This is a genomic window from Pseudomonas sp. FSL L8-0168 (genome assembly GCF_037976155.1).
Classification (GTDB): domain Bacteria; phylum Pseudomonadota; class Gammaproteobacteria; order Pseudomonadales; family Pseudomonadaceae; genus Aquipseudomonas; species Aquipseudomonas paracarnis.
Map to the genome: position 1 here is coordinate 4,549,829 of NZ_CP150262.1, position 110,528 is coordinate 4,660,356.

At 57.5% G+C, this 110,528-nt stretch carries 124 protein-coding genes and 4 pseudogenes (2 of these 128 running past the window's edge); 46 read left to right on the plus strand and 82 right to left on the minus strand.

From position 1 onward, the window contains the following. Positions 1-441: the beginning of a glutamate-5-semialdehyde dehydrogenase gene (locus MHH62_RS20820; protein ID WP_020301956.1), read on the minus strand. It extends 825 nt beyond the left edge of the window; 441 of the gene's 1,266 nt are visible here — the first part of the coding sequence; it begins with the start codon at positions 439-441; its stop codon lies beyond the left edge, outside the window. A 175-nt stretch (positions 442-616) separates the two neighbouring features. On the opposite strand from MHH62_RS20820, the pseudogene MHH62_RS20825 reads away from it, so the two are divergent. Further along, positions 617-934 (plus strand): annotated as a pseudogene (locus MHH62_RS20825) (DNA-3-methyladenine glycosylase); the annotation flags it as partial. A gap of 468 nt (positions 935-1,402) precedes the next feature. Here MHH62_RS20825 and MHH62_RS20830 read toward each other — a convergent pair. From MHH62_RS20830 to MHH62_RS20840, 3 genes are all read right to left on the minus strand, one after another. Beyond that, positions 1,403-2,131 (minus strand): hypothetical protein, encoded by a 729-nt coding sequence (locus MHH62_RS20830; RefSeq protein ID WP_339231795.1) that lies wholly within the window; start codon positions 2,129-2,131, stop codon positions 1,403-1,405. Between the two features lie 341 nt (positions 2,132-2,472). Then, positions 2,473-2,910 carry a hypothetical protein gene (locus tag MHH62_RS20835; protein ID WP_339231797.1) on the minus strand — a complete coding sequence of 146 codons (438 nt, stop codon included), beginning with the start codon at positions 2,908-2,910 and terminating at the stop codon, positions 2,473-2,475. 2 nt (positions 2,911-2,912) lie between these two features. After that, complete coding sequence (locus MHH62_RS20840) at positions 2,913-3,296, minus strand: hypothetical protein (RefSeq protein WP_339231799.1); 384 nt, start codon at positions 3,294-3,296, stop codon at positions 2,913-2,915. Positions 3,297-3,715: 419 nt separating this feature from the next. Here MHH62_RS20840 and MHH62_RS20845 point away from each other — a divergent pair, with 419 nt between their 5' ends. From MHH62_RS20845 to MHH62_RS20875, 7 genes are all read left to right on the plus strand, one after another. Further along, positions 3,716-4,669 (plus strand): hypothetical protein, encoded by a 954-nt coding sequence (locus MHH62_RS20845; RefSeq protein ID WP_339231801.1) that lies wholly within the window; start codon positions 3,716-3,718, stop codon positions 4,667-4,669. Then, positions 4,660-5,061 carry a hypothetical protein gene (locus tag MHH62_RS20850; RefSeq protein ID WP_339231803.1) on the plus strand — a complete coding sequence of 134 codons (402 nt, stop codon included), beginning with the start codon at positions 4,660-4,662 and terminating at the stop codon, positions 5,059-5,061. The genes MHH62_RS20845 and MHH62_RS20850 overlap by 10 nt, the downstream gene beginning before the upstream one ends. A 17-nt stretch (positions 5,062-5,078) precedes the next feature. Next, positions 5,079-5,732: a hypothetical protein gene (locus MHH62_RS20855; protein ID WP_339231805.1), complete on the plus strand. Its 654-nt coding sequence runs from the start codon at positions 5,079-5,081 to the stop codon at positions 5,730-5,732. Positions 5,733-5,750: 18 nt separating this feature from the next. Then, entirely contained in the window at positions 5,751-6,230 is a 480-nt protein-coding gene (locus tag MHH62_RS20860; protein ID WP_265532933.1) for a hypothetical protein, read from the plus strand. Between the two features lies 1 nt (position 6,231). Further along, complete coding sequence (locus tag MHH62_RS20865) at positions 6,232-6,420, plus strand: hypothetical protein (RefSeq protein WP_339231808.1); 189 nt, start codon at positions 6,232-6,234, stop codon at positions 6,418-6,420. Positions 6,421-6,509: 89 nt separating this feature from the next. Continuing rightward, the gene (locus tag MHH62_RS20870; RefSeq protein WP_339231809.1) at positions 6,510-6,725 is read left to right on the plus strand and encodes a hypothetical protein; all 216 of its coding nucleotides are present in this window, start codon (positions 6,510-6,512) and stop codon (positions 6,723-6,725) included. Beyond that, positions 6,722-7,117: a hypothetical protein gene (locus MHH62_RS20875; RefSeq protein ID WP_339231810.1), complete on the plus strand. Its 396-nt coding sequence runs from the start codon at positions 6,722-6,724 to the stop codon at positions 7,115-7,117. Before MHH62_RS20870 ends, MHH62_RS20875 begins: the two co-directional genes overlap by 4 nt. 38 nt (positions 7,118-7,155) lie before the next feature. On the opposite strand, the gene MHH62_RS20880 is transcribed toward MHH62_RS20875, so the two are convergent. The 4 genes from MHH62_RS20880 to MHH62_RS20895 all read right to left on the minus strand — a co-directional run bounded on the left by MHH62_RS20880 (position 7,156) and on the right by MHH62_RS20895 (position 11,458). Further along, complete coding sequence (locus MHH62_RS20880) at positions 7,156-8,652, minus strand: relaxase (protein WP_339231812.1); 1,497 nt, start codon at positions 8,650-8,652, stop codon at positions 7,156-7,158. A gap of 50 nt (positions 8,653-8,702) precedes the next feature. Then, entirely contained in the window at positions 8,703-9,107 is a 405-nt protein-coding gene (locus MHH62_RS20885; protein ID WP_339231813.1) for a hypothetical protein, read from the minus strand. 75 nt (positions 9,108-9,182) lie between these two features. Continuing rightward, entirely contained in the window at positions 9,183-9,392 is a 210-nt protein-coding gene (locus tag MHH62_RS20890) for a hypothetical protein (RefSeq protein ID WP_169877369.1), read from the minus strand. A gap of 407 nt (positions 9,393-9,799) precedes the next feature. Next, entirely contained in the window at positions 9,800-11,458 is a 1,659-nt protein-coding gene (locus tag MHH62_RS20895; RefSeq protein WP_339231815.1) for a recombinase family protein, read from the minus strand. A gap of 47 nt (positions 11,459-11,505) precedes the next feature. Here MHH62_RS20895 and MHH62_RS20900 point away from each other — a divergent pair. After that, a pseudogene (locus MHH62_RS20900) lies at positions 11,506-11,883 on the plus strand (DNA-3-methyladenine glycosylase); the annotation flags it as partial. Positions 11,884-12,039: 156 nt separating this feature from the next. After that, entirely contained in the window at positions 12,040-13,356 is a 1,317-nt protein-coding gene (locus MHH62_RS20905; RefSeq protein ID WP_103451869.1) for a bifunctional DedA family/phosphatase PAP2 family protein, read from the plus strand. On the opposite strand, the gene MHH62_RS20910 is transcribed toward MHH62_RS20905, so the two are convergent. The 4 genes from MHH62_RS20910 to MHH62_RS20925 all read right to left on the minus strand — a co-directional run bounded on the left by MHH62_RS20910 (position 13,350) and on the right by MHH62_RS20925 (position 15,344). After that, positions 13,350-13,565, minus strand: a complete 216-nt coding sequence (locus MHH62_RS20910) for a hypothetical protein (protein ID WP_019818751.1) — start codon at positions 13,563-13,565, stop codon at positions 13,350-13,352. The genes MHH62_RS20905 and MHH62_RS20910 overlap by 7 nt on opposite strands. A gap of 100 nt (positions 13,566-13,665) precedes the next feature. Further along, complete coding sequence (locus MHH62_RS20915) at positions 13,666-14,256, minus strand: LON peptidase substrate-binding domain-containing protein (protein WP_275968277.1); 591 nt, start codon at positions 14,254-14,256, stop codon at positions 13,666-13,668. A gap of 21 nt (positions 14,257-14,277) precedes the next feature. Continuing rightward, positions 14,278-14,994 carry an LrgB family protein gene (locus MHH62_RS20920; RefSeq protein WP_014720092.1) on the minus strand — a complete coding sequence of 239 codons (717 nt, stop codon included), beginning with the start codon at positions 14,992-14,994 and terminating at the stop codon, positions 14,278-14,280. Next, a complete protein-coding gene (locus MHH62_RS20925) occupies positions 14,991-15,344 on the minus strand; it encodes a CidA/LrgA family protein (RefSeq protein WP_003194494.1) in 354 nt (117 codons plus the stop codon). The genes MHH62_RS20920 and MHH62_RS20925 overlap by 4 nt, the downstream gene beginning before the upstream one ends. Before the next feature lie 184 nt (positions 15,345-15,528). Here MHH62_RS20925 and MHH62_RS20930 point away from each other — a divergent pair, with 184 nt between their 5' ends. The 3 genes from MHH62_RS20930 (at position 15,529) to MHH62_RS20940 (ending at position 18,538) form a co-directional block, all read left to right on the plus strand. Further along, positions 15,529-15,984 carry a MaoC family dehydratase gene (locus MHH62_RS20930; RefSeq protein WP_019818757.1) on the plus strand — a complete coding sequence of 152 codons (456 nt, stop codon included), beginning with the start codon at positions 15,529-15,531 and terminating at the stop codon, positions 15,982-15,984. 164 nt (positions 15,985-16,148) lie between these two features. Next, a complete protein-coding gene (locus MHH62_RS20935; protein ID WP_019818759.1) occupies positions 16,149-17,867 on the plus strand; it encodes a C13 family peptidase in 1,719 nt (572 codons plus the stop codon). Positions 17,868-17,896: 29 nt separating this feature from the next. Beyond that, on the plus strand, positions 17,897-18,538 hold the full coding sequence (locus tag MHH62_RS20940; RefSeq protein WP_014720096.1) for an oxidoreductase: 642 nt from the start codon (positions 17,897-17,899) through the stop codon (positions 18,536-18,538). A gap of 143 nt (positions 18,539-18,681) precedes the next feature. Here the strand turns inward: MHH62_RS20940 and MHH62_RS20945 are convergent, their stop codons facing one another. From MHH62_RS20945 to MHH62_RS20960, 4 genes are all read right to left on the minus strand, one after another. Then, entirely contained in the window at positions 18,682-18,966 is a 285-nt protein-coding gene (locus MHH62_RS20945) for a YceK/YidQ family lipoprotein (protein ID WP_339231818.1), read from the minus strand. After that, positions 18,959-19,588, minus strand: a complete 630-nt coding sequence (ubiX, locus tag MHH62_RS20950) for a flavin prenyltransferase UbiX (protein ID WP_339231820.1) — start codon at positions 19,586-19,588, stop codon at positions 18,959-18,961. Before ubiX ends, MHH62_RS20945 begins: the two co-directional genes overlap by 8 nt. Then, complete coding sequence (gene mpl / locus MHH62_RS20955) at positions 19,585-20,934, minus strand: UDP-N-acetylmuramate:L-alanyl-gamma-D-glutamyl-meso-diaminopimelate ligase (RefSeq protein WP_014720099.1); 1,350 nt, start codon at positions 20,932-20,934, stop codon at positions 19,585-19,587. The genes ubiX and mpl overlap by 4 nt, the downstream gene beginning before the upstream one ends. Positions 20,935-21,043: 109 nt before the next feature. Further along, on the minus strand, positions 21,044-21,802 hold the full coding sequence (locus MHH62_RS20960) for a hypothetical protein (RefSeq protein ID WP_224796998.1): 759 nt from the start codon (positions 21,800-21,802) through the stop codon (positions 21,044-21,046). Here MHH62_RS20960 and MHH62_RS20965 point away from each other — a divergent pair. Continuing rightward, a complete protein-coding gene (locus MHH62_RS20965) occupies positions 21,789-22,073 on the plus strand; it encodes a hypothetical protein (protein ID WP_177480889.1) in 285 nt (94 codons plus the stop codon). The two genes, MHH62_RS20960 and MHH62_RS20965, sit on opposite strands and share 14 nt — an antisense overlap. A 345-nt stretch (positions 22,074-22,418) precedes the next feature. On the opposite strand, the gene MHH62_RS20970 is transcribed toward MHH62_RS20965, so the two are convergent. Then, on the minus strand, positions 22,419-24,329 hold the full coding sequence (locus MHH62_RS20970; RefSeq protein ID WP_014720101.1) for a sigma-54-dependent Fis family transcriptional regulator: 1,911 nt from the start codon (positions 24,327-24,329) through the stop codon (positions 22,419-22,421). Positions 24,330-24,601: 272 nt separating this feature from the next. Between MHH62_RS20970 and MHH62_RS20975 the strand changes: the two genes are divergently transcribed. From MHH62_RS20975 to MHH62_RS21020, 10 genes and pseudogenes are all read left to right on the plus strand, one after another. Beyond that, complete coding sequence (locus MHH62_RS20975; RefSeq protein ID WP_005791797.1) at positions 24,602-26,122, plus strand: aldehyde dehydrogenase family protein; 1,521 nt, start codon at positions 24,602-24,604, stop codon at positions 26,120-26,122. A gap of 216 nt (positions 26,123-26,338) precedes the next feature. Then, on the plus strand, positions 26,339-27,772 hold the full coding sequence (gene eat / locus MHH62_RS20980; protein WP_003194515.1) for an ethanolamine permease: 1,434 nt from the start codon (positions 26,339-26,341) through the stop codon (positions 27,770-27,772). 63 nt (positions 27,773-27,835) lie between these two features. Then, positions 27,836-29,230: an ethanolamine ammonia-lyase subunit EutB gene (locus MHH62_RS20985; RefSeq protein WP_014720103.1), complete on the plus strand. Its 1,395-nt coding sequence runs from the start codon at positions 27,836-27,838 to the stop codon at positions 29,228-29,230. Then, positions 29,227-30,063 (plus strand): ethanolamine ammonia-lyase subunit EutC, encoded by an 837-nt coding sequence (gene eutC / locus MHH62_RS20990; protein ID WP_339231824.1) that lies wholly within the window; start codon positions 29,227-29,229, stop codon positions 30,061-30,063. The genes MHH62_RS20985 and eutC overlap by 4 nt, the downstream gene beginning before the upstream one ends. Before the next feature lie 89 nt (positions 30,064-30,152). Beyond that, positions 30,153-30,611, plus strand: coding sequence for a GNAT family N-acetyltransferase (locus MHH62_RS20995; RefSeq protein ID WP_014720105.1), 459 nt, complete (start codon positions 30,153-30,155; stop codon positions 30,609-30,611). Between the two features lie 321 nt (positions 30,612-30,932). After that, positions 30,933-31,589 carry a DedA family protein gene (locus MHH62_RS21000; RefSeq protein WP_003194521.1) on the plus strand — a complete coding sequence of 219 codons (657 nt, stop codon included), beginning with the start codon at positions 30,933-30,935 and terminating at the stop codon, positions 31,587-31,589. 6 nt (positions 31,590-31,595) lie between these two features. After that, positions 31,596-32,411 carry a M90 family metallopeptidase gene (locus MHH62_RS21005; protein ID WP_339231826.1) on the plus strand — a complete coding sequence of 272 codons (816 nt, stop codon included), beginning with the start codon at positions 31,596-31,598 and terminating at the stop codon, positions 32,409-32,411. A gap of 109 nt (positions 32,412-32,520) precedes the next feature. Then, on the plus strand, positions 32,521-33,048 hold the full coding sequence (gene ppa / locus MHH62_RS21010) for an inorganic diphosphatase (RefSeq protein ID WP_003176323.1): 528 nt from the start codon (positions 32,521-32,523) through the stop codon (positions 33,046-33,048). 211 nt (positions 33,049-33,259) lie between these two features. Next, a complete protein-coding gene (locus tag MHH62_RS21015) occupies positions 33,260-34,030 on the plus strand; it encodes a S24 family peptidase (RefSeq protein ID WP_014720107.1) in 771 nt (256 codons plus the stop codon). Between the two features lie 545 nt (positions 34,031-34,575). Continuing rightward, positions 34,576-35,696: pseudogene (locus MHH62_RS21020) on the plus strand (Fic family protein). Positions 35,697-35,760: 64 nt separating this feature from the next. Here MHH62_RS21020 and MHH62_RS21025 read toward each other — a convergent pair. Next, a complete protein-coding gene (locus MHH62_RS21025; RefSeq protein WP_003194531.1) occupies positions 35,761-35,997 on the minus strand; it encodes a hypothetical protein in 237 nt (78 codons plus the stop codon). 505 nt (positions 35,998-36,502) lie between these two features. Between MHH62_RS21025 and ycaC the strand changes: the two genes are divergently transcribed. Continuing rightward, entirely contained in the window at positions 36,503-37,135 is a 633-nt protein-coding gene (gene ycaC / locus MHH62_RS21030) for an isochorismate family cysteine hydrolase YcaC (protein WP_014720109.1), read from the plus strand. A gap of 137 nt (positions 37,136-37,272) precedes the next feature. Here ycaC and MHH62_RS21035 read toward each other — a convergent pair whose 3' ends face one another. The 9 genes and pseudogenes from MHH62_RS21035 to MHH62_RS21075 form a co-directional block, all read right to left on the minus strand. Continuing rightward, positions 37,273-38,430, minus strand: a complete 1,158-nt coding sequence (locus tag MHH62_RS21035; protein WP_019818830.1) for a glutathionylspermidine synthase family protein — start codon at positions 38,428-38,430, stop codon at positions 37,273-37,275. 11 nt (positions 38,431-38,441) lie between these two features. Next, the gene (locus MHH62_RS21040) at positions 38,442-39,149 is read right to left on the minus strand and encodes a DUF1190 domain-containing protein (RefSeq protein WP_014720111.1); all 708 of its coding nucleotides are present in this window, start codon (positions 39,147-39,149) and stop codon (positions 38,442-38,444) included. Positions 39,150-39,167: 18 nt separating this feature from the next. Beyond that, positions 39,168-39,596, minus strand: coding sequence for a DUF350 domain-containing protein (locus MHH62_RS21045; RefSeq protein WP_003194539.1), 429 nt, complete (start codon positions 39,594-39,596; stop codon positions 39,168-39,170). 16 nt (positions 39,597-39,612) lie between these two features. Continuing rightward, complete coding sequence (locus tag MHH62_RS21050; RefSeq protein ID WP_020302431.1) at positions 39,613-40,287, minus strand: DUF2491 family protein; 675 nt, start codon at positions 40,285-40,287, stop codon at positions 39,613-39,615. Then, positions 40,274-41,308, minus strand: a complete 1,035-nt coding sequence (locus tag MHH62_RS21055) for an ion channel (protein ID WP_019818834.1) — start codon at positions 41,306-41,308, stop codon at positions 40,274-40,276. The genes MHH62_RS21050 and MHH62_RS21055 overlap by 14 nt, the downstream gene beginning before the upstream one ends. Before the next feature lie 72 nt (positions 41,309-41,380). Then, on the minus strand, positions 41,381-41,941 hold the full coding sequence (locus MHH62_RS21060) for a rhomboid family intramembrane serine protease (protein WP_336827058.1): 561 nt from the start codon (positions 41,939-41,941) through the stop codon (positions 41,381-41,383). 156 nt (positions 41,942-42,097) lie between these two features. Further along, on the minus strand, positions 42,098-42,796 hold the full coding sequence (locus tag MHH62_RS21065; protein ID WP_014720114.1) for a PspA/IM30 family protein: 699 nt from the start codon (positions 42,794-42,796) through the stop codon (positions 42,098-42,100). A 17-nt stretch (positions 42,797-42,813) separates the two neighbouring features. Beyond that, on the minus strand, positions 42,814-43,395 hold the full coding sequence (locus MHH62_RS21070; protein ID WP_019818839.1) for a YjfI family protein: 582 nt from the start codon (positions 43,393-43,395) through the stop codon (positions 42,814-42,816). A gap of 228 nt (positions 43,396-43,623) precedes the next feature. Further along, positions 43,624-44,654, minus strand: a pseudogene (locus MHH62_RS21075) (PDDEXK nuclease domain-containing protein). Positions 44,655-44,828: 174 nt separating this feature from the next. Between MHH62_RS21075 and MHH62_RS21080 the strand changes: the two are divergent. The 6 genes from MHH62_RS21080 to MHH62_RS21105 all read left to right on the plus strand — a co-directional run bounded on the left by MHH62_RS21080 (position 44,829) and on the right by MHH62_RS21105 (position 51,071). After that, positions 44,829-45,473 carry an NAD(P)H-dependent oxidoreductase gene (locus tag MHH62_RS21080; RefSeq protein ID WP_014720117.1) on the plus strand — a complete coding sequence of 215 codons (645 nt, stop codon included), beginning with the start codon at positions 44,829-44,831 and terminating at the stop codon, positions 45,471-45,473. Then, positions 45,412-45,789, plus strand: a complete 378-nt coding sequence (locus MHH62_RS21085) for a MerR family transcriptional regulator (protein ID WP_081339090.1) — start codon at positions 45,412-45,414, stop codon at positions 45,787-45,789. The genes MHH62_RS21080 and MHH62_RS21085 overlap by 62 nt, the downstream gene beginning before the upstream one ends. Before the next feature lie 122 nt (positions 45,790-45,911). Continuing rightward, complete coding sequence (locus MHH62_RS21090) at positions 45,912-46,154, plus strand: exodeoxyribonuclease VII small subunit (protein WP_003194556.1); 243 nt, start codon at positions 45,912-45,914, stop codon at positions 46,152-46,154. Continuing rightward, on the plus strand, positions 46,151-47,038 hold the full coding sequence (ispA, locus tag MHH62_RS21095; protein WP_014720119.1) for a (2E,6E)-farnesyl diphosphate synthase: 888 nt from the start codon (positions 46,151-46,153) through the stop codon (positions 47,036-47,038). The genes MHH62_RS21090 and ispA overlap by 4 nt, the downstream gene beginning before the upstream one ends. A gap of 110 nt (positions 47,039-47,148) precedes the next feature. After that, positions 47,149-49,047: a 1-deoxy-D-xylulose-5-phosphate synthase gene (gene dxs / locus MHH62_RS21100; protein ID WP_014720120.1), complete on the plus strand. Its 1,899-nt coding sequence runs from the start codon at positions 47,149-47,151 to the stop codon at positions 49,045-49,047. A 137-nt stretch (positions 49,048-49,184) separates the two neighbouring features. Beyond that, entirely contained in the window at positions 49,185-51,071 is a 1,887-nt protein-coding gene (locus MHH62_RS21105; RefSeq protein WP_103452034.1) for a TonB-dependent receptor, read from the plus strand. 90 nt (positions 51,072-51,161) lie between these two features. Here the strand turns inward: MHH62_RS21105 and MHH62_RS21110 are convergent, their stop codons facing one another. The 11 genes from MHH62_RS21110 to nrdR all read right to left on the minus strand — a co-directional run bounded on the left by MHH62_RS21110 (position 51,162) and on the right by nrdR (position 59,337). Continuing rightward, a complete protein-coding gene (locus tag MHH62_RS21110) occupies positions 51,162-51,947 on the minus strand; it encodes a cobalamin-binding protein (RefSeq protein ID WP_014720122.1) in 786 nt (261 codons plus the stop codon). Further along, positions 51,944-52,363 (minus strand): hypothetical protein, encoded by a 420-nt coding sequence (locus tag MHH62_RS21115; RefSeq protein ID WP_014720123.1) that lies wholly within the window; start codon positions 52,361-52,363, stop codon positions 51,944-51,946. The genes MHH62_RS21110 and MHH62_RS21115 overlap by 4 nt, the downstream gene beginning before the upstream one ends. Next, positions 52,360-52,977 (minus strand): GTP cyclohydrolase II, encoded by a 618-nt coding sequence (gene ribA / locus MHH62_RS21120; RefSeq protein ID WP_005791841.1) that lies wholly within the window; start codon positions 52,975-52,977, stop codon positions 52,360-52,362. Before ribA ends, MHH62_RS21115 begins: the two co-directional genes overlap by 4 nt. 129 nt (positions 52,978-53,106) lie before the next feature. Continuing rightward, complete coding sequence (locus MHH62_RS21125; protein ID WP_019818851.1) at positions 53,107-53,829, minus strand: transporter substrate-binding domain-containing protein; 723 nt, start codon at positions 53,827-53,829, stop codon at positions 53,107-53,109. A 54-nt stretch (positions 53,830-53,883) separates the two neighbouring features. Continuing rightward, positions 53,884-54,849 carry a thiamine-phosphate kinase gene (thiL, locus tag MHH62_RS21130; protein ID WP_019818852.1) on the minus strand — a complete coding sequence of 322 codons (966 nt, stop codon included), beginning with the start codon at positions 54,847-54,849 and terminating at the stop codon, positions 53,884-53,886. A gap of 18 nt (positions 54,850-54,867) precedes the next feature. Beyond that, entirely contained in the window at positions 54,868-55,368 is a 501-nt protein-coding gene (gene nusB / locus MHH62_RS21135; protein WP_014720126.1) for a transcription antitermination factor NusB, read from the minus strand. Further along, complete coding sequence (gene ribE, locus MHH62_RS21140) at positions 55,365-55,841, minus strand: 6,7-dimethyl-8-ribityllumazine synthase (RefSeq protein ID WP_003194576.1); 477 nt, start codon at positions 55,839-55,841, stop codon at positions 55,365-55,367. The genes nusB and ribE overlap by 4 nt, the downstream gene beginning before the upstream one ends. An 88-nt stretch (positions 55,842-55,929) precedes the next feature. Then, entirely contained in the window at positions 55,930-57,021 is a 1,092-nt protein-coding gene (gene ribBA, locus MHH62_RS21145) for a bifunctional 3,4-dihydroxy-2-butanone-4-phosphate synthase/GTP cyclohydrolase II (RefSeq protein ID WP_003194579.1), read from the minus strand. Positions 57,022-57,036: 15 nt separating this feature from the next. Next, on the minus strand, positions 57,037-57,699 hold the full coding sequence (locus MHH62_RS21150) for a riboflavin synthase (protein ID WP_005791849.1): 663 nt from the start codon (positions 57,697-57,699) through the stop codon (positions 57,037-57,039). 49 nt (positions 57,700-57,748) lie between these two features. Continuing rightward, a complete protein-coding gene (gene ribD / locus MHH62_RS21155; protein WP_339231836.1) occupies positions 57,749-58,876 on the minus strand; it encodes a bifunctional diaminohydroxyphosphoribosylaminopyrimidine deaminase/5-amino-6-(5-phosphoribosylamino)uracil reductase RibD in 1,128 nt (375 codons plus the stop codon). Continuing rightward, the gene (gene nrdR, locus MHH62_RS21160; RefSeq protein ID WP_019818855.1) at positions 58,873-59,337 is read right to left on the minus strand and encodes a transcriptional regulator NrdR; all 465 of its coding nucleotides are present in this window, start codon (positions 59,335-59,337) and stop codon (positions 58,873-58,875) included. Before nrdR ends, ribD begins: the two co-directional genes overlap by 4 nt. Positions 59,338-59,476: 139 nt before the next feature. Here nrdR and MHH62_RS21165 point away from each other — a divergent pair, with 139 nt between their 5' ends. The 3 genes from MHH62_RS21165 to trxA all read left to right on the plus strand — a co-directional run bounded on the left by MHH62_RS21165 (position 59,477) and on the right by trxA (position 61,583). Beyond that, entirely contained in the window at positions 59,477-59,932 is a 456-nt protein-coding gene (locus tag MHH62_RS21165; RefSeq protein ID WP_003194586.1) for a YbaY family lipoprotein, read from the plus strand. Beyond that, positions 59,929-60,585, plus strand: a complete 657-nt coding sequence (locus MHH62_RS21170) for a 50S ribosomal protein L11 methyltransferase (protein WP_014720130.1) — start codon at positions 59,929-59,931, stop codon at positions 60,583-60,585. The genes MHH62_RS21165 and MHH62_RS21170 overlap by 4 nt, the downstream gene beginning before the upstream one ends. A gap of 125 nt (positions 60,586-60,710) precedes the next feature. Then, positions 60,711-61,583 carry a thioredoxin gene (trxA, locus tag MHH62_RS21175; RefSeq protein ID WP_339231838.1) on the plus strand — a complete coding sequence of 291 codons (873 nt, stop codon included), beginning with the start codon at positions 60,711-60,713 and terminating at the stop codon, positions 61,581-61,583. Here the strand turns inward: trxA and MHH62_RS21180 are convergent. Then, positions 61,580-61,921: a hypothetical protein gene (locus MHH62_RS21180; RefSeq protein WP_003194591.1), complete on the minus strand. Its 342-nt coding sequence runs from the start codon at positions 61,919-61,921 to the stop codon at positions 61,580-61,582. The two genes, trxA and MHH62_RS21180, sit on opposite strands and share 4 nt — an antisense overlap. Before the next feature lie 129 nt (positions 61,922-62,050). On the opposite strand from MHH62_RS21180, the gene MHH62_RS21185 reads away from it, so the two are divergent. The 5 genes from MHH62_RS21185 to MHH62_RS21205 all read left to right on the plus strand — a co-directional run bounded on the left by MHH62_RS21185 (position 62,051) and on the right by MHH62_RS21205 (position 66,155). Continuing rightward, a complete protein-coding gene (locus MHH62_RS21185; protein WP_288856265.1) occupies positions 62,051-62,650 on the plus strand; it encodes a DUF2796 domain-containing protein in 600 nt (199 codons plus the stop codon). 148 nt (positions 62,651-62,798) lie between these two features. Continuing rightward, the gene (locus MHH62_RS21190) at positions 62,799-63,509 is read left to right on the plus strand and encodes an ABC transporter ATP-binding protein (RefSeq protein WP_014720133.1); all 711 of its coding nucleotides are present in this window, start codon (positions 62,799-62,801) and stop codon (positions 63,507-63,509) included. A gap of 1 nt (position 63,510) precedes the next feature. Then, entirely contained in the window at positions 63,511-64,776 is a 1,266-nt protein-coding gene (locus tag MHH62_RS21195; RefSeq protein ID WP_014720134.1) for an ABC transporter permease, read from the plus strand. 11 nt (positions 64,777-64,787) lie between these two features. Then, positions 64,788-65,309: a DUF3299 domain-containing protein gene (locus MHH62_RS21200; protein WP_020302441.1), complete on the plus strand. Its 522-nt coding sequence runs from the start codon at positions 64,788-64,790 to the stop codon at positions 65,307-65,309. 147 nt (positions 65,310-65,456) lie between these two features. Beyond that, on the plus strand, positions 65,457-66,155 hold the full coding sequence (locus MHH62_RS21205; RefSeq protein ID WP_014720136.1) for an OmpW family outer membrane protein: 699 nt from the start codon (positions 65,457-65,459) through the stop codon (positions 66,153-66,155). A 164-nt stretch (positions 66,156-66,319) separates the two neighbouring features. On the opposite strand, the gene MHH62_RS21210 is transcribed toward MHH62_RS21205, so the two are convergent. Next, positions 66,320-67,204 carry a sugar nucleotide-binding protein gene (locus MHH62_RS21210; RefSeq protein WP_072435451.1) on the minus strand — a complete coding sequence of 295 codons (885 nt, stop codon included), beginning with the start codon at positions 67,202-67,204 and terminating at the stop codon, positions 66,320-66,322. A gap of 166 nt (positions 67,205-67,370) precedes the next feature. On the opposite strand from MHH62_RS21210, the gene MHH62_RS21215 reads away from it, so the two are divergent. Continuing rightward, complete coding sequence (locus MHH62_RS21215; RefSeq protein ID WP_339231842.1) at positions 67,371-71,618, plus strand: DEAD/DEAH box helicase; 4,248 nt, start codon at positions 67,371-67,373, stop codon at positions 71,616-71,618. Positions 71,619-71,629: 11 nt separating this feature from the next. Here the strand turns inward: MHH62_RS21215 and MHH62_RS21220 are convergent, their stop codons facing one another. After that, positions 71,630-73,723 carry a mechanosensitive ion channel domain-containing protein gene (locus tag MHH62_RS21220; protein ID WP_019818870.1) on the minus strand — a complete coding sequence of 698 codons (2,094 nt, stop codon included), beginning with the start codon at positions 73,721-73,723 and terminating at the stop codon, positions 71,630-71,632. A 188-nt stretch (positions 73,724-73,911) separates the two neighbouring features. On the opposite strand from MHH62_RS21220, the gene MHH62_RS21225 reads away from it, so the two are divergent. From MHH62_RS21225 to MHH62_RS21240, 4 genes are read left to right on the plus strand one after another with little or no spacing between them, the layout of a single operon-like run. Next, entirely contained in the window at positions 73,912-74,838 is a 927-nt protein-coding gene (locus MHH62_RS21225; RefSeq protein WP_032904136.1) for a DUF72 domain-containing protein, read from the plus strand. Further along, on the plus strand, positions 74,835-75,611 hold the full coding sequence (locus MHH62_RS21230; RefSeq protein WP_014720141.1) for an endonuclease/exonuclease/phosphatase family protein: 777 nt from the start codon (positions 74,835-74,837) through the stop codon (positions 75,609-75,611). Before MHH62_RS21225 ends, MHH62_RS21230 begins: the two co-directional genes overlap by 4 nt. Further along, positions 75,608-76,870, plus strand: a complete 1,263-nt coding sequence (gene clsB, locus MHH62_RS21235; RefSeq protein WP_060764016.1) for a cardiolipin synthase ClsB — start codon at positions 75,608-75,610, stop codon at positions 76,868-76,870. The genes MHH62_RS21230 and clsB overlap by 4 nt, the downstream gene beginning before the upstream one ends. After that, on the plus strand, positions 76,860-77,825 hold the full coding sequence (locus MHH62_RS21240) for a lysylphosphatidylglycerol synthase domain-containing protein (RefSeq protein ID WP_014720143.1): 966 nt from the start codon (positions 76,860-76,862) through the stop codon (positions 77,823-77,825). Before clsB ends, MHH62_RS21240 begins: the two co-directional genes overlap by 11 nt. Before the next feature lie 113 nt (positions 77,826-77,938). Here MHH62_RS21240 and MHH62_RS21245 read toward each other — a convergent pair whose 3' ends face one another. The 3 genes from MHH62_RS21245 to MHH62_RS21255 all read right to left on the minus strand — a co-directional run bounded on the left by MHH62_RS21245 (position 77,939) and on the right by MHH62_RS21255 (position 80,934). After that, a complete protein-coding gene (locus MHH62_RS21245; protein WP_019818878.1) occupies positions 77,939-78,694 on the minus strand; it encodes an alpha/beta fold hydrolase in 756 nt (251 codons plus the stop codon). Further along, entirely contained in the window at positions 78,684-79,793 is a 1,110-nt protein-coding gene (locus MHH62_RS21250) for a DUF3182 family protein (protein WP_020302448.1), read from the minus strand. The genes MHH62_RS21245 and MHH62_RS21250 overlap by 11 nt, the downstream gene beginning before the upstream one ends. Positions 79,794-79,962: 169 nt before the next feature. Continuing rightward, complete coding sequence (locus MHH62_RS21255; protein WP_020302449.1) at positions 79,963-80,934, minus strand: GlxA family transcriptional regulator; 972 nt, start codon at positions 80,932-80,934, stop codon at positions 79,963-79,965. Positions 80,935-81,030: 96 nt separating this feature from the next. Between MHH62_RS21255 and MHH62_RS21260 the strand changes: the two genes are divergently transcribed. Beyond that, entirely contained in the window at positions 81,031-81,594 is a 564-nt protein-coding gene (locus MHH62_RS21260; RefSeq protein ID WP_014720147.1) for a cysteine hydrolase family protein, read from the plus strand. Positions 81,595-81,615: 21 nt separating this feature from the next. On the opposite strand, the gene tam is transcribed toward MHH62_RS21260, so the two are convergent. The 3 genes from tam to MHH62_RS21275 form a co-directional block, all read right to left on the minus strand. Beyond that, positions 81,616-82,377, minus strand: coding sequence for a trans-aconitate 2-methyltransferase (gene tam, locus MHH62_RS21265; RefSeq protein WP_020302450.1), 762 nt, complete (start codon positions 82,375-82,377; stop codon positions 81,616-81,618). A 186-nt stretch (positions 82,378-82,563) separates the two neighbouring features. Beyond that, a complete protein-coding gene (locus MHH62_RS21270; RefSeq protein WP_020302451.1) occupies positions 82,564-83,079 on the minus strand; it encodes a single-stranded DNA-binding protein in 516 nt (171 codons plus the stop codon). 9 nt (positions 83,080-83,088) lie between these two features. Continuing rightward, on the minus strand, positions 83,089-84,483 hold the full coding sequence (locus MHH62_RS21275; protein WP_014720149.1) for an MFS transporter: 1,395 nt from the start codon (positions 84,481-84,483) through the stop codon (positions 83,089-83,091). A 178-nt stretch (positions 84,484-84,661) separates the two neighbouring features. Between MHH62_RS21275 and uvrA the strand changes: the two genes are divergently transcribed. Beyond that, the gene (uvrA, locus tag MHH62_RS21280; RefSeq protein WP_014720150.1) at positions 84,662-87,496 is read left to right on the plus strand and encodes an excinuclease ABC subunit UvrA; all 2,835 of its coding nucleotides are present in this window, start codon (positions 84,662-84,664) and stop codon (positions 87,494-87,496) included. Positions 87,497-87,563: 67 nt separating this feature from the next. Here the strand turns inward: uvrA and bfr are convergent, their stop codons facing one another. The 35 genes from bfr to rpoC all read right to left on the minus strand — a co-directional run. Beyond that, the gene (gene bfr / locus MHH62_RS21285; RefSeq protein WP_003176400.1) at positions 87,564-88,028 is read right to left on the minus strand and encodes a bacterioferritin; all 465 of its coding nucleotides are present in this window, start codon (positions 88,026-88,028) and stop codon (positions 87,564-87,566) included. A gap of 155 nt (positions 88,029-88,183) precedes the next feature. Further along, positions 88,184-89,632: a catalase gene (locus tag MHH62_RS21290; RefSeq protein WP_166406268.1), complete on the minus strand. Its 1,449-nt coding sequence runs from the start codon at positions 89,630-89,632 to the stop codon at positions 88,184-88,186. A gap of 237 nt (positions 89,633-89,869) precedes the next feature. After that, a complete protein-coding gene (rplQ, locus tag MHH62_RS21295) occupies positions 89,870-90,256 on the minus strand; it encodes a 50S ribosomal protein L17 (RefSeq protein ID WP_003176402.1) in 387 nt (128 codons plus the stop codon). Positions 90,257-90,297: 41 nt separating this feature from the next. After that, positions 90,298-91,299 carry a DNA-directed RNA polymerase subunit alpha gene (rpoA, locus tag MHH62_RS21300; RefSeq protein WP_003176403.1) on the minus strand — a complete coding sequence of 334 codons (1,002 nt, stop codon included), beginning with the start codon at positions 91,297-91,299 and terminating at the stop codon, positions 90,298-90,300. Between the two features lie 22 nt (positions 91,300-91,321). After that, the gene (gene rpsD / locus MHH62_RS21305; RefSeq protein ID WP_003176404.1) at positions 91,322-91,942 is read right to left on the minus strand and encodes a 30S ribosomal protein S4; all 621 of its coding nucleotides are present in this window, start codon (positions 91,940-91,942) and stop codon (positions 91,322-91,324) included. An 18-nt stretch (positions 91,943-91,960) separates the two neighbouring features. After that, positions 91,961-92,350, minus strand: a complete 390-nt coding sequence (gene rpsK, locus MHH62_RS21310; protein WP_002555466.1) for a 30S ribosomal protein S11 — start codon at positions 92,348-92,350, stop codon at positions 91,961-91,963. 30 nt (positions 92,351-92,380) lie between these two features. Continuing rightward, entirely contained in the window at positions 92,381-92,737 is a 357-nt protein-coding gene (rpsM, locus tag MHH62_RS21315) for a 30S ribosomal protein S13 (protein ID WP_003194635.1), read from the minus strand. A gap of 129 nt (positions 92,738-92,866) precedes the next feature. Continuing rightward, positions 92,867-92,983 carry a 50S ribosomal protein L36 gene (gene rpmJ, locus MHH62_RS21320; protein ID WP_002555468.1) on the minus strand — a complete coding sequence of 39 codons (117 nt, stop codon included), beginning with the start codon at positions 92,981-92,983 and terminating at the stop codon, positions 92,867-92,869. 28 nt (positions 92,984-93,011) lie between these two features. Then, complete coding sequence (secY, locus tag MHH62_RS21325) at positions 93,012-94,340, minus strand: preprotein translocase subunit SecY (protein WP_003194637.1); 1,329 nt, start codon at positions 94,338-94,340, stop codon at positions 93,012-93,014. Next, positions 94,341-94,778 (minus strand): 50S ribosomal protein L15, encoded by a 438-nt coding sequence (gene rplO, locus MHH62_RS21330; RefSeq protein WP_003176407.1) that lies wholly within the window; start codon positions 94,776-94,778, stop codon positions 94,341-94,343. A gap of 3 nt (positions 94,779-94,781) precedes the next feature. Further along, positions 94,782-94,958: a 50S ribosomal protein L30 gene (gene rpmD, locus MHH62_RS21335; protein ID WP_003176408.1), complete on the minus strand. Its 177-nt coding sequence runs from the start codon at positions 94,956-94,958 to the stop codon at positions 94,782-94,784. A gap of 2 nt (positions 94,959-94,960) precedes the next feature. Beyond that, positions 94,961-95,461, minus strand: a complete 501-nt coding sequence (gene rpsE, locus MHH62_RS21340) for a 30S ribosomal protein S5 (protein ID WP_003176409.1) — start codon at positions 95,459-95,461, stop codon at positions 94,961-94,963. A gap of 3 nt (positions 95,462-95,464) precedes the next feature. Then, complete coding sequence (rplR, locus tag MHH62_RS21345; protein ID WP_003186037.1) at positions 95,465-95,815, minus strand: 50S ribosomal protein L18; 351 nt, start codon at positions 95,813-95,815, stop codon at positions 95,465-95,467. A 10-nt stretch (positions 95,816-95,825) separates the two neighbouring features. Beyond that, positions 95,826-96,359 (minus strand): 50S ribosomal protein L6, encoded by a 534-nt coding sequence (gene rplF / locus MHH62_RS21350; RefSeq protein ID WP_003194640.1) that lies wholly within the window; start codon positions 96,357-96,359, stop codon positions 95,826-95,828. Positions 96,360-96,371: 12 nt separating this feature from the next. Continuing rightward, the gene (gene rpsH, locus MHH62_RS21355; protein ID WP_003176413.1) at positions 96,372-96,764 is read right to left on the minus strand and encodes a 30S ribosomal protein S8; all 393 of its coding nucleotides are present in this window, start codon (positions 96,762-96,764) and stop codon (positions 96,372-96,374) included. Between the two features lie 208 nt (positions 96,765-96,972). Next, entirely contained in the window at positions 96,973-97,278 is a 306-nt protein-coding gene (gene rpsN, locus MHH62_RS21360; protein WP_003176414.1) for a 30S ribosomal protein S14, read from the minus strand. 13 nt (positions 97,279-97,291) lie between these two features. After that, the gene (rplE, locus tag MHH62_RS21365; RefSeq protein ID WP_003194642.1) at positions 97,292-97,831 is read right to left on the minus strand and encodes a 50S ribosomal protein L5; all 540 of its coding nucleotides are present in this window, start codon (positions 97,829-97,831) and stop codon (positions 97,292-97,294) included. 22 nt (positions 97,832-97,853) lie between these two features. Next, positions 97,854-98,168 carry a 50S ribosomal protein L24 gene (gene rplX, locus MHH62_RS21370; protein WP_003176416.1) on the minus strand — a complete coding sequence of 105 codons (315 nt, stop codon included), beginning with the start codon at positions 98,166-98,168 and terminating at the stop codon, positions 97,854-97,856. 11 nt (positions 98,169-98,179) lie between these two features. After that, positions 98,180-98,548: a 50S ribosomal protein L14 gene (gene rplN / locus MHH62_RS21375; RefSeq protein ID WP_002555479.1), complete on the minus strand. Its 369-nt coding sequence runs from the start codon at positions 98,546-98,548 to the stop codon at positions 98,180-98,182. Between the two features lie 23 nt (positions 98,549-98,571). Beyond that, entirely contained in the window at positions 98,572-98,838 is a 267-nt protein-coding gene (gene rpsQ, locus MHH62_RS21380) for a 30S ribosomal protein S17 (RefSeq protein WP_003194644.1), read from the minus strand. Positions 98,839-98,840: 2 nt separating this feature from the next. Then, on the minus strand, positions 98,841-99,032 hold the full coding sequence (rpmC, locus tag MHH62_RS21385) for a 50S ribosomal protein L29 (protein WP_002555481.1): 192 nt from the start codon (positions 99,030-99,032) through the stop codon (positions 98,841-98,843). Beyond that, entirely contained in the window at positions 99,032-99,445 is a 414-nt protein-coding gene (gene rplP, locus MHH62_RS21390) for a 50S ribosomal protein L16 (RefSeq protein ID WP_003176421.1), read from the minus strand. The genes rpmC and rplP overlap by 1 nt, the downstream gene beginning before the upstream one ends. 12 nt (positions 99,446-99,457) lie before the next feature. Beyond that, complete coding sequence (rpsC, locus tag MHH62_RS21395; protein WP_003176422.1) at positions 99,458-100,144, minus strand: 30S ribosomal protein S3; 687 nt, start codon at positions 100,142-100,144, stop codon at positions 99,458-99,460. A gap of 13 nt (positions 100,145-100,157) precedes the next feature. Continuing rightward, on the minus strand, positions 100,158-100,490 hold the full coding sequence (gene rplV / locus MHH62_RS21400) for a 50S ribosomal protein L22 (protein ID WP_003103908.1): 333 nt from the start codon (positions 100,488-100,490) through the stop codon (positions 100,158-100,160). A gap of 11 nt (positions 100,491-100,501) precedes the next feature. Continuing rightward, the gene (gene rpsS, locus MHH62_RS21405) at positions 100,502-100,777 is read right to left on the minus strand and encodes a 30S ribosomal protein S19 (RefSeq protein ID WP_002555486.1); all 276 of its coding nucleotides are present in this window, start codon (positions 100,775-100,777) and stop codon (positions 100,502-100,504) included. Positions 100,778-100,793: 16 nt separating this feature from the next. Then, on the minus strand, positions 100,794-101,618 hold the full coding sequence (gene rplB / locus MHH62_RS21410; RefSeq protein WP_003186055.1) for a 50S ribosomal protein L2: 825 nt from the start codon (positions 101,616-101,618) through the stop codon (positions 100,794-100,796). 14 nt (positions 101,619-101,632) lie between these two features. Beyond that, complete coding sequence (rplW, locus tag MHH62_RS21415) at positions 101,633-101,932, minus strand: 50S ribosomal protein L23 (protein WP_002555488.1); 300 nt, start codon at positions 101,930-101,932, stop codon at positions 101,633-101,635. Beyond that, positions 101,929-102,531 carry a 50S ribosomal protein L4 gene (gene rplD, locus MHH62_RS21420; RefSeq protein ID WP_003176424.1) on the minus strand — a complete coding sequence of 201 codons (603 nt, stop codon included), beginning with the start codon at positions 102,529-102,531 and terminating at the stop codon, positions 101,929-101,931. The genes rplW and rplD overlap by 4 nt, the downstream gene beginning before the upstream one ends. Positions 102,532-102,543: 12 nt before the next feature. Then, entirely contained in the window at positions 102,544-103,179 is a 636-nt protein-coding gene (gene rplC, locus MHH62_RS21425) for a 50S ribosomal protein L3 (RefSeq protein WP_003194649.1), read from the minus strand. Positions 103,180-103,260: 81 nt separating this feature from the next. Beyond that, positions 103,261-103,572 (minus strand): 30S ribosomal protein S10, encoded by a 312-nt coding sequence (gene rpsJ, locus MHH62_RS21430; protein WP_003186070.1) that lies wholly within the window; start codon positions 103,570-103,572, stop codon positions 103,261-103,263. A gap of 158 nt (positions 103,573-103,730) precedes the next feature. Then, positions 103,731-104,924, minus strand: coding sequence for an elongation factor Tu (gene tuf / locus MHH62_RS21435; RefSeq protein ID WP_005791980.1), 1,194 nt, complete (start codon positions 104,922-104,924; stop codon positions 103,731-103,733). 30 nt (positions 104,925-104,954) lie between these two features. Further along, positions 104,955-107,060, minus strand: coding sequence for an elongation factor G (fusA, locus tag MHH62_RS21440; RefSeq protein ID WP_003194651.1), 2,106 nt, complete (start codon positions 107,058-107,060; stop codon positions 104,955-104,957). A 30-nt stretch (positions 107,061-107,090) separates the two neighbouring features. Further along, positions 107,091-107,561 (minus strand): 30S ribosomal protein S7, encoded by a 471-nt coding sequence (gene rpsG / locus MHH62_RS21445; protein ID WP_002555493.1) that lies wholly within the window; start codon positions 107,559-107,561, stop codon positions 107,091-107,093. A 118-nt stretch (positions 107,562-107,679) separates the two neighbouring features. Next, positions 107,680-108,051: a 30S ribosomal protein S12 gene (rpsL, locus tag MHH62_RS21450; RefSeq protein WP_002555494.1), complete on the minus strand. Its 372-nt coding sequence runs from the start codon at positions 108,049-108,051 to the stop codon at positions 107,680-107,682. A 216-nt stretch (positions 108,052-108,267) separates the two neighbouring features. Further along, a protein-coding gene (gene rpoC, locus MHH62_RS21455; protein WP_003194653.1) for a DNA-directed RNA polymerase subunit beta' crosses the window boundary here: on the minus strand, positions 108,268-110,528 show its 3' portion. 1,939 nt of this gene lie beyond the right edge of the window; the window shows 2,261 of its 4,200 coding nt (coding positions 1,940-4,200); the start codon falls outside the window, past its right edge; the stop codon is at positions 108,268-108,270.

The following is a 110,528-nucleotide window of genomic DNA, read 5'->3' on the forward strand; positions in this document are numbered from 1 at the left end:
GGTAGCGTTGCCTGACTTGAGGCACAGGCTCGCGGCGTCGATGGTCACGTTCGGGCGCGACTCATAGATAATGCCGATCACGCCCAGGGGCACGCGCATCTTGCCCACCTGGATGCCGGACGGCAGGTAACGCATGTCGCGAATTTCACCGATGGGGTCAGGCAGCTTGGCCACCTGACGCAGGCCTTCGATCATGTCGTCAATACGTGCCGGGGTCAGCGCCAGGCGGTCCAAAAGGGCTGGCTCCAGGCCATTGGCGCGCCCATTGGCCAGGTCCAGTTCGTTGGCGGCGGTCAGCTCGGAGCGCGAAGCATCCAGAGCATCCGCAGCCGCCAGCAGCGCACGGTTCTTCTGCGCGGTGCTCGCACGGGCGATCAACCGCGAGGCCTGCCGGGCAGCGCGACCCAGGCGGGTCATGTAGTCAAGAACGGACTCAGTCATGGTCAGGGAGTCTTGGCAAAGAGGAAAGCGGCAGATTATAGCTGTGACGCCGCCCGACTGACAGCGGTGAGGGGCGGATGGTCGAAATGAACTGTAAAAACCCCAGGTTCAGGCGTAATTAAGCTGAGAGTTGTTATGATTCGGTCACATTTAGCCGTATCAACCCTTGACCGCCATGCCCGATTTTTCGCCCCAACTTCCCGCCAGCCCCCTGCCCGATAGCTTCTTCGACCGCGATGCCCAACTGCTTGCGCGCGAATTACTCGGAAAAGTCATTCGTCATCGTGTGGGCGATCTCTGGCTTTCGGCGCGAATTATTGAAACCGAAGCCTATTACGTGGCCGAAAAAGGCAGCCACGCCTCACTCGGCTACACAGAAAAGCGTAAGGCTTTGTTTCTGGATGGTGGCCATATCTACATGTACTACGCCCGTGGCGGTGATTCGTTGAACTTCAGCGCTCACGGCCCGGGCAATGCCGTGCTGATCAAGACGGTAGCGTTTAACCTGTGATTTTTTAGGTGTCGTTTCATCACTGGGATCATACCTAACCCCCCGGCTTTTCTCACTCCGTGGGTGTTTGGGTCGGTGCTTGACGCAACCGGTCCAAACGATGCGTTAAAAGCTCTTGTAGTCCGATCAGGGTGGTTTGATGTGCGGGGACTTGTACCCGTGCAGAAAATCGCCGGATACGTGGTGTGTGGCCGCTACGCGGTGCGGTGCAGTGGCCCCGCTATTCTGGTGACGCTTCGCTTTAAAATCACAAGCTTTTTAAAGTCAAGAAAAAGGGCCTAACCAAATAGCAAAACCTAATAAACATGCTCTGTTGATAACGGAAATTTAACAATGCTTGATTGAAAATGCTGTTTATCTAGGATCTAAAATTTACAACACTTTTCAAAAATCACAAAAAAAGCCCATAAATGAGCCATTTTTTTATTTTACCCCTTCAAACCAAGGTTTTTAAATTTTCATCATATCGACCATCGTTCGATAGTCTTTGTTGCGGTCGTTAAATGTAACCATAAACTCAATACCATCATCTTTATAAACTGGATTAGATAATGATGGCCTAGTGGCTTTTTTATGCCTGCTGTCTTCTACTTGATAGCTATATGGCTTTGAACCAACGATCAAAGTAAAATAGCCAATATTCACATTGATTTTTTTAAATACCTTTCTATCTTTAATTAACGAGATAGATATTCTAAATTCTGTGCGAACTTCTTGAAATTTGAAAAAGTCGTAAGGCTGCATCATGCATTTAAATGCTTCAATGTATGTATATCCTATTTCTATGCCGTTGATCGATTGAATGCCCGCATCTATCGCTCTCGACAATTTTTCACATTTTGATATTGATGAAACAGGCTTGAACTTATGAGTTCTGGTAAGTTTTATTGATGCCGTATCGTAATCATCTTGATCAAGATCAATGATGTGAAATTTTTTGTGCGTAGCGTTTTGATATTGGGACGATGCAAAATAATCTTTCAATATATAATCGCTGTTGGATAAAGCATCTCTATCACGAGTAATAAACATATGTTTAGTGCTTATATCTTCCTCTCGACCGTCAACGATTGCTTTTGCTGAACCATGTTTAAATGTTGTATCACTAGGCTTAAAATCTATAACAGTATAAAAAGCTTTGCTTGCTAGTTCGACCGGGTTAAATTTAGTATTATTCATAAATCTCCTTTTCTGTTTTGTTACTTAAAATTAGAACACAGAAAAAGATAATGTCAAATTAAAGGGCCTAACTATTTTGATCAATGGGGGTTATTGTCCAACCCTATTTTTAAATAATGTTCGACCTTAAATATATTTTCAATCTGCTATTGACACGTAATTTATGGCTTACGAAAGCCATAAAACGACCATCGCAAAAATGGCAAAACTCAATAATTTGCAAGATTTTCTAAAATAAAATTACCGAAATTTTATTGAAAAATAATTTGTCAAAAGAAAGGGCCTAAACCCAACAGGCACAAAAAAGCCCCAATCAAGGGGCTTCATGGTGTCGCTAGATTTTAGATCTTTTCAGCTTTGAGTTTGTCGATCAAAGCTTCGAACGTATCAACCTCATTTTTCTTCATCAAGTCAGCCAAAAACAAGGCGTAGGTTTTAAATCCTTTATCTTTCATGGCTTGACTGGCAATGCCTTGCTTCGCCTTCTTCAAAATAAATTCAACGCCGTCAATCTGCACTTTCCATTTATCGCTAGGCTCCTTGGGTGCCTTTGGTCCGTCATCGCTCACGCTTTTAGGTGTTTTAGCGGGGGTTTTGATTTGGTGAAGGGAATGCACCACATCAACAAATTCAGCCACTGAATAGCCGTATTTGTCGCGAAGGGTTTCAAGCTCTTCAACAAATTCGATGACTTTTGCTTCTTCTTCATTTTCTCTTAGGTTCTTGATTTGTTCTTCAAGCTGTTTTTGCTGTGCGAGTAGATCAAGCAATTTCGACATTTTTAAACAACCTTATGTAATTGACGGAGAAAAATGGAAAAAGTATTTTCCATTCTGAAATAATATTCAGGCCAGTTGCTTTCAACTGTTTTGGATATTTCTTCTTTTATTATTTGTAGGTTTTCTTGGCTTTCGACCTCGGACTCCCGAAGCCCAAGCGTGTAAAGAACAACGTAAAGCGTATAGGCTTTCAAAGATGCTCTTAACCCTGCATCAACACCAAAAAGCCCCATATCTACGTTAGTTTTAAGCTGTAATACCTTATCGCAATACTCGTCGAAATGAAGGCAATCTAGTGCTTTTCCATCTCTGGGATCTCTCCACCACTGATCAACTAAGACGCTAAAAACGACTTCCTTGTATTTAGCCAAATCTTTATCTGTCATTTTTACCCTTCCATTGATCAAAAAATGGATAATAAAATCAATCCTTAAAAAAGTCAAAATAAAGGGCCTAAGCTCTTACCAGAAAGGTTTTTGATTTTAGATCCACCAGATGAGCTTTTGACGTTCTGCCCTACATCTTCTTAATACATTTACGAAGTAAATACCTTTTCTTTTCCTGAAACGTTTAAAAAAGACCGCAAAAATAAGGAAATCTTGAAAATCTCGGTTAACGCTCCTTATAAAAATATGGGTTTATGGTTAACGCTCCTTATAAATCCACATACAAAAATGCTTTAAAAGATGAATAAAAATTCAGCACAATAATATAGTTAACGCAAATTATAAAAATTTTCCTGTTCTCTCTTGAAATTATCTTTTTTTATGATTTCATATAAGTATTAACAGGCGAAAAAATAACCATGAAATATTCATTAAAAACAAAAGAGAGAAAAGTATTTGCATTAAATACGTTTGTATCAGTGCCAAAAGCGTTTCTAGCGTTGCCGCTGTTTAACATAGCAAATCAGTCGGAAGAGTTAGCCGATAAGATAACAATACCAAAATATCAAAACATGCGTGATATTGTCATGAATTCATCATCATTAACTATATTTAATGATTTTGAGTTCTTCCTTTTTATTCTACGCAAAGTAATAAACAGCAATAGCACTGAAATCGAGTTTGCAACCAAAGAATTGATGGACGATCTAAAAATTGCCAATAACCAACGTCCCAATTATTTAAAAATATTTCAAGCGTCCATGATTAAGCTTGGACAAATAAACGTCTCTTATAAAGAAAAACGCGATGATAAAATTGTTGCCGTTGTATTTTCTTTTATTGAGGGCGAGCTAGAAAAAGATAAATGCACAATCTCTGTTTCAAAAAGATTTATTGAGTTTTTTGGAAGTCTAAAAGAGCTTTACGAAATAGATCCTAGAATACTCGGAAAACTAACAAATGAATATCAAAGAATGCTCTATGTTTTGTATGTGTGTAACAGACGTAATGACGTGAATTATTTCAGTGTTGAAATGTTGAAGCAGCGTTTCAGGATCAACAGTGAAAAGATGCCCGATAAAACGTTCGTATTGAAAATAAGAAAAGCAAATATAGCTCTTCAAGCAATGGGCTTTATAGATGGTTTCACAGAGACAAAAAAAGAACCTGAAAAATTGCGTAGTCAAACAATTAGATTTGATGTGAGTTACAGCTATAAAACTCTTTACAAAAAAAACGATAAAAAGAAGAGTGCGGAAGGGTCGAATTCAGACGATTTTGATCGTGAGTTGAGTGAAAATTTTTACGAAGAAGTTGAAGAGCCAAAAGCACCTAATAAATTAACAGATGATGGGGACGAAGAATGGATATAAATGAAATTAAAGAAATAGATTTGAAGCACGTCAGCATTGCCGCTCAGGCGTTGATTACGCACATTGAAAGCATATTACCAACGATCCCTAGCGACCGCGTTAGACAGCTCGTAGCGATGAAGCTAGGCACTGCTATCAGCGAGGGTGGAAATGAGGCCATGTTGCGTCAAATTTTGATCTTGGCTGTTGCATCAATTGAAAGTAGCGAATTGATAGAACATAAAATGACTACTGGCGATCTTGAATACAACCCTTTCACTGGCGAAATACTCAGCGAAATAAATTGTATTCCCGCCGCAATTCCAGTCATAAAAATGCTCAAAGAAATTAACGAAAAGAAAGCGTCAAAAGCAAAACCAAATGAACAAAAGCCGCCAAGCTCAGCGGTTTAACATCGATCAGGAGATCTATGAATGTAAGAAATGTAATCACCTTTTTAACGCTGCTTTTCCTTCCAGCCATTGCGTTCGCTGATGACGTTACACAAGCCCGCGTCGAGATGATTTCGGCCAATATCGGATTGATCAAGCTCGTCATTTTTCTTATTGGTTTTATCGTGTTTGTTTCAGGCTGCTACAAGCTCAAATTGCTTTCCGATCAAGATGGCAAAATGGGCAAATCCGTGCCGCTTATTTATGTAATTGTTGGGGCTGTTCTCATGAACGTCACGCTAGCCATTGGCGTGTTCGGGAATACTTATTTTAAGGCCGGGGATTTCTGTTTTGTCGTTGAAGAAGGTGCGATAAATAACGCTTGTATGAATACAGAAATATCGGGGCTTACTGGTGAGCTAAAAAGCAGAATAGAAAAGCTTTCGAGTGGAGGCACAGCCGAAAAATTTTTGGAAAATATCCAAATAATTATTGGGATTTTTCAAATTGTCGGATTGATTTATTTTTCGGTCGGAGCGTATGGAATTGCACAAGTGTCAAATGGATCATCAAAAGAAAGCGGCTACGGAAAACCCATCATAACAATGTTCGCTTCTGCGTTGATTGTCGATATACCGCACACAGCTCAGATGGCAATCAATACGTTGCACGATATAGGAATTAACTTTTAAAAAACAATGGGGAAAATTATGAAAAATACGATGTTGCTTTTAACGCTTTTATTCTCAGTCAATGCTTTTGCTGATGACCCTGCATGGTGGAGCGATAGCAAATGCAGAGAGCAAAGAAACAAGGATTACGCTTCGCTAATGTTGCACGGTTTTAAATCTCACGATGCTATTAAAAAGATAGATGAACAATTCAAAATTTGTGTTTGTTCGTCGGGAGATGAAGCGAGGATCGCAGTTCAGGAACTTGCGGATAATCATGAAATTGAAATGATGAGTAACGATGGAGTTATAACCGTCCCTATTAAGTATGGTCGAGATTTCGGAATGATGGCCTATAAAGGCCAATGTTATCTCAATATTGGAAAGCCGGAACTATGCAAAAACTCGGCGTTTATGGGTGAAGCAAAACAGTCATTTAATGTATATGAAACATACGACAAAAAAAACAATGTATGTTCTTTTGATTTCGACAAACAAAATAAATCAACAGGGGGATAATATGAACGAAGAAAATTGCCAAGCAATGCTTGAACATTTCAGTATAAGGATTGCACAAATGAATAATGAAATTGAAGCATTTAAAAAAGACGAAATGATTTCAATAGAAGAAAAGAAAGCTGAAATTAAAAGCCGCTTGTATCGAATTCGGGCACTTCAATACGAGCTGCTTTACTTGAAATTGATTTGAAATAAAGAAGCCCAAAACAGGGCTTTTTGTTCGTATTTGATTTTTTAATATTATTATATATAATAATATTAACAACATATTTTAATGGAATGAAAACATCGCAAATAGTAATTTTAGTTTTAGGTATAGCAGTAGCCGCAATTTTTACTTCGATTTATTTTGCAGTAGCCGCAAATTTCTACGACATTCAATTTTTCTTATTGATCGCCATTCAGGGCCTTGGCATTTACGCATTGCTAAGTTTGAAGAGTGAAGCACAAAGGAGAGAAAACAAAACAAACAATAATAACGGGGTATCACAATGATCAAGCTTTCACTATTAACAATCGCATTATTTGCTTCAATGTCGGTTCAAGCTGCTTATGTAATAAAAATTCCAATGGACAAAGAAGCGGTGAGTTTCAAACAGTATTACGATAACGTTGGCGTAGACCCAAACGAAAATAACAACTCAGCAACCGATCCATCGTGTGAAATTAAAAATGGAGATTTTGCACCATTCTCCGGCCAGCTTTTGAAAGTTTCAAAAGAAGAAAATTTCAAATGTGTTGTTGATTTCATTGTGCCGAAATCTGTTTTTGATGCTGAATGTAATTCGAATTATTTGAAAGCGAATGCTGAGCTTTGGGATATGATGAGATCGAAGGGGGTTGATGGTGTATCGTCTTTTGGTTATTTCGGTGAATGCTCAGCTTAATTAAAATACGAAAAAGAAAACGCCATTAAGGCGTTTTTTTAATGTGGGCTAGGTTTTTGAAGTCGACTTCTTTTATTTTGATGATGCTCACTTTCAGCATTTTGTTTTTTACTTTCTGCTTGTGCTGCAAGCACTCGCATTTCTGAAAGCATTTCACTTTGAAGGCCAACGGTGTCTTTCGAAGTTAACACATCAACAGCAGCTTTAACTAAACCATCGAGCAAACCGACCGCTGCATCCATCGTTGTTGATGCGACTTCTTTCGCACTCCCTTTGGCACTAGAAACAGTATCATTTTTTGATGTGAAATCTGTTGATGAGCCTGTGATATTGTTTTCTTGTGTAGGCTTCTTAAAGGCCGGATTTTCAAGCTTTAATTTTTCAAGCTCTGCTTTATCGTTTGCGGTTGGTGTGAAACCTTTGAGCGAGTAACCTTTTTGATCCAGTTGCATCATGTGAAATTCGAGCCATGCGTTACGCTTAAAATCGTCATTGCCATCAAGGTGCAGGGCTTGGGGTTTGCCCTTCTCAGTGAGCTTTTGAAAACCCGCTTTAATCGCCATTCGGCTGTTAGTGTTGAAAGTAGCTTTGCCGTTGCTGTATTCAAAAGCTTTCTTATTCGTCCCTTTGTAAAAAAAATCATGACCATCAGGGGTATCGAAGCGGGTATCTAGGACACGATTAGATTTCTTGATCCTTTTTTCTGTGATGCTTGATTGCTCATCATGAAAATCGCCGCCGATGCTTCCATAATCACGCACAGGAGCCGTTTTTACTCCAAGACGTGCAAGCGTGTCGGAGAATTGGGGATCGTCGCCAAAACGGGCTTTTAAGAGCTTGTAGGACGCTCCCACTTCCGAAGCCTTGAAGGTCACGCCGTCTTTTTCAAGTGAATAGGCGTTGTTGCCGTTGGTGATCAACGTGTAACCATCGTTATCAAGAAATTCAAGGAACTCGCCAGCGGTCATAGCCTTATCAGTCGAAGCGTTTACAGCTTCTTTAAATTTCGTCTTCTCGGACTTTATCCCACGGTTTTCAAGCCTGTATTCGTTTGATGGTTGGGGATTTGTAGGCATTCCGGGCTTTAGGTATTTTCTGTTTTTCACTTCTTCAAGGCCGTGTTTCAATTCAGCCTGATGACAAAGCTTTTCGAATAGCTCGTAATCGTTTTTCTGCTCATAGGGTTTACCTTTGTTATCTCGCTTATTCCAGATCAAATGGACGTGGGTTTTTCCGTTGTCGTCTTTATCGTGAACAGCTACACGATATTTTCTATTGTCTAAATCAAGGGCTACTTTCCAGACTGACATAGCAATTTCTAATGCTTGTTCATTTGTTATGTTGTCTTTTGGTGAAAAGCTGATCACCTCATGAATGGCAAGAACTTCTTGTTTTCTTCCGGTTTTAGGTTCAAATTTATTATTGATTTGATTGAATTTCTTAACGCCTAGCTTGTTATAGTCCTTGATACTGGTGCCATCGAATTTGGCTTCGCTACCGTCTACTAATTCGGCTTTTTCTAATGCGTAATTCATAGTGCCACTGATGCCAGCACTATCGGACAACTTGCTATTTATTTTTCTTATCATTTTGAACCTCTCTTTTTGATTACTGCTTTTTTACTTTTTGTAGAAATCAAATCAGAAAGAGTTTCAAAGCGTGATGATACTTGTTCTAAAATCTTTAAATCGTTGGCGAGAATTCTCCTGTCTTGATCAGTAAATTTTTCGTTAGAGTTTATTTTTCTAGCGATTTGGTTTACGTTATCACCTAACGGCTTTATTTGTTTTTCAATGTTTTCGAGAACCGTCAGGATTTTTTCGAAATTCTCTAAAAGTGTAGGGTTTGTTATTTCGACTGTTTGAGCAAAACCGTCATTAACGATTTTCTTGATAACTGCTGTTTTAGTCATTGAAAGGCTAGAAGCGAGTTCGTTGAATTTTTGCATGTCTTCTTTTGAAATTCTTATTGATACTTTATCTTGTGCCATGTTTCTCCTGATCGGGGTTGATTTTAATTTGGTGAACAAAGGCCGGGGCCTGTTGTTCGTGCTTACTCATAATTCTTAATTTTCAAATCCTTCGCCGCCTTGTTCGTAACAATCCCAGCAAAGGCCAGCTTTTAGATATGCGTGGCTATGCTTGTTTGCTTTGAACTCTTGACAGCTTAGGCACGTTCTTACGTCATTTTCACCGTCGTTATAATAGTCGCCATCATTGTTTTCTTCTCTGTTATCGAATGCTTCACTGTCATAATAATAATTGTATTCATCCATCTTAGTCCTCATCGTTAGGGTTTGTTTTTTCTGTAATGTCGAAGCATTACAGGGGTCTTGCTTTTGCTTCTAAATTTCAAACGAAGTGCGAAATTTCAAGTAGGAAACGGAATAAAAAAGCACGAAGTGTTTTTTATGACCGACAATTTAACGAAGTTAAATGTCGGACGTTTCCATTGCTTGCCTATCTTTTATCGAACTCATATAAATGTTGTATCATATATTTTAATGTTTTCAATAGTGTCCGACATATCTGTATGACAAAAAAGTGTCCGACAATTTTTAAAAGTGTCCGACATAATACGTTTGATGATCAGACCTTTTATGTTCTCTTTTACCGTTTGATTTTTAGACTTCATAAAAAAAGGCCATCAAATAAATGACAGCCTCTTGAATACGTTTGATGGTTAGATTTTTTCGGGCGGCTTATGATTTAGGATTTCTTCAAATTCTCTAAATGATTGCTCGCTGAAGCTTTTGGCGATATATACATTTTGAATAATTCCATCATTTATAAATCGCTTCACGCCATTTTTAAAGATGATGGCATAATCTAAAAGCTCGAAATCAATATTGATGGTTTTTATAATGTCATGTAGCAAAAGGTTTATTTTTGCACGGGTTTCATAGGTGCCATTTTCTTTAAGTTCTTCAATGGCATTATCTACGTTAGTGTTATAGGCGTTTAATTGTGAGATCTGAGCTTGTAGCTCAGTGCGTTCAATTTCTAGGGCTTTATTGTCTGTTTCTGCGTTCTTAGCGGCTTCGATCATAAAAGCGGGAAGATCGCCCGTTTCAACAAATGACTTTTGAAAATTTTCAAGAAGCTTTTGATTTTTCTCGATCTTGGTTTCAATCGCTCGGATTTGCTTGATTAGCTGTTCAAGTGGATTGTTTTCGTTGAGAACGTCCGCAAGGTTGATTTCTTGAATAGCGTTCAACATGACAGCTTCAAAATCGTCATAACGCAAACGCTTCAAGATACACTCACGGGTAAATTTACCTTTTTTACAAACAATGTAATTGATTGACTTCGGAACTTTTGCCCTTTTATCAATACCGGGGTTGAGTAGATGAACAGGGCCACCACAATCGACACATTTCAAAAGGCCGGTGAATAGGTTTGTGAATAGCTTCCCCTTGCGACCTTTACGGGTCGAATTTGCAGCGGTGATGCGTTGGCATTGCTCAAAGGTTTCAAGGCTCACAATCGCCGGAAAATAGTCGTGGATGGGTTCGCCTGCGGGGATCAGGTCGCGTTTTCCTGTCCCTTGCTTTTGAGGTTGGTAAAAGCCATGCGTTGCCGGGTTTCTCAATATTTTTGAAATGATCGAAGGTTCCCAGTATTCGGCACCTTTGAAGGTGGGGATTTTTCGCTCATTCAAGATGTTTTTGATTTTCAGCGAACCATTACCATTTTGAAATAATTCGAAGATCAGCCGGACGGTTTCAGCTTTATCAGGATTTAGCACGTATCGGCGGCGTTTAACCTGTATACCTTTGCTTTCGTCCATTATATAAAAGGTTTCGGTATCAAGCCACGCCGGGGCCTGTGCGGTCATTGCTACGCCATGACTGGCGGCAAGCTGTCTTTTTTCTTCCCAATTTGACAGACCTTTATTGCTTTTGTTTTTACTTTCGCCATGCGAACGTTTTGCATCAATGGATAAATTGATAATCGTATAAACGTCATTTATGTCATCAATGGTTTTTTGTTCTTTGTCGCTAATGATCGCCAATTTCAACCCTTTAGACAGGATCGTATTGACCTTCATAAGTGCATCAAACGGGCCGCGACGGGTCAGCCGGTCGATGTTTTCCAGTGCGAACACATCACCGGGGGAAAATTTCCCGGCTTCTAGGTCAGTGAAGAACCGAGCAAGCTGCCTTTGCTCCGCATCGTCGGAGAACGACGAACGTCCTATGTCTTCAATTGAATGACTTTCATCGAGCGAAAGCCCATTTCTTGAGGCAAAATCAGCGATCAGTTTTCGCTGACGTTCAAGCGAAAACCCTTTCAACTGCTCGGTTGTAGACATTCGAAGGTATGAGATTAAACGTGCCATGTGCTGCCGCCTGTAAGATCCGATCTTACAGGTATTATACGCCCGACTTGATCAAATCGGCCTATCCCTGGGTCGACGACATTTCCGGCGCGGCGAGCCTGGCGCAGATGCTGTTGAACAACCCCAACCCCGATGGCAGCCCACGCCCCTCGCAGAAACTCTGTGCGGGCCAGACGCTGCTGTGCAAGGCCCTGGGCCTGAAAGTGCCGATGTGGGACGCCAAGCGCTTCGATCAGGAACTGCTGTATGTCGAAGACGTGGGCCAGGTGCCCACGCAGATTATCCAGACCACACGCCTGGGCATCCCCAGTGGGCGCGATGAACACTTGATGTACCGCTTCGTCGATGCTGGCTATGCGCCTTATTGCACGCGGAACCCGATGCGTCGGGGGCAGGTCGAAGGCCGGGATTATTTTTTGATTTAACGCGCGACACATCCCATGTGGGAGCTGGCTTGCCTGCGATAGCAGTGGGCCAGGCAACTTCAATGCTGGCCATGCCGCAGCCATCGCAGGCAAGCCAGCTCCCACAGTTGAATTTCACCGCCTCAAATTCTGTTTTGTATGCATGGAGTGGATTGTATGGGCCAATGGCTCGATAGCATCACCGGCTGGTTGACCCTCAACCCACAATGGCTGGCAGCCGCGGTGTTTATCGTCGCGTGTGTGGAGTGCCTGGCGATTGCCGGGTTGATCGTGCCGGGCACGGTATTGCTGTTCGCAATCGCCGCGTTGGCTGGCAGCGGTGCGCTGCCTTTGAGTGAAACCCTACTGCTGGGCTTCCTCGGCGGTTTATTGGGCGACGGCGTTTCCTATTACCTGGGCCGCCATTTCCATCAGAACATCCGGCGCCTGCCCGGCCTGCGCCAGCATCCTGAATGGATGAACGGCGCAGAAACCTACTTCCACAAGTACGGAATCGCCAGCCTGTTGGTCGGGCGTTTCATCGGCCCATTGCGTCCCATGCTGCCCATGGTCGCCGGCATGTGCGACATGCCCTTCCCGCGCTTTGCCGTTGTGAGCATCATTGCCGCAGCGGGTTGGACCGTGGCCTATCTGCTGCCGGGCTGGGCTGCCGGCGCCGCGTTCCGCCTGCCGTTGCCGGAAGGCTTCTGGCCGGAAGCGGCGATTATCGCGGCGTGCCTGGCGGTGCTGCTGGGGCTGAGTTTGAACAGCAGTTGGCGCGGGCATCGGCGCGCCACCTTGTGGATCGGTTGCGCCAGCCTGGTGTTGTTGATCGCGTTGTTTATCGGCTACCCCCATCTCAACAACTTCGACCAGGGCCTGAGCGCCCTGGTGCAAGAGCATCGCAGCCCGTGGCTGGACGAAGTGATGGTACGGGTCACCCAACTGGGTGAGTTCAAGAAGATGTTCTTCGCCAGCGCGGTGTTCACTGGCCTGTTGCTGTTGGCACGGCAGTGGCGCCACGCGGTGTTTGTCGGCGCCACCCTCGCTGGCGCGGCAGTGATCAACACCGGCACCAAGCTGTTTTTCGCCCGGGGCCGCCCGGAAATCCTCACCGACCCGCTGACCAGCTTCAGCATGCCCAGCGGCCATGCCTCCGGTGCTTTTGCCTTCTTCCTGGCGCTCGCGGTATTGGCCGGTCGCGGTCAACCCACGCGGCTGCGCCTGACCTGGATGCTGCTAGGCTGCATTCCGGCGGCGTTCATTGCCTTGTCACGGGTGTACCTGGGCGCCCACTGGCCGACGGACATCCTGGCCGGCACGTTGCTGGCGATGACCGTGTGTGCGTTCAGCCTGACGGCCATCCAGTACCGCAGCCCATTGCCAGCCATGTCGCAAAAAGCCTGGTGGCTGGTGCTGCCCGCCGTGGTGGCCGTGCTCGGTTTTATCGCCTTTACCGGCACGCCCCACGCCCTGCTCAGGTACGCCTACTGACCCTTGGCCGGGCCGATCCAGTCCACGGAGGCGCTGCGCCGTTCAACGCAACGTTCGCGGCGCTCCAGTAACATCTCATCAGCCACTTCGGCGGCGCGCTCGGCAATGTACTCCGCGCCCCGCGTGGCTTGCTGCTGGAGTAATTGCGTGGTCACGCTGACAAAATAAGCGTCCCACGCCACTTGTTCCGAGGGTGTCAGCCGAATCATGGTTCTCTCCGATCATTGTTGTGTGATCGGAAAATAGTGCAGGCGACACCGTGGAGACGACCGAGCAAAGTCTGAAAGCGCTGTCAGGCAAATCCGAACCTCAGGTGAACAGCTCACCCTGCAGTTCATCGAGCAACATCTGGATCGCATCCAGCCGTTGCTGTGGGTCGTCCAGTTGCAGCAAGTCGATCTTGTCAGCTTCGGTAAACGGCAACAGATAGGCCAATTGATTGCCCAGGGCTTGCTGGCCTTCGGCGTGGCCGCCCATGTCCAGCGAGGCCACCATCGGGTGCTCGGCCAGGGCCTCAAGCAACGCCAGCAAGTCGGCGTCCTCTTCGCCCAGCGGCGGGTCCGGCAACTCTTGCAACCATTGCACTTGGGCCACCAGCAATTGGTCTTTCTGCACGTCGGCCTCACACACGCGGAATCGACGGCCACCTTCGACGCGAATGCCCAGCAGGCCGTTATCCTGCTGCTTGAAGTCACGAATCAGCGCTTCACAACCGACAAGCGCATAGCCGTCAGGGGCCGCGCCCACCTCTGAGCCATCCAGGATGCACACCACACCAAAGCCTTCGCCCTTTTTCATGCAACGGCCGATCATGTCCAGGTAGCGCGCCTCAAATATCTGCAAGTCGAGGATGCAGCCCGGGAACAGCACAGTGTTGAGGGGGAATAGCGCCAGACTCATAACGGTTTCCTTAAACCTGGGTTAAACAATGACCGACACCGCCAACGGTAGGAACACCGCCGTGGCCACGCCCATCAAACTCATGGCCAGCGCCGCGAAGGCGCCGCATTCTTCGCTTTCCTGCAGGGCCACCGAAGTGCCGACGGCGTGGGCGGTCATGCCCAAAGCCATGCCGCGCGCTTCGGGGCTGCGCACTCCCAGCCGTGACAAGAGCGCTGGGCCGATCATCGCGCCGACCACCCCAGTGATCAACACAAACACCGCCGCCAAGGCCGCTACGCCGCCGATCTGCTCGGCCACCAGCATGGCAATCGGCGAGGTCACCGACTTGGGCGCCATGGTCATCAGCACCCGGTGCTCAGCCCCGAACCACCACCCCAACGCCACACAAAGACCAGTGGCCAATACCCCGCCTACCACCAGCGTAGTAAAAATCGGCCAGAACAATTGGCGAATCCGTCGCAGGTTCAGATAAAGCGGCACCGCCAGGGCCACGGTCGCAGGCCCCAGCAGGATGCCCATGATCTCGGTGCTCTCGCGGTATTCGGCGTAGCTCAGCCCGCAGGTGAGCAGCACGCCGATCACCAGCAACATCGACACCAGCACCGGCTGCAGGAAGATCCAGCGGGTTTTCTCGAACCCCGCCAGCACCAGCTGATAGGCGCCCAGGGTGATACCGATACCGAACAGCGGGTGATGAATGACCGCCGTCCAGGCGCCCTGCCAGTCGAGGATCATTGGTCCTTCTCCTTGCGCTTGACCATCTGCTGCATCAGCACACCGACAAAGCCCATGGCGATCACCAGCGACAACACCAACGCCCCGACGATGGCCCAGAAATCCGCCACAATGTCCTTGGCGTACACCATTACCCCCACGGCCGGCGGCACCAGCAGCAGCGGCAGGTAACGCAACAGGCTGCCGGCCGCCAGGCTCAGGGGCTCGCCGACTTCACCGCGCCAGACCAGAAAGCCCAGCATCAGCAACAAGCCGATGATGGGCCCAGGCAGCACCGGCACCAGCAAATGATTGATCGCGGTGCCGATCAGTTGAAACAGCACCAGCCAGGTCAGGCCACGTAACAGCATCCCGCTCTCTCCCCCTCAAATCCCGCGCGCATTATAAGCACGCCCGCCCTATGCTCCGGCATTCGCCAAAAGCATGTTGGGTTGACCGGGCTGATTGCCCGTGATGATCTACAGTGGTTCTCTGCAACCAAAAAAAACGCCCCTTATCAACGGGCACATAAGTGATGAACCAAGGAGAGACGCAATGCCCTATGTACCCGTAGCGCAGCTCAAAGATTACGTCGGCAAGGAACTGGGACGTTCCGAATGGCTCATCATCGACCAGGCGCGTATCAACCTCTTCGCGGAAGCCACCGGCGATCATCAGTTCATCCACGTCGACCCGATCAAGGCGGCGCAAACCCCGTTCGGCAGCACCATTGCCCATGGGTTCCTGTCGCTGTCGCTGATGCCCAAGTTGATGGAAGACATCCTGATCATGCCCGAAGGCTTGAAAATGGCCGTCAACTACGGCCTGGACAGCGTGCGCTTTATCCAGCCGGTGAAGGTGAACTCCAAGGTGCGCCTGAACGTCACCCTCACTGACGTCACCGAGAAAAAGCCGGGCCAATGGCTGTTCAAGGCGACGGCCACCCTGGAAATCGAAGGCCAGGAGAAGCCGGCCTACATTGCCGAGTCGCTGTCACTCTGCTTCGTATAATCACCACACCTTCCTCTGTAGGAGCGAGCTTGCTGAATAAATGCGGTGCCTGTGAGTTTTTCGCGGGCAAGCCCGCTCCTACAGGTGGTAGATCCTGCGCATAGACCACTAGGTTCGGCACCCCGGCTACGGCATACTCGGCGCTCAATTATCCGGATCCCGCTATGCGCCCACTCGCTCCCCTTGCCCTTGCCCTGTTGCTCACCGCTTGCGGAGACGGCGAATCGCTGTTGCCGCCCGATGCGCGCCTGCCCGATGGCGGACGCTACCGTGGCGATGTGGTCAACGGTTTGCTGCAAGGCCAAGGCCGTGTGGACTACCCCAATGGCAGTTGGTACGCCGGCCAGTTCGACAAAGGCCAGTGGCACGGCCAGGGCGAATGGCATGGCAGCAATGGCGAAGTCTATAAAGGCGAATTCAAGCAGGGCCTGTTTGATGGCCAGGGCAGCCTGACCACGTCGGGCAGCAGCTACGTGGGCGGCTTCAAGAATGGTCGACGCAACGGCGAAGGCACCCTCAAAGAGGGGCAGATGACCTATCGCGGCGAATTCCAAGACGACCAGTATTCAGGCCTCGGCCGCCTGGAACTGGCCGACGGCAGCCAGTATCAGGGCCAGTTCGCCCACGGCAAGCCCAATGGCGAAGGCCAGCGCAATGACGACAGCGGCAACCAGTTCAGCGGCCGCTTTGTCGATGGCCAACTGGAAGGCAATGGCACCTTTAATAGCGCCGAGGGCGATATCTATGTCGGCCAATTCAAGCAGAACCAGCTCAACGGTAAAGGCCGCTACGAGAACGCCGACGGCGATGTATGGATCGGCCAGTTCAAGGAGGGCGCGCTGACCGGCAAAGGCGAACTGATCGGGGTTGATGGCAGCCACTACGTCGGCCAGTTCAGTGACTGGCGCTTTACCGGCGAAGGGCGTCTGAACCTCACCGATGGCAGTTTCTATATCGGTGGCTTTGACAGTGACAACTATCAAGGCCGTGGCACCCTGGTCCTCACCGACGGCACCGTGCAGTCCGGCACCTGGGTCAATGGCCTGCGCGTACGCGACGCCGAGGGCAAGCTGCTGCCCGACCCACTGGAGACCGGCATACTGGCACAAGGCCGCTTGCTTGATGACGCCCTGGCGACCGTGCCCGCGTCCACCCCGGCGGTGGAACTGTACACCCTGGTGCTGGCCGGTGACGGCAAACAAAGCGTGTTCCTGCGCGAAGCCGATTACGTCAGCAACCTGCTCGCCACCCGCTTCGGCGCGCGCGGGCAAGTGCGCCTGGTCAACCACCGCGACCATATCGCCGACCGCCCCCTGGCCACCCGCGAAAGCCTGCGCCGCTCGGTACAAACCCTGGCCGAACGGACCGGGCCGGAAGACCTGGTGTTCATTTACCTGACCAGCCATGGCACCCATGAGCATGAGCTGGTGCTCGACCAACCGCGCATGGAACTGGCCGACCTGCCCGCCGACGAGCTGGCCGCCGTGCTCGCACCGCTGAAAAACCGCGACAAGGTCATCGTGATCTCCGCATGTTATTCCGGCGGCTTCATACCGGCGCTCAAAGATGAGCGCACCCTGATCATGACCGCCTCCCGCGCGGACCGCGTGTCGTTCGGCTGCTCGGAAGAAGCAGACTTCACCTACTTCGGTGATGCGCTTTTCGCACAGGCTTTCAACCAAACGGATGATTTGCAACACGCCTTCAAACTGGCACAACTGCACGTGGCCGAACGCGAGCAGGCGGACAATTTCGAAGCCTCCGAACCGCAGATCTGGGCGCCTAAGGGCGTGATCGCCCATTGGCAATTATTACGTAAACAGCAGGCACGAAAGGCGCTCGAAAGCGTCTCAATGAATAGCAAGGAAGCCAAAGGCAACTAAGCTGTAACGTGTAACAAGGGGGAAACACCATGTACCTGACACCGCAGCATATCTTGCTGGCCGGGGCCTCCGGCCTCACTGGCGAACACCTGCTCGACCGCCTGCTCAACGAACCTACCGTGACCCGCGTGCTGGCACCCAGCCGCAAACCATTGGCTGAACATCCACGCCTGGAAAACCCGGTAGGCGACCCGGCGGTGTTCCTGCCGCAACTGAGCGGCCGCGTGGATATTGCCTTCTGCTGCCTGGGCACCACGATTAAAAAGGCCGGCTCGGAAGCGGCGTTCCGTGCGGTCGACCTGGACATGGTAGTGGCCTTCGCCAAACGCGCACGGGAACTGGGCGCGCGGCATCTGATCGTGATCAGTGCGATTGGCGCCGACCCGAAATCCTCGGTGTTCTACAACCGGGTCAAAGGGGAAATGGAACTGGCGCTCCGAGCGCAAGACTGGCCGCAGTTGACCATCGTACGTCCCTCGCTGCTGCTGGGTGAGCGACTGGAACCGCGCCTGGCCGAACAGTTGGCCGGCCCGCTGTCACGGCTTATCCCGGGCAAGTACCACGGTATTGAAGTCTGCGAACTGGCCCGCGCCATGTGGCGCCTGGCGCTGGAAGAACAGGATGGCGTGCGGGTGGTGGAGTCGGACGAGTTGCGCAAACTCGGCAAGTGATGATGCAGGGCTGTTACTGATCGTTCCCACGCTCTGCGTGGGAACGCCGGTTATGACGCTCTGCGTCATGCTTGGGACGCGGAGCGTCCCCGACTGCATTCCCACGCGGAGCGTGGGAACGATCCACCCAGGTAGCCCTTATCTTACAGCCCGCCCGTGGCGTTGAAGCCAACCCCCAGCACCGTCAGCACCGTCAGTGGCAACAACAAGGTATCGAGCAACGCACTGGCCGGCAGGTCGAGATGGGGAGAGCTCGGGGCCTCGGCACCAAAGCGGTCCTTGGCGCAGCAGCCGCCATTGATCGCGTACAGATCCAGGCGCGTGCCGGCATACACCACCGGGGCGCCCGGTTGCGCGGCATCCAGCGTGCGCGCGGTGGCACAGCCGGTGAGTTGCAGCGCCATCAAGAGCAGCAGTGCTTTATTCATCGCCGGCCAGGTGGTGCTCACCCCAACGTGGCAGCATGTCCTGGGGAATGTTCAACAGGTTGAGAATGCGCGCCACCACAAAGTCCACCAGGTCATCGATGGTCTGTGGCTGGTGATAGAAGCCTGGCGACGCGGGCAGAATGGTCACGCCCATGTTCGACAACTTGAGCATGTGCTCCAGGTGAATGCTCGAATACGGCGCTTCGCGCGGCACCAGGATCAATTGGCGGCGCTCTTTTAAGGTCACGTCCGCCGCCCGTTCGATCAGGTTGTTGCAGGCGCCCGTGGCAATCGCCGACAAGGTGCCGGTGGAACAAGGCACCACCACCATCGCCGCTGGCGCACCGGAGCCTGAGGCTACCGGCGACATCCAGTCTTCTTTGCCGTAGACCTTGATCTGCCCCGCCGCTGCGCCGGTGTACTCGGTGAGGAATGCCTGCATCATCTGCACCTTGGAAGGCAGCGCGACATCGGTCTCAGTCGCCAGCACCAATTGCGCCGCCTTGGAGATCAGAAAATGCACCTCACGGTCTTCACGTACCAGGCAATCGAGCAGGCGCAGGCCATAGGGCGCACCGGATGCGCCGGTCATCGCCAGGGTAATGCGTTCCGGCCCCCTCATTTCAGTGCCTCGGCCAGCTTGCCGTGCAGGCCGCCGAAGCCGCCGTTGCTCATGACCACCACGTGGGTGCCGGCTTGGGCCAAGGACTTCACATGCTCAATGATGCCTTCCAACGAATCGCAGACTGTGGAGGGCACGGTGCATAGCGCAGCAATCGCGGGCAAATCCCAGCCAAGGTTGGCCGGTGCATACCACACCACCTGGTCGGCATCGTTGACGCTCTCGGGCAGGCCATCACGGTGCGCGCCCAGCTTCATGGAGTTGGAACGCGGCTCGACGATGGCAATGATCTGCGCATCGCCGACGCGCTTGCGCAGGCCATCCAGGGTGGTGGCAATTGCGGTCGGGTGGTGGGCAAAGTCGTCGTAGATGGTAATTCCATTTACTTCAGCGACTTTCTCCATGCGCCGCTTCACACTCTTGAACGCGCTCAAGGCGGCAATGCCCATGGCTGGTACCACGCCAACATGCCGAGCGGCAGCCAGGCTCACCAAAGCGTTGGCCACGTTGTGTTGGCCGGTCATGCCCCAATCGACGATGCCTTGGGCATGGCCTTCGAACAGCACTTCAAACCGTGAACCATCTTCGCTGAGCAACCTGGCCTGCCACTGCCCACCCGCGCCGGTGGTTTGCACCGGGGTCCAGCAGCCCATGTCGATCACACGCTGCAACGCAGGCTCGGTGGTGGGATGAATGACAAGGCCCTCACTTGGAATAGTGCGCACCAAGTGGTGGAACTGGCGCTCAATCGCCGGCAGATCGGGGAAGATATCCGCGTGATCGAACTCAAGGTTATTCAGGATCGCTGTGCGTGGGCGGTAATGGACGAACTTGGAGCGCTTGTCGAAAAAGGCGCTGTCGTACTCGTCGGCCTCGATCACAAAAAACGGTGTCTCACCCAGGCGCGCTGATACCGAGAAGTTCTGCGGCACGCCGCCAATCAGGAACCCCGGGCTCATGCCCGCATGCTCCAGCACCCAGGCGAGCATGCTGCTGGTGGTGGTCTTGCCATGAGTGCCTGCCACTGCCAGGACCCAACGGCCTTGCAGCACATGGTCGGCCAGCCACTGGGGGCCGGAGACGTAAGGCAAGCCTTTGTTCAGTACGTATTCCACCGCCGGATTGCCGCGCGACATGGCGTTGCCGATCACGACCAGGTCCGGCACCGGGTCGAATTGCGCGGGGTCGTAACCTTGGGTCAGCTCAATCCCTTGCGCCTGTAGCTGCGTGCTCATGGGGGGATAAACATTGGCATCGGAGCCAGTTACATGATGGCCCAGCTCCTTGGCCAGAACCGCCATCGAACCCATGAACGTACCGCAGATACCCAGAATATGAATGTGCATAGTCGACCTCGTAAACATCGAGGCAGGTTAGCGTAGGGTGGGAAAGTTCGCACGCTTTAGCTGAGCGCGAAACGCCCGCCGGTAGGATCCGGCGGGCAAAAAGGCTGCCTTAAACGGAGGCCTCGGTTTTTTTGGCTTCCGCGTCTTTCAGGGTAATGATCCGGTCAGCCGCCTTTTCCAAGGCGCGATAACGGCGCTCTATCACGCCTAAGCGGCCCCCCGTGCCTGGGGCGGTTTCTGGTTCGAGGTGAGGTTTGAAAATAATGCCGTTATCCTCGGCCACTTGCTTCATATGGGTTTCCGAAATGCTCAGTAACTGCTCAAGGTTATCCAAGCGTGCCCCCCGCTCCTTGGGCCAGGCGTCGCCCATGGCAAGCCGGTCTTCAGTATTTCCCGACGCCAGCGTGATGATGACATTGGCAAATTCCAGCACCACTTTTTCTACCCGGTCCAGATGGCGCGTGGCCGAAGGCGTTGGCGTATCCGATGTGGTTGGCGCGGCTACTTGCGGTGTAGACGCGGGATCTGGCTTTGCAGTACCAGGCAAATGCGGCGGCGGCAATGGCGACGGTACATACTGGCCCTTGATCGCCTCTCCCGCGGCCACGGACCCGGCGTATGCGCCCACATTGATCGGCGCGCTGACGATGCCATTGACGCCCGCGTTGATGAACGCGTCCTTGATCGTCTTGCCTGTTGAAGGTGAGGTGGAAATAACCCCTGCCTTGACCAGCCTGTCGGCATCCAAAAGCCGCTGGGTGACATCGGCCACACTGATCTTGGGCGGTTCCACCGGCTTTACGGAGACAACCCCGCCACTGGTGGGCGTTTGAGGCCCCCTGGTCACTACGCCCTTGAGTTTATCCAAGGCCGACTGGCTTGAACTGGCTGCGGTCGAGCTGGTACCAGGGTTATTTCCACCCAGTGCGTTCTGCAGCCTGGTGGCAGTGGGATTGACCGGGGCGGGCGGCACCCTGGTCGATGGACCGGGGGACACGGACGCAGGCGACGGCACCTTGATCGATGGCGTGGGAGACACGGGCGCCGTGGGCCGGGTTGCGCCTCCAAATGGGAACCGCCGTCCGAAGAAGGAGATTCCACGCTTGTTGCGTACCTTCGGCGCTTGGTCGGCCTCCTGAGCAGAAGGCGGCGTGTCATGGTCAGGCTGAGGGGGGTCCATCGGTTCGCCCCAGCCCGTTATCGAGTGTTGCGGTGGGGAGGTGGGCGTAACATCAAGTTGAACAGGGAGTTGTGGCACAGGAGTCGTTATTGGACTTGTAATATTCATGTGTTGTCACCCTAGAAGTTTCAAACAGCGGTGTTTAAGGGCAATTAATGCTCTGCCCTTATTCCATCAGTGCTTAAAACAACGTGCCACGTTCCGGGACGACGTGAACGGGTAGAGCGATAAAAAACCTTAAATGACGTGGGACAAAAACGAGTCGTCCGCAATAACGGAGTTATTCCGACAACTGTCGCGCGCCCTAATGCATGGCGCCCCGTGAAATACCATGTTTGCGTAACTTGCGATACAGCGTATTGCGACTGACGCCCAACTGTTCCGCCACATGGCTCATATGCCAGCGCTGCTGCGCCAACGCATCGAGTAATGCCTGGCGCTCGGCGCTCTCCAGTGGCAAAGCGTACGGCGCATCCGCCCTTGCCCCTTGCGGCCGCGCCTGGCGAATCAGCGCCGGCAAGTCTTCAAGACCGACTCGCCCGCCCTCACAGAGTGCCACCACCGTGCGCAACACAGTACGCATCTGCCGCAGGTTGCCGGGCCAGTGGAATGCCAACAAGGCCTGGCGCGTCGACTCGTCGAGCATCACCTGCTCGGTGCCTGCTTCCTGCGCCAAGAGGAAATCCAACAGTTGCGACTTGTCACTGCGCTCGCGCAACGGCGGGAGGGCGACTTCCAAGCCGTTCAAGCGGTAATACAGGTCTTCACGAAAGCTGCCATCGGCCACCCGTTCCAGCAAATTGCGGTGCGTGGCGCTGATGATGCGCACGTTCACGGCTTGGGGTTCGCCGCCGATAGGCACCACCAGGCGATCCTCCAGCACCCTTAACAGGCGGGTTTGTAACGCCAGGGGCATGTCGCCGATTTCGTCGAGAAACAGCGTGCCACCATCGGCCTGTTGCAGCTTGCCGCGCATGCCTTCTTTAAGGGCGCCGGTGAAACTGCCGGCGCGATAGCCAAACAGTTCGCTCTCGATCAGGTTTTCTGGAATCGCCGCACAGTTCAGCGCGATAAAGGCCTTGTCGCCCCGCTGGCTGCCCTGATGCACGGCCTTGGCGAAGGCTTCTTTACCGCAGCCGGTTTCGCCGTTGATTAGCAAGGGCACATCGCGCTCGAACACTCGCGAGGCCTTGCGCAGCTCATTTTGCAACGCCGGGTCGCCCAGGCAGATACCCAATGGGCGTGACGCCTGTGGCTTGATGATAGGGGCCGGCGCACTGCGCGGCTGGCCTCGCAGCGCTGCGAATAAAGGCCGACCATCGCGGGTGCGCAGCGGCCAACTGGCCGTGGCATTTGCGCTGGCCCGCCCCAGCAACTGATCCAGGGAGCAGTCGAAAAACGCTTCCACCGGCTGGCCCACCAAGCCGCCGCGCAACTGCCCCAACAGGTTCAGGGCGCTCTGGTTGACCGCACAAATGTGCCCTTCGCCATCAAACGCCAGCAAGCCTTCGCTGAATAACCCGACCGACTCGGCCTGCAGGTGAAAACGCAACAGCCAGTGGTGTTCGAAGTGGCGCAGGAAGTAGCAACTTTCGATCATCTTGGCCGACAGGTTCACCAGCGCCATGGTGTGGAACTGGCTTTGGCGCGACACGGCTTCGCGGGCCGAGGACACATCCAGCACCGCCAGCAATTCACCATGAGGATCGAACACCGGGCTGGCCGAACAGGTCAGCCCGGTATGACGGCCGCGAAAATGCTCGTCACGGTGGATCGTCAACGACTGCCGCTCTACCAGGCAGGTGCCGATGCCGTTAGTGCCTTCGCAGGCTTCGCTCCAGTCAGCGCCCAACCATAAACCGGCGCGCTCGAAAATCTTGCGCTCCGACGGCGCGGTGACACAGTTGAGGATCACCCCGCGCGCATCGGTGAGCAGCACCGCATGGCCGGCACCGGAAAGTTGCTGGTGCAGGCTATTCATCTCGCTGCCGGCGATGTGCAGCACCTGGCGCAGGCGTTCGCGACTTTCCAGCAGGCGCCCGTGTTCAAGCACGGTAGGCGCGATGGTCAGCGCCGGGTCGAGGTGGTAGTCCTCCACGCAGCGCAGCCAGGAGCGGGCGATGGACGGGTCGCTGCCCGGCCCCTGGGAAAGCTCTTGGCCACGGGTGACGGTCAGGACTTGCTGGGCATGGCGGCTGAAATGATCGTTATGCATGTTCTTATTATTCTCCCTGCGTGAGAACGCCCAGCATCCCCCAGCCATTGGGCCTTTGCAATCCCGGCCCGACCCACCGGTCACAGGCTGTACCGCTTATGGCACAAACTGTCACCACGCCTGTACCACACCTGTCACGGCACCGCCTTGCGACAAAGCCCAACCCATTGATTTTGTTGGCCCGCACAGCAGTGGCCCAACCTTTGCTCTACGCTTTATAACGCGCTTGCCGCGCTGTACTCCAATAAACATAAAAGCAGGAGATGCTCACCATGCGTTATGCACACCCCGGTACTGAAGGCGCCATCGTTTCGTTCAAGGCCAAATACGGCAACTACATCGGCGGCGAATTCGTGGCGCCAGTCGATGGCAACTATTTCTCCAACACCTCGCCGGTCAACGGCAAGCCGATAGCCGACTTCCCGCGTTCCACCGCCAAAGACATCGACAAGGCGCTGGACGCCGCCCACGCCGCTGCGGACGCCTGGGGCAAAACCTCGGCCCAGGACCGTTCGCTGGTGCTGCTGAAAATCGCCGACCGCATCGAGCAAAACCTCGAACTGCTGGCCATCACCGAAACCTGGGACAACGGCAAGGCCGTGCGTGAAACCCTTAACGCCGACATCCCCCTGGCTGCCGACCACTTCCGCTACTTCGCCGGCTGCATCCGCGCCCAGGAAGGCAGCAGCGCCGAAATCAATGAGCTCACCGCCGCCTACCACTTCCACGAGCCGCTGGGCGTGGTCGGCCAGATCATCCCGTGGAACTTCCCGCTGCTGATGGCCGCCTGGAAACTCGCCCCAGCCCTGGCCGCCGGTAACTGCGTGGTGCTCAAGCCCGCCGAGCAAACGCCGCTGGGCATCAGCGTGCTGATGGAGCTGATCGGCGACCTGCTGCCACCGGGCGTGCTGAACGTGGTGCACGGTTTCGGCAAGGAAGCCGGCGAAGCCCTTGCCACCAGCAAGCGCATCGCCAAGATCGCCTTCACCGGCTCAACGCCTGTGGGCTCGCACATCATGCATGCGGCGGCCGAGAACATCATTCCGTCTACGGTGGAGTTGGGCGGCAAGTCGCCGAACATCTTCTTCGCCGACATCATGAAAGCGGAACCTGCATTTATCGAAAAAGCCGCCGAAGGCCTGGTGCTGGCGTTCTTCAACCAGGGCGAAGTGTGCACCTGCCCTTCCCGTGCTCTGGTGGAAGAGTCGATCTACGACGACTTCATGAAAGTGGTGATGAAAAAGGTCGAGTCGATCAAGCGTGGCGACCCGCTGGATACCGACACCATGGTCGGCGCCCAGGCGTCCGAGCAGCAGTTCGACAAGATCCTGTCTTACCTGGAAATCGCCAAGGGCGAAGGCGCGCAATTGCTCACGGGCGGCAAGGTGGAGAAGCTCACCGGCGACCTGGCCACCGGTTATTACATCCAGCCGACCCTGCTCAAGGGCACCAACGATATGCGTGTGTTCCAGGAAGAAATCTTCGGCCCGGTGGTGAGCATCACCACCTTCAAGGACGAAGCCGAAGCCCTGGCGATTGCCAACGACACCGAGTTCGGCCTGGGCGCTGGCCTGTGGACCCGCGATATCAACCGCGCCTACCGCATGGGCCGGGCGATCAAGGCTGGCCGCGTGTGGACCAACTGCTACCACCTGTACCCGGCGCATGCCGCGTTTGGCGGTTACAAGAAGTCTGGCGTGGGCCGTGAAACCCACAAGATGATGTTGGATCACTACCAGCAGACCAAGAACTTGCTGGTGAGCTACGACATTAATCCGTTGGGCTTTTTCTAACTCAGCCTTATAGCAAGCAACCAGTTCCCAACTTGAAATGCAATCAAGTGTGGGAGCTGGCTTGCCTGCGATAACGATGTATCAGCCAAATAAGGGGTAGCAGACAGGCCGCTATCGCAGGCAAGCCAGCTCCCACATTTGATATCACACGCAATTGCTACCTCGTTCGGCACACAGACGCCGAGTCAAAAACAATAAGAATGGAAGGTACTTCCCATGCCTAGCGAACCCACTGGTTCTTCTGTCGACTTCGAAAAAGTCGGCACCGATTATTTTCAACAACGCGAACTGAAAAAAGGCGCCGCCGGCTGGGTACTACTGGTTGGCCTTGGCGTCGCTTATGTTATTTCCGGCGATTACGCCGGCTGGAACTTCGGCCTGGCCCAGGGCGGCTGGGGTGGCATGTTCCTCGCCACCTTGCTGATGGCCACCATGTACCTGTGCATGTGCTTTTCCCTGGCCGAGTTGTCGTCCATGATCCCCACTGCTGGCGGTGGCTACGGTTTTGCCCGCAGCGCTTTTGGCCCTTGGGGCGGGTTCCTCACCGGTACTGCCATCCTTATCGAATACGCCATCGCGCCCGCCGCCATCGCGGTGTTTATCGGCGCCTATTGCGAGTCGTTGTTCGGCATTGGCGGCTGGATGATCTACCTGGCGTTCTACATCATCTTTATCGGCATCCACATCTTTGGTGTGGGCGAAGCCTTGAAGCTGATGTTCGTGATCACCGCCGTCGCCGCGATTGCCCTGGGCGTGTTCCTGGTGTCGATGGTGCCGCACTTCAACGTCGCCAACCTGCTGGATATACCCGTGACCGAGGCCAAGGGCGCCAGCAGCTTCCTGCCGTTCGGCTACGTCGGCGTGTGGGCCGCGATCCCTTATGCCATCTGGTTTTTCCTGGCGGTGGAAGGCGTGCCGCTGGCCGCTGAAGAAACCAAGAACCCCAAGCGCGACCTGCCGCGCGGGCTGATCGGCGCGATTGTGGTGCTGACCAGTTTTGCCCTGTTGATCCTGGTGATCGCGCCGGGCGGTGCGGGCACTTATGCGCTGATCAAATCCGGCAACCCGCTGGTTGAAGCCTTGGCGTTGTCCTACGGCGGTTCCACCTGGATGGGCAGCTTCGTCAACCTGGTCGGCCTGGCCGGTTTGATCGCGAGCTTTTTCTCGATCATCTACGCCTATTCGCGGCAGATCTTTGCCTTGTCCCGTGCCGGTTACCTGCCGCGCAAATTGTCCGAGACCAACAAGAGCAAGGCGCCAGTATTGGCACTGGTAATCCCCGGGATTATCGGCTTTGGCCTGTCGCTGACCGGCCAGGGTGACTTGCTGATCCTGGTGGCGGTGTTTGGCGCCACGATTTCCTACGTGTTGATGATGGCCGCCCACATCACCCTGCGCATCCGTCGCCCTAAAATGGAGCGGCCATACCGCACACCCGGTGGCATCTTCACCTCAGGCGTGGCACTGGTGCTGGCTTGCGTGGCCGTGGTGGCGGGCTTTCTGGTGGACCCGCGCGTGGTGATTGGCGCGGCGATCATCTATGGAGTATTAATTGCTTACTTTGCTTTCTACAGCCGGCATCACTTGGTAGCAGGCACGCCGGAAGAGGAATTCGCGGCGATCCAGGCCGCAGAGGCCGCCCTGCACTAACTGCCGAAAACCTCGACGCGGCGCCTTGCCCACAGCAGGCGCGCGTCACCAAGGAGACACTGTATGGCAAGCTTTTCCCACGCGGTGGGTGCTCAAACCTACCGCTTCGACAGCCTCAAGGACGTGATGGCCAAGGCCAGCCCGGCACGCTCCGGGGACTTCCTCGCCGGTGTCGCCGCGCAGAATGACGGCGAACGTGTGGCGGCGCAGATGGCGCTGGCAAATATCCCGCTCAAGCACTTCCTGCAGGAAGCATTGATTCCTTATGAAAGCGATGAAGTCACCCGGCTGATCATCGACACCCACGATAAACAGGCGTTTGCAGCGGTCAGCCACCTCACTGTCGGCGGCCTGCGCGACTGGCTGCTCAGCGATGCGGCCGATGAACAGGCCCTACGCGCATTGGCGCCAGGGCTGACACCGGAAATGGCCGCGGCCGTGTCCAAGATCATGCGCGTGCAAGACCTGGTGCTGGTGGCGCAGAAGATCCGCGTGGTCACCCAGTTTCGCGGCACCCTGGGCCTGCGCGGGCGCTTGTCCACGCGCTTGCAGCCCAACCACCCCACCGATGAACCGGCCGGCATCGCGGCGAGCATCCTCGACGGCCTGCTGTACGGCAACGGCGACGCCATGATCGGCATTAACCCGGCCACCGACAGCATCGCCTCGATCTGCGCCATGCTTGAAATGCTCGACGCGATCATTCAGCGCTACGACATCCCCACCCAGGCCTGTGTGCTGACCCACGTCACCACCTCCATCGAAGCGATCAACCGCGGCGTACCGCTGGACCTGGTGTTTCAGTCGATTGCCGGTACCGAAGCGGCCAATGCCAGTTTCGGGATCAACCTGAACGTGCTGCAGGAAGGTTATGACGCGGGCTTAAGCCTCAAGCGCGGCACCCTGGGCCAGAATCTGATGTACTTCGAAACCGGCCAGGGCAGCGCTTTGTCGGCCAATGCGCACTTTGGCGTCGATCAGCAAACCTGTGAAACCCGTGCCTATGCCGTGGCCCGGCACTTCAAGCCGTTTCTGGTGAACACGGTGGTCGGTTTTATCGGCCCGGAGTACCTCTACAACGGCAAGCAGATTATCCGCGCCGGCCTGGAAGACCACTTCTGCGGCAAACTGCTCGGCGTGCCCATGGGTTGCGACATCTGCTACACCAACCACGCCGAAGCCGACCAGGACGACATGGACACCCTGCTGACCCTGCTCGGCGTGGCCGGCATCAACTTCATCATGGGCATCCCCGGCTCCGACGACATCATGCTCAACTACCAGACCACCTCGTTTCACGACGCCCTGTACGCCCGGCAAACATTGGGTTTAAAACCGGCGCCGGAGTTCGAGCAGTGGCTGGCGAAAATGGGCATCTTCACGCAGGCCGATGGCAAAGTGCATTTTGGCAATAGCTTGCCACCGGCCTTTCGTCACGCCTTGGCGCAATTGGGATGAAGGAGCCGACTGTGCAACCAGAAATGCCTGACAACCCGTGGCTGGAACTGCGCCGCCTCACCCCGGCGCGTATTGCCCTGGGCCGCACCGGCACCAGCCTTCACACCAGCGCCCAACTGGACTTCCAGTTTGCCCACGCCCAGGCGCGGGACGCGGTGCATTTGCCGTTCGATCACACCGGCCTCAGCCGCCAATTGGCCGAACGTGGCCGAGACAGCCTGTTGCTGCACAGCGCCGCCACAGACCGGCACATGTACCTGCAACGCCCGGACCTGGGGCGACGCTTGAGCGATGAGTCGGCGCAAACATTGCGCGACTACGCTTCGGCCCAGCCCGGCGGGGTGGACTTGGCCATCGTAGTGGCCGATGGCCTGTCGGCATTGGCGGTGCATAAACACACAGCACCGTTTCTGGCGCGCCTGGAAGAACAGACTCACGCCGAAGGCTGGTCCTTGTCACCGGTGATCCTGGTAGAGCAAGGCCGCGTGGCGGTAGCCGATGAAATCGGGCAGCTACTGGGCGCCAAGATGGTGGTGATCCTGATCGGCGAACGACCGGGGCTCAGCTCGCCGGACAGCCTGGGCCTGTATTTCACCTACAACCCCAAGGTCGGCCTCACCGATGCCTATCGCAACTGCATCTCCAACGTGCGGCTGGAAGGCCTGAGTTATGGCATGGCGGCCCATCGCCTGCTGTACTTGATGCGCGAGGCGTGTCGCCGGCAGTTGTCGGGGGTTAATCTCAAGGATGAGGCACAGGTTCAGCCCCTCGAATCGGACGACCCGGACCTGATGAAGGGCAATTTCCTGCTCAGCCCGCCCGATGACCGATAGCGGCAAGATTGCGCTTTTTGGCGTCATTAGGCAGCATCGAGTCACGGCCGCTCGTGTGGTCATACCCCATTTGGAAGTTGAGGCCTGGCATGCGGATTACTCAAGCGACCCTGGAACACCTGGACCTGTTGACCCCGTTGTTCGTCAAATACCGCGAGTTCTACGGGGCCCTGCCGTTCCCGGACTCGTCACGGGCCTTTTTGGAAAAGCGCCTGCGGCGCAAGGAGTCGGTGATCTACCTGGCCCTGGCCGACGATGATGACAAGCGGCTGCTGGGGTTTTGCCAGCTCTATCCGAGCTTTTCCTCACTGTCTCTCAAGCGGGTATGGATCCTCAACGACATCTATGTGGCCGAGGATGCGCGCCGGCAACTGGTGGCCGACAACCTGATGCGCACGGCCAAGAAAATGGCCAAGGACACCCACGCGGTACGGTTGCGGGTATCGACCAGCAGCGATAACGACGTGGCGCAGAAGACCTATGAGTCGATTGGGTTTCGCGAAGACACCGAATTCAAAAACTACGTGTTGCCGATCAACGAAGACTGAAAACCGGTAAGCCAAACACCGCAATATCCTTGTGGGAGCTGGCTTGCCTGCGATGGCGAAGTGTCAGCGAGCACTTCTCATACTGACCCACCGCTATCGCAGACAAGCCAGCTCCCACATTGGGTCCGGCGACTGGCTTGAAGCCCAACCCCTTCACAATTTCGCGACACTCCCCGCTACAAAAGCCACACGCTTTTCACCTCTCAATCCGTATAATGCCGACCTTTCAGGGTTGTAAGAACCGCGACAATTACTTGTAGCCTTATTGCCTGAGCTTCCGCACAAGCCCGCTGAGCCGGGCCATTCACACAGGTGCCATCCATGGATTTCAACCCGCTTGACCTTATCCTGCATCTCGACGTTTACCTCGATATGCTGGTAACCAACTACGGTCCGTGGATCTACGCCATTCTGTTCCTGGTGATTTTTTGCGAAACCGGCCTGGTGGTCATGCCCTTCCTGCCGGGCGACTCCTTGCTGTTCATTGCCGGTGCCGTAGCGGCCGGCGGCGGTATGGACCCAGTCCTGCTGGCCGGCCTGCTGATGCTGGCGGCCATCCTCGGCGACAGCACCAACTATGTGATCGGACGAACGGCGGGCGAGCGCTTGTTCAGCAACCCGAACTCCAAGATCTTCCGCCGCGACTACCTGCAAAAGACCCACGACTTCTACGACAAGCACGGCGGCAAGACCGTGACGCTGGCGCGCTTCCTGCCGATCCTGCGTACCTTCGCGCCGTTCGTCGCGGGCGTGGCCAAGATGCCGTATCCACGCTTCTTCGGCTTCAGCGTACTGGGCACCATCCTGTGGGTCGGCGGCCTGGTGACCTTGGGTTACTTCTTCGGCAACGTGCCTTTTATCAAGAAGAACCTGTCGCTGCTGGTGGTGTTCATCATTCTGCTGTCCCTGGTGCCGATGATTATTGGCGTAGTGCGCAGCCGCTTTGGCCGCACGTCCTCCGAAGCCAACCCGCACTGATTGCCCGTGTGGTCCTTCAGCGCCTGGCGTCGCCGGCGCCTGCTGGCCAAGCACCCGATTGCCGATGACATCTGGCAACGGGTGCGCCACCACCTGACCTTCCTCGACGGCATCACGCCGGAGCAAGATCAGTGGCTACGCGAAGCCTGCGTGGTGTTCCTCAGCGAAAAACACCTCACCGCCCTGCCTGGCGTCGAACTGCACCAGGAACAACGCCTGCTGCTCGCCGCCCAGGCGCAACTGCCGCTGATGAACCTGGGCGACCTCGACTGGTACCAAGGCTTTCATGAGATCGTGCTGTACCCCGACGACTTCCTCAGCCCACAACGCCATCGCGATGCCAGCAGCGTCGAACACGAGTGGGACGGCGAACACAGCGGCGAAGCTTGGCAACAGGGCCCGGTGATCCTCGCCTGGCCCGGCGTGCTCGCCAGCGGCCAATGGGAAGGCTACAACCTGGTCATCCACGAACTGGCGCACAAGCTGGACATGCTCAACGGCGACGCCAACGGCCTGCCACCGCTTCACCACGACATGCGCGTGCAGGACTGGGCCAGCGTCATGCAAGGCGCCTTCGATGACCTCAATCGCCAGTTGGACGCCAACCCGGACGCCGAGACCGAGATAGACCCTTATGCTGCGGAAAACCCGGCGGAGTTCTTTGCCGTCACCAGCGAGTATTTCTTCAGCGCCCCGGATTTACTGGTCAACAGTTATCCACAGGTGTACGCCCAACTCAGCCGCTTTTATCGCCAGGATCCCCTGGCCCGCCTGACTCAACTGCAAGCCAGCGACCTGCGCTACGCGCCACAGGGGGAATGACCGTACGACGCTTGGCGCATGGCATCGGCGTCAGAATATGCCTATAATCGCCGCCACTTTTAGGCCAATCCGGCCATGTCATATGGCCAACTAACGGGGGCAACGCCCAATGAGCTACAGCAAGATTCCGGCTGGCAAAGACCTGCCGAACGACATCTACGTCGCCATCGAAATTCCGGCCAACCACGCGCCGATCAAATACGAAATCGACAAAGACAGCGACTGCCTGTTCGTTGACCGTTTCATGGCCACCCCGATGTTCTACCCGGCCAACTACGGTTTTATCCCTAACACCCTGGCTGACGACGGTGACCCCCTCGACGTGCTGGTCGTGACCCCTTACCCGGTCACCCCAGGCTCGGTTATCCGCGCACGCCCAGTCGGCATCCTGAACATGACCGACGACGGCGGCGGCGATGCCAAAGTCATCGCAGTGCCACACGACAAGCTGTCCCAGCTGTACGTGGACGTGAAGGAATACACCGACCTGCCGCCACTGTTGCTGGAACAGATCAAGCACTTCTTCGAGAACTACAAAGACCTCGAAAAAGGCAAGTGGGTGAAGATCGACGGTTGGGGCAACGCAGACGCCGCCCGCGCCGAGATCATGAAGTCGGTTGCCGCCTACAAAGGCTGATACCCGCGCCTCATTGCCACGGCAATTAAAAAGCCCCGTTAATTCGGGGCTTTTTTATGGGCCGAATTAAACATCAAGTTCAATGTTTATTTGCAGCGTTTAACTAAGTTGCACACCTGAAAGATCCTGCCACAACTAAGCCAAATCCTACAACCGCAAATCAACGCATGGTTTATTTGATTAGACTTTCCGGCCAGTAAACTCTGCGTTTATGAATACATCAGGTGATCGTTTAAAAGCGCTATTACGGGAAGTTCATCTTTCCGCCTCCGACTTCGCCAAGAACCGCGGCGTCACGCCTCAGCACGTGAACAACTGGTTCAAACGCGGGGTCCCCATGGGCCGACTCAACGAGATCGCAGAGTTGCTGTGCGTCTCAAGTCGCTGGTTAAGCGACGGCAAAGGCCCCAAACACCCGCCCGCCAACTACCTGTTGGAAGGCCCCACCGCAAGGATTGCAACCGCCCGCGAAGACACAGGCAAATACCTCACAGGCCCCGCCTGCCGCCCGGAAAAAACCGACGTGGAGATCCCCCTCCACCCCACCTTCACCTCAACCGAACGCATCCGCGTCTCCCTGCACAGCCTGGAAACACTCAACGTAAACCCCGACCGCGCGATAGGCGCCTACATGGTCGACAACAGCATGATCGACATCATCCAACAAGGCGCCACCCTCGCCATCGACCGAGGCCGTACCCAAATCATCGACGGTGAAATCTACGCCGTCGAACACGACGGCATGCTGCGCATCAAATACCTCTACAACCGCCCTGGCGGCGGCCTGCGCCTGCGCAGCCACAACGCCAGCGAACACCCGGACGAATACCTCAACCACGAGGAACGCTTCGAGCAAAGCTTCAAGATCGTCGGCTGGGTATTCTGGTGGTCCACCCTCAACAACCGCCGCCCACCGGTGCCACTGGATGAACACCTGCTGGGCTGGGAAGGCTCTAAATCGGAACCGGAGGTGGGCAACTGAAGTGAATGTGAGTATCATGCGCCGCACATTTGGCAGGGGTCGCTTCTAGCTGACTCCCTGCTGGCGAAGCGGAGGAGTTCCCGCGGATGCCCTACTATTCAGCCCGACGCAATGTGGGCTGAGCGATTTGAAGGCTGGTGAGGTTTGTCAAAAACAAGCTGAGGCAGTCCCCGAGAAGCCGGCCACAAGCCGGCTTTTTAATCCCCCCCCTTAAACATCAATCACGTAGCCTTAAAGATCCACTCTGCCCCCCCTGAACATGTCTCTGGTGCAATAGGCAGCCATTCAAAGGCCAGTGGGCTCCAGCAATATCAAAATGACTCGACGCAATCTAGGTGTATTACCCCTTCTTCATTGCTTCACCCAAATAGTCAGCGACCTGATCGATATCCAACATGTCGCCAACAGCGACGCGAGGATGAAACATGTCGCAAAAATACAAAAATAACGACACGTTATGCACGCAGGCTTTCACTAGCGACATGACAAGGGCGCTTATAAAAGCGGCCTTACCTTTAACTGGACGTCCTAGTGAGCGTGCGCCCATGACTAACCCCCAACGGCCTTGGCAGGCGGATAGACCCTATAACCAGCTTCCACCCTTGCCGCCAAAGGCAGAACTGGAAACCCGAGCAGTCCTCAAACGCTGCATCGAAGCTCGAGCAGCCTTGGCCGAATTGAAACAAGCAGCCGAGCTGATTCCTAACCAGACGATGCTGATCAATACGATCCCGCTGCTGGAAGCCAAGGACAGCTCCGAGATCGAAAGTATTGTCACTACTACAGATTACTCTTTCAGCATGCCCAGGATTGCGCCAATCATGCAGATCCCGCGACCAAAGAAGCCCTCCGGTACCGCAAGGCTCTACATAACGGTTTCCAGCCTCTGGCTGAACGTCCACTCTCTACCGGCACAGCAGTAGAGATCTGTCGAACGCTCAAGGGTGTAGACATGGACATCCGTCGAGTGCCAGGCGTCCAGCTAGCCAATGATCGGACCGGAGAAATCATCTATACCCCACCAGAGGGCGAAGATCGCTTACGCGACTTGCTCACCAACTGGGAACGTTTTCTACACAACGAGACAGACCTCGACCCGCTGGTTCGCATGGCTGTCGGACACTATCAGTTCGAGGCTATTCATCCATTCACAGACGGCAACGGTCGTACCGGGCGCGTGCTAAACACCCTGTATCTGATCCAGGAAGGTCTGTTGAATCTACCGATTCTTTACCTTAGTCATTTCATCATTGCGCATAGAGCCGATTACTATCGACTACTGCTTGATGTCACACGCGAACAGGCCTGGGAGCCCTGGCTGCTGTACATGCTTACTGCCGTGGAAGAAACCGCTCGCTGGACCAGTGCAAAAATTGCCGCCATTCGCAGCCTGTCCGAGCACACCAGCCAATTTGTTCGCGAACGTTTGCCGAAAACCTACTCACGCGAATTGGTGGACGTGATTTTTGAGCAGCCCTATTGCCGTATTAGCAACGTCGTCGACAAGCAGATCGCTCAGCGCCAGGCTGCTTCTCGCTACCTCAAAGAGCTGGTCTCCATTGATGTTCTGCAAGAGGTTCAGGTCGGAAAGGAAAAACTGTTCATTCATCCAAAGCTGATGCAGTTGCTGATTCGCGACAGCAACGAATTCAAGCCCTATTTCTGAGCCGAAATTAAGGAAATCGTGAATAAGTCGCCTGGACGATCAAAACCGAACAGGCGACGTCATATCACCTAGGCTGCAAACACTCCACAGCCCTATCCGCCACCATCTTCGCCATCTCCACCAAATGCATCACCGCCCTCTGTGGCGCAGCCACTGACTCGCCGATCACCTGCGACGTAGCCAGCGCACAATGCAGCAGCTCAGCCACCTGCACCCAGGCATCCTCGAAGCTCAGTTCTTCATTGACCGTAAATGGGTTGGTTGCGCCTGACGACGGCGAATCCGAAACAACGTTATCCATAGCAAAACTCCAATCGATAATTTGAAGCTGCCAATTACGCGACTAAACGAAAGGTGGCAGCTGTACGCAGGTTAGTCGACCGGTCGATTGGAACCCGGCGCACCCGAAGGTGCCCTGCGCACAGCCACCATAAGATGCAGGCGATGAGGTGCCTGACTCATGAGTTGCATATGCGCCAATCGAATCCGGGCGACTAAACCCGATCACTGAATTAGCAGTGACGGTCAGCAGCCTAGTCACCCAATTCCACTGGCGCAAGCGGTTGGGATTCTCTCGGAAACGTCCTGCAAAGGAAAGGGATCGGACCTGCTAGCTACTCAAAATCAGGCAATTCACTCCTGGTCTGCACAGCGACCCGGAGGCCTGAAATCGGGTGCCAACTATTGTCCACTTTAAGTTGACAGTAAGACTCCTTCCACCCGATTTATCCCTCGTCACCTACCCATTAATCTGTGCCCATGTTGAACGCAACGCCCAACCAACCTAAACAAAAAAGGATTCAACCATGAGCACTGCAACCTACAACCGCTTGAACAAAGACGACGCCATTGTTCTGCTGGTCGACCACCAGACCGGCCTGATCTCCCTGGTGCAGGACTTCTCCCCCAACGAGTTCAAGAACAACGTGCTGGCCCTGGCTGACCTGGCCAAGTTCTTCAACTTGCCGACCATCCTCACCACCAGTTTCGAGCAAGGCCCTAACGGCCCGCTGGTGCCGGAGCTGAAGGAGATGTTCCCGGACGCGCCGTATATCGCTCGCCCTGGTCAGATCAACGCCTGGGACAACGAGGATTTCGTCAAGGCAATCAAGGCCACCGGGCGTAAGCAGATCATCATTGCCGGTGTGGTGACGGATGTGTGTGTGGCGTTCCCGACCTTGTCGGCGCTGGCAGAAGGTTTTGAGGTGTTTGTGGTGACGGATGCATCGGGCACGTTCAATACCACCGTGCAGCAAGCGGCGTGGAGCCGGATGACGCAGGCCGGTGCGCAGTTGATGAACTGGTTCTCGGTGGCGTGTGAGTTGCACCGCGACTGGCGCAACGATATCGAAGGGCTGGGGAATTTGTTGTCCCAGCGGATTCCTAACTACCGCAATTTGATGAACAGCTACTCGGCCCTGTCTGCTCGCCAGAGCTAAGACTGCCATGCTCCGTATTGAGCCTGCCTGAAAAGGCAGGCTTTTTTATGGGTGTAGATTGAGAGGCGTGCGGGTGACGCAGAGCGTCACTGAATGCGTTACCACGCGGAGCGTGGGAACGAACCCGTCAGACGTCCCTAATCCAGGATCAAGTGCGGCAGAAACCGGCTTGAATCCTTGGTGATCAAGCTATTGTCCTCGCGCACACCGATGCCGGCGGCCTGGTCGCCAATGACCCAAGAGCCGATCAGCGTGTAGCTGTCACCAAATTTTGGCAGCGGTGCGAACTCTTGAAGGATGAAGGGCGCATCCGTGTAGGGGCCGTCTTCTTTTACGGTCAGGCCTTCGGCGGTTTGCAGTTCGATGTTGGCGCCTTCACGGGAGAAGAACGGCTTGCGCACCCAGCCTTTTGGCACGGCTTTACCTGGATCGGTGTCCAGGTGAGACGCGAGCAGGTTGGGGTGGCCTTTGTTGAATTCCCACAGCAGCGGCAGGATGCCTTTGTTGGAAATAATGGATTTCCACGCGGGCTCGAAGAACTGTGTGTCGCTCTGGGCAATCGCGGCACCAAAGGGTTCGTGGAAGATGAACTCCCAGGCGTGCAGTTTGAACAGGTGGGGAATCCAGCGATCTTCAAGGTCGACGAAGCGGCCTTCGCTGTTCAGGCCGATGTCTTCGATGTCGATGTGGCGCGATTCGATGCCGACCTTTTCAGCGACCAGGCGCAGGTAGTCGGTGGTGCCTTTGTCTTCGACCGAGTCTTTCATCGAAGCGAAGTAGAACGGCTGGTTGACCTGCAGTTGGGCGAAGGCCTGGTGCAGTTTGGTGTCGATGCTATTGAACTGGTCGGCGTGCTTGGGCAGCAGGCCGCGTTCGATGCATTGTTCCAGCCAGCCCCACTGAAACGCGGCTGCTTCGTAGAGGCTGGTGGGGGTGTCGTAGTTGAGCTCCAGCAACTTGGCGGGCCCGCTGCCGTTGTAGGAGAAGTCCATGCGCCCGTAAAGGTGCGGGTGGCCTTCGAGCCATGAGGTTCGGATCATGTCGTAGAAAGGCGCGGGGATGCTCAGGCGTTCAAGCAGTTCTTCGCTGTGGACCACGCGGGCGACGAGGTCCATGCACATGTCATGGAGCTCGGTGGTCGGGTCTTCGAGGTCGCGCTCGATTTGCTTGAGCGTGAACTGGTAGTACGCGCTTTCGTCCCAGTAGGGTTCGCCGTCGATGGTATGGAACAGGAAGCCGAGGCTCTCGGCGGTGTGTTTCCAGTCATGACGCTCTGCGCATTGGATCTTCTTCATGGCCGGTTTCCTTAGCTGCTCGACCCGCCGCCCCAGCCGCTGCGTGCGCTGGCTTTGCTGCCGAAGCCGCCGCGGGAGGTGGCCGATGAAACCGAGCTCGACTTAGGTGAAGAGCGCAGCGTGCTGGTGTAATTGCTGCTGCCGTACCGGGCCTGGTTGGAACGGCCAAAGGTCGCGCCATTGGACACGCGTTGGTTGAGCGTCGAGTTACCGTAGTTGCCGCGATCATCGCGATAGCGGTACACCGGTTCCGAACGGTAGCTGTTGCGGTTGTTGCTCAGCATGTTGCCGATCAGCAAGCCGGTCAGCAGGCTGCTGGTGGAGAAGCCTGAGCCGCCGCTGGCCTGAGCGTTGGCCGCTTGCGCATTGGCAGCGTCGACTTGGGATTGGGTCACCTGGCCTTCGGCGGTCAGTTCGAAACCGCCCAAGCGCGGGATGAATTTGCCGGTGGAGTCTTGCTGGCACCAGTCAGCGACAAAGTCGGCGTCGCAATCGGCCTGGCTGTCATACACCGGCGCAATGCGGCGATGCTCGGCCATGGCCGTCATGTAGGCGTCCGAGCAGACGTCTACCGGAAGTTTTTCATCGGCGCATTGCTGTACCGATTGGAAGTTGTACTTCTTTTGCAGGTCGTAGGTTTTTTCCGTTGGGCCACAGCCGGATATCGCCATGGCGACCGACGCTGCCAGCGACAGCTGGACGTACTTGCTTCGTTTCATCGGGAGCTCCGTGGGCAATCAGTTCGAGGTGGGCGTCATGCACGCGGCATTCAGCATGCCGACGCTGATGGCCACCGCGGCCACGTAGATACCGGCCGCCAGTTCGCCCTTCTTGATGCGCTCGGACGTGCCTTTGAGCACCAGGCTGGTCAGCAGGAACGCCAGCAGTTGGACGACGGCGGCGATCACGGCCCAGACGATGAAGTCGAGAACGTTGATCGAGTAGGCAATCACATTGCTGGCCGGAATGGCGAAACCGACGATGGCACCGCCCAGGGCGACCGCTGCGGAGGTGTTGCCCGCACGGATCAGTTCGAACTCCTTGTGCGGGGTGATGCGGGTGTAGATGAACTGGAACAGCGCGAACAGTACCGCAGCCCCCAGGATGTAGAGGACAAAGCCGAGCACCGCAGCTTTGTTGAGGGAGATGGAGAGTGCTTCTAGCATGGACGGCTTCCTTTTTTTAGAGCGTAGTCAGGTCGGTGGTGTACAGCGAAATGCCCAGGGATGTGCTCAGGCTGATGGTGCCTTCGGCATCTTCTTCGACGGAGAACAGCAGGAACTCTCGGCGGTCGGTCAAGCCGGTGTCGCGGGCGTATAGCATCGAACGGTGCTCGACGCTGTAGGTGGCTTCTGGGCTGATGACCTGTTCGCTCATCGCCACCAATTCGGTCTGGCCATCTTCGCTGCCCCACTCCCGGAAGAACTCGACGCCGTCGTGGGTGTAGGTCGGCAGACCGATCAGGCTTTGTGGGCCCGCGAGCCTGCTCAGTTCCGCTTCACTGCTGATGGTGACGTAACTCAGGTAGTTGAACAGAATCACTGACTCGACCTGGCCCGCTATCTGGCCGGTGGTGTGCACCTGCAACCAATAATCTTCGTCGTTCATGTAATAGCGCGACAGCCAGGTGGACTGGCCGAGGTCGATGGTGCCGTTGCTCCAGATTTCCTGGGAGCCGGGGATCACCACGTTGGTTTTTTCATCGAGCAGCAATTTCAGAGTCGTGTCAAACATCACGCCCTTGCCCGGCGCCAGGCCCAAAGGGCCGGTGGCGGGCAGGCTTGGGCTGGCGGTTCGGCTCGAGTCGGTAGTGGCTTTTGGGGCCTCAAGCCCCATCAACTGTTTAAGCCATCCCATGAAAGATTTCCTTAAGGCGAGTGGAAGCGATGTAGAAGAGTTCGCCGCCTTTGACCGCTGTGGCACTGGGCGGGTTGATCGACGGCTGCTGAACACCTTTGGCGCGATAGCCAATGAGGGTGGCGTTGTGGCGCTCCTTCATCTGCGTGTACAGCTCGCCGAACGTTGCCTCAAAGGCGTCGGGCAATTTCATCAGGTACTGGGTGGCGCCCTGCCCCACGCACAGCAACTCATTGATGACCACCGACGAGCCCGGATCCTGAGAGGCGCGCACCAGCATTTCGATCGCCATGCTGGACGTGCATTCCAGGCGCGGGGCGTAGGAGCTGGCCAGTGCAGCGATTTCACTTTCGTTGAAGTGGGCGACCACATGCCCCACGGGGCTCAGTTGGTTCACCGCCAGCACGGTGGCCAGCGTCAGGTCGTCAGACGGGGTTCGCACCAGCACACGCTCGGCACCGGGCACACCGGCACGCAGCAACAGCGCGGTGGAAGACAGGCTTTCGCCGCGGATGAACGCTGCTTTGCCCGGCATCGGATTTTCTTCAAGGCTGCAATCGCAGATCACGATCAGGTTGTCGTTCGAGGTTTCGTCTTGCAGCAACAACTCAATCACCCGCTCGCTGGACGCGCCCTCCCAGCCGATCAACACGGTATGGCCGACCTTGCCGGTGAAATCACCTTTGCCCTTCATGCCTTTTCTCCATGCATCGATAACACTGCTGGTGGTTTTGCCGATGGCTGCCGTGAGCAGCGCAATGCCCCCGAGCATGACCCAGGCCGCCACGAAAATTCGCCCAGCAGACGTCTGCGGCGCGAGGTCGCCATAGCCGACGGTGAGTGTGGTGGTGAGATAGAAGTAGATAAACGTGGCGGCAGCGGTGAGGTGTTGTTCGCCCAGCAACACCAGGCCCAGGTAAGCGGTGCTCAGGTGGACACCCAAGGCAACGATCAGGCCTGCCCAACCGAAGCGATGAAAGAGGGACGAGGCGTACATGCGTAGCAGTAGGAAAATCGACATTTAGCCCCTGGCTCCCTGGGTACTTGAATCCTGACGACAGCATCGCCTCGGCGTCTGGATGCTCAAGTGCGTTCACCCGGCATTAAACCCGCTGCGCGGCGTGGATAGAAGTACCTTGGCTGCAATAAATCCGGCGAGCGCACCAAACAGATGCCCTTCGAAGGAAACGCCCTGCCGCGGAAGGAAGCCCACGACCAGTCCGCCATACAGCAAAGCCACAACAGCGGCTGTTAGCAGGTTGCCCCAGCTTCTGTGAAACCAGGCGCGAGACAGCAGATAGGCCCATAGCCCGAACACCCAGCCGCTGGCGCCGACGTGTACGCCTGAAAAACCGAACAGCCAGACCAACAAGCCGCCCAGCAGAATGACGATGGCACTGACGGCGATGAACCGGTTGACCCCTTCGATGATGACCAGAGAACCCAGGATCACAAAGGCAATCAGGTTGGCGCTCAGGTGGGCGAAGGAGGCGTGCAAAAACGGTGATGTGAGGATGCCGAACAGACCCTGCATCGTTCTCGGGATTAGCCCGAATGCCATGAGGCTGTAACCGGTCACCACATTGAGCAGTTGCAGCGCGACCATGAAGAGGGCCAGGCCTGCGATTGTCTTGAAACCCTTCAAGGCGTCCATCCTGACCTCAACATACAAAAGAAGAGCACTGCGACTGTGGCGAGGGAGCTTGCTCCCGCTGGGGCGCGAAGCGGCCCCAAAAACAGGACTGCTGCGCAGCCCAGCGGGAGCAAGCTCCCTCCCCACAGAGTTGCAGGCTTAACTGACCTACGTTGATTACTCAGCCGACTTTTGCTTCAGACGCTCCAGAATCGCATTGGCACTGCCTTCGTTCGGCGTGATGCCGGCATCGCGCAGTTTGCGTTCCAGGTCTGTCCCCGTCGACGCTTCAGCCAGCTCATCCTGGGCTTGCAGCTCAGCGGCGCGTTGTTGCTGTTTGGCCTGCAAGCGATTGAGCGTACCGACGGCGGTTTCCAGCTTGCCGTTGGCACCGCCGCTGGCAATGGAGGCACTGACCTGGGCCTTTTGCACGCTGTCGCGAGCCTTGGCCATGTCCACTTGCTGGCGCAGGCTTTTGATGCGGCTTTCGGCCTTGGTGATGTCTTTGCGCATGCTCTCAGCGTACCCACCGAACTCGGTGGTCTGCTTTTGCTCAACGTCCCGCTCGTTGGTCAGGGTCGAAATGGCTTCGGCCACTTCCAGGGCGAGGTCTTCACGGTTGGCCTGGATAGCGGCCATCGCCTTGGATTCCAGGTCTTTGATCTTGGCGTCGTACTCGCCAACACGATCAGCCGCCAGTTTGTGCTTGGCCATGATGCTCACCAGCTCACGCTTGGCGTTGGCCAAGGCGCTGTCTGCATCGCGAATTTCCTGGTCAAGGATGCGCAGGGCCTGTTGGTCGACGATCGATTCGCCGACTTCGCTGGCACCGCCACGCAACGCGGTGAACAATTTGCTCCAGATGGACTGAGTCATTGGGTTTTCCCGAATAATTAAATGAAGAAACGTTCGAAGGCTTCGCTGGCGCGCTGCACGTTATCAACCAGGGTTTTCACCTCGGTCACGATGTTGGTCAGGCTGGAGTCGGAGCTGAGCGCACCGAACATGTTGTAAACCACCTGCCCGTTCGGCATGGACTCGATACCGATCGACGACAACGGGAACATCTCCCGGCTGCGCAGCACGGCGTCATTGAAGGCCGGCACGTCGTTGATGGACTCGGCGTCGACCAGGACGGTATCCACGATGATTTGCTCGCCCACCACCGCGATGTAAATCGGCAAGCCACCAAAGTCGTTCATCTCCAGCTTGATACTGGACTCGGAGCCTTGGACGAGAGAAAGCGTAATGTCATTGGACGTCACGTCATCCAGCGCCTGAAGAGCACTGTAAAGACGATCGATATTCCAGTTAGTACCTGCGCTCATGAAATTCTCCGACATGAATGAGCCAGCCAGGATCGGTTGGCGTAGCTGTTTCTCCATTTGCTTGAGCAGGCTTCGGTTTTCGGGAAGCACCCAAGTCTCGTGTTTCACATAACCGGCCGCCGCCAGCCCCGCACGCATCTGCTTCATGTAAAAGCTCGACGGCTTTTTTGCGGACGGCTTCAAGCGCTCTCCCTTGAGGCTTGTTGAATCGGTATCGGGCCCAGTTGATGGGCTCGATGGAGAGCTGCTGTTCATGGTACTGACCTCGCTGTGAAAAACTCACGCGTGAGAAAATCTACAGGCAATCCGCAAGGTACTCAATAGCTCACGCGTGAGATTTTTCCTTACATTTTTCAGCCACCGAAAAGACCCAGCCTACCCCGCCAACTCTCGCTCGATTTGCTCGATGCTAGGCAAGCTCGATTGCAGTTCGGCTGGCAAAGACTCCATCAATTGATATTGCGCCACACCAATAGGCCGGTTGTTATCGCGCAGTGCGTATTCAGCCACCACTTCATTTTTACCCTTGCACAACAAGAGGCCGATAGTCGGGCCATCCTGTGGGTGCTTTATCTCGGCATCCACCGCCGCAAGATAGAAGCTCAATTTGCCCAGATGCTCGGGCTTGAACTTGCCTGCCTTGAGTTCGATCACCACATAGCAACGCAGCTTCAGGTGATAGAACAACAGGTCGATGAAGAACTCATCGCCGCCTACATTCAGCAGCACTTGCCGGCCAACGAAGGCAAAACCTGCGCCCAACTCCAAAAAGAAGTCAGTGACATGCTTGATCAGGGCGTTTTCGATTTCGCGCTCTTGTGCATTCTGGCCCAGGCTGAGGAAATCAAAGCGGTACGGGTCTTTGAGGGATTCGCGCGCCAGGTCGGATTGCGCTTTGGGCAGATGGCTTTCGAAGTTGCTGACGGCCTTGCCACTGCGCTCCAGCAGGCGATTTTCAATGTGCATCACCAGTGTGTTGCGCGACCAGTATGTTTTAAGGCCTGGATGATGTACCAACGACGAGTTTCGGGGCCGGGAAGCTTATCGAGCAGCACCACGTTGTGGCCCCAAGGCAATTGTGCAGCAGCCTGTTGCACAAATTCCGAATCCGGCCACGCCTCGGCAAAAGCACGCATGTATTTCAGATTGCGCGGCGAAAAACCCTTGATGTCAGGAAAGGCCGCCCGCAGATCTTGCGCAAGGCGGTCGATCACTTTACTACCCCAACCTTGAGCGTGCTGACGCGCCAAAATATCGTGACCGAGCTGCCAGTAGAGCAGCACCAGCTCACGATTAACGGCAATTGATGCGCGCTGTTGCGCCTGATGGATACGGCCCTTGAGGTCTGTCAGCCAATCGCCGTAGCCCTCAGGAGGCGCGATCAACCCGATAGAAGTTTCGCTCATGCCTTTTTTACTCTGGTGTTTTCGGCAGGCTAGCCAGCCGACAGTACCGTCACAAGCATTCGAGAACAGTTCAGGAAGGGTCCTGCGTACCTCACAGAAAGGTCCTGCTGGCACTTGACTCTCCCCTATACGGCACCCCCTACCCTGAATGCCCTTTTCTCAGAACTTATCACCATGAGTCAGCGCATTCTGGTCATTCTCGGCCACCCGTCCGCCGATAGCTTTTGTTCCGCCCTCGCGCACACTTATATCCACGCTGCTAAAACGGCCGGTCACGAAGTCCGCGTCCTGCGCCTGGGTGATCTCAGGTTCGACCCCATCCTTCATCATGCTTACACCCAGGTTCAAGCGCTGGAACCTGACTTGCTCAGCGCCCAAGCCGACATCCTTTGGGCCGAGCATCTGGCCTGGGTTTTCCCTGTCTGGTGGGGCGGTATCCCGGCACTGATGAAGGGCTTTATCGACCGCGTTTTCCTCCCCGGCTTTGCCTTCAAGTACCGCGCAGGCAAGGCATTCCCAGACAAGCTGCTAAAGGGCCGAACCGCGCACTTGTTAGTGACCCTCGACACGCCGCCGTGGTATTACCGCTGGGTTTATCGCATGCCGGCCATCCACCAAATGCGGCGCACCACGCTGGCGCTGTGCGGCATCGCGACGAGCAAGACGCTGCTGTTGGGGCCGGTGCTGGGCTCTTCGCTGACGCAGCGGGCCAAGTGGCTGAAACAGGCCGGCGCACTATTTGAAAAAGGGAGTTTTCATGTACATCGGCAAAGCCGCGCAGTTGTCCGGCACGACCATCAAGGCGATTCGTCACTATGAGGCAATCGGGCTGATGCCAGCGCCTGCGCGTCGGGGCGGTTATCGCGTTTATACCGAGCAGAGTGTCGAGCGGCTGATGTTTATAAAGTGCGCGCAACAGCTGGGGTTCAAGCTCAAGGAATTACAGGAGATTTTGCAGGGGTACGAGGGTGATGCGCTTCCCTGGGACAAGGCTGACCAAGCCATCGCCAATAAGAAGCAAGCGTTAGCCATGCAAATTGTGGCATTGCAGAATATGCATCAGGGTTTATTGGTCTTCGAGGCCCAATTGAAAGCGGCGCAGGGGGAGTGCTGGGTCGCCACGAAGACAAGCTGAGACTCGGTGAGCCGAATAAACCCATCAATCGGCTCACATCACCGTGTGTGCGCCACTCATTTGCCCCAATCCCCCATGTCTGCTAGTGTCGCGCCGGTTTACCGTCTACCGGAATTGCCGCCATGGCCCGCAAAAAAGTTGCACTCGATTTCGAACAATCCCTCGCCGACCTGCAAGCCCTGGTCGAGCGTCTGGAGAACGGCGAGTTGTCGCTGGAAGACTCGTTGACAGCGTTTGAGCAAGGCATCGGCCTGACCCGCGACTGTCAGAGCGCGTTGGCGCAGGCGGAGCAGAAGGTCCAGGTGTTGCTGGAGCGTGACGGGGAGTTGGCCGAAGAGCCTTTCGATGCGGAACAGCCGGAATGATCAGCGCATACCAGGCCAGTAGCCAAGCCCGGGTGAATGCCGCGCTGGAGCCCCTGTTTGTTGCGCCAAGCCCGGAAATGACGCGCCTCTATGAGGCCATGCGCTACAGCGTGATGAATGGCGGCAAGCGTGTGCGCCCGTTGCTGGCCTATGCCGCCTGCGAAGCTCTCGGGGCGCCGGCAGCCGAGGCGAATGGCGCGGCCTGTGCGGTCGAGTTGATCCACGCCTATTCCCTGGTGCATGACGACTTGCCGGCAATGGACGACGATGATTTGCGTCGCGGCCAGCCCACCACCCACAAAGCCTTCGATGAGGCCTATGCAATTCTGGCCGGAGATGGCTTGCAGAGCCTGGCGTTCAGCGCATTGCTGGACCCGACGCTAAGCAGCGTCAACGCCGAGATCCGCTTGCGCATGGTCACCGCCCTGGCCCATGCAGCGGGCCCGGCTGGAATGGTCGGCGGGCAGGCCATCGACATGGGCTCGGTCAGCCTCAAGCTCGATCAAAAAGCCCTCGAACACATGCATCGCCACAAGACCGGTGCGCTGATTGAGGCCGCCGTGCAACTGGGCGCCCTGGCCAGTGGCCGTGCCGACGCCGAGCAATTAGCGGCGCTGCAGACCTATTCTCGCGCTGTCGGCCTGGCCTTCCAGGTACAGGACGATATCCTCGACGTGGAAAGCGACACCGCCACCCTCGGTAAACGCCAGGGCGCCGATATCGCACGTGACAAGCCGACTTATCCTGCCTTGCTGGGGCTGCAAGCCGCCAAGGCCTATGCCATCGAGCTGCGTGACCAGGCTCTGGATGCCCTGCGACCTTTCGACGCGGCGGCCGAGCCACTGCGTGACCTGGCGCGGTATATCGTCGAACGTCGCCACTGACAGCCGCGGCCATTTGCGCCGCATATCGGCCAAGTTCGGCCCTCTGCGTGGGCAGTTTGCACGGCTTGAGGTAAACTGCCGCCTCTTCTATACCTATAACGATTCGCCTGATGCCCACGACGTTTCAAGAGATTCCCCGCAAACGCCCGTCTACGCCCCTGCTCGACCGTGCTGCCACGCCGGACGGCCTGCGTCGACTGGGTGAAGCCGAGCTGGAAACCCTGGCCGATGAGCTGCGCCTGGAATTGCTCTACACGGTCGGCCAGACCGGTGGGCATTTTGGCGCCGGGCTGGGCGTGATCGAGCTGACCATCGCCTTGCATTACGTGTTCGACACCCCGGACGACCGGCTGGTGTGGGACGTGGGCCACCAGGCGTATCCGCATAAAATCCTCACCGGCCGTCGCGAGCGCATGGCCAGCCTGCGCCAGAAGGACGGCCTGGCCGCCTTCCCACGCCGTGCCGAGAGCGAGTACGACACCTTTGGCGTCGGCCACTCCAGCACGTCCATCAGTGCAGCACTGGGCATGGCGATTGCCGCCCGCCTGCAAGGCAGTGAGCGCAAGGCGATTGCGGTGATTGGTGATGGCGCGCTGACCGCCGGCATGGCCTTCGAAGCGCTGAACCATGCGCCGGAAGTGGACGCCAACATGTTGGTGATCCTAAACGACAACGACATGTCGATTTCGCGCAACGTGGGTGGCCTGTCCAATTATCTGGCGAAGATCCTCTCCAGCCGTACCTACGCCAGCATGCGCGAAGGCAGCAAGAAAGTGCTGTCGCGTCTGCCTGGCGCATGGGAAATTGCGCGCCGCACCGAAGAGTATGCCAAAGGCATGCTGGTACCCGGCACCCTGTTCGAAGAGCTGGGCTGGAACTACATCGGCCCTATCGACGGCCACGACCTGCCGACCCTGATCGCGACGTTGCGCAACATGCGCGACCTCAAGGGCCCGCAGTTCCTGCATATCGTCACCAAGAAAGGCAAAGGTTTCGCTCCGGCGGAAGTCGACCCGATTGGTTACCACGCGATCACTAAGCTCGAACCCCTGGACGCTCCCGCCGCCGCGCCGAAAAAGGCCAGCGGGCCGAAGTATTCCGGGGTGTTTGGCGAATGGCTATGCGACATGGCCGCCGCCGACCCGCGTCTGGTGGGTGTTACCCCGGCGATGAAGGAAGGCTCCGACCTGGTGGCGTTCAGCGAGCGTTTCCCGCTGCGTTACTTCGACGTGGCGATTGCCGAGCAACACGCCGTGACCTTCGCGGCCGGCATGGCCTGCGAAGGCGCCAAGCCGGTGGTGGCGATCTACTCCACCTTCCTGCAACGCGGTTATGACCAATTGGTTCACGATGTGGCGGTGCAGAACCTCGACGTGCTGTTCGCCATCGACCGTGCCGGCCTGGTGGGCGAAGACGGCCCGACCCATGCGGGCAGTTTCGACCTGTCGTACCTGCGCTGCATCCCCGGCATGCTGGTGATGACCCCGAGCGACGAGAACGAACTGCGCAAGATGCTCAGCACCGGCCACCTGTACAACGGCCCGGCCGCTGTGCGGTACCCGCGCGGCACCGGCCCGAACGCCGTGATCGAAAAAGACCTGGAGCCGATCGAAATCGGTAAAGGCATCGTGCGTCGCCAAGGCAGCAAAACTGCGTTCCTGGTGTTTGGCGTGCAACTGGCTGAAGCCTTGAAAGTCGCCGAGAAGATCGACGCCACCGTGGTCGACATGCGGTTCGTCAAGCCACTGGATGAAGCGTTGGTACGCGAAATTGCCGCCAGCCATGAGCTGCTGGTGACCGTCGAAGAGAACGCCATCATGGGCGGCGCCGGTGCGGCGGTCAGTGAGTTCCTGGCGCGGGAGAACATCCTCAAGTCGGTGCTGCACCTGGGCTTGCCAGATGTATACGTCGAACACGCCAAGCCGGCGCAGATGCTGGCTGAATGCGGGCTGGATGAGGCGGGTATCGAGGCGTCCGTGCGCGAGCGCCTGGCGCTACTGAATCTGTAATCAGCCCCAGCTGTGGGAGCTGGCTTGCCTGCGATGACGGCGGCACATTCGCTAACAATGTGTCAGATACACCGCTATCGCAGGCAAGCCAGCTCCCACAGTGGTTTTGCATGACCTTCGAATGCTATGGACAGCCCATGAAACGCCTGTGCCTTGCCCTGCTGCTGCTACCCTGCGCTGACCTGCTCGCCGACACCCGCGACCAGGCCCTGAAGCTCTCCGACGTGGTCATCAGCGCCAACCGCCAAGTCCAGGCGCGTAATGACAGCAGCGCCGCCAACACCGTCTTCACCCGCGCCGACATCGACCGCCTGCAACCCACCAGCGTCACCGACCTGCTCAGCCGCGTGCCGGGCGTGCAAGTTGCGCCGACCGGTGGGCGTGGCAGTTTGCCGGGGATTTTCATTCGCGGCACTAAGACTGCTCAAAGCCTGGTGATGGTAGACGGCCAACGCATTGCCAATGCCACATCGGGTGACAGCGGGCTGCAGTTCTTGAGTGTGGATCAGATTGAGCGAGTAGAAGTGCTGCGTGGCTCACGCTCGGTGATCTACGGCAGCGATGCAATTGGTGGGGTCATCCAGATTTTCACGCGACGTAATGCCGAAGCCGGCATCCATCCACGCCTGCATCTGGGTTTTGGTAGCCACCAGACCTGGGAACGCAGCCTTGGCTTGTCGGGCGGTGATGGGCGCACGCGCTTCAACCTCGGCGCCAGCCTGGATGAAACCCAGGGCATCGACTGGACCCGCAAATCCTTCGCAAGCGATGGCGATCACGACGCCTATCGCAACAACTCCATAAGCCTCAACCTCAGCCACTCGCTGAGCGATGATGTGGAAGTCGGATTCAACCTGCTGGATGGCCGAGGCAGGGCCGAATATGACAACCCCTTCGGCCGCAACATCAGTTTGACTGAGGCCGTGGGGATGAAGCCCTACACCCGTTACACCGTGAGCAGCGCCAGTAGTTATGTCGATGCCAAGATCAACGATGCCTGGCAAACCCGCGTGGAACTAGGTCACAGCGAGAACCGTGACACTAAGCGTGACCGCTTGAGCGATTACAACGCCGCCTTCAATACCTATCGCGATTCGGTTAACTGGCAGAACGACTTGAGTCTGACTGAGCGCAACAGTTTGATCCTGGGCGGCGACTGGTATGAAGACCGCGTCCACACCAGTGAAAACCTCAAAGCCGATAGCCGCTGGAACCGTGCGGTATTTATCCAGCATCGATTCAAGGCCGAGGCGTTTTCCACTGAGCTGGGCCTGCGCCACGACACCAACCAGCAATTCGGCAGCCAGAATACTTGGAGCGGTACCTTCACCCTGCCGCTCAACCCTGATAACGATCTATTGCTGTCCTACAGCGAAGGCTTCCGCGCGCCGAGCTTTAATGACCTGTATTACCCATTTAGCAGCAACCCCAACCTCAAGCCTGAACATTCGAAAAGTTATGAGTTGCAATGGCGCAGCCAACTGACCGACACAATGCGCCTGGAGGCCTCGCTGTATCGCACCGAGCTCAAGGACGCCATCATTGCGCGGCAGATAGATTTCTATATTCCGCGCAATGTGGCTTCGGCCCGGATCAATGGTTTTGAGGCCGCGCTCAAGCAGGAATTGTTTGGCTGGCAAGGTAACCTCGGTCTGTCGATCATCGACCCGCGCGATAACGACAGCGGACACACCCTGGAGCGTCGCGCACGCCGCACCTTGAGCCTGGACCTGGATCGTCAGTTTGACCGTTTGGGCGTGGGAGCCAGTTGGCAAGCGGTTAGTAGCAGCTATGACGATGCAGAGAACACCAAGCGCCTGTCGGGCTATAGCCTGCTGGGGTTGCGTAGCAGTTGGGCAATGACGCGGGAAGTGTTGTTATCGGTCAAGGTTGATAACGTGCTGGACGGGACTTACGCGCGGGCGAGGTACAGCTATGACGAGCCCAATTATGAGAACAATCAGGACTATCGCGAAGAAGGTCGGGTGTGGATGTTCGGGGTGACGTGGACACCTGAGCTCTAAGTAGCCTGATCCGGCGTCATCGCAGGCAAGCCAGCTCCCACAATTGAAATGCATTCCCCTGTGGGAGCTGGCTTGCCTGCGATAGCGTTGTCACAGGTTCGGCGCAATCACCTGGCACAACCGCCCTACCGCCTCCAACATCTGCCCGCTGGGCCGTTCCAGGCCCTTGTCCGGCACTAACCGCACCCGAGCAGCCATCGCCGGCCATGCCGTCCAGGCCTCCCTCTGAGCCTGATCCCCCACCAGGATCACCTCGGGGTCTCGCGCCAGCACCGATTCGATATTCACCTGCGGCGCCGGCAACTTCAGGTCATCGAACACATTGCGCGCCCCGCACACGCTGAGGGCATCGCTGATGATCTGCCCACCGCCCACGGTGTACAGCGGCTGGTTCCACACTTGGTAGAACACTCGCAGCGGCTCGGCCCGCTGGTAGCGCTGGCGCAACTCGGCCAAGCGCTGGCGCAATTGTGCCGCGCGCTGGTGCCCGGCCTCGGCGCGGCCCAATTGCTCGGCAATGGCCTGCACCTGCGCGGTCAGTTGTTCAAGGCTGTGGGGTTCGGCGACGTACACCGGGATATTCAATCGTTGGAGCTGCTCGCGCTGGGCCGGGCCGACGCTGCCAGGCCAGAGCAGGATCAGGTCGGGCTTGAGGCTGAGCAGGCGCTCCATGTCCAACTGGCCGTAGTGCCCGACCGAGGGCACCTTCGCCAACGCCGCCGGGCGGTCACCACCATCAAGCACGCCGACCAGCAAGTCCTCGGCGCCCAGTTCAAGGACGATTTCAGACAGTGACGGCGCCAGGCTGACAACCCGCTCGACCGGCCAGCCCTGGGCACTGAATACCAGCAGCAGCGCCAGCCAATAGCGCTTCATCCCAACTGACGCGGTATGCGATAGAGATAGAACAACACCAGCGTCGACAGCGCCAACAGAAACAGCGGCACTGCCTCCAGGCCGACGAACACCGCCAGCGCGCCAATCCAGGCCGGTAACGCTGCAACCAGCAACGCCGTGCGCCGACGCGCCGCCAGGGTGATCCAGGCTGCCGGCTCTTGAGCAGTATCAAGGGCTTTGGAGGTGGCGATCAGCGCGTGTTTGTAGGCGTGAAAATAACGCAGGCTGAGAAACATCGAGGCCACGCCGGCGATGAAGAATGGCATGGCCAAGACGGGCAACAAGGATTCAGCCCGGCCAAACAGCAGGTTGATCACGAACAACGGCAGCAATGCCAGGGCCAGGTACTGCCACCAGTTGAAGGACAGTCGCCGTTTCACCTGGCCACGGGTCACGCGCGGTCGACCTCGCCCTGGTGCTCGTTGCCCATCATGTGGTCGAGCTTGCTGGCTTTGGTGGCCAGGTAGAGTTTGTTGTGCGGGTTGTGCCCGGTGTGTAGCGGCACGCGCTCGGCCACGGTGATGCCCATCTCGGTCAAGGCTTTGACCTTGCGGGGGTTGTTGGTCATCAGGCGCAGGGATTTGACCCCCAGGTGCTCGAGCATCGGCAGGCAGATGGCGTAGTCGCGCTGGTCGGCAGCAAAGCCCAGGCGCTCGTTGGCCTCGACGGTGTCGGCGCCGCCGTCTTGCAGTTCGTAGGCGCGGATCTTGTTCAACAGGCCAATGCCGCGGCCTTCCTGACGCAAGTACAGCAACACGCCACGGCCTTCACGGGCGATGGCTTGCAGTGCAGCCTCCAGTTGCGAGCCGCAGTCACAGCGCTGGCTGAACAGCGCATCGCCGGTCAGGCACTCGGAATGCACACGCCCCAGCACCGGCGCGCCATCCGTGATGTCGCCGAGGCTGAGCACAACGTGCTCGCGCCCGGTGGCTTCTTCAAGAAAGCCGTTCATGGTGAACGTGGCAAAAGGGGTAGGCAGCTTGGAAGCGGCGACGAAAACGACGGGCACCGTGTGCTCCTGATTTCAGATTTCACAGAGGCGGGCATTGTAACAGCACGTTCCTACAGACGCTTAAGCTGAATTATCGCTGATAAAGATCAATAGGTTCGATTGGCCTTTGAGTCAGTTCTATGGGCGTCAGAACGGATACGGCTGTTTCCAGCGTTCGAAAATCGCTTTCAGCTCACCGGTCTGGACCAGGATGCCCAAACGCTGGTCATACATGGCCATCAATGCCCTGCCGCGCGCGGTGTCGGCAAAGCCTACGTAGAGCGGCAGTTCAGCAATATGGGTGAGTTTGAACAGCGCCGGGTCTTGCGCCTGGCTGAGCACGTATTTGGCTTCGGTGAGGGCGTCGATATAAAAATCGGCACGGCCGTGTTGCAGCATTGGCAGAATGCCGCTGCGCCGCTCGATCTGGTTGAAGCGGCGCACGGTGGGCAGGTATTCCTCGTATTTATAGCCGCGCACCCAGGCCAGGCGATAGTTGCCCAAAGTCGCCAGGGTCGGTGTCGGCGCAGTGGCCAACCCGAGGGCGTAGACATGATCGGCGTCGAAGTTCCTGCGGGGGTACAACACACCGCTGGCCTCATCGCGATAGGTGCCGACACAACCATCCACCTCACCACGCTGGGCCAGGCCGACCGAGCGGGTATAGGGTACGCTGCGGATGTGCACGGTGATGCCAGCCGGTTCAAAGACTTGGCGCAACAGGTCCCAGGCCAGGCCGCTGCCATCTTTGTTGGTGTAGTCGTTCCACTCCTCACTGGCCAGCACGATTTTGCCGGGCATGGGAGTGTCCGCCTGGGCCAGGGAAGCGAAGGTACACAGCACGATCAGCAGCCAGCGGCATGCAGCCATAGTCACGGCCTCTTACTCGGGATAATCGTATAAAGGGTAGCGCAGACCGCCGGCTTAGGGCGCCTGGCGAAAATGCTGGTAGCCGCGCACAGCCGGGGTGATGTCCTGGCCGTGGACGTCGAGCAGCGTTACGCCCTGCCCCGCTTCGACCCGGCCGACCACATGCACCGGCCAGCCATCCGCCTGCAACGGCGCTAACTCGGACGGTGGCAAGGTGAACGCCAGCACATAGTCGTCGCCCCCACTCAACGCCGCCACGTGAGCCTGGTCTTCACCAACAAACGCCAGCAAGGCCTCGGACAACGGCAACCGGTGGCGCTCAACCACCAGGCGCACCGCTGACGCCTTGGCGATATGCCCACAGTCGGCCAACAGCCCATCGGAGATATCCATCGCCGCTGTCGCCTTGCCCCGCAGCGCAAGCCCCAGGGCCAACTGCGGTTGCGGCGACCAGTAATGCGCCAGCAGCGGCTCGGCGATTGCTGCGTCAGCCGTGCGTTGCCCCAATACCAGCGGCAACGCGCCAGCGGCATTGCCTAACTCGCCGCCGACACACAGCAGGTCGCCCGGCTGTGCACCGCTGCGCGTCAAGGCCTGGCCAGCCGGCACGCGGCCGAACACGGTCAGGGTCAGGCTCAGCGGCCCACGGGTGGTATCGCCGCCCACCAGGCCCACGCCGCAGTTTTGCGCCATGGCATTCAAACCTTGGGCATAGCGTTGCAGCCAATCGGCTTCGACGCTCGGCGTGGTCAGGGCAAGGGTAAAGGCGAGGGGGTGGGCGCCCATGGCGGCCAGGTCGCTCACCGCCACGGCCAGCGAGCGCTGGCCGAGCAGGAACGGGTCACAGGGGTCGGCAAAATGCACGCCAGCCACCAGCGTATCGGTGGAGACTGCCAGTTGCTCCCCGGCGGGAAGCGCCAGCAAGGCGCAGTCGTCGCCGATCCCCAGGGCAATGCCTTCGCCACCTTGCGCACAGGGCGCGGCGGCGAAGTATGTGCGGATCAGCTCAAACTCACCCATTGAGGAATCAAGCGCAGATTAGCGCTTGTGTTCCTTCACTTCGGCTTCACGCAGGCGCGGGGCCAGCTTGTCGAGCACGCCGTTGACGAACTTGTGGCCGTCGGTCGAACCGTAGACTTTCGCCAGCTCGATGCCTTCGTTGATCACGACGCGGTACGGCACGTCAACGCGCTTGAGCAATTCCCAGGTAGACAGGCGCATCACGCACAGCTCAACCGGGTCGAGCTCTTCGATGGTCAGGTCCAGGCATGGCGCCAGGGCTGTGTCGATCTCGGTCAGGTTGGCGTGCACGCCGTGCAGGATGTCGTGGAAGTAGCTCTGGTCGGCGAAGGTGAAATCGTTATCGACGCGAAACTGTGCCTCGATTTCGTTCAGCGAAGCGCCCGCCAGGTGACGCTGGTACAGCGCCTGGGTCGCGAGTTGACGCGCCTTGCGGCGCTTCTCGCTCTTGGACGGTTTGCCGGCATCGGCAGGACGCGGGTCCTGAGGGTTGAACTGATCGCTTTCGTCGGAAATCACTTGGCCTCCAACTGCGACAGCAGGCTGACCATTTCCAGGGCGGACAAGGCAGCTTCAGCGCCTTTGTTACCGGCTTTGGTGCCGGAACGCTCGATGGCTTGCTCGATGGAATCAACGGTCAGTACGCCGAAAGCGACTGGCACGCCGAATTCCATGGACACCTGGGCCAGGCCCTTGGTGCATTCGCCGGCCACGTATTCGAAGTGCGGGGTGCCGCCACGAATGACCGCGCCCAGGGCGATGATCGCCGCGTATTCACCCTGCTGAGCAACTTTTTGCGCAACCAGTGGAATTTCGAAGGCGCCAGGCGCGCGGATAAGGGTGATATCGCTCTCGCTCACACCGTGGCGAACCAGGGCGTCAACCGCACCGCTTACCAGGCTTTCAACCACGAAGCTGTTGAAGCGGCCAACCACCAGGGCATAGCGGCCTTTGGGGGCGATGAAGGTACCTTCGATGGTCTTCAGGGTCATTCGACAAATCTCTTAAAGAGCCGGGACGCGAAAAGTGCGTCCCTCAGTGATGATTTAACCGCGAACAAGGGGCAAGAATCGCCGGCCTTTATTCGGAGGGCACGTATTCTACAACTTCCAGGTCGAATCCGGATATCGCATTAAATTTCATCGGTGCGCTCATCAGGCGCATTTTGCGCACACCCAGGTCGCGCAGGATCTGCGAACCGGCACCGACGATGCTGTAGGTGGTCGGTTTTTTCACCGGCACGGCGTCAGCGGTTTCGCGGATATGCGCCAGCAATACATCACCGTCCAGCGGGTGGCCGAGCAACAGCACCACACCGCTGCCAGCCTCGGAAACCGCAGCCATGGCGGCGCGCAGGCTCCAGCGACCGGGCTGCTTGACCATCAACAGGTCACGCAGTGGGTCCATGTTATGGACGCGTACCAGGGTCGGCTCTTCTGCGCAAATGTTGCCCAGGGTCAGGGCCATGTGCACGTCGCCTTCCACTGAATCACGGTAGGTCACCAAATTGAATTGGCCCAGTTCGCTGTCCAGGGGCTGCTCGGCAATCCGCTGAACGGTACGTTCGTGGATCATGCGGTAGTGAATCAGGTCGGCGATCGTGCCGATCTTGAGGTTGTGCTCGGCGGCAAAGGCTTCGAGTTCAGTACGACGGGCCATGGTGCCATCGTCGTTCATCACTTCGCAGATCACCCCGCTTGGCTCGAAACCGGCCATGCGCGCCAGGTCGCAGGCGGCTTCGGTGTGGCCGGCACGGGCCAGGGTACCGCCCGGTTGGGCCATCAGCGGGAAGATGTGGCCGGGGCTCACGATATCTTCGGCCTTGGCGTCTTTCGCGGCGGCGGCTTGCACGGTGCGGGCGCGGTCAGCGGCGGAAATGCCGGTCGTGACGCCCGTGGTGGCTTCAATGGATACGGTGAACTTGGTGCCGAAACCCGAGCCATTGCGCGGCGCCATCAACGGCAGCTTGAGCAATTCGCAGCGTTCGCGGCTCATGGGCATGCAGATCAGCCCACGGGCGTGCTTGGCCATGAAGTTGATGTGCTCGGGCTTGCACGCTTCGGCGGCCATGATGATATCGCCTTCGTTCTCGCGATCTTCGTCATCCATGAGGATGACCATCTTGCCTTGGCGGATGTCTTCAACCAGTTCTTCGATGCTATTGAGCGCCACGCGGCACCCCCTTGGTCAGGATTTCAGGTAGCCGTTAGCGGCCAGAAAACTTTCGGTGATGTTGCCTGATGCAGGCTCTGCGGCCTTTTCGCCCAGCAACAGGCGCTCCAGGTAACGGGCAAGCAAGTCCACTTCCAGGTTCACCCGGCGACCCGGCTGGTACGAGGCCATGATGGTTTCGCTGAGGGTGTGGGGAATGATGGTCAGTTCAAATTCGGCGCCATTCACGGCGTTCACGGTCAGGCTGGTGCCGTCGACGGTGATCGAGCCTTTGTGGGCGATGTACTTGGCCAGCTCTTTGGGCGCGCGGATGCGGAATTCCACCGCGCGGGCGTTTTCGCTGCGGGCCACCACTTCGCCGACGCCGTCGACGTGGCCGCTGACCAGGTGACCGCCCAGGCGGGTGGTCGGCGTCAGGGCTTTTTCCAGGTTGACCGGGCTGCCGGCCTTGAGGTCGTTCATCGCGGTGCAGTCCAGGGTTTCCCGGCTGACATCGGCAGCAAAGCCGTTGCCCGGCAGCTCAATGACGGTCAGGCACACGCCACTGACGGCGATGCTGTCGCCCAGCTTGACGTCGCCGAGGTCCAGCTTGCCGGTTTCAACCAGCAGGCGCACGTCGCCGCCTTTGGGGGTCATTGCACGGATGCTGCCGATGGATTCGATAATGCCGGTGAACATTTCGTTCTCCTGAAAACGAGGGGGCTGACGCTCAAGCGCAGGCCGGGAATTATACGCTCACTGCTGGGACGGGGATGGCAGTGACTCGCCAGTCGTCGCCCACAGCGCGCATTTCGGTGATCTTGAGTTGGGGAGCATCGGCCAACTTATCAAGCGGCCAGTCCAGCAACGGGCGGGCAGCGGAGCCGAGGAACTTGCCGGCGATGAATATCACGTATTCATCCACCAGGCCTTGTTGGGCAAACGCGCCGGCCAGGCTTGGGCCGGCTTCCACCAACACATCGTTGACGCCACGGGCAGCCAGGGCGACCAATGCCGAGCGCAGGTCAACCTGGCCCTCCACACCTGGAACCACAAGGCACTCAGGGCCCCGGGGGAACTGGTTTTCCGGAGTCACGCAGGTGATGACCAATGCCGGGCCGGCCTTGAAGAACGGTGCGTTGAGCGGCACCCGCAGGCGGCCATCGATCAGCACGCGCAACGGCGGGCGCGACATGGCCAGGGCGGTGGTTGCGTCGTCCAGGCCCAGTTCGGCGGCGCGTACGGTCAAGCGGGCACCGTCGGCCAGTACCGTGTCGGCACCGGTCAACACCACACTGGCCTCGGCACGCAAGCGTTGCACCGCAGCACGGGCGGCGGGGCCGGTGATCCATTGGCTTTCGCCGCTGGCCATCGCCGTGCGGCCGTCCAGGCTCATCGCCAGCTTGACCCGCACAAACGGCAGACCGTACTCCATGCGCTTGAGGAAGCCGGGGTTAAGCGCCCGCGCTTCGGTTTCCAGCACACCGCTACGCACCTCGATACCGGCTTGGGCCAGGCGTTGCATGCCTCGGCCAGCCACTTCGGGGTTCGGGTCCTGCATGCCGGCCACCACCCGCGCGACGCCGGCGGTCACCAGCGCATCGGCACAGGGCGGCGTACGGCCATGATGGCTGCACGGTTCAAGGGTCACGTACACCGTCGCGCCACGGGCCTTGTCGCCAGCGGCGCGCAGGGCATTGGGCTCGGCATGGGGCTCGCCGGTGCGCTCATGCCAGCCTTCGCCGACAATCTGCTCGTCACGCACGATCACGCAGCCAACCCGCGGATTGGGGTGGGTGGTGTACAGGCCCTTGCGCGCCAATTCGAGAGCACGGGCCATGTAGTGGGCGTCGAGCACAGCCTGTTCAGATGTCATTGTTTGGAGGGCTCACGGGCCAGGCGGTCGATCTCTTCGCGGAATTCATTGAGGTCCTGGAAGCGTCGATACACCGAGGCAAAACGGATATAGGCGACTTCGTCGAGTTTTTGCAGCTCGCCCATCACCAGCTCACCGACTACCAGGCTCTTGACCTCGCGCTCGCCGGTCGCCCGCAGCTTGTGCTTGATATGCACCAGCGCCGCTTCCAGGCGCTCGACACTCACCGGGCGCTTTTCCAGGGCGCGCTGCATACCGGCGCGCAGTTTTTCTTCGTCGAAAGGCTGGCGGCTGCCGTCGGACTTGATCAGACGCGGCAACACCAGTTCGGCGGTTTCGAAGGTGGTGAAACGTTCACCACAGGCCAGGCATTCGCGCCGGCGACGCACTTGGTCGCCCTCGGCGACCAGACGCGAGTCGATGACCTTGGTGTCGTTGGCACCGCAGAAGGGACAGTGCATGGTTGGCAGGCAACAAAAAATGGGAGGGCCATGGTAGCGCATCCCTGTGGCAAGACAAGCCATAGCCTTTACGGTATATAGGCAGGCTTATATGTTTCATATTTTTAAGCCACGGATTTTGTCCTTTCTGGAGCCGTACATGCAGTTACGACCACTCGTTCTACTCAGCCTGTTCAGTTTTCTGGTCGCCTGCAGCAGCGAAGCCCCCAAGCCGGCCGCGCCTCAACCAACACCGGCGCAAGAGAAAAAAGTCCCGGGTATTGAAGACCTCGGCCCCCTGCCCGCCTATCAGCGCGAAATCAGCGGCAGCCTGACCAACGTGCCCGCCGGTGCCGAAGTCGAGATGGCGCTCTTGGTGATCGACGACCGTTCGCGCCCGCAGCAACTGCTCGCCAGCAGCGTACTGAGCGGCAACGGCAAGCCCTTGGCCTTCCGCCTGCGCTTCAACCCTGAAGCCTTCCCGGCCGGTGCCCGCGTGGAATTGCGCGGCCGCGCCAGCCAGTCCGGCCAGCTGATCCTGCATCTGCCTGCCGTGCGCGTCACCCAGGCGATCACCCAGAGCACCGGCCCCCTGCAACTCGTCAAGGCGCCATGACGCCACCGCTGGGCCTGCAACACGCCTTGAGCGCGTTGATTGGCGATGCGCAATTGGTGCCCTGCCCGTTGCCGGGTACCGCGTTGTCGTTGTGGTTGCTGGACGCCGACAACATGGACCGTGCCTTCAGCCAGGAAGAAACCCGGCGTATCCTGCATGAGCCGCCCTACTGGAGCTTTTGCTGGGCCAGCGGCCTGGCGTTGGCGCGTTACCTGGCAGCGCATCCTGAGTGGGTCGCCGGCAAACGCGTGCTGGATTTCGGCGCAGGTTCGGGCGTAGCCGGGATCGCCGCCGTCAAGGCTGGCGCCCTGGAGGTGGTGGCCTGCGACCTGGACCCACTGGCCTTGGCCGCTTGCCGTGCGAATGCCGAACTCAACCAGGTGGCGCTGAGTTATTCGGCAGACTTTTTTGCCGAAGCCGACCGCTTCGACCTGATTCTGGTGGCCGACGTGCTCTATGACCGCGCCAACCTGCCGTTGCTGGATCAGTTCCTCACCCGTGGCCGCGAAGCGCTGGTGGCGGATTCGCGGGTACGGGATTTCCAGCATCCGGATTACCAGCGGCTGGAGATCCTCGAGGCCTTGACCCTGCCAGACCTGGCCGAGCCGTGGGAGTTTCGCAAGGTGAGCCTGTACCATTCGCGGCGTGCTTGAGGCCATCGCGGGCAAGCCGGCTCCCACAGGGGAATGCATTTCAAGGTGGGAGCTACCACGATGCTTTCAGCCAACCTCGCCAGCCCTTATAGTTGCCCCCATTCCCGCTTTATTCGAGACGCCCCATGAGTGAGCCCACGCCGTACATCTTCGACGTCACCACCGCCAACTTCGATCAGGCCGTTATCCAGAACTCCTTCGAAAAGCCCGTATTGGTCGATTTCTGGGCCGAGTGGTGCGCACCCTGCAAAGCACTGATGCCAATGCTGGCGAAGATTGCCGAGAGTTATCAGGGTGAGTTGCTGCTCGCCAAGATCGACTGCGAAGCCGAACAGGACATCGTGGCGCGTTTTGGCATTCAAAGCCTGCCGACGGTGGTGCTGTTCAAGGATGGCCAACCGGTGGACGGCTTTGCCGGTGCACAGCCGGAGTCGGCCGTGCGGGCGATGCTGGAGCCCCATGTGCAAATGCCACCGCCGGCTGCGGCGGACCCGTTGGAGCAGGCTCAGGCGCTGTTCAGCGAAGGGCGCATCAGCGAGGCCGAAGCGTTGCTGGTGCAATTGTTGGGCGAGGACAATACCAACGCCGCCGCCCTGATCCTCTATGCACGCTGCCTGGCCGAGCGCGGTGAGCTGGGTGAAGCCCAGGCCGTGCTCGACGCGGTCAAGAGCGACGACCACAAGGCTGCCCTGGCCGGGGCCAAGGCGCAAATCACCTTCCTGCGCCAGGCGGCGGATTTGCCGGACGCTGCCGAGCTGAAACGCCGCCTGGCGCAAAACCCGCAGGATGACGAAGCGGCCTATCAGTTGGCGGTCCAGCAACTGGCGCGCCAGCAATACGACGCGGCGCTGGAAGGTTTGCTCAAGTTGTTTATCCGCAATCGCAGCTACAGCGAAGGCCTGCCCCACAAGACCTTGCTGCAAGTGTTCGAATTGCTGGGCAATGATCACCCGCTGGTCACGGTGTACCGCCGCAAGTTGTTTGCCGCGTTGTATTAATCACCGATCCAACTGTACAGCGGCGTATCTCCGCCGCTGCTCACCTTCACCTTGGCGCTGTGGCGCAGGCGCACCAGCAGGCGCTTGCCCGCCCCGGCATCGCCAGCCAAGCCTTCGAGTTGATCGAGCAATTCCAGACCATTGAGTTGTCCGGCCTTGCGCAGCAAATCCTGGGCGTTCTGCCACAGGTCCTCGTTCTGTTTGACCGGAGCCGCAGTGGGCGCGCTGGGCGTTGGTGTGGCCTGCAGTTGGGCACCCAATCGCGCCCAATCGCCGTCGTCCAGCTCCAGGGTCAAGTCCACCGGCAGGTCGCCGATGGTTCCACGAATTCGCAACATCGTCCTTACTCCTGCATTTTTCTGACGGGCATGCTCCCATGCAGCTTGCGCAACACCAAGCGGGCGGTCAAACTCTCGGATCAATTGTTATAAGATCACATAACAAAACTTTCATCCTGGAGCCCTCTCATGCGCCGTTTGCTGCTTGCTTTGCCGTTTGCCCTGCTGCCACTGGCTGTCGCTCATGCCCATGAAGACCATGACCACGAGCACGGCAGCCTCGGCGCCCATGAACATGGCGTCGGGCGCCTGAATGCCGTACTGGACGGCCAGGCCCTGGAGCTGGAACTGGACAGCCCGGCCATGAACCTGGTGGGTTTCGAACATGTAGCGACCAGCGCCGCCGACAAAGCCAAGGTCGCCGCCGTGCGCAAGCAACTGGAAAATCCATCGGCACTGTTCAACCTGCCCAAGACCGCAGGTTGCGTGGTCAGCAGCCAGGAACTCAACAGCCCGTTGTTCGGTGACAAACCAGAAGCCGGGCATGACGACGATGACCACGCCACCGACGGCAAAGGCGCCGCCGCCCACAAGCATGATCACGACCACAGTGAAATCCACGCCCATTACCAGTTCACCTGCGCCACGCCGACGGGCCTGGGCAACCTGGACTTGAGCCAAGTGTTCAAGACCTTCCCCGCCACCCAGAAAATTCAGGTACAACTGATCGGCCCGAGCGGTCAGCAAGGTGTTGACGCGACGGCCACCGCCGCCACCCTGAAGTTCTGACTTGAAAGCACAGTCCCTGTGGGAGCTGGCTTGCCCGCGATACAGGCGATGCGGTGCAGCAGGCACACCGTAGCGATGCCATCGCAGGCAAGCCAGCTCCCACAGTGGATCGGCGCCATTTTCGACTACCAGGCGACACTGAATTCCCATGACTCAAGCGTTAATCGAACTGTCCGACCTGGGCTTCAACTGGCCCGGGCACCCGCGGTTGCTGGACATCCCCGCGTTCCGCCTGGAACCCGGCGAAACCCTGTTCCTCAAGGGCCCGAGCGGCAGTGGCAAGACCACTTTGCTCGGGCTGTTGGGAGGCGTGCAGAAACCCAGCCAAGGCAGCATCCGCCTGCTCGGCCAGGAGTTGACCGAACTCTCGGCCGGCGCTCGTGACCGTTTCCGTGTGGACCACACCGGTTATATCTTCCAGCAGTTCAACTTGCTGCCGTTTCTGTCAGTACGCGAAAACGTCGAGCTGCCTTGCCACTTTTCCAAGCTGCGCGCGCAACGGGCCAAACAGCGCCACGGCAGTGTCGACCAGGCCGCCGCGGCCTTGCTAGCGCACCTGGGTTTGAAGGACCCGAGCCTGCTGGAACGCCGCGCCGATTCGCTGTCCATTGGCCAGCAACAACGGGTGGCCGCTGCCCGAGCGCTGATCGGCCAGCCAGAACTGGTGATTGCCGACGAACCCACCTCGGCCCTGGACTACGACGCCCGCGAAGCCTTCCTGCAGTTGCTGTTCGCAGAATGCCGCGAAGCGGGCGCCAGCCTGTTGTTTGTCAGCCATGACCAGAGCCTGGCGCCGCTGTTCGACCGCAACCTGTCGCTGGCCGAACTCAATCGCGCCGCCATGCCCGCAGAGGTTTGAGATGTATCTGTTCCGTCTAGCCATGGCCAGTCTGGCTAACCGCCGCTTCACCGCGATCCTCACTGCGTTTGCCATCGCGCTTTCCGTCTGCTTGCTGCTCGCGGTGGAGCGTGTGCGCGTCGAGGCGCGCAACAGTTTCGCCAGCACCATCAGCGGTACCGACCTGATCGTCGGTGCCCGCTCCGGCTCGGTCAACCTGCTGCTGTACTCGGTGTTCCGCATCGGCAACGCTACCAACAACATCCGTTGGGACAGCTACGAGCACTTCGCCGCCAGCCCTCAAGTGAAATGGGCGATTCCCATTTCCCTCGGCGACTCACATCGCGGCTACCGGGTGATGGGCACCAACGAATCCTATTTCGAGCACTACCAGTACGGGCGAAAGCAAAACCTCGCGCTGGCCAGCGGCCGCGCCTTCGCCACCGACCCATTCGAAGTGGTGCTCGGCGCCGAAGTGGCCGACGCCCTGCATTACAAACTCGGTGACAAGCTGGTGCTGGCCCACGGCGTGGCGGTGGTCAGCCTGGTCAAGCATGACGACAAGCCGTTTACGGTGGTGGGCATTCTCAAGCGCACCGGCACGCCGGTGGACCGCACGCTGCATATCAGCCTCGGCGGCATGGAAGCGATTCATATCGACTGGCACAACGGCGTGCCGGCCCAGGGCAAAGGCCGCATCAGTGCCGACCAGGCGCGCAATATGGACCTGACGCCGCAAGCCATTACCGCGTTCATGCTCGGCCTGAACAACAAGATTTCCACCTTTGCCTTGCAAAGAGAGATCAATGAATTCCGTGGCGAGCCAATGCTGGCGATCCTGCCAGGCGTGGCGTTGCAAGAGCTGTGGAGCATGATGGGCACCGCCGAAAAAGCCTTGTTCGTGATTTCGCTGTTTGTGGTGCTGACCGGTTTGATCGGCATGCTCACGGCGATCCTCACCAGCCTTAACGAGCGTCGCCGCGAGATGGCGATCCTGCGGTCGGTGGGTGCGCGGCCTTGGCACATCGCAACGCTGCTGATCTTCGAAGCCTTCGCCCTGGCCTTGTCTGGCGTGTTGGCGGGCCTGGGGTTGCTGTACCTGTGCATAGCCGCATCACGGGGTTATTTGCAGGCCAACTACGGCCTGGACCTGCCGATGTCGTGGCCGAGCGAATATGAATGGACGTTGCTCGCCGGTATCCTGGCAGCCGCCCTGTTGATGGGCAGCGTGCCCGCGTGGCGCGCCTATCGACAATCTTTGGCCGATGGCCTGTCCATCCGTTTATGAGGAAGGCTCCGATGCGTCGTGCCCTGTTTGCCCTGTTGCTGCTGACGGCCGTTCCGGTGTGGGCGGATGAACAGCCCAAGGATTTGTCCTGGCAGGAGATGATCCCGCCGGATGCGCCGCCGGAAGTGCCCAATATGAAGCCGCTGCACGACCTGTCGAACATGGCCGATGCCTTGTCCGTCGAGGCCGCGCCCGCAGCCAAGCAGGACCTGCCCAACGCGCCGGTAGTGCAGAGCCTGGACGGCCAGCACATTCGCTTGCCGGGGTATATCGTGCCGCTGGAAGTCAGCGAAGAAGGCCGCACCACGGAGTTTCTGCTGGTGCCGTATTTCGGCGCCTGTATCCATGTGCCGCCACCGCCGTCGAACCAGATCGTGCATGTGAAAAGCGAGGTGGGGGTGAAGCTCGATGAGCTGTATCAACCGTACTGGATCGAAGGCGCGATGCAGGTCAAGCCATCGTCCAGCGAATTGGCCGATGCCGGTTACCAGATGGATGCCCAGAAGATTTATATGTACGAGCTGGAGGAATAACCCCCACCAGCAACACACTGAAGCTCCCACAGGTTTTGATCAGTGCCGAAAGTGACTGATCACCCTTTCATTGAGCTGAGTCAAAAGACCGAACGGAACGATCTTTACCATTGGACGTACAACTTTTAAACGTCCTTTGGAGCTCCCATGAACAAGTCTCTGCTCGGCGCGTCCCTCTTCGCGCTCGCCCTCGTCGCCCCCGTCGCCCACGCTCACCAGGCGGGCGATATTCTGGTTCGCGCCGGTGCAATTACCGTGAACCCGAAGGCCGACAGCAGCAGCGTCAAGGTTGACCAGGGCCCATTGGCCGGTACCAACCTGGGCGGCAAGGCGACCATGAGCAGCGACACCCAATTGGGCTTGAACTTCGCCTACATGATCACCGACCACGTCGGCATCGAATTGCTTGCGGCCACGCCATTCGAGCATGACGTGAAGATCAAGAACACCGCCCTCGGCGCCGCCAACGGCAAGCTCGGCACGCTGAAACACCTGCCGCCGACCTTGAGCGTCGTGTACTACCCGCTGGACCACAAGTCCGCGTTCCAGCCGTATGTGGGCGCCGGTATCAACTACACCTGGATCTACGACGAGCACGTGGGCAGCCGCGCCGAACAGGCCGGCTTCAGCAACTTCAAGGCCGAGAACTCCTGGGGTTGGGCTGCACAGATCGGCGCCGACTACATGATCAACGACAAGTGGATGATCAACGCCCAGGCGCGCTACATCGACATCAGCACCAAGGCGACTGTGGATAACAACGCGCTGGGCCAGGGCACTCGGGCCAAGGTCAATGTGGATGTAGACCCGATGGTTTACATGGTGGGTATCGGCTACAAGTTCTAAGTCCCGTTTACGCCACACCGCATAACCCAAGTGGGAGGGGGCTTATGTGGGAGCCGGGCTTGCCCGCGATGCAGACACCACGGTGTATCAGTGATACCCAGGTGATGCTATCGCAGGCAAGCCAGCTCCCACATAAGTCCCCTCCCACTTTTGGTTTTGGGGTGTCAGCTATGGCGGTAGAAGCGATCCAGAAGCGCCGGCAAGCCTGCCCGCCATGCCCTGGGCTTGATGCCGAAGGTATGCAGGATTTTCTTGCAGGCCAACACCGCGTGCTGCGGTTCTTCTGCCGCGTCCGGCCGCGCCGCGTGGGCCTGGGCGGTGGGGGACTCGATGGCCAACGGATGGAAGTTGCGCGCTTCAGTCAGAATCGCCTGCCCCAGCGCCAGCGGGGTAGTCGCCTCGTGGCCGGCGTAATGGTAAGTGCCCCACAGCGGCGCGGCGCAATCGAGTTGCTTGAGCACCGAGATGATCACCCGCGCCGCATCGTCCACCGGCGTCGGATTGCCGCGCCGGTCGTCCGCCATCAGTAACTCATCGGGTTTCTCGGCCCGGGCCAGGAAACGCCCGAGGGTGCCGTCGACGCTGTCATCGAGCAGCCAGCCAAACCGCAGCAGCACATGCTGCGGGCACGTAGCGCGCACGCTTTGTTCGATACGCCACAACGCCTGGCCGCGCAGGCCCAGGGGCACCGGCTCGTCTTTCTCGCTGTAGGCCGTGGCGCGGGAGCCATCGAACACACGATAGCTGGACGGTTGCAGCAGGGTGATGCTGTGGTGCTGGCACAGTTCGGCCAGGCGCTCGATGGCGAATTCCTGGCCGGCCAGGCGGGTTTCGCTTACGGCTTCGGCCTGGAACCAGTCGAAATAGTAGGCGAGGTTGATCAACGCATCGGGACGGGTGTCGTCGAGCAATTGGGTGAGGCTTGCGGCATCCCAGCCGTCTTGGGGCGGTTTGGGGGCGAGGAAACCGATGTCTTCCTCCGCACCGAGGCGAATCAGCGCCTGCCCGAGGGCATTCCCGCCGCCCAGTAACATAAGGCGCATTCGCATAGATTGAGCAGGCCCGGTCTGTTTGGAACGATGGTTATTATCGACAGGCGTATGCGCCTTGCCGTAGGTAGTTGCCAGAATCGTTGCATTTTGCGGGTTTGTAGCGCAACCGTCACGGATAAAGTGCGGGGTTGCAACTTGGCCCCGCCGGTTGCATATAGGGTGAATGAACCTTCCCGAATCAACGGACAAGGGTTTGCACGGCTTTCACCCCGCCGTCAGCACTTGGTTCCGTAGTACCTTTCCTTCGGTGACCAACGCCCAGGCCCAGGCGTGGCCGTTGATCCGCCAGCGCCGCTCGACGCTGATCGCCGCGCCCACCGGCTCCGGCAAGACGCTGACGGCCTTCCTGGCAGTGCTAGACGACCTGGTGCACCAAGGCCTGGCCAACGGCGGCGAACTGCCGGACCAAACCCTGGTGGTGTATGTGTCGCCGCTCAAGGCGCTATCCAACGATATCCAGATCAACCTGCAAAACCCGCTGGCCGGCATTACCGAACATCTAGAGAAGCGGGGGCTGCCGCCGCTGGTAATCCGCACCGCTGTGCGCACCGGCGACACCCCGCAAAAAGACCGCGCCCAGATGCGCAAACGCGCACCGCATATCCTGGTAACCACTCCTGAATCGCTCTACGTGCTGCTCGGCTCGGATTCCGGCCGGCACATGCTCGCCAGCACACGTACGGTGATCGTCGATGAGATCCACGCCATCGCCGCTGGCAAGCGCGGCAGCCACTTGGCCTTGAGCCTGGAGCGCCTGCAAGGGCTGTGTGCCGAGCCATTGACCCGTATCGGCTTGTCGGCCACGCAAAAACCCATCGAAGCCGTCGCGCGCTTTTTAGTCGGCACCGAACGTGATTGCGCCATTGTGGATATCGGCCACGCCCGCCCCCGTGACCTGGCGATCGAAGTGCCGCCGGTGCCGCTCTCGGCGGTGATGGCCAACGACGTGTGGGAGTTGGTCTACGATCGCCTCGCGCAATTGGCCCGTGAACACCGCACCACCCTGGTATTCGTCAACACCCGGCGCCTGGCCGAACGCCTGGCCCGGCACTTGAGCGAGCGCCTGGGCAAGACCGCCGTGGCCGCTCACCACGGCAGTCTGGCCAAGGAGATGCGCCTGGACGCCGAACAGCGCCTCAAGGCCGGCGAACTGCAAGTGTTGATCGCCACGGCGTCCCTGGAGCTGGGGATTGATATCGGCGAAGTGGACCTGGTGTGCCAGATCGGCTCACCCGGTTCCATCAACGGCTTCCTGCAACGGGTCGGCCGTTCCGGGCACCAGGTCGGCGGCACGCCCAAGGGGCGCCTGTTTGCCACCACCCGCGACGACCTGATCGAGTGCGCCGCGCTGCTCGACTGCGTGCGCCGTGGCGAGCTGGATACCTTGCATATTCCGGTGGCACCGCTCGATGTACTCGCCCAGCAGATCATCGCCGAGGTCAGCGCCCAGGAATGGCCGGAACAGGCGCTGCTGGCGCTTATCCACCGCGCCGCGCCTTACGCCGAACTGGATGAACGCCACTACCAGGCCCTTTTGCAGATGCTCAGCGAGGGCTACAACGGCCGCCAGGGCATGCGCAGCGCCTACCTGCACCGCGACGCCGTGGCCCACACCCTGCGCGGCCGCCGTGGCGCCAGGCTCACGGCGGTAACCAGCGGCGGCACGATCCCCGACAATGCCGACTACAGCGTGTTGCTGGAGCCGCAAAGCCTGAATATCGGCAGCGTCAACGAAGACTTTGCGGTGGAAAGCATCGCCGGGGATATCTTCCAGCTCGGCAATACCTCCTATCGCATCCTACGGGTCGAAGCCGGCAAGGTGCGGGTCGAAGATGCCCAGGGCCAACCCCCGACCATTCCGTTCTGGTTGGGTGAAGCCCCCGGGCGCAGCAACGAGTTATCGGTGGCCGTGGCCCGCTTGCAAGGGCAATTGGACAGCTTGCTCGGCGCCACGCCCGGCGACCTGCAACCGGCCCTCGACTGGCTTACCGGCACCCTGGGTCTCAATGTCGCCAGCGCCGACCAACTGTTGGATTACCTCGCCCGGTCGCGCCAGGCCCTGAGCGCCTTGCCGTCCCAGGACACATTGATCATGGAACGGTTTTTCGATACGTCCGGCGGCACCCAACTGATCATCCACACGCCGTTTGGCAGCCGCATCAACCGCGCCTGGGGCCTGGCCTTGCGCAAGCGCTTTTGCCGTACCTTCAATTTCGAGCTGCAAGCGGCGGCCAGTGAAAATGCCATCGTGCTGTCGTTGTCCACCAGCCACAGCTTCGCGCTGGATGAGGTGTGGCGTTACCTCAACAGCAACAGTGCCGAGCACATCCTGATCCAGGCCGTGCTGGATGCGCCACTGTTCGGTGTGCGCTGGCGCTGGAATGCCGGCGTGGCCCTGGCGCTGCCGCGTTATACCGGCGGGCGCAAGGTGGCGCCGCAGATCCAGCGCATGAAGAGCGAAGACCTGATCGCCAGCGTATTTCCCGACCAGATCGCCTGCCTGGAAAACCTCGCCGGCGAACGCGAAATCCCCAACCACCCGCTGGTGGAGCAAACCCTCGACGACTGCCTGCACGAGGCCATGGACAGCGACGCCTGGCTGGCGCTGCTGCGGCGCATGGAACGCGGCGACGTGCGGTTGATCAGCCGCGACCTGCCCGCGCCCTCGCCCATGGCCGCAGAAATCCTCAGCGCTAAACCCTATACCTTCCTCGACGACGCCCCCCTGGAAGAGCGCCGCACCCAGGCCGTGCTCAACCGCCGCTGGAGCGACCCGCAGAGCACTGACGACTTGGGCGCCCTGGATGCCGACGCCATCGCCGGTGTACGCGAAGAAGCCTGGCCGGCGCCCAATGGCCTGGATGAAATGCATGAAGCGTTGATGAGCCTGGCGTGCATCGCAGCGGGCGAAGTTACGCCGCAATGGGCCCAATGGTTGCAGGCACTGCGCAAGGCCGGGCGGGCCTATCAGTTGCCCAACGGAATGTGGGTCGCCGTAGAGCGCTTGAATTGTTTGCAGGCGCTGTATCCCAACGATCTGCCGTTGCTGCCGGGGTTCGATGAGCCCTGGTCCTTTGATGAAGCGCTGGTGGAAGTGCTGCGTGCGCGCCTCAGTGGTTTCGGCCCACTGACCCTGGTCGAGATCGCAGCGCCCCTGGCATTACCGGTGGTGGCGCTTACCCAGGCCCTGGCACGCCTGGAACAAGAAGGCTACGTGCTGCGCGGTCACTTCAGCCCCGGCGTGGGTGAAGAACAATGGTGCGAACGTCATTTGCTCGCGCGCATTCATCGCTACACGGTCAAGCGCCTGCGCCGGGAAATCGAGCCGGTGGCATTGCAGGATTTCATGCGCTTTCTGTTCGATTGGCAGCACCTGTCCGACAGCACACGCGGCCAGGGCAGCGCCGTGTTGCCGCAAATCGTCGGCCAGTTCGAAGGCTATGCCGCCGCCACGTCAGCCTGGGACACAGACCTGCTCAGCGCCCGCATCAAGGATTACTCATCGACCTGGCTCGATGACCTGTGCCGCAGCGGCAAGCTGGTCTGGACGCGCCTGAGCAACAAGGCCGGCGCCATGGCGTTGCGCAGCACCCCGGTGGTTTTGCTCCCCCGTAGCCAGGTAGCGTTGTGGAGCGGGCTGACCGAGCCTACCGACAGCACCACCTTGTCGCCCAAGACGCAGAAGGTCCACCTGGCCCTGCGCGAGCATGGCGCGCTGTTTTTCGATGAACTGGTACATGAGGCCCATTTGCTGCGCAGCGAGCTGGAGACAGCCTTGCAGGAATTGGTAGGCGCCGGCTTGGTGAATGCTGACAGCTTCGCCGGCCTGCGCGCCTTGACCACCCCCGCCAGCAAACGCCAGGCGCGCAGCAGTCGACGTGGGCGCGGGGCGTTTGTCGGGGGTATGGACGACGCCGGGCGTTGGGCCTTGGTTCGCCGCTCGGCGACCGCCGCCGGCGCGCATACGGCCGAGACCCTGGAGCATGTGGCGATGACCCTGCTGCGCCGCTATGGCGTGGTGTTCTGGCGGCTGCTGGAGCGCGAGGCGGATTGGTTACCGAATTGGCGCGAGTTGCTGCGCACTTTCCATCGGTTGGAGGCGCGAGGCGAGATCCGTGGCGGGCGGTTTGTCAGTGGGTTGGCGGGAGAGCAGTTTGCATTGCCGGAGGCGATACCGTTGCTGCGCGAGGTGCGGCGACGGCCCCATGACGGGAGTTTAATTGCGGTGTGTGGGGCGGATCCGTTGAATCTTGTCGGCACGCTGTTGCCGGGAGCCAAGGTGCCAGCGGTAAGCGGTAACCGGGTTGTGTACCGTGATGGGGTGCCGGCGGCGGTGATGGTAGGGGGCAAGCAGCAGGTTTTGTTGGAGGTGGATCAGCAGGCGGTACAGCAGAAGTTGATCAGGCGCTGACCTTGAGGGCCTCATGATTGAGACCTGGGCTGCTCCGTCAACACCACCGCATCCTGCTCATGCTCCTGCGCCACACGCTTAGGCAACAACACCTGCTGTGGATAAGTTTGCGCAAAATGCACCTCATCACAGTTATCCACAAGCTTTTTCAAGCGCTGATTAAACGCCCGGCTGACTGCGTATTGGCCACCCGAAACCGTGCGGAACTGCGCGGTGAGCACCACGCCATTGAGGTCCATCTTGTCCACGCCAAATACTTCAAGCGGCCCTTGCAGGTTGTACTTGAGGAACACGTCGTCGCGGATCGACTGGCCGGCCTCGCGGATCAGCTCCACGGCCCTGTCCACGTCGGTGTCGTAAGTGAACTGCACTGAGAAGAAGGCATAGGCGAATTGACGCGACTGGTTGGTGACCGCCTTGATCTGCCCGAACGGCACCGAATGCACAAACCCCTTGCCGTCACGCAGGCGCAGGGTGCGGATGGTCAGGCCCTCCACGGTGCCGGCGTGACCAGAGTCGAGCACCACCCAATCGCCGATGGACAGGGTGTCTTCGATGATGATGAACAGGCCAGTAATCACGTCCTGCACCAATTGCTGGGAACCGAAACCGATCGCCAGTCCCACCACCCCGGCGCCCGCCAGCAATGGCGCGACATTGATGCCCAGGTTGGCCATGGTGGTAATCGCGCAGATCACCACCAGGATGATCTTCACTGCATTGCGCAGCAGCGGCAGGATGGTTTTGACCCGGGTGCTGGGCTGGCGACTGGAGCGTTTATTCACCGGTGGTTTGAGGGCTTCCTGAATCGCGGTGTCGAGCACCACCCAGAACAGCCATGTCACCAACAGGATCAGGCCGATACTGCTGAGGGAATCACTGATGGCCCGGCCCACCGAGTTGCGCTGGGCGAATTCGAACAGCGAAACGCCCCAGATACGCCCGAGTATCTCGATAAACGCGATGGCCATGACGATACGCAAAATCGCGTGCAGCAAACTCAGGAAGCGTTCCTTGTAGGCGCTGCTGCGTTGGATCGATACCTGGCTGCGGGACTTGAACAGGTGTTGCAGCACGGTGCTGAGAAACACCGTGCCGATCAGTAACAAGGTGGTGAGCAACGCGCAGCGCAGGGCCTCTTGGTTGTCGTCACCGGCACCAATCAGGTTGACCGCCGACACCAGCACCATCAACAGAATCGGCCAGTACCAGAGCCCGGAAAACACCCGCAGCGACTGTTGCAATGCTGGATGTTTGAGACGCTGGGCCAACGGCCGATTGCGGATCAAATGGGCCACCGGCCGCCGCAGGCGTACCACCAGCACGCCAAAGATGACCGCGGCAAACAAGCCGGTAAACACGGCGATGCTGCTGGTGATATTGCCGCCCAACTGACGAGCGATTTGCGGGCTGGTCAGCGCATCGCTGAGGGCCGCGAGAAAGCCGATCAGGAATAGAGGCTTGGGGCAATAGTCACGAATGATCCGCACGGCAGGCCGCTTGTGGCCGACGTTGAACATGACAATGACGCACAGCAACAGCGAGGTGGAAAAGATGCCACTACTGGTGGCGTAGGCAAAACACAGTGCCAGGGCTCGGCCGACAGACGTGGGTAAAAAGTGACTGACATAAAGGGTCAGCGGCAGGCAGATCAGCGCTGGAATCGTGTAGGGAACTACATAGCCCAGCAAGCCTTGCAGCCGTTGGCGCCGCGCGAGGAATGGGCGGCGGCTCGAGCGTTGCACAACCAGGCGCCCAAGTATCGTCAAGACCGCAAAGGCACCGACCCACACCCCAGACAACAGCAGGAAATCGCCCGCCACGCTCCACGGCGAGCGTGCGGCTGTCTGGTCTACCAGGCGCCCTACTTCGTCCGCGGCGCGATCAGCACGCAGGCGCCAGGCGTCGATGAGGTTCTGGTCGAGGTCGAGCTTGTTCTGCACGTCGTCGATGCTTGAACTGATGGCCCCGAGCAGCCCGCCTTCTACCAGCAGTTCCGGCTTGGCCGGCGTTTCGGCAGCGGGCGCCGTTGCCGCGGCTTGCAGGGCGCCATTGCCGCAGAGCAGCAGCGCGACGAGCAGTAATGCAGTCTTTGGATTCAGCAAAACAGCAAGCTCCTTCAGCAGGGTCTGTAAGGAACTGACGAGCTTGGGCCCTTATCGTTCCCTGCGTTTGCAATGCCCCTCCCACATTTCACCCCCTGTACCGCCTGTAGGAATGTGGAAACTTTCAGCCAAACAGCGCAGTCATCCCATAACGGAGGTCACCTCACCCACCATCCACGGGAGCACACATGGCGGCGATTCACATCGGCATTTCCGGCTGGCGCTACACGCCCTGGCGCGGGGACTTTTACCCCGAAGGGCTGACCCAGAAACGCGAGTTGCAGTTTGCGTCACGCGCCGTCAACAGCATCGAAATCAACGGCTCGTTCTATGCGTTGCAAACCCCCAAGCGCTACGCCGAGTGGTATGCCGATACGCCCGAAGGTTTCCTGTTCAGTGTCAAGGCGCCCCGTTTCATCACGCATATCCTGCGCCTGCGGGACGTGCACAAGCCGATGGCGAATTTCTTCGCTTCCGGGGTGCTCGAACTCAAAGAAAAACTCGGCCCCATCCTCTGGCAGTTTCCGCCCAGCTTCAAATTTGACGCCACGCTGTTCGAAACCTTCCTGGCCCAATTACCCACCGATACCCAACAGGCGGCCGCCCTCGCCCGCCAGCATGAGCCACGCCTGAACGGCAAGGCGAGCATGAAGGCCTATGCCAAGAAACCTTTGCGCCATGCCGTGGAGATTCGCAACAAGAGTTTTGCCGTACCGGAGTTCATCCAGATGCTGGATAAACACGGAGTGGCCCTGGTGGTCGCGGACACCGCAGGCAAGTGGCCGTACATGGAAGACGTGACCGCCAACTTCATGTACCTGCGCTTGCACGGCGATAAGCAGCTATATGCCAGCGGTTATAGCGCCGAAGCGCTCCAGCGCTGGGGTGACCGCATCGAACGCTGGGCCCAGGGCAAGCAGCCTGCCGATGCACACCTGGTCGACCCGCACCACACACCCCGCAGGCGTAAACAGCGCGATGTGTTCTGTTTTTTCGACAACGACATCAAAGTTCGCGCCCCCTTCGATGCACGCCAATTGCTGCAACGCTTCGGACTGGACGAACACCTGCTCACCGAGCCTGGCCGACTGCCGGAACCAGGAGTATTGCCATGACGCATCCAGAGCTGATCCCCACCCCGCCGACCACCGCCATCACCCGTTTCACGGTGCTGACGGTCAATATCCACAAGGGTTTCACCGCATTGAATCGCCGCTTCATCTTGCCCGAACTGCGTGAAGCGGTGCGCAGCGTGGGCGCCGACATGGTGTTCTTGCAGGAGATCCATGGCACTCACGAACGCCATCCCCAGCGCTACAGCGACTGGCCAAAAATGCCGCAGTATGAGTTCCTGGCCGACAGCATCTGGCCGCAGTTTGCCTATGGGCGCAATGCGGTGTACCCCCATGGCGACCATGGCAATGCACTGCTGTCGAAATTCCAGATCATCCGCTACGACAACCTCGACATTTCGCAAAGCGGCCATGAAAACCGCGGCCTGCTGCATTGCGTGTTGCGCCTGCCGGGCAGCGGCCAGCAGGTGCACGCGATCTGCATCCACCTGGGCTTGCGCGAGGTGCATCGCCAACAACAATTGCGGTTGCTGGAACAACGTATCAGCGAGATTCCGGCCGATGCGCCGTTGGTGGTCGCTGGCGATTTCAACGACTGGCGGCAAAAAGCCGACCTGAGCGAAAGCGGTTTGCAGGAAGTGTTCATGCACACCCTTGGCAAACCGGCGCGCACCTTCCCGGCACGCCTGCCGTTGCTGCCGCTGGACCGCATTTATGTGCGTAACTTGACGGTGCACAACCCGCGCGTACTCACCACTCGCCCTTGGTCCCATCTCTCAGACCATGTGCCGCTGTCGGTGGAGGTTGAGCTATGAACGTCGCGGTAGACCATATCGCCACAGACCAACCGCCAGATGACAGCAAAGCGCGGGATCTGGATTACGGCTGGCAGAGCGGCAACCAGGTGGCGTTGCTGGAGAACGGCGAGGCGTACTTTCCCGCTGTGTTCGAGGCTTTGCGGGCGGCAGAGCGCGAGATCCTGCTGGAGACCTTCATCCTCTTTGAAGACAAGGTCGGCTTTGAGCTGCACAGCATCCTCATCGAGGCGGCCAAGCGTGGGGTAAAGGTGGTGGTCAGCCTCGACGGTTTTGGTTGCGGCGAGCTGAGCCCGGGCTTCCTGCGGGAGTTGGCCGAAGCCGGGGTGATGGTGCAGATGTTCGACCCGGCGCCCAAGACCTTCGGCATACGCACTAACTGGTTTCGCCGCCTGCACCGCAAGATTGTCGTGGTGGATGCCCGCGTGGCGTTTATCGGCGGGATCAATTTTTCTGCTGACCACTTGGCGGATTTCGGCCCCGAAGCCAAGCAGGATTACTCAGTACAGGTGATCGGCCCGGCTGTGGCCGACCTGCACCATTTCGCCCTCGCCCAAAGTGGCCGCCAAGTGCGCAGCCGTCGCGGTTGGCGACGGCGCCAGCAACGGCCTTCGCCCTGGACGAGCGAGCCAGGCGACGGCCTGGTGCGCCTGATTTATCGCGATAACATTCAGCATCGTGACGATATCGAAGACGCGTATATCCACGCCTTGAGCCAGGCTCGGCGGCGCGTGGTGATCGCCAACGCGTATTTCTTCCCCGGCTATCGCCTGCTTCGCGAGATCCGCAACGCGGCGCGCCGTGGCGTGCACGTGCAGTTGATCATGCAAGGCCAGCCGGACGTGCTGTTGGCGAAACTCGCTGCGCGCATGCTCTATGACTACTTGCTCAAGGATGGCGTGGTGATTCACGAATACTGCCAACGCCCGCTGCACGGCAAGGTGGCGCTGGTGGATGACGAATGGAGCACCGTCGGTTCGAGCAACCTGGACCCACTGAGCCTGGCATTAAACCTGGAAGCCAATGTGCTGATTCGCGACCGGGCTTTCAATCAGCAGCTCTACGAACGCCTGGAAGCCCTGGCCCGAAATCATTGCCAGACCATGCCGGAAAAGCGCAAGCCACGTCTGTGGCTCTGGCGCTTGACCGTGGGTTTCCTGGTGTTTCATGTGATGCGCCATTTCCCGGTACTGGCCAGTTGGTTACCGGCCCACAAACCGCGCTTGAAACCTTTTGAGGCCACGCCCCATGACGTCTGAAGCCCGCCCCCAAGCGCAAGCCTCTGGGTTCAAGCGCTGGAAGAAACCGCTGACGATCGCGTTCTTCGTGCTGCTGATCGTGTTGTTTACCCTGCTGGCCCGGCGCATTGACTGGAGCGAAGTGTTCCAGACCCTGAGCGAGTTCAAGCTGCGCACATTGTTCATCGCCGGCGCGCTGACGCTGTGCAGTTTTATCGTCTATGCCTGCTTCGACTTGATCGGCCGCACCTACATTCGCCAGCCGTTGCGTTGGAAGCAGATATTGCCGGTGGGTTTCATCAGCTACGCGTTCAACCTCAACCTCAGCGCCTGGGTCGGTGGCATCGCCATGCGGTATCGGCTGTATTCGCGCCTGGGCGTGAGCACCAGCAATATCGCCAAGATCCTCGGCCTGAGCCTGGCCACCAATTGGTTTGGCTATATGGCGTTGGCCGGGGTGGTGTTCAGCAGCGGGTTGGTGACCCTGCCGCCGGGCTGGAAGCTCAGCAGCGGCGCCTTGCAAGGGGTCGGGGGGTTGTTGGTGCTCGCGAGCCTGGGCTACCTGGCGGCGTGCCGGTTTTCGAAAAAGCGCGCGTGGTCGATCCGCGGTATCGAGATCAACTTGCCGTCGCTGCGTATGGCCTGTTTGCAACTGGCCCTGGGTGCGTTGAACTGGTCGTTGATGGCGGCGGTGATATTTGCCTTGTTGCCCGCCAAACTGGATTACCCCCTAGTGCTGGGGGTGCTGTTGATCAGCGCAATTGCCGGGGTGGTCACCCATATTCCCGCCGGCTTGGGGGTTTTGGAGGCGGTGTTCATTGCGCTGTTGCAGCATGAGGCGTCGCGGGGGAGTTTGCTGGCCGGGCTGATCGCGTACCGGGCGATTTATTTTATCTGCCCGTTGTTGATTGCACTGGTGATGTATTTGGGGGTGGAGGCCAAGGCCAAGGCGTTGCGGGTTAAGAAAACTGCCTGATGAGACGGTGGTGACGGTGGAATCGCTATCGCGGGCAAGCCCGGCTCCCACAGGGGAATGCATTCCCAGGTGGGAGCCGGGCTTGCCCGCGAAAGCGATCACAAGGGCAACGACTATCGAGCCTGAATGATGCTCAACCGCTCCCCCACCACCATCTCGGTAATCCAGTCCACCAGGATCGAGGTGTAGGCCTGTTGCGACACCGGGTCGCTCAGGGAATGGTCGGCGCCGTCGATGATGCGGTGGGTCAGGGAGTGGGTTTGCTGGCACGCCGCGCGGTAACTCATGATGGTGGCGTGAGGCACATGGTCGTCGGTTTCCGATTCGACAATCAGCACATCGCCGGTAAATTGCGCGCAGGCATGCAGGGCACGGTTGGTTTCGGCGTGCACGAGGGTGCCGCGGTAATCCATCAGGTCGGCTTTATCCAAGTCGCGCTTGGGCTTGAGCCATTCCTGATCGCGGTACAGCGCCGGCACTCGCAGCGCCAGCCAACGTACCGGGCGCAATGAGGTGAGGATCGCTGCCAGATAGCCGCCATAACTGGTGCCCACCACTGCCACAGCCGAGGTGTCGATAGCCGGGTGGGACAGCAGGCGATCGTAGGCGGCCAACAGGTCGCGCAGGTTGTCTTCGCGGGTGACGCGCGACAAAGGGATGCCGGTGCCAGCATGGCCACGCAGGTCGAAGGTCAGGCATACACATCCAAGGCCTGCGATACCTTTGGCCCGCTCCAGGTCGCGCTCCTGGCTGCCGCCCCAGCCGTGCACGAACAACACGCCGGGCACTTTGGACTTGGGACTGAGGAATGTCCCGCTCATCTGTTCGTCGTCTATATCGATGGTGATGCTCTCGCTTCTAGCCGTCATAAGTCTTGACCGTCACATACTTGAGTAGAAAGTCGCTGTTTTCGGCCGGGCCTCGGTATACCTCGATGGCATCCGCCGGCAGCGCCTGGTCTACATAGGTTTCTACCGAGGACACACGGATGGCTTTAAGGCCCGGATGGTTGATAAAACTCTGCAACGCCGCGACTTCCGCGCTGCTGGCCCCGCCCATGCGCCAGGATTGTTCGAGCACACCACTGCGGCGCTGGCCTGTGCTGTCCAGGCCTTGGGCGATGTCGTAGTTGCGGCGCGAGGCGAAGAAGCTTGGGTAGGCTTCGTCCGCAGCACGGTCGAAAACCAGCGCCTGTTCAATGGCCTCACGCACGTCTTCACGCAGATCCAGTTTGAGCAGGGCAGCATAATCACCGGGGACGACCAGCAGATCGGAACCGCCGTAGACCTCTTCCCCCTGCCCGTCTTGGGTCAGGTGCTGCTCGCCGCAGTAGCTAATGAGGTGATCGCCAATAAAACTCTGGCCCACACTGTGGGTGACCACCGCGTGCAGGTCTTGTTCCAGCACCACGCCTTCATTGAACATTCGGGCCGCTTCCGGGCGCGCCACTATCGCGTCGAACTCATCCAGGCTGTGGATAACTTCCTGCCCGCGCCCTGCACAGGCGTTCACGGGTTTCAGACGAATCGGGCCACTGTAGAGCAAGCGGGTCGCGGCAGGCCGCGCGTCCTCAAGGGCGAACACACTCACGCCGTCCAACACTACGTCACGCACGCGCTCGCAGAATGTCGGCGACCAGCCTTCGGGCGCCTTGGCGTCGGGACTCAGCAGGCCATGCGTGATGGCCTTGGTGCAGATAAAAGCGTGATCGACATAGCCGCCCCACAGATCGCCAGGCCCCTTGATATTGAGCTGGCGCGCTTGGGCTGGCCCGACCAGGGTTTGCGTGGGCAGCAGATACAATTCCCGACCCGCATGCAGGGCCGGGTCGTAACTGCCACCGAACTTGAGCCCCAGGATCTGCGCCAGCCAGCGTGCGAGGGCGCGGTTGGTTTCGATTTCATGCAGGGGCGCCCCCTCTCGCATGGAGTGGGCGACCACCAACTTCTTGCGACTTATGGGGGTCATGCGGTCCCCTTTTCCATCAACCTTTGTGTAGCAATGAGGTTGCATGGATCAGGCCAACGCTGTGATTGAGCGGATAGTTGTTAAATCAATCAGTTGCGCAAAAAGTGATGGCCGTTAGCCTGTTTTATTCTGCACGACCCGGGGCGAACCCTGCGGCGTTCTGCACGATTCAAACCCCAAAGCGGTTGCGGTAATCGCTGGGGGACAGGCCGGTGATTTTCTTGAAAATGGTACGAAAGGCACCGGGGTCTTGATAGCCCACGGTCCAGGCAATGTGATCGATGGTGCCGTTGGTGAACTCCAGCATCTGCCGCGCCTTGCCGACCCGCAGGTGTTGGCAGTACTCAGTGGGTTTCAATCCGGTGGCGCTGCGAAAGCGCCGCAGAAAGGTGCGCTCTTCCAGGTTCGCCTCCTGCGCCATCGCTGCCACGGACACGTCCACCGCGCCACTGGCTTGCAGCCAATGCTGGACCTTGAGGACCGCACCATCACCGTGCCTGAGAAGCGGCGCAAAGTTACTACCACATTGGCTGGCGCTGGCGCTGTGTTCGATCACCAGAAAACGCGCCGTATCGGCCGCCACGCTCGGGCCCATCAGCCGGTCGACCAGGCGCAGGCCCAGTTCGGACCAGGCCATCAGCCCCGCGGAAGTGATCAGGTCGCCGTCATCGACAATGGGTTTATCCGCTTCCAGGCGCACCGCCGGGTAACTGGCCGCAAAAGACTTCGCGGAGGACCAGTGGGTGGTGGCGCTGCGGCCATCCAACAGGCCGCTGCGCGCCAGCATGATCGAGCCGATGCACACGCCGCCCAGCACGGTGCCGCCCGCATGTTGCAGGCGCAGCCATTCCAGCAGCGCCGGCGGCGCCTGGTCTTCGGTGAACTCTGCAATCGAGGGCGGCACCAACACGGCCATCATCGGTTGGTCGGGGCCTGGGTGGCTGTCGAACGTGCGCGCGGGCGTGCCGTGGGCATCTACCTGCCAGTGGCTGACCCGCAGCAGCGGTAATTGCGCAGATTCATGCTCGGCGGCGATGCGGTTAGCGACCCCGAACAGGTCGGTCAGCCCGTGGACTGCGGCGAGTTGCGCGCCCTGGTAGATCAACACACCCAGCTCGACAGTGCTGCGTTGCGCGGCCATTGTCAGTTTTCCCCCTGTTATTGTCGGTGCGGCCAATTCTCGGCGTGATCGCCAGCTAAGATACTAGGCCCATCAACCCATCACGAGGCAACACACATGGCCAAGCAGGCGCTCATCCTAATCGATATCCAGAACGACTACTTCCCCCAGGGCAAGTGGCCGCTCGACGGCGTGGAAGCCGCAGCGGACAAGGCGGCGCAGGTGCTCCAGGCGTTTCGACAAGCAGGCGATGCGGTGATTCATGTACGGCATGAGTTCGCTGGCGACGACGCACCGTTCTTCACACCGGGCTCCGAAGGCGCGCACTTGCATGCCAAGGTGCTCAACGAGGGCGAGGAACCGGTGGTGCTCAAACACTTCGTGAATGCGTTTCGCCAAACCAACCTGCGCGAACTGCTGGAACAGCGCAGCATCACCGACGTGGTGGTGGTAGGCAGCATGAGCCATATGTGCATTGACGCCGTGGTACGGGCGGCGGCGGACCTGGGCTACAAGGTTACGGTGATCCATGATGCCTGCGCGACCCGCGACCAGGAATTCAACGGGCAGGTGATTCCGGCGGCGCAGGTGCACGGGGCGTACATGGCCTCCCTGGCCTTTGGCTATGCGGGTGTGGTGTCGGCAGAGGAATATTTGAAGGCCCAAGCAGCGGCCGCGTGACCGCCAATCAGGCCGATCGCTTTAGCGTGTGGCGATGATGAACAGGCGCGGAAAGGGCAACAACACCGTGCCATCGGCCAGGGCGGGATAAGCCTGGGTAATTCGCGCCTGGTATTGCTGCAGGAAGGCGGCTTTTTCATCGTCGGTCAACGGCGCAAGAAAAGGCCGCAATGCCGAAGCCTTGAACCACTCCACCACCGCCGTGTGGTCCGCCAACGGGTGGTGATAGGTGGTGCGCCATACATCCACGGTACTGCAATACTTGCTCAACAGTTCGTAGTAGTAACTGGCGGTGTGCCGCTCATTGTGTTTGACCGCCCCTATCTTCGCCGACCACGGGCCATCGGCCGCAACTTCACGGGCCAGGCGATGGGCGGGCTCGTCAAGGTTGTCCGGGGTTTGCACCGCCAGCGTACCGCCTGGGTTCAGTTGGTGGACCAAGTGCGGGTAGAGCGTGGCGTGGTCGGGCAGCCATTGCAGCGAGGCATTGGCCAGAATCACATCCAAGCGTTGCGCAGGATGCCAGGCGCCGATATCTGCCAGCTCGAAGTTCAACCTGGGCAGGCGCTTGCGGGCGTCTACCAACATGTCATCGGAGCTGTCCATGCCAGTGACGTGCGCTTGGGGGAAACGCTCGGCCAGCACTTCGGTGGAGTTTCCCGGCCCGCACCCCAGGTCGACTGCGGTGCCCACGTCGGTGTTGGGAATTGCCGCAATCAGGTCACGGACAGGGCGAGTGCGCTGCTGTTCGAACATCGTGTACTGCTTGGCGGACCAGGTCATCACAGCCTTCCTTCTTTCTTAGAGGTGGCGACAGCCTAAATCTTGTGAGCCATGAGAACAAATGCTGGGGTTGGTGTGCTGCCTGCAAAAAGGCAGCGCGTGCACCGACGCCTGTTCATCGCCCATAAAAAAACCCCGATGCTTTCGCTATCGGGGGTTTTGTTTGTTCAGGGTCGGTCTTGGACCTTAGAACGGGATATCGTCATCAAAGCTGTCGAAATCCTGAGCCGGTTGCGGAGCAGCCTGCTGTGGTGCAGGGCGCGACTCACGCTGTGGCTGCTGGCTTGGCTGCGGACGCGACTGCTGTGGGCGCGGTGCCGAGTTGGACATGCCGCCCTGGCCCTGTTGGTCGCCCTGTGGACGGCCGCCCAGCAGTTGCATGGTGCCTTGCATGTCGACCACGATTTCGGTGGTGTAACGCTTGATGCCGTCTTTTTCCCACTCACGGGTTTGCAGTTTGCCTTCGATGTAGACCTGCGAACCTTTGCGCAGGTATTCACCGGCGATCTCTGCGACCTTGCCGAACATCGACACGCGGTGCCATTCGGTCTTCTCGACCTTCTGGCCGGTCTGCTTGTCGGTCCACTGTTCGCTGGTCGCCAGGCTCAGGTTGGTCACGGCGTTACCGTTAGGCAAGTAGCGAACTTCGGGATCCTGGCCGCAAGTACCGACCAATATGACTTTGTTAACCCCACGGGCCATAACGTTCTCCTAGGCTGGGCGCGCTGTCGGCACTGGGTTGACCAGTTGCTCGAGCGTCGCGCGATCCAATAATTCGGTGTCCAATTTGATGTAAATGGCCGCCTCTTCAGCGACCACGACTGCATCCGTTACCCCTACGACAGCCTTCAGGCGCTCTACCAGGCCGGCTTCGCGGATCGCCTCGGGCGATAGCGGCAAACGCAGACTGGTGACGTAGGGAGGTTCGCGCATGGTAACAGCAAAGACCAGCCAAAGTGCAGCCAGCCCGGCGCATCCGAGGAACACAACCGACAAACCGCCATGCTGGAACATCCAGCCGCCCATGATGCCGCCCAACGCAGAACCCAGGAACTGGCTGGTGGAATACACCCCCATGGCCGTGCCCTTACCGCCTGCCGGTGAAACTTTACTGATCAGTGACGGCAACGACGCTTCGAGCAGGTTGAAGGCGGTGAAAAACACCACCGTACCAATCACCAATGCTCGCAGGCTGTCGCCGAACTGCCAGAAGAATAGTTCAGTGAGCATCAATGTCGCGACGGCGCCGAGTAAAACTCGTTTCATTTTGCGTTTCTTCTCGCCATAGATGATGAACGGGATCATGGCGAAGAACGAAATCAACAGCGCAGTGAGGTAGACCCACCAGTGCTGTTCCTTGGGCAGGCCGGCTTTTTCCACCAGGGCCAGGGGCAAGGCGACGAAGCTGCACATCAGCATGGCGTGTAATACGAAGATACCTAAATCCAGGCGCAGCAGGTCCGGGTGCTTGAGCGTCGGCAGCAACGCCTTGCGTGCGACGCCCGATTCACGATGCTGCAGGGTGCCGGTGGAGCGCGGCACCATAAAAGCCACGATCAGGATGCCGAACAACGCCATGCCGCCCGTGGCCAGGAATAGCCCATGCAAGCCGAACGCGCGCGTGAGTAAGGGGCCGACCACCATTGCCACGGCAAACGACAGGCCGATGGTCATGCCGATCATCGCCATGGCCTTGGTGCGGTGTTGTTCGCGGGTCAGGTCCGACAGCAGCGCCATCACGGCGGCGGAAATCGCACCGGCGCCCTGCAGGATGCGCCCGGCGATCACGCCCCAGATCGAATCGGACTGGGCCGCTAGCACACTGCCAAGGGCGAATACGATCAGCCCGAGATAGATCACCGGGCGACGGCCAATGCGGTCGGAAATAATCCCGAACGGGATCTGGAAAATCGCCTGGGTCAGGCCATAGGCACCAATCGCCAGGCCGATCAAGGCGGGGGTCGCCCCTGCGAGATCCATCCCATAGGTGGCCAGCACCGGCAACACCATAAACATGCCCAGCATACGGAAAGCGAACACCAGGGCCAGACCGCTTGCCGCTCGGGTCTCGCCGCTACTCATGCGTTCGCTGTGGGGATCGTGCATGGAAAAACCTCGTGTGAACCGGCGGCGATTCTACCAGTCCCATCGATTGAGAGGGTATATGCGGCGCTTTGCCGCGCAGCTTTCATGTAAGGCTGCAAGCGGCGTTTTGACAGTGTATATTCATCCAGTCTTTAGCCGTATACTCCGCCATCATTTACGCCCGCCGTGCGAGGCCATCTTGGACAAGATCCTGATTCGTGGGGCTAGAACCCACAACCTGAAGAACATCGACCTGACCCTGCCCCGGGACAAACTGATCGTCATCACCGGCTTGTCCGGCTCCGGCAAATCGTCCCTGGCGTTCGACACGCTGTATGCCGAAGGTCAGCGTCGCTATGTGGAATCCCTGTCGGCCTACGCCCGGCAGTTCCTGTCGATGATGGAAAAGCCCGATGTCGACACCATTGAAGGCCTGTCGCCGGCTATTTCCATCGAGCAGAAATCCACGTCCCACAACCCGCGCTCCACCGTGGGTACCATTACCGAAATCTACGACTATCTGCGCCTGCTGTATGCGCGCGTGGGCATTCCGCGCTGCCCGGACCACGATATTCCCCTGGAAGCCCAGACCGTCAGCCAGATGGTCGACCTGGTACTGGCCCAGCCAGAGGGCGCCAAGCTGATGCTGCTGGCGCCCGTCATTCGCGAGCGCAAGGGTGAACACCTGTCGGTCTTCGAAGAACTGCGTGCCCAGGGCTTCGTGCGGGCGCGCATCAACGGCAAGCTCTATGAGCTGGACGAAGCGCCGAAGCTGGACAAGCAGAAAAAGCACTCCATTGACGTGGTGGTCGACCGATTCAAGGTGCGCGCCGACTTGCAGCAGCGTTTGGCGGAATCGTTCGAAACCGCGCTGAAGCTGGCCGATGGCATTGCCCTCGTAGCGCCGATGGACGACGAGCCGGGCGAAGAGATCATCTTCTCCGCGCGCTTTGCGTGCCCCATCTGTGGCCATGCCATCAGTGAGCTGGAACCCAAGCTGTTTTCCTTCAACAACCCGGCCGGCGCCTGCCCGACTTGCGACGGCCTGGGTGTGAAGCAGTTTTTCGATATCAAGCGCCTGGTCAATGGTGACCTGACCCTGGCCGAGGGGGCGATACGCGGATGGGACAGGCGTAACGTCTACTATTTCCAGATGCTCGGGTCATTGGCCTCGCACTACAAGTTCAGCCTGGAAGTGCCGTTCAACCAGCTGCCGGCAGACCAGCAGAAGGTCATTCTGCATGGCAGCGGTTCGCAGAATGTCGACTTCAAGTACCTGAACGACCGTGGCGACATCGTCAAGCGCTCGCACCCGTTCGAAGGCATCGTGCCGAACCTGGAGCGTCGCTACCGCGAGACCGAATCGGCAAGCGTGCGTGAAGAACTGGCAAAATTCCTCAGTACTCAGCCTTGCCCGGATTGCCGTGGCACCCGCCTGCGCCGTGAGGCACGTCACGTGTGGGTGGGCGAGAAGACCCTGCCAGCAGTGACCAACCTGCCGATCGGCGATGCGTGTGAATACTTTGGCGTACTCAAGCTCACCGGGCGACGCGGGGAAATTGCCGACAAGATCCTCAAGGAAATTCGCGAGCGTCTGCAGTTCCTGGTCAACGTTGGCCTGGACTACCTGTCGCTGGACCGTAGCGCCGATACCTTGTCGGGCGGTGAAGCACAGCGAATCCGTCTGGCCAGCCAGATTGGCGCGGGCCTTGTGGGCGTGCTGTATATCCTCGATGAGCCGTCGATTGGCTTGCACCAACGGGATAACGACCGCCTGCTGGGCACGCTGAAACACCTGCGCGATATCGGCAATACCGTGATCGTGGTCGAGCATGATGAAGACGCTATCCGCCTGGCGGACTACGTGGTCGATATCGGCCCGGGCGCGGGTGTGCATGGTGGCCATATCGTTGCCGAGGGCACGCCTGCCGAAGTGATGGCACATCCGGACTCGTTGACCGGCAAGTACCTGTCTGGCCGGGTGAAGATCGAAGTGCCCGCCAAGCGTACGCCGCGCAACAAAAAGATGGCTCTGCACCTCAAGGGCGCGCGCGGGAACAACCTGCGCAATGTCGACCTGGAGATTCCGCTGGGCCTGCTGACCTGCGTGACCGGTGTTTCCGGTTCGGGCAAGTCGACGCTGATCAACAACACCTTGTTCCCACTGAGTGCCACCGCCCTGAACGGCGCGACCACTCTGGAAGCTGCGGCCCACGACAGCATCAAAGGCCTGGAGCATCTGGACAAGGTCGTCGACATCGACCAGAGCCCGATTGGACGCACACCGCGTTCCAACCCAGCCACCTACACCGGGCTGTTTACGCCTATCCGCGAGCTGTTCGCTGGCGTACCCGAGTCGCGCTCACGAGGTTATGGGCCGGGCCGGTTCTCGTTCAACGTCAAGGGTGGGCGCTGCGAAGCCTGCCAGGGCGACGGCCTGATCAAGGTGGAGATGCACTTCCTCCCCGACATCTACGTGCCGTGCGATGTGTGCAAGAGCAAGCGCTACAACCGCGAGACCCTGGAGATCAAGTACAAGGGCAAGAGCATCCATGAAACCCTGGAGATGACAATCGAGGAAGCTCGCGAGTTCTTCGACGCCGTGCCGGCGTTGGCGCGCAAGCTGCAGACGCTAATGGATGTAGGCCTGTCGTACATCAAGCTGGGGCAATCAGCGACCACGCTGTCGGGTGGTGAAGCGCAGCGGGTCAAGCTGTCTCGCGAGCTGTCCAAGCGTGATACCGGCAAAACCTTGTACATCCTCGATGAGCCGACCACTGGCCTGCACTTCGCGGATATTCAGCAGTTGCTGGACGTACTTCACCGCTTGCGGGACCACGGCAATACCGTGGTGGTGATTGAGCACAACCTTGATGTGATCAAGACGGCCGACTGGTTGGTAGACCTGGGGCCGGAAGGTGGTTCGAAGGGTGGCCAGATCATCGCAGTGGGCACGCCAGAGCAGGTTTCCGAAATGCCGCAGTCGCACACCGGTTACTACCTGAAACCATTGCTGGAACGCGATCGGGCCTGATCTTTTCATCGTCCAATAAAAAGCCCCTGCCACTTTGCGGTGACAGGGGCTTTTTTATAGCCGGGAATCAGAACTGCGATTGCAGGTAATTCTCCAGGCCGATCAGCTTGATCAGGCCCAACTGCTTTTCCAGCCAGTAGGTGTGATCTTCTTCGGTGTCATTCAACTGCACCCGCAGTATTTCCCGGGTGACATAGTCGTTGTGCTGCTCACAAAGCTCGATGCCCTTACAGAGTGCAGCACGGACCTTGTACTCAAGGCGAAGATCGGCAGCGAGCATGTCAGGCACTGTGGTACCCACGTCCAGATCATCAGGACGCATACGCGGCGTGCCTTCGAGCATCAGAATGCGGCGCATCAGGGCATCAGCGTGCTGTGCCTCTTCTTCCATTTCGTGGTTGATACGCTCGTAGAGCTCGGTAAAGCCCCAGTCTTCGTACATACGCGAATGGATGAAATATTGGTCACGAGCTGCCAGTTCGCCCGTCAGCAACGTGTTGAGGTAATCGATTACGTCGGGGTGACCTTGCATCGCCCTACATCTCCCTGCTTGAAAGACTGTAGTTTGAACCATGCTGACTTGAAGGTCACGGGACAAACGGCAGAAAAGTGAAGATTTCCGGAGAAAAGTAGCTGAAATAACGCAAAAACCGCCCAAATGAGGGCGGTTCTGCTTATCGTTTAGAGTCAGTTAAGCGATACACCCAGTGCCTTTGCGATTGCTTCTCCATAAGCCGGGTCGGCCTTATAGAAGTGCTGCAGTTGACGCTGGACCACATCGCTGGAAACCCCAGCCATAGCGCCCGCGATGTTATTGGTGAGCAGGGCTTTCTGCTCATCATTCATCAGACGGAACAGCGCACCGGCGTGGCTGTAGTAGTCCGTATCTTCGCGATGATCGTAGCGATCAGCCGCGCCGCTCAGGGTCAATGCTGGCTCTGCATACTGCGGGGCTTGCTTGGGCGCATCGGCATAGCTGTTTGGCTCGTAGTTCGGAGCCGCACCGCCGTTACTACCGAAAGCCATGGAGCCGTCACGCTGGTAGCTGTTAACCGGGCTACGTGGTGCGTTCACCGGCAGTTGCTGGTGGTTGGTGCCCACACGGTAGCGGTGCGCATCGGCGTAGGCAAAAACCCGACCTTGCAGCATACGGTCCGGCGACAGGCCAACGCCTGGGACCATGTTGCTTGGGCCAAATGCGGCCTGCTCGACTTCGGCGAAGTAGTTCTGCGGATTACGATTGAGCTCCAACTCACCCACTTCAATCAACGGGAATTCTTTTTGCGACCAGGTCTTGGTCACGTCAAACGGGTTCTCGTAATGGGCGTTCGCCTGTGCCTCGGTCATGATCTGGATGCACACGCGCCACTTGGGGAAGTCACCGCGCTCGATTGCACCAAACAGATCACGCTGGGCGTAATCAGGATCGGTTCCCGCCAAGCGGGCGGCCTCGGCCGGCGCCAGGTTCTTGATGCCTTGCTTAGTCTTGTAGTGCCACTTCACCCAATGACGCTCACCCTGGGCATTGATCAAACTGTAAGTGTGGCTGCCGAAACCATGCATGTGGCGATAGCCGTCCGGGATGCCACGGTCCGAAAACAGAATGGTGACCTGATGCAGCGCCTCTGGTGAGTGCGACCAGAAGTCCCACATCATCTGCGCGCTTTTAAGGTTGCTCTGCGGCAGGCGTTTCTGGGTGTGGATAAAATCCGGGAATTTCAGCGGATCACGAATAAAGAACACGGGAGTGTTGTTACCCACGATGTCCCAGTTACCCTCTTCGGTATAGAACTTCAGGGCAAAGCCACGTGGATCACGTTCAGTGTCAGCAGAACCGCGCTCACCGCCTACAGTGGAGAATCGCAGGAATGTCGGCGTTTGCTTGCCAACAGATTCGAACAGCTTGGCGCTGGTGTATTGGGTGATGTCCCGGGTGACTGTGAACGTACCGTAGGCGCCCGATCCTTTGGCGTGCACGCGACGCTCAGGGATGTTTTCACGGTTGAAGTGAGCGAGCTTCTCGATCAGGTGGAAATCGTCGAGTAACAACGGACCACGAGGGCCCGCGGAACGGGAGTTCTGGTTATCCGCAACGGGAGCACCGCTGGCGGTGGTAAGGACTTTATTCTGGCTCATGCTCAATCTTCCTCAGGTCGGACTTGGAACTGCCGGCTAATCGGCTTGGAGGGAGTATTGATCATCAACACCACGCCTACAAATTCATTAAATTGCAGGCATCGATAGAGAATAACTAACAACACTCCGTTCGCTATAGTGCAGCGCCCGGCCTATGGAAGCTTGTATAAGTTGCGCTTTTGTTACGCGCACAAAAAACCGGGCACTAGGCCCGGTTCTTCGTTGCAGCTTGTCGTCTTACTCGGCGCTTACAGCTTCGCCGGCAGTAGCACGATCAACCAACTCGACGTACGCCATAGGCGCGTTGTCGCCAGCGCGGAAACCGCACTTGAGGATGCGCAGGTAGCCACCCTCACGGGTAGCGTAACGCTTGCCCAGGTCGTTGAAGAGCTTACCAACGATAGCTTTCGAACGAGTACGGTCGAAAGCCAGACGGCGGTTAGCCAGGCTGTCTGTCTTGGCCAAAGTGATCAGCGGCTCAGCAACGCGACGCAGTTCTTTAGCTTTCGGCAGTGTAGTTTTGATCAGCTCGTGCTCGAACAGCGACACCGCCATGTTTTGGAACATGGCCTTGCGGTGCGAGCTGGTACGGCTCAGGTGACGACCACTTTTACGATGACGCATGGTTCATTCCTTACCAAACTCACGTTCGGTGATTACGACGATCAGGCAGTCGCCTTGTCGTCCTTCTTAAGACTTGCAGGCGGCCAGTTGTCGAGGCGCATGCCGAGGGACAGACCGCGGGAGGCCAGAACGTCCTTGATTTCAGTCAAGGATTTCTTGCCCAGGTTCGGAGTCTTCAACAGTTCTACTTCGGTGCGCTGGATCAGGTCACCGATGTAGTAAATGTTTTCCGCCTTAAGGCAGTTAGCCGAACGTACAGTCAGTTCCAGATCGTCAACCGGGCGAAGCAGGATCGGATCGATCTCGTCTTCCTGCTCGATTACCACTGGTTCGCTGTCACCTTTGAGGTCGACGAACGCAGCCAACTGCTGTTGCAGAATGGTTGCAGCGCGGCGGATAGCCTCTTCAGGATCCAGGGTACCGTTGGTTTCCAGATCAATAACCAGCTTGTCCAGGTTAGTACGCTGCTCGACACGGGCGTTTTCCACCACGTATGCGATACGGCGAACCGGGCTGAACGAAGAGTCAAGCTGCAAGCGACCAATGCTGCGGCTTTCGTCTTCATCGCTCTGACGCGAGTCGGCCGGTTCATAACCACGACCACGAGCTACAGTGAGCTTCATGTTCAGGGCGCCGTTAGACGCCAGGTTAGCGATTACGTGATCGGGGTTAACGATCTCGACATCATGATCCAGCTGAATATCGGCAGCGGTAACCACCCCCGAACCCTTCTTCGACAAGGTCAGCGTAACTTCGTCACGGCCGTGCAGCTTGATAGCCAGACCTTTAAGGTTCAACAGGATTTCAATTACGTCTTCCTGTACACCTTCGATGGCGCTGTACTCGTGGAGCACACCGTCAATCTCGGCCTCGACTACTGCACAGCCGGGCATTGAGGACAACAGGATGCGGCGCAGCGCGTTGCCCAGGGTGTGGCCAAAACCACGCTCGAGAGGCTCGAGAGTAATTTTGGCGCGGGTTGGACTGACAACCTGCACATCAATGTGGCGGGGTGTCAGGAACTCATTTACCGAAATCTGCATGGATGCACCTATTTTCTAGCCCTTACTTGGAGTAGAGCTCGACAATCAGGCTTTCGTTGATGTCGGCGGACAGATCACTGCGAGCAGGAACGTTCTTGAAAACGCCCGACTTCTTCTCAGTGTCTACTTCTACCCATTCTACGCGGCCACGTTGGGCACACAGATCGAGAGCTTGGACAATGCGAAGTTGGTTTTTTGCTTTCTCGCGAACTGCGACCACGTCACCAGCACGAACCTGGTAGGACGGAACGTTTACGGTCTGACCGTTAACGCTGATCGACTTGTGCGATACCAGCTGACGGGATTCGGCACGAGTCGAACCGAAGCCCATACGGTATACAACGTTGTCCAGACGGCATTCGAGCAGTTGCAGCAGGTTTTCACCGGTTGCACCTTTCTTGCCAGCAGCTTCTTTGTAGTAGCCGCTGAACTGACGCTCGAGAACGCCGTAGATACGACGGACCTTCTGCTTTTCACGCAGTTGGGTGCCGTAGTCGGACTGGCGACCGCGGCGTTGGCCGTGGATACCAGGTGCTGCTTCAATGTTGCACTTCGATTCGATCGCGCGCACGCCGCTCTTCAGGAAGAGATCGGTGCCTTCGCGACGAGCGAGTTTGCATTTTGGACCAATGTAACGAGCCATTCTTTACAATCTCCTGGATTACACGCGGCGCTTCTTCGGCGGACGGCACCCGTTGTGCGGGATTGGCGTCACGTCGGTGATGCTGGCGATCTTATAGCCACAGCCGTTCAAAGCACGGACAGCAGACTCACGACCTGGACCTGGACCCTTGACGTTAACGTCGAGGTTTTTCAGGCCGTATTCCAGCGCAGCTTGACCAGCACGTTCAGCAGCTACTTGAGCAGCAAACGGGGTGGACTTGCGGGAACCGCGGAAACCCGAACCACCGGAGGTAGCCCAAGAAAGCGCGTTACCTTGACGGTCGGTGATGGTCACGATTGTGTTGTTAAAAGATGCATGGATGTGGGCGATGCCATCAACCACTGTCTTTTTAACTTTTTTACGAGGACGAGCAGCAGGTTTTGCCATGATAATTTTCCTGTCGATTCGCTGGGGCGATTACTTGCGGATCGGCTTACGCGGACCTTTACGGGTACGCGCGTTAGTCTTGGTACGCTGACCGCGTACTGGAAGACCACGACGATGACGCAGACCGCGATAGCAACCGAGGTCCATCAAACGCTTGATTTTCATGTTGATTTCGCGACGCAGGTCACCTTCAGTGGTGAACTTCGCCACTTCGCCACGCAGCTGTTCAATCTGCTCGTCGCTCAGATCCTTGATCTTAGCGGCTGGGTTTACCCCAGCAACTGCGCAAATTTTCTGCGCAGTAGTGCGACCAACACCATAGATGTAGGTCAGCGAGATAACAGTGTGCTTGTTATCTGGAATGTTAACGCCTGCAATACGGGCCATTCAGTGGGACTCCAATTGACAGCTACCTACGCCCCGGAAGCCAAGAAATAGGGCGCGAGATAATATCGCTGTAATAACAAATAATCAACCCGGCAGCGCACTAGCTGCCGGGCTTCAAGCGGATCACACTCAGCCTTGGCGCTGTTTGTGACGCGGTTCCGCGCTGCAAATTACTCGAACAACACCTTCGCGGCGAATAATCTTGCAGTTACGGCACAGCTTTTTCACCGATGCACGAACTTTCATCACCAACTCCTCGAACCTTATGGGGTACTCAGCGCAACATGCCGCTGCCGTAGCCCTTCAGGTTGGCTTTCTTCATCAGGGATTCGTACTGGTGCGAAACGAGGTGCGATTGTACTTGGGACATGAAGTCCATCACAACCACGACCACGATCAGCAACGAGGTCCCGCCAAGGTAGAACGGAACGTTTGCTGCAACCACCAGGAACTGGGGCAACAAGCACACGGCCGTCATATATAGAGCACCGAACAGGGTCAAACGAGTCAGAACGCCATCAATGTAGCGTGCCGACTGCTCACCTGGACGGATGCCCGGAATAAAGGCACCGGACTTCTTCAGGTTTTCCGCTACGTCTTTCGGATTGAACATCAACGCCGTATAGAAGAAGCAGAAGAAAATAATCCCTGCACTAAACAGCAGAATATTCAACGGCTGACCAGGAGCGATCGACTGAGAGAGGTCCTGCAGCCAGCCCATATTTTCAGACTGACCAAACCAGGTACCCAACGAAGCCGGAAACAGCAAGATGCTGCTCGCGAAAATTGCCGGAATAACACCGGCCATATTCACTTTCAGCGGCAAGTGGCTGGTCTGCGCAGCGAAGACCTTACGGCCCTGCTGACGCTTGGCGTAGTGAACAGCAATACGACGCTGGCCACGCTCAATGAACACCACAAAACCGATAATCGCTACTGCCAGCAAACCGATGGCAACCAAGGCGAAGATATTGATATCACCCTGACGCGCAGACTCGAAAGACTGCCCGATTGCTCTCGGAAGACCGGCGACGATACCTGCGAAAATCAACATCGAGATACCGTTGCCAACACCACGCTCAGTAATCTGCTCACCCAGCCACATCATGAACATCGCACCAGCCACAAACGTGGATACCGCGACGAAATGGAAGCCAAAGTCACCAGTGAACGCAACGCCCTGCCCCGCCAGGCCAACGGACATGCCGATAGCTTGAACCAGGGCGAGGACGACAGTGCCGTAGCGGGTGTACTGGCTAATCTTGCGACGGCCAGCTTCACCTTCCTTCTTCAACTGCTCCAGCTGCGGGCTGACGGCTGTCATCAGTTGCATGATGATCGATGCCGAAATGTACGGCATGATCCCCAGTGCAAAGATGCTCATCCGCTCCAGCGCGCCGCCGGAAAACATGTTGAACAAGCTAAGAATGGTCCCCTCATTCTGTCGAAACAGGTCTGCGAGTCGGTCCGGGTTGATACCTGGAACCGGGATGTGTGCGCCTATTCGGTAGACGATAATCGCCAGGAACAGAAAACGCAGACGAGCCCAAAGTTCAGACATACCGCCTTTGCCGAGCGCTGAGAGAGCACCTTGCTTAGCCATTTATTCCTCGAACTTGCCGCCAGCTGCTTCGATAGCCGAACGCGCACCTTTGGTGGCGCCGATTCCCTTGCCGATAGTGACAGCGCGAGTCACTTCACCGGACAGCATGATTTTCACACGCTGTACGTTGACGTTGATCACGTTGGCATCTTTCAGGGTCTGCACAGTAACGATGTCGCCTTCCACTTTAGCCAGCTCGGACAGACGCACTTCTGCGCGATCCATGGCTTTCAGGGATACGAAACCGAACTTAGGCAGGCGACGATGCAGCGGCTGTTGACCGCCTTCAAAGCCTGGAGCAATGGTGCCACCGGAGCGGGAGGTTTGACCCTTGTGGCCACGGCCACCGGTCTTACCCAAACCACTACCGATACCACGGCCCGGACGATGCTTTTCGCGACGGGAACCCGGCGCTGGACTCAGATCATTGAGTTTCATCGATTAACCCTCTACACGCAGCATGTAGTAAGCCTTGTTGATCATCCCGCGATTCTCGGGAGTATCCTGGACTTCTACAGTGTGACCGATGCGACGCAGACCCAAACCTTTAACGCACAATTTGTGGTTAGGGATGCGGCCGGTCATGCTTTTGATCAGCGTTACTTTAACGGTAGCCATGATCAGAAGATCTCCTTGACAGTCAGACCACGCTTGGCAGCGATGGACTCAGGAGATTGCATAGCCTTCAGACCCTTGAAAGTGGCGTGAACCACGTTTACCGGGTTAGTCGAGCCATAGCACTTGGCCAGAACGTTCTGAACGCCAGCAACTTCGAGGACAGCACGCATAGCGCCGCCAGCGATGATACCGGTACCTTCAGAAGCAGGCTGCATGTACACCTTCGAAGCGCCGTGAGCGGACTTCATTGCGTACTGCAGAGTGGTGCCGTTCAGATCAACTTGGATCATGTTGCGACGAGCAGCTTCCATTGCCTTCTGGATCGCGGCAGGCACTTCACGTGACTTGCCACGGCCGAAGCCAACACGCCCTTTACCATCACCCACCACGGTCAACGCGGTGAAAGTGAAGATACGGCCGCCTTTAACGGTTTTGGCTACGCGGTTAACTTGAACCAGCTTCTCAATGTAGCCTTCGTCGCGCTTTTGGTCGTTATTTGACATAACTTAGAACTCCAGCCCAGCTTCACGAGCAGCATCAGCCAGCGCTTTCACGCGGCCGTGGTACTTGAAGCCAGAGCGGTCGAAAGCCACTTGCGAGACGCCAGCGGCCTTAGCACGCGTAGCGACCAGCTGGCCAACCTTTGTGGCCGCGTCGATGTTGCCAGTGGCACCATCACGCAGTTCTTTATCCAAAGTCGAGGCGCTTGCCAGGACTTTGTTGCCGTCGGCCGAGATGACCTGGGCGTAGATGTGCTGCGACGAGCGGAACACGCAGAGACGCACGACTTCGAGTTCGTGCATTTTCAGGCGTGCTTTGCGAGCGCGACGCAGTCGAGTAACTTTTTTGTCGGTCATTTGCTATGCCCTACTTCTTCTTGGCTTCTTTACGACGGACGACTTCGTCCGCGTAGCGCACACCTTTGCCTTTGTACGGCTCTGGTGGACGGAAGTCGCGGATCTCAGCGGCCACTTGACCTACCAGCTGCTTGTCGATGCCCTTGATCAGGATATCGGTCTGGCTAGGAGTCTCAGCAGTGATGCCCGCTGGCAGTTCGTAATCCACTGGGTGCGAGAAGCCAAGGGCAAGGTTCAAAACCGTGCCTTTTGCTTGCGCTTTGTAACCAACACCGACCAGCTGGAGCTTACGCTCGAAGCCTTGGCTTACGCCTTGGACCATGTTGTTTACCAACGCACGCGTGGTACCGGCCATTGCGCGAGTTTGTTGATCGCCATTGCGAGCAGCGAAACGCAGCTCACCAGCTTCTTCAACGATCTCAACGGACGAATGGATGTTCAGTTCAAGAGTACCCTTGGCACCCTTCACCGAAAGCTGTTGGCCTGCGAATTTGACTTCGACACCGGCTGGCAGCTTAACGGGGTTCTTAGCGACGCGAGACATGCTTATCCCCCCTTAGAACACAGTGCAAAGAACTTCGCCGCCGACACCGGCAGCGCGCGCAGCACGATCCGTCATCACACCTTTGTTGGTGGAGACGATAGACACGCCCAGACCGCCACGAACTTTCGGCAGATCTTCAGCGGACTTGTACTGACGCAGGCCTGGACGGCTAACGCGCTTCACTTCCTCGATGACCGAACGGCCTTCGAAGTACTTCAGCTCGATGGACAGCAGTGGTTTGATTTCGCTGCTGATCTGATAACCCGCAATGTAGCCTTCGTCTTTCAGGACTTTGGCAACAGCTACCTTCAACTTGGAAGATGGCATGCTTACGACGGACTTTTCAGCCATCTGGGCATTACGGATACGAGTTAGCATGTCCGCTAACGGGTCCTGCATACTCATGGGCTAGACGCTCCTAATACAAAAAAATTAGCCTTGCGGCTACATATGTCGCCGAGAATCTCCGAGCACAAAAAACACGGGCTCAGGCGAGCCGCGTATTTTAGACATACTCCAGAAATGAAACAAGCCCCAAAAGGGGCTTGATCCAGATTCAAGGTCACCGGCGGTCAGTATCTTGCGATTCCGACCACCTGGACGTTGAAAGTACTTACCAGCTGGCTTTAACCAGACCTGGTACGTCACCACGCATTGCCGCTTCACGCAGTTTGTTACGGCCGAGGCCGAACTTGCGGTAAACGCCGTGTGGACGACCGGTCAGGCGGCAGCGGTTACGCATGCGCGAAGCGCTTGCGTCACGTGGCTGCTTCTGCAGAGCAACTGTAGCTTCCCAACGCGCTTCTGGACTTGCGTTCAGATCAACGATGATTGCTTTCAGTGCTGCACGCTTCTTGGCGTACTTGGCAACCGTGAGCTGACGCTTCAGCTCGCGGTTTTTCATGCTCATCTTGGCCATGGTCCTACTCCAATCAGTTGCGGAACGGGAATTTGAACGCACGCAGCAGAGCGCGGCCTTCATCATCGTTCTTGGCAGTGGTGGTCAGGGTGATGTCCAGACCGCGGAGAGCATCGATCTTGTCGTAGTCGATTTCCGGGAAGATGATCTGCTCTTTCACGCCCATGCTGTAGTTACCACGACCATCGAAGGACTTGGCATTCAGGCCGCGGAAGTCGCGGACCCGAGGCAGGGAGATCGACAGCAGACGATCCAGGAATTCGTACATACGCTCACGGCGCAGAGTCACTTTGACGCCGATCGGCCAACCTTCACGGACTTTAAAGCCAGCGATGGATTTCCGAGCGTAAGTCACAACGACTTTTTGACCGGTGATCTTTTCCAGGTCAGCAACAGCGTGCTCGATGACTTTTTTGTCGCCGATCGCTTCGCCCAGACCCATGTTCAGGGTGATTTTGGTGACGCGCGGAACTTCCATCACGTTCCCGAGCTTAAGTTCTTCCTTAAGCTTAGGGGCGATTTCCTTCCGGTAAATCTCTTGTAGTCGTGCCATGGTCTAATCTACCTAGCAGTGTTCAAGCATCAACCGCTTTTTGGGTCGACTTGAAGACACGAATTTTCTTACCGTCTTCTACTTTGAAACCAACGCGGTCAGCCTTGTTGGTTTCGCCATTGAAGATGGCGACGTTAGAAGCGTCCAGCGGAGCTTCTTTCTCGACGATACCGCCCTGCACGCCCGACATCGGGTTAGGCTTGGTATGACGCTTGACCAGGTTCAGACCACCGATAACCAGACGGTTATTGGCGAGAACCTTAAGCACCTTACCGCGCTTACCTTTGTCTTTGCCGGCGATCACGATGATCTCGTCGTCACGACGAATCTTTTGCATGTCGGATCTCCTTACAGCACTTCTGGGGCGAGCGAGACGATCTTCATGAACTTCTCAGTACGAAGTTCACGGGTCACTGGCCCAAAGATACGGGTGCCGATCGGCTCTTGCTTGTTGTTCAGAAGAACAGCAGCGTTGCCATCAAAGCGGATAATGGAGCCATCAGCACGACGTACGCCGTGACGAGTGCGGACTACAACAGCAGTCATCACTTGGCCTTTTTTCACCTTACCGCGAGGAATTGCTTCCTTCACGGTAACTTTGATGATGTCACCGATACCAGCGTAACGACGATGGGAGCCACCCAGCACCTTGATGCACATAACACGGCGAGCGCCGCTGTTATCGGCCACATCGAGCATGGATTGAGTCTGAATCATATAATTTCTCCGACCCCTAGTCCTTAGACTTCCACAGCGCGTTCGAGAACATCAACCAGTGCCCAAGACTTGGTCTTGGCCATCGGACGAGTTTCACGAATAGTGACCTTGTCGCCGATGTGGCACTGATTGGTTTCGTCGTGCGCGTGCAGCTTAGTCGAACGCTTAACATATTTACCGTAGATCGGGTGCTTAACGCGACGCTCGATCAAAACGGTGATGGTTTTGTCCATCTTGTCGCTGACAACACGGCCAGTCAGCGTACGGACAGTCTTTTCGGCTTCAGCCATGATCACTTACCTGCCTGCTGGTTGAGCACAGTCTTCACGCGAGCGATGTCACGCTTAACTTGCGAGAGCAGATGAGACTGCCCCAACTGGCCAGTTGCTTTCTGCATACGCAGATTGAACTGGTCGCGCAGCAGGCCGAGCAGTTGCTCGTTCAGCTGCTGTGCGGATTTTTCACGAAGTTCATTCGCTTTCATCACATCACCGTCCGTTTAACAAAGGAGGTGGCGAGCGGCAGCTTTGCAGCAGCCAGGGCGAAAGCCTCACGCGCCAGCTCTTCAGAAACACCCTCGATTTCATACAGGACTTTGCCTGGCTGAATCTGGGCTACCCAGTATTCCACGTTACCCTTACCTTTACCCATCCGAACCTCGAGAGGCTTTTTGGAGATCGGCTTGTCCGGGAATACACGGATCCAGATCTTGCCGCCACGTTTTACGTGACGGGTCAGAGCACGACGCGCTGACTCGATCTGACGAGCGGTGAGACGACCACGAGCTACAGACTTCAGCGCGAACTCGCCGAAGCTGACTTTGCTACCGCGCTGAGCCAGACCACGGTTGTGGCCTGTCATCTGCTTGCGGAACTTCGTACGCTTAGGTTGCAACATTTGGCGTACCCCTTACTTAGCAGCTTTTTTACGAGGCGCTGGTGCTTGTGGTTTCAGTTCTTCTTGGCGACCACCAATTACTTCGCCTTTGAAGATCCAAACCTTTACACCGATCACACCGTAAGTGGTGTGAGCTTCGTAGTTGGCATAGTCGATGTCGGCACGCAGGGTGTGCAGTGGCACACGACCTTCGCGATACCATTCAGTACGTGCGATTTCAGCACCGCCGAGACGACCGCTCACTTGGATTTTGATGCCTTTGGCACCAATGCGCATGGCGTTCTGTACGGCGCGCTTCATAGCGCGACGGAACATTACGCGACGCTCCAGCTGCTGAGCTACGCTCTGCGCAACCAGCATACCGTCGAGCTCCGGCTTGCGGATCTCTTCGATATTGATGTGCACAGGCACACCCATTTGCTTGGTCAGGTCCTGACGCAGTTTCTCAACATCTTCACCTTTCTTCCCGATAACGATACCTGGACGAGCGGTGTGGATGGTGATACGTGCAGTTTGGGCCGGACGATGGATATCGATACGGCTTACGGACGCGCTTTTTAGTTTGTCTTGGAGATACTCACGCACCTTCAGATCAGCGAACAAGTAGTCCGCATAAGTCCGACCGTCTGCGTACCAGACGGAGGTGTGCTCCTTGACGATTCCCAGGCGAATGCCAATGGGATGTACTTTCTGACCCATCTCTTCGACTCCGTTACTTGTCAGCAACCTTGACAGTGATATGGCAAGACCGCTTGACGATGCGATCAGCACGGCCTTTGGCACGTGGCATGATGCGCTTCAGCGAACGCCCTTCGTTGACGAAAACGGTGCTGACCTTCAGGTCATCAACGTCTGCGCCTTCGTTATGCTCGGCGTTGGCTACGGCCGACTCCAGCACTTTCTTCATGATCTCGGCGGCTTTCTTACTGCTGAAAGCCAACAGGTTGAGCGCTTCGCCCACCTTCTTCCCGCGGATCTGGTCGGCGACCAAGCGGGCTTTCTGGGCGGAGATTCGAGCGCCCGACAACTTAGCGGCTACTTCCATTTCCTAACCCCTTAACGCTTGGCTTTCTTGTCTGCCACGTGCCCACGATAAGTGCGGGTACCGGCAAACTCGCCCAGTTTGTGGCCGACCATGTCTTCGTTAACGAGAACTGGGACGTGTTGACGACCGTTGTGTACTGCGATGGTCAGACCGACCATTTGTGGCAGGATCATCGAACGACGCGACCAGGTCTTAACTGGTTTGCGATCGTTCTTTTCCGCCGCCACTTCGATCTTCTTCAGTAGGTGAAGATCAATAAAAGGACCTTTTTTCAGAGAACGTGGCACTGTCGTATCCCTCTATTTACTTGCGACGACGGACGATCATTTTGTCGGTACGCTTATTACCACGAGTCTTCGCGCCCTTAGTCGGGAAGCCCCATGGCGATACCGGATGACGACCACCAGAGGTACGACCTTCACCACCACCGTGTGGGTGGTCAACCGGGTTCATGGCAACACCACGAACGGTTGGGCGAACGCCACGCCAGCGTTTGGCACCAGCTTTACCCAACGAACGCAGGCTGTGCTCGGAGTTCGAGACTTCGCCCAGGGTCGCACGGCATTCAGCCAGTACTTTACGCATCTCACCAGAACGCAGACGCAGGGTCACGTAGACACCTTCACGAGCGATCAGCTGAGCCGAAGCACCAGCGGAACGAGCGATTTGCGCGCCTTTACCTGGCTTCAATTCGATGCCGTGTACGGTGCTACCAACTGGAATGTTACGCAGTTGCAGAGCATTGCCCGGCTTGATCGGTGCCAAAGCACCTGCGATCAGCTGGTCGCCAGCACTTACGCCTTTAGGGGCGATGATGTAGCGACGCTCGCCATCTGCGTACAGCAGCAGAGCGATGTGAGCAGTACGGTTTGGATCGTATTCAATACGCTCGACAGTGGCAGCGATGCCATCTTTGTCGTTGCGACGGAAATCGACCAGACGATAATGCTGCTTATGGCCACCACCGATGTGACGAGTGGTAATGCGACCATTGTTGTTACGACCACCAGACTTCGATTTTTTCTCGAGCAGCGGTGCGTGAGGAGCGCCTTTATGCAGCTCCTGGTTGACCACCTTGACCACAAAACGGCGGCCAGGGGAAGTCGGTTTGCATTTAACGATTGCCATGATGCACCCCTTCCTTACTCAGCACTGCTGCTGAAATCGAGATCTTGGCCTGGCTGAAGGGAGATAACTGCCTTCTTCCAGTCATTACGCTTGCCCAGACCGCGAGCAGTGCGCTTGCTCTTACCCAGAACATTCAGGGTAGTAACACGCTCTACTTTCACGCTGAACAGGCTTTCGACGGCCTTCTTGATTTCCAGCTTGGTTGCGTCAGTTGCAACCTTGAAAACGAACTGGCCTTTCTTGTCAGCCAGAACCGTAGCCTTTTCGGAAACGTGCGGGCCAAGCAGAACTTTAAATACGCGTTCCTGGTTCATCCCAGCAGCTCCTCGAATTTCTTCACGGCCGACACGGTGATCAACACCTTGTCGTATGCGATCAGACTAACTGGATCGGAACCTTGCACGTCACGTACATCAACGTGTGGCAGGTTGCGAGCAGCCAGGTACAGGTTCTGATCAACAGCTTCAGACACGATCAAAACATCGGTCAGGCTCATGTTGTTCAGTTTGCCCAGCAGATCTTTGGTTTTTGGACTTTCAACAGCGAAGTCCTGAACCACGACCAGACGATCAGTACGCACGAGTTCAGCAAGGATGGAGCGCAGAGCTGCGCGGTACATCTTCTTGTTGAGCTTCTGAGAGTGATCCTGTGGACGAGCTGCGAAAGTGGTACCGCCGCCACGCCAGATTGGGCTACGGATAGTACCGGCACGAGCACGGCCAGTGCCTTTCTGACGCCAAGGGCGCTTACCGCCACCACGTACGTCGGAACGGGTCTTTTGCTGCTTGCTACCTTGACGGCCGCCGGCCATGTAGGCCACGACTGCTTGGTGAACGAGCGTCTCGTTGAATTCGCCGCCAAATGTCAGTTCGGAAACTTCGATCGCTTGAGCGTCATTTACATTTAATTGCATGTCAGCTTCCCCTTAACCGCGAGCCTTGGCCGCTGGACGTACAACCAGGTTGCCGCCAGTAGCGCCAGGAACAGCACCCTTGACCAACAACAGATTGCGTTCAGCGTCGACGCGCACTACTTCGAGGGACTGCACGGTCACGCGCTCAGCGCCCATATGACCGGACATTTTTTTGCCCTTGAATACACGACCAGGAGTCTGGCACTGGCCAATAGAGCCCGGGACGCGGTGGGAAACGGAGTTACCGTGAGTGTTGTCTTGACCACGGAAATTCCAACGCTTGATCGTACCCTGGAAGCCTTTACCCTTGGACTGACCGGTTACATCAACCAGTTGACCAGCGGCGAAGATTTCAGCGTTGATCAGATCGCCAGCCTGGTAGTCGCCGTCTTCAAGACGGAACTCCATAACAGTACGACCAGCTGCAACGTTTGCTTTAGCGAAGTGACCTGCTTGAGCAGCAGTCACGCGCGAAGCACGACGCTCGCCGACAGTGACTTGCACTGCACGATAGCCATCGGTTTCTTCAGTTTTGAACTGGGTGACGCGATTCGGTTCGATCTCAATGACCGTGACCGGAATGGAGACACCTTCTTCGGTGAAAATACGGGTCATACCGCATTTACGACCGACTACACCAATAGTCATGTTGTAAACCTCATGAGTGTACGGGGCTTTCACCCGCTATGGCCGCCCATTTCAGAGCGTTACACGACTAAGACCCAAGTCTTAGCCGAGGCTGATCTGTACTTCCACACCGGCCGCCAGATCGAGCTTCATAAGTGCATCAACGGTTTTATCCGTTGGCTGGACGATGTCCAGTACGCGCTTATGAGTACGGATCTCGTACTGGTCACGCGCGTCTTTGTTGACGTGCGGGGAGACCAGAACGGTGAACCGCTCTTTACGGGTAGGCAGTGGAATTGGACCACGCACTTGAGCACCAGTACGTTTCGCGGTTTCCACGATTTCCTGGGTGGATTGGTCGATCAGGCGATGGTCAAAAGCCTTCAACCTGATACGGATTTGCTGATTTTGCATTGGATTTCAGACTCCGGCTGCTATTCCCACCGGGCGCAATACGCCCGTTAAAAGGAGGCGCAATTCTATAGACGCCCTAGATAGGTGTCAACCCAATAAAAAAGGCCCCCGCTAAGCGGGGGCCTTCTCAAAACATCAAAGCTCACTCGAAAGAGAGATTACTCGATGATTTTAGCTACAACGCCAGCACCAACGGTACGGCCGCCTTCACGGATTGCGAAGCGCAGACCGTCTTCCATTGCGATGGTTTTGATCAGGGTAACAGTCATTTGAATGTTGTCACCTGGCATTACCATTTCAACGCCTTCTGGCAATTCGCAGTTACCGGTCACGTCAGTAGTACGGAAGTAGAACTGTGGACGGTAGCCTTTGAAGAACGGAGTATGACGGCCGCCTTCTTCTTTGCTCAGAACGTAAACTTCTGCGGTGAACTTGGTGTGCGGCTTGACCGAACCTGGCTTAACCAGAACCTGGCCACGCTCAACGTCGTCACGCTTGGTACCACGCAGCAGAACGCCGCAGTTCTCGCCAGCACGACCTTCGTCGAGCAGTTTGCGGAACATTTCAACACCGGTGCAGGTGGTGACAGTAGTGTCACGCAGACCAACGATTTCCAGTGGATCCTGAACGCGAACGATACCGCGCTCGATACGACCAGTCACAACAGTACCGCGACCAGAGATCGAGAATACGTCTTCGATTGGCATCAGGAACGGCTTGTCGGTCAGACGAACTGGTTCTGGGATGTAGCTGTCCAGAGTTTCAACCAGTTTACGAACGGCAGTGGTGCCCATTTCGTTTTCGTCATTGCCTTCCAGAGCCATACGAGCAGAACCGATGATGATCGGAGTGTCGTCACCTGGGAAGTCGTAAGTGCTCAGCAGATCGCGCACTTCCATCTCAACCAGTTCCAGCAGCTCAGCGTCGTCTACCAGGTCAGCCTTGTTCAGGAAAACCACGATGTACGGAACGCCAACCTGGCGGGACAGCAGGATGTGCTCACGGGTTTGTGGCATCGGACCATCAGCGGCCGAGCAAACCAGGATCGCGCCGTCCATCTGGGCAGCACCAGTGATCATGTTCTTCACATAGTCAGCGTGACCTGGGCAGTCAACGTGAGCGTAGTGACGAATAGTCGAGTTGTACTCAACGTGCGCGGTGTTGATGGTGATACCACGAGCTTTTTCTTCTGGTGCGCTGTCGATCTTGTCGAAGTCAACACGAGCCGAACCGAAAACTTCGGAGCAGACGCGAGTCAGAGCAGCGGTCAGAGTGGTTTTACCGTGGTCAACGTGGCCGATGGTGCCAACGTTTACGTGCGGTAGGGAACGATCAAATTTTTCTTTAGCCACGACAATTAACTCCTTGCCTAAAGGACTGAATCAGCCTTGTTTTTTGGATACAGTTTCAGCGATGTGCGCCGGAGCTGTGTTGTATTTTTTGAATTCCATAGAGTAGCTTGCGCGACCCTGGGACATGGAGCGAACGTCGGTCGCATAACCGAACATCTCACCCAACGGAACCTCGGCGCGAATCACTTTGCCGGAAACCGTGTCTTCCATACCCAAGATCATGCCGCGACGACGGTTAAGGTCGCCCATGACATCACCCATATAGTCTTCAGGTGTAACAACTTCTACCGCCATGATTGGCTCAAGCAACTCACCACCGCCCTTCTGGGCCAGTTGCTTGGTTGCCATGGAAGCAGCCACCTTAAACGCCATCTCGTTGGAGTCGACGTCGTGGTAAGAACCGTCAAAAACGGTTGCTTTCAGGCCGATCAGCGGATAGCCGGCAACAACACCGTTCTTCATCTGCTCTTCGATACCCTTCTGGATAGCAGGGATGTATTCCTTAGGAACAACACCACCTACTACTTCGTTCACGAATTGCAGACCTTCCTGACCTTCGTCAGCAGGAGCAAAACGGATCCAGCAGTGACCGAACTGACCACGACCGCCGGATTGACGAACGAACTTGCCTTCGATTTCGCAGTTCTTCGTGATGCGCTCACGATAGGAAACCTGAGGCTTACCGATGTTGGCTTCGACGTTGAACTCACGGCGCATCCGGTCAACCAGGATGTCCAGGTGCAGCTCGCCCATGCCGGAGATGATCGTTTGACCAGTCTCTTCATCAGTCTTGACGCGGAAAGATGGATCTTCCTGAGCAAGCTTGCCCAGAGCGATACCCATTTTTTCCTGGTCATCCTTGGTCTTAGGCTCTACGGCAACCGAAATAACCGGCTCCGGGAAGTCCATGCGAACCAGGATGATTGGCTTGGCAGCGTCGCACAAAGTCTCACCAGTGGTGACGTCCTTCATGCCGATCAGGGCCGCGATGTCACCAGCGCGTACTTCCTTGATCTCTTCACGGGCGTTTGCGTGCATTTGCACCATACGACCCACGCGCTCTTTCTTGCCTTTAACCGAGTTGATCACGCCGTCGCCGGAGGCCAACACGCCCGAGTAAACGCGGACGAAGGTCAAAGTACCCACGAATGGGTCGGTAGCGATCTTGAACGCCAGAGCCGAGAACGGCTCGTTGTCATCGGCGTGACGCTCCATTTCTTCTTCCTCGTTATCAGGGTTGGAACCCTTGATAGCAGGAATGTCGGTTGGAGCAGGCAGGTAGTCGATAACGGCGTCGAGAACCAGGGGAACACCCTTGTTCTTGAACGAGGAACCGCAAACAGCCAAGACGATCTCACCAGCGATAGTACGCTGACGCAGAGCGGCCTTGATTTCCACGTTGGTGAGTTCTTCACCTTCGAGGTACTTGTTCATCAGCTCTTCGCTGGCTTCGGCAGCAGCCTCAACCATGTTGTTGCGCCACTCGTCAGCCAGTTCCTGAAGCTCTTCAGGGATAGGCTTACGAACAGGAACCATACCTTTGTCGGAATCATTCCAGTAAACAGCTTCCATGTTGATCAGATCGATCTGACCCTGGAAGTTGTCTTCGGAACCGATAGCCAACTGGATAGGCACCGGAGTGTGACCCAGACGCTGCTTGATCTGACCGATCACGCGCAGGAAGTTGGCACCAGCACGGTCCATCTTGTTTACATAAACAAGACGTGGAACGCCGTACTTGTTGGCTTGACGCCATACGGTTTCCGACTGAGGCTCAACACCCGAGGTGCCGCAGAACACAACGACAGCGCCGTCGAGTACGCGCAGGGAACGTTCAACTTCAATGGTGAAGTCTACGTGGCCCGGGGTATCGATTACGTTGAAGCGATGCTCGTCTTTGTACTGCTTCTCGGAACCTTTCCAGAAGGCGGTAATAGCAGCAGAAGTAATGGTAATACCACGCTCCTGCTCCTGAACCATCCAGTCTGTGGTCGCGGCGCCGTCATGCACCTCGCCCATTTTGTGACTTTTGCCGGTGTAAAACAGTACGCGCTCGGTGGTGGTGGTTTTACCAGCATCCACGTGAGCGACGATACCGATGTTACGGTAGCGGCTAATCGGAGTAGTACGAGCCATAAAGCCCTCGCAAAATTAGTGAAGCTAAAATTAGAAGCGGTAGTGCGAGAAAGCTTTGTTGGCTTCAGCCATACGGTGCACGTCTTCACGCTTCTTAACAGCAGCACCTTTACCTTCAGCAGCGTCCAACAGTTCGCCGGCCAAACGCAGAGCCATAGACTTCTCGCCGCGCTTACGGGCGAAGTCTACCAACCAGCGCATTGCCAGAGCGTTACGACGGGACGGGCGAACTTCAACCGGAACCTGGTAAGTAGCACCGCCTACACGGCGCGACTTCACTTCGACCAGCGGAGCGATGGCGTCGAGAGCTTTCTCGAAGATTTCCAGGGGGTCGCTGTTCTTGCGTTCTTTAACCTTTTCCAGCGCGCCATAAACGATACGCTCGGCAACGGCTTTCTTGCCGCTTTCCATCACGTGGTTCATGAACTTGGCCAGGATTTGGCTTCCGTATTTTGGATCGTCAAGCACTTCGCGCTTGGCTGCTACGCGTCTTCTTGGCATGGATAAGCCCTCAAACGGTCTTCAGGTTCGCTCGGAATCGGTGCCCTTTCGGGACGCCTCCGACCTTACTCTTATCGACTCAGAAAATAAGATGATTCAGGTTTACAAAAAGCCGCTACTACTTAGGCTTCTTGGTACCGTACTTCGAACGACCCTGGTTACGACCTTTAACGCCGGAAGTATCCAAGGAACCGCGTACGGTGTGATAACGAACACCTGGCAAGTCTTTTACACGACCGCCGCGGATCAGTACCACGCTGTGCTCTTGCAGGTTGTGGCCTTCACCGCCGATGTACGAGGAAACCTCGAAACCGTTGGTCAGACGCACACGGCATACTTTACGCAGTGCCGAGTTAGGTTTTTTCGGCGTGGTGGTATACACACGGGTGCATACGCCACGACGTTGCGGGCAGTTCTGCAGCGCAGGTACGTCGGATTTCTCGACGATACGCTTACGCGGCTGACGTACCAGCTGGTTGATAGTTGCCATCTACTAGCTCCACTGTTGTCTTGCGACGCTATTGTCTTGCAAGAAAAGCAAAATGGCAGGAACGAATTCCCGCCAAATTTAGGGGTACAAGAGTCTAAAGAGGATCTTGTCCCCAGTCAAGGCAAGGCCCCGACCTCCCCTCGCGTCGAACCGGGGCAAAAATGCCTCGATCCGACGAACGGGAGTGCCAGGGCCCAGACTCATCTATCGCAGAACTCAGTTACCGCTTGAGTTCAGCGCTTCGGTCAGTGCAGCTTCCACTTCACTGGCGCTTACGCGCAGCGGCTTGTCAGCATCACGGCGACGCTTACGCTCGCTGTGGTAAGCCAAACCGGTACCTGCCGGGATCAGACGACCCACGACTACGTTTTCTTTCAGGCCGCGCAGGTAATCGCGCTTGCCGGTTACCGCTGCTTCGGTCAGTACGCGAGTGGTCTCCTGGAAGGAGGCCGCCGAGATGAACGACTCAGTGGACAACGACGCCTTGGTGATACCCAGCAGCACGCGAGTGAACTTGGAGACAAATTTCTCTTCGTTCGCCAGGCGCTCGTTTTCTACCAGTACGTGAGTCAGTTCCATCTGGTCGCCCTTGATGAAACTGGAATCGCCGGATTCAGCGATTTCAACTTTACGCAGCATCTGACGCAGGATGGTCTCGATGTGCTTGTCGTTGATCTTCACGCCTTGCAGACGGTAAACGTCCTGGATCTCGTTAACGATGTACTTGGCCAGCGCACTCACACCCAGCAGACGCAGGATATCGTGTGGATCGCTCGGGCCGTCGGAGATAACTTCGCCGCGGTTTACCTGTTCGCCTTCGAACACGTTCAGGTGACGCCACTTCGGAATCAGCTCTTCATACGGATCGCTACCGTCGTTCGGGGTAATGACCAGACGGCGCTTGCCCTTGGTCTCTTTACCGAACGCGATGGTGCCGCTGACTTCAGCCAGAATCGACGCTTCTTTCGGACGACGAGCTTCGAACAAGTCGGCAACACGCGGCAGACCACCGGTGATGTCACGGGTCTTCGAAGTTTCTTGCGGGATACGCGCGATAACATCACCGATCGCGATCTTCGCACCATCCGCTACACCGACCAGGGCGTTGGCTGGCAGGAAGTACTGAGCGATTACGTCAGTGCCTGGCAGCAACAGGTCCTTGCCGTTGTCGTCGACCATCTTCACGGCAGGACGGATGTCTTTGCCGGCAGCTGGACGATCTTTGGCGTCGAGTACTTCAATGTTGGTCATACCGGTCAATTCGTCAGTCTGACGCTTGATCGTGATGCCTTCTTCCATGCCCACGTAGGTCACGGTACCTTTCATTTCGGTAACGATTGGGTGAGTGTGCGGATCCCACTTGGCCACGATTGCGCCAGCGTCGACCTTGTCACCTTCTTTAACCGAAATCACAGCACCGTACGGCAGCTTGTAACGCTCACGCTCACGACCGTAGTCATCAGCGATTGCCAGCTCACCGGAACGGGACACAGCAACCAAGTGGCCATCCACTCGCTCAACGTGCTTGAGGTTGTGCAGACGGACGGTACCGCCATTCTTAACCTGAACACTGTCGGCTGCGGAGGTCCGGCTTGCCGCACCACCGATGTGGAACGTACGCATGGTCAGCTGGGTACCCGGCTCACCGATGGACTGGGCAGCGATAACGCCGACCGCTTCACCGATGTTCACCTGGTGACCACGAGCCAAGTCACGGCCGTAGCACTTGGCGCAGATGCCGTAGCGGGTTTCGCAGCTGATCGGCGAGCGAACGATCACTTCGTCGATGCTGTTGAGTTCGATGAACTCGACCCACTTCTCATCCACCAGGGTACCGGCAGGAACGATAACTTCCTCGGTGCCTGGCTTGAATACGTCACGGGCAATAACACGACCCAATACGCGCTCACCCAGCGGCTCTACAACGTCACCGCCTTCAATGTGCGGAGTCATCAGCAGGCCGTGCTCGGTGCCGCAATCGATCTCGGTTACAACCAGATCTTGTGCAACGTCTACCAGACGACGAGTCAGGTAACCGGAGTTAGCGGTTTTCAACGCGGTATCCGCAAGCCCCTTACGAGCACCGTGAGTAGAGATGAAGTACTGGAGTACGCTCAAACCTTCACGGAAGTTCGCAGTGATCGGCGTTTCGATGATGGAACCGTCCGGCTTGGCCATCAGGCCACGCATACCGGCGAGCTGACGGATCTGCGCAGCAGAACCCCGTGCGCCCGAGTCGGCCATCATGTACATCGAGTTGAAGGACTCCTGGTCAACTTCGTCGCCGTGACGGTCGATGACTTTCTCTTTCGAGAGGTTGGCCATCATCGCCTTGGACACTTCGTCGTTGGCCTTGGACCAAAGGTCGATCACTTTGTTGTACTTCTCGCCCTGGGTTACCAGGCCGGAGGCGTACTGGCTCTCGATCTCTTTCACTTCGTCAGTGGCAGCACTGATGATGCGGGCTTTTTCATCCG

Coding starts and splice junctions, on each gene's coding strand:
- rplN (WP_002555479.1), bottom strand. CDS start 98,548: ATGATTCAGACTCAATCCATGCTCGATGTGGCCGATAACAGCGGCGCT.
- MHH62_RS21255 (WP_020302449.1), bottom strand. CDS start 80,934: ATGGCCGCGCAACGCAGCACTGTCGAGCTGGGTGTGTTGATCTACCAG.
- rpsG (WP_002555493.1), bottom strand. CDS start 107,561: ATGCCAAGAAGACGCGTAGCAGCCAAGCGCGAAGTGCTTGACGATCCA.
- nrdR (WP_019818855.1), bottom strand. CDS start 59,337: ATGCACTGTCCCTTCTGCGGTGCCAACGACACCAAGGTCATCGACTCG.
- MHH62_RS21260 (WP_014720147.1), top strand. CDS start 81,031: ATGGCCAAGCAGGCGCTCATCCTAATCGATATCCAGAACGACTACTTC.
- MHH62_RS21205 (WP_014720136.1), top strand. CDS start 65,457: ATGAACAAGTCTCTGCTCGGCGCGTCCCTCTTCGCGCTCGCCCTCGTC.
- ycaC (WP_014720109.1), top strand. CDS start 36,503: ATGAGCACTGCAACCTACAACCGCTTGAACAAAGACGACGCCATTGTT.
- MHH62_RS20945 (WP_339231818.1), bottom strand. CDS start 18,966: ATGAATAAAGCACTGCTGCTCTTGATGGCGCTGCAACTCACCGGCTGT.
- clsB (WP_060764016.1), top strand. CDS start 75,608: ATGAACGTCGCGGTAGACCATATCGCCACAGACCAACCGCCAGATGAC.
- rpsQ (WP_003194644.1), bottom strand. CDS start 98,838: ATGGCTGAAGCCGAAAAGACTGTCCGTACGCTGACTGGCCGTGTTGTC.
- rpsJ (WP_003186070.1), bottom strand. CDS start 103,572: ATGCAAAATCAGCAAATCCGTATCAGGTTGAAGGCTTTTGACCATCGC.
- rpsH (WP_003176413.1), bottom strand. CDS start 96,764: ATGAGTATGCAGGACCCGTTAGCGGACATGCTAACTCGTATCCGTAAT.
- rplQ (WP_003176402.1), bottom strand. CDS start 90,256: ATGCGTCATCGTAAAAGTGGTCGTCACCTGAGCCGTACCAGCTCGCAC.
- MHH62_RS21110 (WP_014720122.1), bottom strand. CDS start 51,947: ATGAAGCGCTATTGGCTGGCGCTGCTGCTGGTATTCAGTGCCCAGGGC.
- MHH62_RS21240 (WP_014720143.1), top strand. CDS start 76,860: ATGACGTCTGAAGCCCGCCCCCAAGCGCAAGCCTCTGGGTTCAAGCGC.
- secY (WP_003194637.1), bottom strand. CDS start 94,340: ATGGCTAAGCAAGGTGCTCTCTCAGCGCTCGGCAAAGGCGGTATGTCT.
- ribE (WP_003194576.1), bottom strand. CDS start 55,841: ATGACCCTGAAGACCATCGAAGGTACCTTCATCGCCCCCAAAGGCCGC.
- MHH62_RS21180 (WP_003194591.1), bottom strand. CDS start 61,921: ATGTTGCGAATTCGTGGAACCATCGGCGACCTGCCGGTGGACTTGACC.
- MHH62_RS21060 (WP_336827058.1), bottom strand. CDS start 41,941: ATGGACGCCTTGAAGGGTTTCAAGACAATCGCAGGCCTGGCCCTCTTC.
- MHH62_RS21245 (WP_019818878.1), bottom strand. CDS start 78,694: ATGACGGCTAGAAGCGAGAGCATCACCATCGATATAGACGACGAACAG.
- MHH62_RS21000 (WP_003194521.1), top strand. CDS start 30,933: ATGGATTTCAACCCGCTTGACCTTATCCTGCATCTCGACGTTTACCTC.
- MHH62_RS21190 (WP_014720133.1), top strand. CDS start 62,799: ATGACTCAAGCGTTAATCGAACTGTCCGACCTGGGCTTCAACTGGCCC.
- MHH62_RS20935 (WP_019818759.1), top strand. CDS start 16,149: ATGCGCCCACTCGCTCCCCTTGCCCTTGCCCTGTTGCTCACCGCTTGC.
- MHH62_RS20915 (WP_275968277.1), bottom strand. CDS start 14,256: ATGAGTCTGGCGCTATTCCCCCTCAACACTGTGCTGTTCCCGGGCTGC.
- MHH62_RS21065 (WP_014720114.1), bottom strand. CDS start 42,796: ATGACTCAGTCCATCTGGAGCAAATTGTTCACCGCGTTGCGTGGCGGT.
- MHH62_RS20940 (WP_014720096.1), top strand. CDS start 17,897: ATGTACCTGACACCGCAGCATATCTTGCTGGCCGGGGCCTCCGGCCTC.
- MHH62_RS20975 (WP_005791797.1), top strand. CDS start 24,602: ATGCGTTATGCACACCCCGGTACTGAAGGCGCCATCGTTTCGTTCAAG.
- MHH62_RS21080 (WP_014720117.1), top strand. CDS start 44,829: ATGAGTCAGCGCATTCTGGTCATTCTCGGCCACCCGTCCGCCGATAGC.
- rplD (WP_003176424.1), bottom strand. CDS start 102,531: ATGCAATTAAATGTAAATGACGCTCAAGCGATCGAAGTTTCCGAACTG.
- ppa (WP_003176323.1), top strand. CDS start 32,521: ATGAGCTACAGCAAGATTCCGGCTGGCAAAGACCTGCCGAACGACATC.
- MHH62_RS20895 (WP_339231815.1), bottom strand. CDS start 11,458: ATGGCACGTTTAATCTCATACCTTCGAATGTCTACAACCGAGCAGTTG.
- rpoA (WP_003176403.1), bottom strand. CDS start 91,299: ATGCAGATTTCGGTAAATGAGTTCCTGACACCCCGCCACATTGATGTG.
- MHH62_RS21215 (WP_339231842.1), top strand. CDS start 67,371: ATGAACCTTCCCGAATCAACGGACAAGGGTTTGCACGGCTTTCACCCC.
- ubiX (WP_339231820.1), bottom strand. CDS start 19,588: ATGAGGGGGCCGGAACGCATTACCCTGGCGATGACCGGCGCATCCGGT.
- rplC (WP_003194649.1), bottom strand. CDS start 103,179: ATGACTATTGGTGTAGTCGGTCGTAAATGCGGTATGACCCGTATTTTC.
- MHH62_RS20905 (WP_103451869.1), top strand. CDS start 12,040: ATGGGCCAATGGCTCGATAGCATCACCGGCTGGTTGACCCTCAACCCA.
- MHH62_RS20995 (WP_014720105.1), top strand. CDS start 30,153: ATGCGGATTACTCAAGCGACCCTGGAACACCTGGACCTGTTGACCCCG.
- MHH62_RS20860 (WP_265532933.1), top strand. CDS start 5,751: ATGAAAAATACGATGTTGCTTTTAACGCTTTTATTCTCAGTCAATGCT.
- ribD (WP_339231836.1), bottom strand. CDS start 58,876: ATGACATCTGAACAGGCTGTGCTCGACGCCCACTACATGGCCCGTGCT.
- MHH62_RS20885 (WP_339231813.1), bottom strand. CDS start 9,107: ATGGCACAAGATAAAGTATCAATAAGAATTTCAAAAGAAGACATGCAA.
- rplF (WP_003194640.1), bottom strand. CDS start 96,359: ATGTCTCGCGTCGCTAAGAACCCCGTTAAGCTGCCAGCCGGTGTCGAA.
- rplW (WP_002555488.1), bottom strand. CDS start 101,932: ATGAACCAGGAACGCGTATTTAAAGTTCTGCTTGGCCCGCACGTTTCC.
- rplO (WP_003176407.1), bottom strand. CDS start 94,778: ATGAAACTCAATGATCTGAGTCCAGCGCCGGGTTCCCGTCGCGAAAAG.
- MHH62_RS20985 (WP_014720103.1), top strand. CDS start 27,836: ATGGCAAGCTTTTCCCACGCGGTGGGTGCTCAAACCTACCGCTTCGAC.
- MHH62_RS20930 (WP_019818757.1), top strand. CDS start 15,529: ATGCCCTATGTACCCGTAGCGCAGCTCAAAGATTACGTCGGCAAGGAA.
- MHH62_RS21125 (WP_019818851.1), bottom strand. CDS start 53,829: ATGGCTGCATGCCGCTGGCTGCTGATCGTGCTGTGTACCTTCGCTTCC.
- rplV (WP_003103908.1), bottom strand. CDS start 100,490: ATGGAAGTAGCCGCTAAGTTGTCGGGCGCTCGAATCTCCGCCCAGAAA.
- rpsD (WP_003176404.1), bottom strand. CDS start 91,942: ATGGCTCGTTACATTGGTCCAAAATGCAAACTCGCTCGTCGCGAAGGC.
- rplE (WP_003194642.1), bottom strand. CDS start 97,831: ATGGCACGACTACAAGAGATTTACCGGAAGGAAATCGCCCCTAAGCTT.
- MHH62_RS21015 (WP_014720107.1), top strand. CDS start 33,260: ATGAATACATCAGGTGATCGTTTAAAAGCGCTATTACGGGAAGTTCAT.
- eat (WP_003194515.1), top strand. CDS start 26,339: ATGCCTAGCGAACCCACTGGTTCTTCTGTCGACTTCGAAAAAGTCGGC.
- eutC (WP_339231824.1), top strand. CDS start 29,227: ATGAAGGAGCCGACTGTGCAACCAGAAATGCCTGACAACCCGTGGCTG.
- MHH62_RS20925 (WP_003194494.1), bottom strand. CDS start 15,344: ATGCTGTTACGTGGCCTGACCTGGCTGGTGCTGTTTCAACTGATCGGC.
- MHH62_RS21230 (WP_014720141.1), top strand. CDS start 74,835: ATGACGCATCCAGAGCTGATCCCCACCCCGCCGACCACCGCCATCACC.
- MHH62_RS20830 (WP_339231795.1), bottom strand. CDS start 2,131: ATGAATAATACTAAATTTAACCCGGTCGAACTAGCAAGCAAAGCTTTT.
- MHH62_RS21195 (WP_014720134.1), top strand. CDS start 63,511: ATGTATCTGTTCCGTCTAGCCATGGCCAGTCTGGCTAACCGCCGCTTC.
- MHH62_RS21270 (WP_020302451.1), bottom strand. CDS start 83,079: ATGGCCCGTGGGGTTAACAAAGTCATATTGGTCGGTACTTGCGGCCAG.
- thiL (WP_019818852.1), bottom strand. CDS start 54,849: ATGGGTGAGTTTGAGCTGATCCGCACATACTTCGCCGCCGCGCCCTGT.
- rpsK (WP_002555466.1), bottom strand. CDS start 92,350: ATGGCAAAACCTGCTGCTCGTCCTCGTAAAAAAGTTAAAAAGACAGTG.
- MHH62_RS20970 (WP_014720101.1), bottom strand. CDS start 24,329: ATGCATAACGATCATTTCAGCCGCCATGCCCAGCAAGTCCTGACCGTC.
- MHH62_RS20835 (WP_339231797.1), bottom strand. CDS start 2,910: ATGTCGAAATTGCTTGATCTACTCGCACAGCAAAAACAGCTTGAAGAA.
- rpmC (WP_002555481.1), bottom strand. CDS start 99,032: ATGAAAGCGAATGAACTTCGTGAAAAATCCGCACAGCAGCTGAACGAG.
- MHH62_RS21170 (WP_014720130.1), top strand. CDS start 59,929: ATGACGCCACCGCTGGGCCTGCAACACGCCTTGAGCGCGTTGATTGGC.
- MHH62_RS21090 (WP_003194556.1), top strand. CDS start 45,912: ATGGCCCGCAAAAAAGTTGCACTCGATTTCGAACAATCCCTCGCCGAC.
- MHH62_RS21105 (WP_103452034.1), top strand. CDS start 49,185: ATGAAACGCCTGTGCCTTGCCCTGCTGCTGCTACCCTGCGCTGACCTG.
- MHH62_RS20875 (WP_339231810.1), top strand. CDS start 6,722: ATGATCAAGCTTTCACTATTAACAATCGCATTATTTGCTTCAATGTCG.
- bfr (WP_003176400.1), bottom strand. CDS start 88,028: ATGCAAGGTCACCCCGACGTAATCGATTACCTCAACACGTTGCTGACG.
- rpmD (WP_003176408.1), bottom strand. CDS start 94,958: ATGGCTACCGTTAAAGTAACGCTGATCAAAAGCATGACCGGCCGCATC.
- mpl (WP_014720099.1), bottom strand. CDS start 20,934: ATGCACATTCATATTCTGGGTATCTGCGGTACGTTCATGGGTTCGATG.
- rpsN (WP_003176414.1), bottom strand. CDS start 97,278: ATGGCCAAGATGAGCATGAAAAACCGCGAGCTGAAGCGTCAGCTCACG.
- rplP (WP_003176421.1), bottom strand. CDS start 99,445: ATGTTGCAACCTAAGCGTACGAAGTTCCGCAAGCAGATGACAGGCCAC.
- MHH62_RS21040 (WP_014720111.1), bottom strand. CDS start 39,149: ATGAAACGAAGCAAGTACGTCCAGCTGTCGCTGGCAGCGTCGGTCGCC.
- rpmJ (WP_002555468.1), bottom strand. CDS start 92,983: ATGAAAGTTCGTGCATCGGTGAAAAAGCTGTGCCGTAACTGCAAGATT.
- MHH62_RS20910 (WP_019818751.1), bottom strand. CDS start 13,565: ATGATTCGGCTGACACCCTCGGAACAAGTGGCGTGGGACGCTTATTTT.
- rplR (WP_003186037.1), bottom strand. CDS start 95,815: ATGACCGACAAAAAAGTTACTCGACTGCGTCGCGCTCGCAAAGCACGC.
- MHH62_RS21055 (WP_019818834.1), bottom strand. CDS start 41,308: ATGTCGATTTTCCTACTGCTACGCATGTACGCCTCGTCCCTCTTTCAT.
- MHH62_RS21275 (WP_014720149.1), bottom strand. CDS start 84,483: ATGCACGATCCCCACAGCGAACGCATGAGTAGCGGCGAGACCCGAGCG.
- MHH62_RS21085 (WP_081339090.1), top strand. CDS start 45,412: ATGTACATCGGCAAAGCCGCGCAGTTGTCCGGCACGACCATCAAGGCG.
- MHH62_RS21045 (WP_003194539.1), bottom strand. CDS start 39,596: ATGCTAGAAGCACTCTCCATCTCCCTCAACAAAGCTGCGGTGCTCGGC.
- rpsC (WP_003176422.1), bottom strand. CDS start 100,144: ATGGGTCAGAAAGTACATCCCATTGGCATTCGCCTGGGAATCGTCAAG.
- MHH62_RS21150 (WP_005791849.1), bottom strand. CDS start 57,699: ATGTTCACCGGCATTATCGAATCCATCGGCAGCATCCGTGCAATGACC.
- MHH62_RS20920 (WP_014720092.1), bottom strand. CDS start 14,994: ATGATCCTCGACTGGCAGGGCGCCTGGACGGCGGTCATTCATCACCCG.
- MHH62_RS20855 (WP_339231805.1), top strand. CDS start 5,079: ATGAATGTAAGAAATGTAATCACCTTTTTAACGCTGCTTTTCCTTCCA.
- MHH62_RS21035 (WP_019818830.1), bottom strand. CDS start 38,430: ATGAAGAAGATCCAATGCGCAGAGCGTCATGACTGGAAACACACCGCC.
- MHH62_RS21225 (WP_032904136.1), top strand. CDS start 73,912: ATGGCGGCGATTCACATCGGCATTTCCGGCTGGCGCTACACGCCCTGG.
- MHH62_RS21025 (WP_003194531.1), bottom strand. CDS start 35,997: ATGGATAACGTTGTTTCGGATTCGCCGTCGTCAGGCGCAACCAACCCA.
- fusA (WP_003194651.1), bottom strand. CDS start 107,060: ATGGCTCGTACTACTCCGATTAGCCGCTACCGTAACATCGGTATCGTC.
- MHH62_RS20845 (WP_339231801.1), top strand. CDS start 3,716: ATGAAATATTCATTAAAAACAAAAGAGAGAAAAGTATTTGCATTAAAT.
- MHH62_RS21250 (WP_020302448.1), bottom strand. CDS start 79,793: ATGACCCCCATAAGTCGCAAGAAGTTGGTGGTCGCCCACTCCATGCGA.
- MHH62_RS20870 (WP_339231809.1), top strand. CDS start 6,510: ATGAAAACATCGCAAATAGTAATTTTAGTTTTAGGTATAGCAGTAGCC.
- MHH62_RS21165 (WP_003194586.1), top strand. CDS start 59,477: ATGCAGTTACGACCACTCGTTCTACTCAGCCTGTTCAGTTTTCTGGTC.
- rpsM (WP_003194635.1), bottom strand. CDS start 92,737: ATGGCCCGTATTGCAGGCGTTAACATTCCAGATAACAAGCACACTGTT.
- tam (WP_020302450.1), bottom strand. CDS start 82,377: ATGACCTGGTCCGCCAAGCAGTACACGATGTTCGAACAGCAGCGCACT.
- MHH62_RS21290 (WP_166406268.1), bottom strand. CDS start 89,632: ATGAGCCAGAATAAAGTCCTTACCACCGCCAGCGGTGCTCCCGTTGCG.
- MHH62_RS21185 (WP_288856265.1), top strand. CDS start 62,051: ATGCGCCGTTTGCTGCTTGCTTTGCCGTTTGCCCTGCTGCCACTGGCT.
- MHH62_RS20865 (WP_339231808.1), top strand. CDS start 6,232: ATGAACGAAGAAAATTGCCAAGCAATGCTTGAACATTTCAGTATAAGG.
- MHH62_RS20880 (WP_339231812.1), bottom strand. CDS start 8,652: ATGAATTACGCATTAGAAAAAGCCGAATTAGTAGACGGTAGCGAAGCC.
- MHH62_RS20890 (WP_169877369.1), bottom strand. CDS start 9,392: ATGGATGAATACAATTATTATTATGACAGTGAAGCATTCGATAACAGA.
- MHH62_RS21050 (WP_020302431.1), bottom strand. CDS start 40,287: ATGGGATGGCTTAAACAGTTGATGGGGCTTGAGGCCCCAAAAGCCACT.
- MHH62_RS21070 (WP_019818839.1), bottom strand. CDS start 43,395: ATGAAGCAGATGCGTGCGGGGCTGGCGGCGGCCGGTTATGTGAAACAC.
- rplB (WP_003186055.1), bottom strand. CDS start 101,618: ATGGCAATCGTTAAATGCAAACCGACTTCCCCTGGCCGCCGTTTTGTG.
- rpsL (WP_002555494.1), bottom strand. CDS start 108,051: ATGGCAACTATCAACCAGCTGGTACGTCAGCCGCGTAAGCGTATCGTC.
- MHH62_RS21210 (WP_072435451.1), bottom strand. CDS start 67,204: ATGCGAATGCGCCTTATGTTACTGGGCGGCGGGAATGCCCTCGGGCAG.
- trxA (WP_339231838.1), top strand. CDS start 60,711: ATGAGTGAGCCCACGCCGTACATCTTCGACGTCACCACCGCCAACTTC.
- MHH62_RS20850 (WP_339231803.1), top strand. CDS start 4,660: ATGGATATAAATGAAATTAAAGAAATAGATTTGAAGCACGTCAGCATT.
- dxs (WP_014720120.1), top strand. CDS start 47,149: ATGCCCACGACGTTTCAAGAGATTCCCCGCAAACGCCCGTCTACGCCC.
- ispA (WP_014720119.1), top strand. CDS start 46,151: ATGATCAGCGCATACCAGGCCAGTAGCCAAGCCCGGGTGAATGCCGCG.
- rpsE (WP_003176409.1), bottom strand. CDS start 95,461: ATGTCAAATAACGACCAAAAGCGCGACGAAGGCTACATTGAGAAGCTG.
- rplX (WP_003176416.1), bottom strand. CDS start 98,168: ATGCAAAAGATTCGTCGTGACGACGAGATCATCGTGATCGCCGGCAAA.
- MHH62_RS21200 (WP_020302441.1), top strand. CDS start 64,788: ATGCGTCGTGCCCTGTTTGCCCTGTTGCTGCTGACGGCCGTTCCGGTG.
- MHH62_RS20840 (WP_339231799.1), bottom strand. CDS start 3,296: ATGACAGATAAAGATTTGGCTAAATACAAGGAAGTCGTTTTTAGCGTC.